Annotated in this window: 103 protein-coding genes, 1 tRNA gene and 1 pseudogene (1 of these 105 running past the window's edge); 61 read left to right on the forward strand and 44 right to left on the reverse strand. The window is 74.9% G+C overall.

Annotation, left to right across the window (positions count from 1 at the left end):
- Positions 1–85: 85 nt before the first annotated feature.
- The 3 genes from EDJALFJO_RS19640 to EDJALFJO_RS19650 form a co-directional block, all read right to left on the reverse strand.
- Positions 86–1,105: a hypothetical protein gene (locus tag EDJALFJO_RS19640; protein WP_088288012.1), complete on the reverse strand. Its 1,020-nt coding sequence runs from the start codon at positions 1,103–1,105 to the stop codon at positions 86–88.
- A 126-nt stretch (positions 1,106–1,231) separates the two neighbouring features.
- Entirely contained in the window at positions 1,232–1,894 is a 663-nt protein-coding gene (locus EDJALFJO_RS19645; protein WP_088288013.1) for an SWIM zinc finger domain-containing protein, read from the reverse strand.
- Positions 1,891–4,590, reverse strand: a complete 2,700-nt coding sequence (locus tag EDJALFJO_RS19650; protein ID WP_143448664.1) for a DEAD/DEAH box helicase — start codon at positions 4,588–4,590, stop codon at positions 1,891–1,893. The genes EDJALFJO_RS19645 and EDJALFJO_RS19650 overlap by 4 nt, the downstream gene beginning before the upstream one ends.
- 96 nt (positions 4,591–4,686) lie before the next feature.
- On the opposite strand from EDJALFJO_RS19650, the gene EDJALFJO_RS19655 reads away from it, so the two are divergent.
- Both EDJALFJO_RS19655 and EDJALFJO_RS19660 read left to right on the forward strand, forming a co-directional pair.
- Complete coding sequence (locus EDJALFJO_RS19655; protein ID WP_198950465.1) at positions 4,687–5,226, forward strand: endonuclease V; 540 nt, start codon at positions 4,687–4,689, stop codon at positions 5,224–5,226.
- A gap of 35 nt (positions 5,227–5,261) precedes the next feature.
- Positions 5,262–5,864: a carboxymuconolactone decarboxylase family protein gene (locus EDJALFJO_RS19660; RefSeq protein WP_198950466.1), complete on the forward strand. Its 603-nt coding sequence runs from the start codon at positions 5,262–5,264 to the stop codon at positions 5,862–5,864.
- 14 nt (positions 5,865–5,878) lie between these two features.
- Here the strand turns inward: EDJALFJO_RS19660 and EDJALFJO_RS19665 are convergent, their stop codons facing one another.
- Both EDJALFJO_RS19665 and EDJALFJO_RS19670 read right to left on the reverse strand, forming a co-directional pair.
- The gene (locus EDJALFJO_RS19665) at positions 5,879–7,102 is read right to left on the reverse strand and encodes a glycosyltransferase (protein WP_088288015.1); all 1,224 of its coding nucleotides are present in this window, start codon (positions 7,100–7,102) and stop codon (positions 5,879–5,881) included.
- Between the two features lie 208 nt (positions 7,103–7,310).
- A complete protein-coding gene (locus EDJALFJO_RS19670) occupies positions 7,311–7,700 on the reverse strand; it encodes a DUF1801 domain-containing protein (RefSeq protein ID WP_088288016.1) in 390 nt (129 codons plus the stop codon).
- Between the two features lie 70 nt (positions 7,701–7,770).
- On the opposite strand from EDJALFJO_RS19670, the gene EDJALFJO_RS19675 reads away from it, so the two are divergent.
- Entirely contained in the window at positions 7,771–8,160 is a 390-nt protein-coding gene (locus tag EDJALFJO_RS19675) for a MazG-like family protein (RefSeq protein ID WP_088288103.1), read from the forward strand.
- 18 nt (positions 8,161–8,178) lie between these two features.
- On the opposite strand, the gene EDJALFJO_RS19680 is transcribed toward EDJALFJO_RS19675, so the two are convergent.
- A complete protein-coding gene (locus EDJALFJO_RS19680; RefSeq protein WP_088288104.1) occupies positions 8,179–9,948 on the reverse strand; it encodes an IlvD/Edd family dehydratase in 1,770 nt (589 codons plus the stop codon).
- A gap of 103 nt (positions 9,949–10,051) precedes the next feature.
- Between EDJALFJO_RS19680 and EDJALFJO_RS19685 the strand changes: the two genes are divergently transcribed.
- Genes EDJALFJO_RS19685 through EDJALFJO_RS19695 form a run of 3 tightly spaced genes read left to right on the forward strand, consistent with a single transcriptional unit; the run spans position 10,052 to position 12,839 of the window.
- Complete coding sequence (locus EDJALFJO_RS19685) at positions 10,052–10,912, forward strand: fumarylacetoacetate hydrolase family protein (protein ID WP_088288017.1); 861 nt, start codon at positions 10,052–10,054, stop codon at positions 10,910–10,912.
- Positions 10,913–10,923: 11 nt separating this feature from the next.
- A complete protein-coding gene (locus EDJALFJO_RS19690) occupies positions 10,924–11,973 on the forward strand; it encodes a zinc-binding dehydrogenase (protein ID WP_198950467.1) in 1,050 nt (349 codons plus the stop codon).
- On the forward strand, positions 11,970–12,839 hold the full coding sequence (locus EDJALFJO_RS19695) for an HpcH/HpaI aldolase/citrate lyase family protein (RefSeq protein ID WP_088288019.1): 870 nt from the start codon (positions 11,970–11,972) through the stop codon (positions 12,837–12,839). Before EDJALFJO_RS19690 ends, EDJALFJO_RS19695 begins: the two co-directional genes overlap by 4 nt.
- A gap of 6 nt (positions 12,840–12,845) precedes the next feature.
- Here EDJALFJO_RS19695 and EDJALFJO_RS19700 read toward each other — a convergent pair whose 3' ends face one another.
- Both EDJALFJO_RS19700 and EDJALFJO_RS19705 read right to left on the reverse strand, forming a co-directional pair.
- Complete coding sequence (locus EDJALFJO_RS19700) at positions 12,846–13,256, reverse strand: VOC family protein (RefSeq protein WP_088288020.1); 411 nt, start codon at positions 13,254–13,256, stop codon at positions 12,846–12,848.
- Between the two features lie 60 nt (positions 13,257–13,316).
- Positions 13,317–13,709 carry a nuclear transport factor 2 family protein gene (locus EDJALFJO_RS19705; RefSeq protein ID WP_198950468.1) on the reverse strand — a complete coding sequence of 131 codons (393 nt, stop codon included), beginning with the start codon at positions 13,707–13,709 and terminating at the stop codon, positions 13,317–13,319.
- A gap of 212 nt (positions 13,710–13,921) precedes the next feature.
- Between EDJALFJO_RS19705 and EDJALFJO_RS19710 the strand changes: the two genes are divergently transcribed.
- Both EDJALFJO_RS19710 and EDJALFJO_RS19715 read left to right on the forward strand, forming a co-directional pair.
- Positions 13,922–14,788, forward strand: a complete 867-nt coding sequence (locus EDJALFJO_RS19710) for a hypothetical protein (protein WP_088288105.1) — start codon at positions 13,922–13,924, stop codon at positions 14,786–14,788.
- An 87-nt stretch (positions 14,789–14,875) separates the two neighbouring features.
- Positions 14,876–15,640 carry a slipin family protein gene (locus EDJALFJO_RS19715; protein WP_088288022.1) on the forward strand — a complete coding sequence of 255 codons (765 nt, stop codon included), beginning with the start codon at positions 14,876–14,878 and terminating at the stop codon, positions 15,638–15,640.
- A gap of 33 nt (positions 15,641–15,673) precedes the next feature.
- Here EDJALFJO_RS19715 and EDJALFJO_RS19720 read toward each other — a convergent pair whose 3' ends face one another.
- Together EDJALFJO_RS19720 and EDJALFJO_RS19725 are read right to left on the reverse strand one after the other, a co-directional pair.
- On the reverse strand, positions 15,674–17,932 hold the full coding sequence (locus EDJALFJO_RS19720; protein ID WP_233149949.1) for a bifunctional diguanylate cyclase/phosphodiesterase: 2,259 nt from the start codon (positions 17,930–17,932) through the stop codon (positions 15,674–15,676).
- Between the two features lie 72 nt (positions 17,933–18,004).
- Positions 18,005–18,466 carry an SRPBCC domain-containing protein gene (locus tag EDJALFJO_RS19725; protein WP_088288023.1) on the reverse strand — a complete coding sequence of 154 codons (462 nt, stop codon included), beginning with the start codon at positions 18,464–18,466 and terminating at the stop codon, positions 18,005–18,007.
- 156 nt (positions 18,467–18,622) lie between these two features.
- Between EDJALFJO_RS19725 and EDJALFJO_RS35105 the strand changes: the two genes are divergently transcribed.
- Genes EDJALFJO_RS35105 through EDJALFJO_RS19735 form a run of 3 tightly spaced genes read left to right on the forward strand, consistent with a single transcriptional unit; the run spans position 18,623 to position 19,879 of the window.
- Positions 18,623–18,811 (forward strand): hypothetical protein, encoded by a 189-nt coding sequence (locus tag EDJALFJO_RS35105; RefSeq protein ID WP_198950469.1) that lies wholly within the window; start codon positions 18,623–18,625, stop codon positions 18,809–18,811.
- Positions 18,808–19,119: a nitroreductase/quinone reductase family protein gene (locus EDJALFJO_RS35110; RefSeq protein WP_198950470.1), complete on the forward strand. Its 312-nt coding sequence runs from the start codon at positions 18,808–18,810 to the stop codon at positions 19,117–19,119. Before EDJALFJO_RS35105 ends, EDJALFJO_RS35110 begins: the two co-directional genes overlap by 4 nt.
- 34 nt (positions 19,120–19,153) lie before the next feature.
- Positions 19,154–19,879 carry a DUF4386 domain-containing protein gene (locus EDJALFJO_RS19735; protein ID WP_088288024.1) on the forward strand — a complete coding sequence of 242 codons (726 nt, stop codon included), beginning with the start codon at positions 19,154–19,156 and terminating at the stop codon, positions 19,877–19,879.
- On the opposite strand, the gene EDJALFJO_RS19740 is transcribed toward EDJALFJO_RS19735, so the two are convergent.
- A complete protein-coding gene (locus EDJALFJO_RS19740) occupies positions 19,791–21,377 on the reverse strand; it encodes a carboxylesterase/lipase family protein (RefSeq protein ID WP_088288025.1) in 1,587 nt (528 codons plus the stop codon). The genes EDJALFJO_RS19735 and EDJALFJO_RS19740 overlap by 89 nt on opposite strands.
- 134 nt (positions 21,378–21,511) lie before the next feature.
- Positions 21,512–22,270: a DUF4386 domain-containing protein gene (locus EDJALFJO_RS19745; protein WP_088288026.1), complete on the reverse strand. Its 759-nt coding sequence runs from the start codon at positions 22,268–22,270 to the stop codon at positions 21,512–21,514.
- 391 nt (positions 22,271–22,661) lie between these two features.
- On the opposite strand from EDJALFJO_RS19745, the gene EDJALFJO_RS19750 reads away from it, so the two are divergent.
- Complete coding sequence (locus EDJALFJO_RS19750; RefSeq protein WP_198950471.1) at positions 22,662–23,171, forward strand: MarR family winged helix-turn-helix transcriptional regulator; 510 nt, start codon at positions 22,662–22,664, stop codon at positions 23,169–23,171.
- Here EDJALFJO_RS19750 and EDJALFJO_RS19755 read toward each other — a convergent pair.
- Positions 23,107–24,417 carry a glutamate-cysteine ligase family protein gene (locus EDJALFJO_RS19755; RefSeq protein ID WP_158220493.1) on the reverse strand — a complete coding sequence of 437 codons (1,311 nt, stop codon included), beginning with the start codon at positions 24,415–24,417 and terminating at the stop codon, positions 23,107–23,109. The genes EDJALFJO_RS19750 and EDJALFJO_RS19755 overlap by 65 nt on opposite strands.
- A 181-nt stretch (positions 24,418–24,598) precedes the next feature.
- Between EDJALFJO_RS19755 and EDJALFJO_RS19760 the strand changes: the two genes are divergently transcribed.
- The 16 genes from EDJALFJO_RS19760 (at position 24,599) to EDJALFJO_RS19835 (ending at position 40,025) form a co-directional block, all read left to right on the forward strand.
- Positions 24,599–25,813 (forward strand): CaiB/BaiF CoA-transferase family protein, encoded by a 1,215-nt coding sequence (locus EDJALFJO_RS19760; RefSeq protein ID WP_198950472.1) that lies wholly within the window; start codon positions 24,599–24,601, stop codon positions 25,811–25,813.
- A 16-nt stretch (positions 25,814–25,829) separates the two neighbouring features.
- Entirely contained in the window at positions 25,830–26,510 is a 681-nt protein-coding gene (locus EDJALFJO_RS19765; protein WP_088288029.1) for an SDR family oxidoreductase, read from the forward strand.
- Between the two features lie 48 nt (positions 26,511–26,558).
- Complete coding sequence (locus EDJALFJO_RS19770) at positions 26,559–27,272, forward strand: glutathione S-transferase C-terminal domain-containing protein (RefSeq protein WP_088288030.1); 714 nt, start codon at positions 26,559–26,561, stop codon at positions 27,270–27,272.
- A gap of 81 nt (positions 27,273–27,353) precedes the next feature.
- The gene (locus tag EDJALFJO_RS19775) at positions 27,354–28,085 is read left to right on the forward strand and encodes a glutathione S-transferase family protein (RefSeq protein WP_088288031.1); all 732 of its coding nucleotides are present in this window, start codon (positions 27,354–27,356) and stop codon (positions 28,083–28,085) included.
- Positions 28,082–29,521 (forward strand): aldehyde dehydrogenase family protein, encoded by a 1,440-nt coding sequence (locus EDJALFJO_RS19780; RefSeq protein ID WP_088288032.1) that lies wholly within the window; start codon positions 28,082–28,084, stop codon positions 29,519–29,521. The genes EDJALFJO_RS19775 and EDJALFJO_RS19780 overlap by 4 nt, the downstream gene beginning before the upstream one ends.
- A gap of 72 nt (positions 29,522–29,593) precedes the next feature.
- The gene (gene isoA / locus EDJALFJO_RS19785; RefSeq protein WP_088288033.1) at positions 29,594–31,117 is read left to right on the forward strand and encodes an isoprene monooxygenase oxygenase subunit alpha; all 1,524 of its coding nucleotides are present in this window, start codon (positions 29,594–29,596) and stop codon (positions 31,115–31,117) included.
- A gap of 10 nt (positions 31,118–31,127) precedes the next feature.
- On the forward strand, positions 31,128–31,388 hold the full coding sequence (locus tag EDJALFJO_RS19790) for a toluene-4-monooxygenase system B family protein (protein ID WP_088288034.1): 261 nt from the start codon (positions 31,128–31,130) through the stop codon (positions 31,386–31,388).
- Complete coding sequence (locus tag EDJALFJO_RS19795) at positions 31,375–31,749, forward strand: Rieske 2Fe-2S domain-containing protein (RefSeq protein WP_233149950.1); 375 nt, start codon at positions 31,375–31,377, stop codon at positions 31,747–31,749. Before EDJALFJO_RS19790 ends, EDJALFJO_RS19795 begins: the two co-directional genes overlap by 14 nt.
- A 34-nt stretch (positions 31,750–31,783) precedes the next feature.
- Positions 31,784–32,098 (forward strand): MmoB/DmpM family protein, encoded by a 315-nt coding sequence (locus EDJALFJO_RS19800; protein WP_088288035.1) that lies wholly within the window; start codon positions 31,784–31,786, stop codon positions 32,096–32,098.
- A 29-nt stretch (positions 32,099–32,127) separates the two neighbouring features.
- Positions 32,128–33,150 carry a toluene hydroxylase gene (locus EDJALFJO_RS19805; protein WP_088288036.1) on the forward strand — a complete coding sequence of 341 codons (1,023 nt, stop codon included), beginning with the start codon at positions 32,128–32,130 and terminating at the stop codon, positions 33,148–33,150.
- 11 nt (positions 33,151–33,161) lie between these two features.
- Complete coding sequence (locus EDJALFJO_RS19810; RefSeq protein ID WP_233149951.1) at positions 33,162–34,259, forward strand: 2Fe-2S iron-sulfur cluster-binding protein; 1,098 nt, start codon at positions 33,162–33,164, stop codon at positions 34,257–34,259.
- A 41-nt stretch (positions 34,260–34,300) separates the two neighbouring features.
- Positions 34,301–35,716, forward strand: coding sequence for an aldehyde dehydrogenase family protein (locus EDJALFJO_RS19815; protein ID WP_088288037.1), 1,416 nt, complete (start codon positions 34,301–34,303; stop codon positions 35,714–35,716).
- Positions 35,713–36,702 carry a glutathione synthase gene (gene gshB / locus EDJALFJO_RS19820; protein ID WP_198950473.1) on the forward strand — a complete coding sequence of 330 codons (990 nt, stop codon included), beginning with the start codon at positions 35,713–35,715 and terminating at the stop codon, positions 36,700–36,702. The genes EDJALFJO_RS19815 and gshB overlap by 4 nt, the downstream gene beginning before the upstream one ends.
- Positions 36,699–38,084, forward strand: coding sequence for an FAD-dependent oxidoreductase (locus tag EDJALFJO_RS19825; RefSeq protein ID WP_088288038.1), 1,386 nt, complete (start codon positions 36,699–36,701; stop codon positions 38,082–38,084). Before gshB ends, EDJALFJO_RS19825 begins: the two co-directional genes overlap by 4 nt.
- A 3-nt stretch (positions 38,085–38,087) precedes the next feature.
- On the forward strand, positions 38,088–38,702 hold the full coding sequence (locus EDJALFJO_RS19830) for a gamma-glutamylcyclotransferase family protein (protein WP_088288039.1): 615 nt from the start codon (positions 38,088–38,090) through the stop codon (positions 38,700–38,702).
- A gap of 234 nt (positions 38,703–38,936) precedes the next feature.
- Complete coding sequence (locus EDJALFJO_RS19835; protein ID WP_088288040.1) at positions 38,937–40,025, forward strand: hypothetical protein; 1,089 nt, start codon at positions 38,937–38,939, stop codon at positions 40,023–40,025.
- Between the two features lie 120 nt (positions 40,026–40,145).
- Here EDJALFJO_RS19835 and EDJALFJO_RS19840 read toward each other — a convergent pair whose 3' ends face one another.
- Positions 40,146–40,799 (reverse strand): TMEM175 family protein, encoded by a 654-nt coding sequence (locus EDJALFJO_RS19840; RefSeq protein ID WP_158220494.1) that lies wholly within the window; start codon positions 40,797–40,799, stop codon positions 40,146–40,148.
- Between the two features lie 216 nt (positions 40,800–41,015).
- On the opposite strand from EDJALFJO_RS19840, the gene EDJALFJO_RS19845 reads away from it, so the two are divergent.
- From EDJALFJO_RS19845 to EDJALFJO_RS36125, 3 genes are all read left to right on the forward strand, one after another.
- Positions 41,016–41,267 (forward strand): hypothetical protein, encoded by a 252-nt coding sequence (locus EDJALFJO_RS19845; protein WP_143448665.1) that lies wholly within the window; start codon positions 41,016–41,018, stop codon positions 41,265–41,267.
- A complete protein-coding gene (locus EDJALFJO_RS19850; protein WP_233149952.1) occupies positions 41,264–41,740 on the forward strand; it encodes a nitroreductase/quinone reductase family protein in 477 nt (158 codons plus the stop codon). Before EDJALFJO_RS19845 ends, EDJALFJO_RS19850 begins: the two co-directional genes overlap by 4 nt.
- A 177-nt stretch (positions 41,741–41,917) precedes the next feature.
- Positions 41,918–43,003 carry a diguanylate cyclase gene (locus tag EDJALFJO_RS36125; RefSeq protein ID WP_143448666.1) on the forward strand — a complete coding sequence of 362 codons (1,086 nt, stop codon included), beginning with the start codon at positions 41,918–41,920 and terminating at the stop codon, positions 43,001–43,003.
- Between the two features lie 346 nt (positions 43,004–43,349).
- Here the strand turns inward: EDJALFJO_RS36125 and EDJALFJO_RS19860 are convergent, their stop codons facing one another.
- From EDJALFJO_RS19860 to EDJALFJO_RS19890, 7 genes are all read right to left on the reverse strand, one after another.
- The gene (locus EDJALFJO_RS19860; RefSeq protein WP_088288044.1) at positions 43,350–44,252 is read right to left on the reverse strand and encodes a nucleotidyl transferase AbiEii/AbiGii toxin family protein; all 903 of its coding nucleotides are present in this window, start codon (positions 44,250–44,252) and stop codon (positions 43,350–43,352) included.
- Positions 44,249–44,833 (reverse strand): type IV toxin-antitoxin system AbiEi family antitoxin, encoded by a 585-nt coding sequence (locus EDJALFJO_RS19865; RefSeq protein ID WP_088288045.1) that lies wholly within the window; start codon positions 44,831–44,833, stop codon positions 44,249–44,251. Before EDJALFJO_RS19865 ends, EDJALFJO_RS19860 begins: the two co-directional genes overlap by 4 nt.
- A 74-nt stretch (positions 44,834–44,907) precedes the next feature.
- Entirely contained in the window at positions 44,908–45,240 is a 333-nt protein-coding gene (locus EDJALFJO_RS19870; RefSeq protein ID WP_198950475.1) for an ADP-ribosylation/crystallin J1, read from the reverse strand.
- Between the two features lie 260 nt (positions 45,241–45,500).
- Positions 45,501–45,576: transfer RNA gene (locus tag EDJALFJO_RS19875), tRNA-Lys, on the reverse strand.
- Positions 45,577–45,670: 94 nt separating this feature from the next.
- Entirely contained in the window at positions 45,671–48,391 is a 2,721-nt protein-coding gene (locus EDJALFJO_RS19880; protein WP_088288046.1) for a SpoIIE family protein phosphatase, read from the reverse strand.
- Between the two features lie 135 nt (positions 48,392–48,526).
- Entirely contained in the window at positions 48,527–51,532 is a 3,006-nt protein-coding gene (locus EDJALFJO_RS19885) for a SpoIIE family protein phosphatase (protein WP_088288047.1), read from the reverse strand.
- 87 nt (positions 51,533–51,619) lie between these two features.
- Positions 51,620–53,197, reverse strand: coding sequence for a GGDEF domain-containing protein (locus tag EDJALFJO_RS19890; protein WP_088288048.1), 1,578 nt, complete (start codon positions 53,195–53,197; stop codon positions 51,620–51,622).
- Positions 53,198–53,299: 102 nt separating this feature from the next.
- Here EDJALFJO_RS19890 and EDJALFJO_RS19895 point away from each other — a divergent pair, with 102 nt between their 5' ends.
- The 8 genes from EDJALFJO_RS19895 (at position 53,300) to EDJALFJO_RS19930 (ending at position 63,054) form a co-directional block, all read left to right on the forward strand.
- Positions 53,300–53,854, forward strand: a complete 555-nt coding sequence (locus EDJALFJO_RS19895) for a MarR family winged helix-turn-helix transcriptional regulator (RefSeq protein ID WP_143448667.1) — start codon at positions 53,300–53,302, stop codon at positions 53,852–53,854.
- Positions 53,851–55,581, forward strand: coding sequence for an ABC transporter ATP-binding protein (locus EDJALFJO_RS19900; RefSeq protein ID WP_088288050.1), 1,731 nt, complete (start codon positions 53,851–53,853; stop codon positions 55,579–55,581). The genes EDJALFJO_RS19895 and EDJALFJO_RS19900 overlap by 4 nt, the downstream gene beginning before the upstream one ends.
- Before the next feature lie 62 nt (positions 55,582–55,643).
- Positions 55,644–57,599, forward strand: a complete 1,956-nt coding sequence (locus tag EDJALFJO_RS19905; protein ID WP_088288113.1) for an ABC transporter ATP-binding protein — start codon at positions 55,644–55,646, stop codon at positions 57,597–57,599.
- Positions 57,600–57,710: 111 nt separating this feature from the next.
- A complete protein-coding gene (locus EDJALFJO_RS19910; RefSeq protein ID WP_088288051.1) occupies positions 57,711–57,962 on the forward strand; it encodes a DUF4242 domain-containing protein in 252 nt (83 codons plus the stop codon).
- Positions 57,963–58,020: 58 nt separating this feature from the next.
- Positions 58,021–59,844 carry a tetratricopeptide repeat protein gene (locus tag EDJALFJO_RS19915; protein ID WP_088288052.1) on the forward strand — a complete coding sequence of 608 codons (1,824 nt, stop codon included), beginning with the start codon at positions 58,021–58,023 and terminating at the stop codon, positions 59,842–59,844.
- A 123-nt stretch (positions 59,845–59,967) separates the two neighbouring features.
- Entirely contained in the window at positions 59,968–60,429 is a 462-nt protein-coding gene (locus EDJALFJO_RS34475; RefSeq protein WP_088288053.1) for a hypothetical protein, read from the forward strand.
- A complete protein-coding gene (locus EDJALFJO_RS19925) occupies positions 60,426–62,405 on the forward strand; it encodes a delta-60 repeat domain-containing protein (RefSeq protein WP_088288054.1) in 1,980 nt (659 codons plus the stop codon). The genes EDJALFJO_RS34475 and EDJALFJO_RS19925 overlap by 4 nt, the downstream gene beginning before the upstream one ends.
- An 85-nt stretch (positions 62,406–62,490) precedes the next feature.
- Positions 62,491–63,054 carry an O-methyltransferase gene (locus EDJALFJO_RS19930; RefSeq protein WP_088288055.1) on the forward strand — a complete coding sequence of 188 codons (564 nt, stop codon included), beginning with the start codon at positions 62,491–62,493 and terminating at the stop codon, positions 63,052–63,054.
- 7 nt (positions 63,055–63,061) lie between these two features.
- Here the strand turns inward: EDJALFJO_RS19930 and EDJALFJO_RS19935 are convergent, their stop codons facing one another.
- Positions 63,062–64,108, reverse strand: coding sequence for a calcium/sodium antiporter (locus EDJALFJO_RS19935; RefSeq protein ID WP_198950476.1), 1,047 nt, complete (start codon positions 64,106–64,108; stop codon positions 63,062–63,064).
- Positions 64,109–64,180: 72 nt separating this feature from the next.
- Between EDJALFJO_RS19935 and EDJALFJO_RS19940 the strand changes: the two genes are divergently transcribed.
- From EDJALFJO_RS19940 to EDJALFJO_RS19960, 5 genes are all read left to right on the forward strand, one after another.
- Complete coding sequence (locus EDJALFJO_RS19940) at positions 64,181–65,437, forward strand: alpha-hydroxy acid oxidase (protein ID WP_088288056.1); 1,257 nt, start codon at positions 64,181–64,183, stop codon at positions 65,435–65,437.
- Between the two features lie 76 nt (positions 65,438–65,513).
- Positions 65,514–66,530: an acetamidase/formamidase family protein gene (locus EDJALFJO_RS19945; protein ID WP_088288057.1), complete on the forward strand. Its 1,017-nt coding sequence runs from the start codon at positions 65,514–65,516 to the stop codon at positions 66,528–66,530.
- A gap of 30 nt (positions 66,531–66,560) precedes the next feature.
- Positions 66,561–67,322, forward strand: a complete 762-nt coding sequence (locus tag EDJALFJO_RS19950) for an SDR family NAD(P)-dependent oxidoreductase (protein WP_088288058.1) — start codon at positions 66,561–66,563, stop codon at positions 67,320–67,322.
- Positions 67,323–67,626: 304 nt separating this feature from the next.
- Positions 67,627–68,988, forward strand: a complete 1,362-nt coding sequence (locus EDJALFJO_RS19955; RefSeq protein WP_088288059.1) for a PAS domain-containing protein — start codon at positions 67,627–67,629, stop codon at positions 68,986–68,988.
- 41 nt (positions 68,989–69,029) lie between these two features.
- Complete coding sequence (locus EDJALFJO_RS19960) at positions 69,030–69,563, forward strand: DUF1707 domain-containing protein (RefSeq protein WP_088288060.1); 534 nt, start codon at positions 69,030–69,032, stop codon at positions 69,561–69,563.
- Positions 69,564–69,566: 3 nt separating this feature from the next.
- Here the strand turns inward: EDJALFJO_RS19960 and EDJALFJO_RS19965 are convergent, their stop codons facing one another.
- Entirely contained in the window at positions 69,567–69,995 is a 429-nt protein-coding gene (locus tag EDJALFJO_RS19965; protein ID WP_088288061.1) for a hypothetical protein, read from the reverse strand.
- A 105-nt stretch (positions 69,996–70,100) separates the two neighbouring features.
- Entirely contained in the window at positions 70,101–71,015 is a 915-nt protein-coding gene (locus EDJALFJO_RS19970; protein ID WP_143448669.1) for a DMT family transporter, read from the reverse strand.
- Between the two features lie 168 nt (positions 71,016–71,183).
- Between EDJALFJO_RS19970 and EDJALFJO_RS19975 the strand changes: the two genes are divergently transcribed.
- Positions 71,184–72,866, forward strand: a complete 1,683-nt coding sequence (locus EDJALFJO_RS19975) for a penicillin-binding transpeptidase domain-containing protein (protein WP_143448670.1) — start codon at positions 71,184–71,186, stop codon at positions 72,864–72,866.
- Positions 72,867–72,869: 3 nt separating this feature from the next.
- On the opposite strand, the gene EDJALFJO_RS19980 is transcribed toward EDJALFJO_RS19975, so the two are convergent.
- Positions 72,870–73,790 carry a family 16 glycosylhydrolase gene (locus tag EDJALFJO_RS19980; protein ID WP_088288064.1) on the reverse strand — a complete coding sequence of 307 codons (921 nt, stop codon included), beginning with the start codon at positions 73,788–73,790 and terminating at the stop codon, positions 72,870–72,872.
- Between the two features lie 74 nt (positions 73,791–73,864).
- On the opposite strand from EDJALFJO_RS19980, the gene EDJALFJO_RS19985 reads away from it, so the two are divergent.
- Both EDJALFJO_RS19985 and EDJALFJO_RS19990 read left to right on the forward strand, forming a co-directional pair.
- Positions 73,865–74,695 (forward strand): bifunctional 2-polyprenyl-6-hydroxyphenol methylase/3-demethylubiquinol 3-O-methyltransferase UbiG, encoded by an 831-nt coding sequence (locus EDJALFJO_RS19985; protein ID WP_088288065.1) that lies wholly within the window; start codon positions 73,865–73,867, stop codon positions 74,693–74,695.
- A gap of 91 nt (positions 74,696–74,786) precedes the next feature.
- Complete coding sequence (locus tag EDJALFJO_RS19990; RefSeq protein WP_088288115.1) at positions 74,787–76,376, forward strand: RDD family protein; 1,590 nt, start codon at positions 74,787–74,789, stop codon at positions 76,374–76,376.
- 59 nt (positions 76,377–76,435) lie between these two features.
- Here the strand turns inward: EDJALFJO_RS19990 and EDJALFJO_RS19995 are convergent, their stop codons facing one another.
- The 4 genes and pseudogenes from EDJALFJO_RS19995 to EDJALFJO_RS20005 all read right to left on the reverse strand — a co-directional run bounded on the left by EDJALFJO_RS19995 (position 76,436) and on the right by EDJALFJO_RS20005 (position 79,549).
- Positions 76,436–77,632: an OmpA family protein gene (locus tag EDJALFJO_RS19995; protein ID WP_088288066.1), complete on the reverse strand. Its 1,197-nt coding sequence runs from the start codon at positions 77,630–77,632 to the stop codon at positions 76,436–76,438.
- A gap of 53 nt (positions 77,633–77,685) precedes the next feature.
- Positions 77,686–77,952: Sua5 family C-terminal domain-containing protein (locus tag EDJALFJO_RS35720; protein WP_233149954.1), on the reverse strand; the 267-nt coding region annotated here is incomplete at its 5' end.
- A 1-nt stretch (position 77,953) separates the two neighbouring features.
- Positions 77,954–78,828 (reverse strand): annotated as a pseudogene (locus tag EDJALFJO_RS36515) (L-threonylcarbamoyladenylate synthase); the annotation flags it as partial.
- A 52-nt stretch (positions 78,829–78,880) separates the two neighbouring features.
- A complete protein-coding gene (locus EDJALFJO_RS20005; protein ID WP_158220496.1) occupies positions 78,881–79,549 on the reverse strand; it encodes a SemiSWEET family transporter in 669 nt (222 codons plus the stop codon).
- A gap of 276 nt (positions 79,550–79,825) precedes the next feature.
- Between EDJALFJO_RS20005 and EDJALFJO_RS20010 the strand changes: the two genes are divergently transcribed.
- Positions 79,826–80,668 carry a hypothetical protein gene (locus EDJALFJO_RS20010; RefSeq protein ID WP_088288069.1) on the forward strand — a complete coding sequence of 281 codons (843 nt, stop codon included), beginning with the start codon at positions 79,826–79,828 and terminating at the stop codon, positions 80,666–80,668.
- A gap of 77 nt (positions 80,669–80,745) precedes the next feature.
- Here EDJALFJO_RS20010 and EDJALFJO_RS20015 read toward each other — a convergent pair whose 3' ends face one another.
- The gene (locus EDJALFJO_RS20015) at positions 80,746–82,557 is read right to left on the reverse strand and encodes a DUF222 domain-containing protein (protein ID WP_143448671.1); all 1,812 of its coding nucleotides are present in this window, start codon (positions 82,555–82,557) and stop codon (positions 80,746–80,748) included.
- A gap of 36 nt (positions 82,558–82,593) precedes the next feature.
- Between EDJALFJO_RS20015 and EDJALFJO_RS33630 the strand changes: the two genes are divergently transcribed.
- Positions 82,594–82,851, forward strand: coding sequence for a hypothetical protein (locus tag EDJALFJO_RS33630; RefSeq protein WP_143448672.1), 258 nt, complete (start codon positions 82,594–82,596; stop codon positions 82,849–82,851).
- A 155-nt stretch (positions 82,852–83,006) separates the two neighbouring features.
- Here EDJALFJO_RS33630 and EDJALFJO_RS20020 read toward each other — a convergent pair whose 3' ends face one another.
- Both EDJALFJO_RS20020 and EDJALFJO_RS20025 read right to left on the reverse strand, forming a co-directional pair.
- Entirely contained in the window at positions 83,007–83,864 is an 858-nt protein-coding gene (locus EDJALFJO_RS20020) for an alpha/beta fold hydrolase (RefSeq protein WP_088288071.1), read from the reverse strand.
- 155 nt (positions 83,865–84,019) lie between these two features.
- Entirely contained in the window at positions 84,020–85,705 is a 1,686-nt protein-coding gene (locus tag EDJALFJO_RS20025; protein WP_088288072.1) for a lysyl oxidase family protein, read from the reverse strand.
- A gap of 252 nt (positions 85,706–85,957) precedes the next feature.
- Between EDJALFJO_RS20025 and EDJALFJO_RS20030 the strand changes: the two genes are divergently transcribed.
- On the forward strand, positions 85,958–87,184 hold the full coding sequence (locus EDJALFJO_RS20030; RefSeq protein WP_088288073.1) for an NAD(P)/FAD-dependent oxidoreductase: 1,227 nt from the start codon (positions 85,958–85,960) through the stop codon (positions 87,182–87,184).
- Positions 87,185–87,819: 635 nt separating this feature from the next.
- On the opposite strand, the gene EDJALFJO_RS20035 is transcribed toward EDJALFJO_RS20030, so the two are convergent.
- Positions 87,820–88,803: a YhjD/YihY/BrkB family envelope integrity protein gene (locus EDJALFJO_RS20035; protein ID WP_158220497.1), complete on the reverse strand. Its 984-nt coding sequence runs from the start codon at positions 88,801–88,803 to the stop codon at positions 87,820–87,822.
- A gap of 122 nt (positions 88,804–88,925) precedes the next feature.
- On the opposite strand from EDJALFJO_RS20035, the gene EDJALFJO_RS20040 reads away from it, so the two are divergent.
- The 6 genes from EDJALFJO_RS20040 (at position 88,926) to EDJALFJO_RS20065 (ending at position 98,074) form a co-directional block, all read left to right on the forward strand.
- On the forward strand, positions 88,926–89,621 hold the full coding sequence (locus tag EDJALFJO_RS20040; RefSeq protein ID WP_088288075.1) for a Pr6Pr family membrane protein: 696 nt from the start codon (positions 88,926–88,928) through the stop codon (positions 89,619–89,621).
- A 1-nt stretch (position 89,622) separates the two neighbouring features.
- A complete protein-coding gene (locus tag EDJALFJO_RS20045) occupies positions 89,623–90,108 on the forward strand; it encodes an aminoacyl-tRNA deacylase (RefSeq protein ID WP_143448674.1) in 486 nt (161 codons plus the stop codon).
- Positions 90,105–90,599 (forward strand): heme-degrading domain-containing protein, encoded by a 495-nt coding sequence (locus EDJALFJO_RS20050; protein ID WP_088288076.1) that lies wholly within the window; start codon positions 90,105–90,107, stop codon positions 90,597–90,599. The genes EDJALFJO_RS20045 and EDJALFJO_RS20050 overlap by 4 nt, the downstream gene beginning before the upstream one ends.
- Positions 90,600–90,736: 137 nt before the next feature.
- A complete protein-coding gene (locus tag EDJALFJO_RS20055; protein ID WP_198950477.1) occupies positions 90,737–93,604 on the forward strand; it encodes an alpha/beta fold hydrolase in 2,868 nt (955 codons plus the stop codon).
- Between the two features lie 13 nt (positions 93,605–93,617).
- Positions 93,618–94,523, forward strand: a complete 906-nt coding sequence (locus EDJALFJO_RS20060; protein WP_088288077.1) for an ABC transporter permease — start codon at positions 93,618–93,620, stop codon at positions 94,521–94,523.
- 215 nt (positions 94,524–94,738) lie between these two features.
- On the forward strand, positions 94,739–98,074 hold the full coding sequence (locus EDJALFJO_RS20065) for a S8 family serine peptidase (protein WP_233149955.1): 3,336 nt from the start codon (positions 94,739–94,741) through the stop codon (positions 98,072–98,074).
- Positions 98,075–98,164: 90 nt separating this feature from the next.
- Here EDJALFJO_RS20065 and EDJALFJO_RS20070 read toward each other — a convergent pair whose 3' ends face one another.
- On the reverse strand, positions 98,165–98,968 hold the full coding sequence (locus tag EDJALFJO_RS20070) for an energy-coupling factor ABC transporter ATP-binding protein (RefSeq protein WP_088288079.1): 804 nt from the start codon (positions 98,966–98,968) through the stop codon (positions 98,165–98,167).
- Positions 98,969–99,011: 43 nt separating this feature from the next.
- Positions 99,012–100,994 carry a cobalt ECF transporter T component CbiQ gene (cbiQ, locus tag EDJALFJO_RS20075; protein WP_088288080.1) on the reverse strand — a complete coding sequence of 661 codons (1,983 nt, stop codon included), beginning with the start codon at positions 100,992–100,994 and terminating at the stop codon, positions 99,012–99,014.
- Between the two features lie 170 nt (positions 100,995–101,164).
- Here cbiQ and EDJALFJO_RS20080 point away from each other — a divergent pair, with 170 nt between their 5' ends.
- The 3 genes from EDJALFJO_RS20080 to EDJALFJO_RS20090 all read left to right on the forward strand — a co-directional run bounded on the left by EDJALFJO_RS20080 (position 101,165) and on the right by EDJALFJO_RS20090 (position 103,225).
- Positions 101,165–101,842 (forward strand): hypothetical protein, encoded by a 678-nt coding sequence (locus EDJALFJO_RS20080; RefSeq protein ID WP_143448676.1) that lies wholly within the window; start codon positions 101,165–101,167, stop codon positions 101,840–101,842.
- Between the two features lie 237 nt (positions 101,843–102,079).
- Positions 102,080–102,604 carry a YegP family protein gene (locus tag EDJALFJO_RS20085; protein WP_198950478.1) on the forward strand — a complete coding sequence of 175 codons (525 nt, stop codon included), beginning with the start codon at positions 102,080–102,082 and terminating at the stop codon, positions 102,602–102,604.
- 165 nt (positions 102,605–102,769) lie between these two features.
- Entirely contained in the window at positions 102,770–103,225 is a 456-nt protein-coding gene (locus tag EDJALFJO_RS20090; RefSeq protein WP_088288083.1) for a VOC family protein, read from the forward strand.
- Positions 103,226–103,236: 11 nt separating this feature from the next.
- On the opposite strand, the gene EDJALFJO_RS20095 is transcribed toward EDJALFJO_RS20090, so the two are convergent.
- The 9 genes from EDJALFJO_RS20095 to EDJALFJO_RS20135 all read right to left on the reverse strand — a co-directional run bounded on the left by EDJALFJO_RS20095 (position 103,237) and on the right by EDJALFJO_RS20135 (position 111,046).
- A complete protein-coding gene (locus tag EDJALFJO_RS20095) occupies positions 103,237–104,061 on the reverse strand; it encodes a DUF1206 domain-containing protein (protein ID WP_143448677.1) in 825 nt (274 codons plus the stop codon).
- Between the two features lie 120 nt (positions 104,062–104,181).
- Entirely contained in the window at positions 104,182–104,442 is a 261-nt protein-coding gene (locus EDJALFJO_RS20100; protein WP_088288085.1) for an acyl-CoA-binding protein, read from the reverse strand.
- A gap of 40 nt (positions 104,443–104,482) precedes the next feature.
- On the reverse strand, positions 104,483–105,220 hold the full coding sequence (locus tag EDJALFJO_RS20105; protein WP_088288086.1) for an urease accessory protein UreD: 738 nt from the start codon (positions 105,218–105,220) through the stop codon (positions 104,483–104,485).
- Positions 105,213–105,914: an urease accessory protein UreG gene (gene ureG, locus EDJALFJO_RS20110; protein WP_088288087.1), complete on the reverse strand. Its 702-nt coding sequence runs from the start codon at positions 105,912–105,914 to the stop codon at positions 105,213–105,215. The genes EDJALFJO_RS20105 and ureG overlap by 8 nt, the downstream gene beginning before the upstream one ends.
- Positions 105,915–105,964: 50 nt before the next feature.
- Positions 105,965–106,663 (reverse strand): urease accessory protein UreF, encoded by a 699-nt coding sequence (locus EDJALFJO_RS20115; protein ID WP_088288088.1) that lies wholly within the window; start codon positions 106,661–106,663, stop codon positions 105,965–105,967.
- Between the two features lie 28 nt (positions 106,664–106,691).
- Positions 106,692–107,138: a nitroreductase family deazaflavin-dependent oxidoreductase gene (locus EDJALFJO_RS20120; RefSeq protein WP_088288089.1), complete on the reverse strand. Its 447-nt coding sequence runs from the start codon at positions 107,136–107,138 to the stop codon at positions 106,692–106,694.
- Between the two features lie 66 nt (positions 107,139–107,204).
- Positions 107,205–108,962 carry an urease subunit alpha gene (locus tag EDJALFJO_RS20125; RefSeq protein ID WP_198950480.1) on the reverse strand — a complete coding sequence of 586 codons (1,758 nt, stop codon included), beginning with the start codon at positions 108,960–108,962 and terminating at the stop codon, positions 107,205–107,207.
- Positions 108,962–109,642 carry an urease subunit gamma gene (locus EDJALFJO_RS20130; protein WP_088288117.1) on the reverse strand — a complete coding sequence of 227 codons (681 nt, stop codon included), beginning with the start codon at positions 109,640–109,642 and terminating at the stop codon, positions 108,962–108,964. The genes EDJALFJO_RS20125 and EDJALFJO_RS20130 overlap by 1 nt, the downstream gene beginning before the upstream one ends.
- Positions 109,643–109,789: 147 nt before the next feature.
- A complete protein-coding gene (locus EDJALFJO_RS20135) occupies positions 109,790–111,046 on the reverse strand; it encodes an aspartate aminotransferase family protein (protein WP_088288091.1) in 1,257 nt (418 codons plus the stop codon).
- Between the two features lie 104 nt (positions 111,047–111,150).
- On the opposite strand from EDJALFJO_RS20135, the gene EDJALFJO_RS34480 reads away from it, so the two are divergent.
- Both EDJALFJO_RS34480 and EDJALFJO_RS20145 read left to right on the forward strand, forming a co-directional pair.
- Positions 111,151–111,807 carry a hypothetical protein gene (locus tag EDJALFJO_RS34480; RefSeq protein ID WP_088288092.1) on the forward strand — a complete coding sequence of 219 codons (657 nt, stop codon included), beginning with the start codon at positions 111,151–111,153 and terminating at the stop codon, positions 111,805–111,807.
- A gap of 499 nt (positions 111,808–112,306) precedes the next feature.
- Positions 112,307–113,861: the 5' portion of a metallophosphoesterase gene (locus EDJALFJO_RS20145; RefSeq protein WP_158220498.1), read on the forward strand. The gene runs 50 nt beyond the window's last position; 1,555 of the gene's 1,605 nt are visible here — the first part of the coding sequence; the start codon lies at positions 112,307–112,309; its stop codon lies off the right edge, out of view.

A 113,861-nucleotide genomic window follows, 5' to 3' on the forward strand; every position in this document is an offset into this window, starting at 1 on the left:
GAGTTACTAGCGCGTATGACCCACTTCTCGGGTCATACGCGCTAGTAACTCCGGGGAGGGCGGCTCCTGCCGAGGACCGGCACCGTCAGGACTTCGGCGGCCTCGGCCGGCGTGCCGCGAACTTGCTCCAGGTCGACGCCGGGTCGCTCTGCTGCTGCTCCGGGGTCGGCTGCTCCGGGACAGCCGAGGGCCGTCGTCTGGCTGTCGCCGTCCACATCACGTCGCCGGACGGCGTCCCGCCGTTGATCGTGAACCCGCCGTCCGCCACGACGGCCCACAGGCCTGGCATCGGGCCGCTCGCGGCCGTGAGCTGCACGGTCGTCGTGGCGACGTCGGCGGCGTCGGCGAAGAACGCGAACCACTCGACGAACGTCGTGCCGTCGGCGCCGAGCCGGGCGGTGCCGGTCGTCAGGTGCAGCGGGGTGTCGAACTCCGACGAGACGACCTCGACATTGACCGGTCCGGCACCGACCCACAGGTGGTCCGCGGTGACCTCGCCGTCGACCCGCACGTTCCCCGCGAACCAGCCGGCCCACGGGTACGGCGACTGCCGGCCGTCGGCATAGAGGGCCGGCTGGGGGTGCAGGTCACGCGCCCGGGTGAACGCGGCCACCCCGGCGGCGCTGCGCCCGTCGCCGACGACACCGGCGCCGCCGTCGGGGGCTGCACCCGACCCGAGCCCCCAGACGCCCGGCAGCCGTGGGTTGTCGGTGTCGCCGCGGACGCCGACCGCGTGGCGGCCCTCGCCGCGGACGCCGCCGCGAGAGACCGTCGTGCCGGGGGCGGCGGCCGCGCCGTGGTTGCGACCGTGGACGCCCCACTTGAGTGCGGTGTCGGTGTCACCGATGACGCCTGTCCCGCCCGACCCGACGACGCGGACGGTCGAGGCGGGGTTCGTCGAGACGACCGTCGTCCGCGAGCCGCCGGAGGAGCTGCGACGCCCGAGGACGACGGGCGCACCTGCCGCGGCGGCCGCCGGTGCCGCCAGGGCTGCTCCCGCGACCCCGAGCGCTGCCGTCGCTCCGGCGACGATCGCGGTGCGGCGGCCCCGGTGGGCGCCGGCGCCGGGCTCGGGCGGTGTGCGCACGGGCTTGTCGAGAGGCATCGTCGGCCTTCCTCCGGAGGACGCCCGTCACGGGCGTGCCGGCGGGGCGCCGTCGGCTGCAGAGACGGTAACCCGCCGGGCCGCCCAAGATCAGGTCGTCGGCCGGGCCGGTGACGACAGGCCGCCTCAGGGCAGCGGGACGACCTCGAGCGCGGCGCGCCACTGGGCCCGGGCGTCCACCGGCGCCGGCGCCGGCCGCAGCGCGGCGACGAGCGCCGCCCGCCCGGCCGCCGGGAGCACCGACGCGGCAGGTGCCGACGGGGCCGGCGCCGGCCGCACGGGCGCTCCCGATGCGTGCGTCGTCGCGGTCGCTGCGCCGGTCACGGCCGCGGCGGGGGTGCCCGACCAGGCGGCGGCGAGCCCGGCGTCGGTGTCGACGAGGTGCGCGACGACGAACGCCAGCGCCGCTGCGTGCTTGCACCACTCGACGGCGTCGCAGCCGTAGGGGCACGTGCACGTGGCCTCGACGTCGCCCTCCGGCTGCCGGGTCAGGGACACCGTGTACGGCGCGTCGTCCGAGCCCTGGATCGCCGCGGTCGCGCCGCGGTCCCCGACCCGGACCTCGACGACCTGGCCCGCCCGGGCGTAGGTGCGGCCGCGGGACCCGATGCCCGGCGTCGTCCGGCCCTCGCTGACGACCTCGAGCCGGGCGGCCTCCTCGCCCTGCGGCTTCCACGAGCGGGGCACCTTCACCCCGCCGGCGACGGCCCGGCGCGGCGCGGACGGGCGGTCGAAGTCGGTCCAGTCCCGGGCCCGCCCCGTGGGCCGCCCGCCCGCCACGGGGGTCACGAGATCACCCGCTCGCGGACGAGCGTGACGAGCTCGGTGAGCTCGGCGTCGGTCAGCTCGGTGACCCGGGTCTCGGTCGCGCGGACGACGGACGACGCGACCGCCCGCTTGCCCGCGAGCATCGCGTCGATCCGGTCCTCGAGGGTGCCGGGGCACACGAGCGTGTGCACGAACACCTTCTGCTTCTGGCCGATCCGCCAGACCCGGTCCGACGCCTGGTCCTCGACCGCGGGGTTCCACCACCGGTCGAGGTGGACGACGTGGTTCGCGCGCACGAGCGTGAGCCCGGTTCCGCCGGCCTTGAGCGAGACGACGAGCACGGGCGGGCCGTCGTCCGCGCCGAACCGGGCGACGGTCTCGGCCCGCCGGCCCCGGTCGTCGGCCCCGGTCAGGGTGAGGACGTCGACGTCGAGGACGCCCCGCAGGTGCGCGGCGAGGGTCGGCACGAACGAGGCGAACTGCGTGAAGACGACGACGGCCTGGCCCTCGTCGACGATCTGCCCGACGAGCTCGACGAGCCGGTCGACCTTGCCGGACCGCCCGCCGAGCCCCGTGCGCCGCTCGGTGAGCAGCGCCGGGTGGACGAGGATCTGCTTGAGCCGGCTGATCCCGGCGAGGACGTTGAGCCGGCGCCCGCCCCCGGACCCGTCGGCGACCTCCTCGAGCATCGCCGCGGCGGCCGCCTCGTAGGCGCCGACCTGCTCCCGGGTCAGCGCGCAGTCCTCCCGGATCACCGTGCGGGGCGGCAGGTCCGGGGCGACGCCCGGGTCGGACTTCGTCCGGCGCAGCACGAACGGGGCCGTCGCGACCCGCAGCCGGGAGAGCGCCTCGCCGTCGACGGCGGAGCGGACGAAGACCCGCTCGAAGTCCTTGCGGCGCGGCAGGATCCCGGGCGCCGCGAAGGCCATGACCGACCAGAGCTCGCCGAGGTGGTTCTCCACCGGGGTGCCGGTCACCGCGAGCCGGTGGGTCGCCGTGAGGGCACGGGCGGCGCGAGCCGTGCGGGTGTCGGCGTTCTTCACCGCCTGGGCCTCGTCGAGGACGACCCGGTGCCACGGCTGCGCACGCAGCGTCTCGTCCCGGGCGAGCAGGCCGTACGTCGTGAGGACGAGGTCGGCACGGGCGGCGAGGTCGGCGACGTCCTCCCGGTCGGCGCCGTGGTGGACGGCGACCCGCAGGGACGGCGCGAACTGCTCGGTCTGCCGGGCCCAGGTGTCGACGAGCGTCAGCGGGCAGACGACGAGCGTCGGCCCGGCCACGGTGCCGGCCGCCCGGTGCTCCTCGACGTCCGCCAGCACCCGGGCGATCACCTGCACCGTCTTGCCGAGACCCATGTCGTCGGCGAGGACGCCGCCCGTACCGGTCTCCTCGACCCAGGTCAGCCAGTCGAGGCCGTCGCGCTGGTAGTGCCGCAGCGTCGCGAGCAGCCCGGCGGGCGGCTCGACGCGGCGGGCGACGTGGAGCCGTTCCGGCGGCTCGACCTCGAGCCCGTCGAACACCTCGTCGGCGAGCAGGTCGGCGGCGGTCACCGGCCGCTGCAGCCGCTGGAGCAGCCGGGCGAGCCGGGCCCGCTCGCCGTCGTCGACCCGGGTCCAGCGGCCGCGGACGGCGACGAGGTCGGACTTGCTCGCCGCGAGCGCCGCGATCTCCTCGGGGGTCAGCTCGACGCCGTCCACGCTGACGCCGACGGCGAGCCCGACACCGTCCGCGGTGAGGCCGGAGCTCACGGACGTCGTCCTGGCCCGGCTGCGGACCCGGCTGCGGCGGAGCAGGCCGGACTCCGCGACGACGTCGAACCCGGCGTCCGCGAGCGCCTGCGCGCCGTGGTCGAGGAGCGCGAGGACCTCCTCGACGTCGACCTCGACCTCGAAGGAGACGCCGGTGCCGGGGTCGCCGGCCGGCAGCGGCTCCAGCCGGCGGGCCCAGGCGGCGAGGGTGCTCTCCGGCCAGGCGGCGCGGATCGCCTCGGCCTCCGCGGCGAGCAGCGTGCGCCAGGCGGCCGGGGTCGTGCCGAAGTCGGCCGGGCCCGCTCCGGCGAGGGGGCGGCGGGTGGTGTCCTCGCTGACGCCGACGACGAGGGGGACGAGCCGCCACGGCGCGGCGGCGGCCGGCCCGGCCGCGGGGTCGTCCACGGGCGGCGCGTCGAGCCGGAAGGCGAGCCGGGCGTCGGCCGCCCGACGGGCCGCGACCCGGCGCGCCCAGCGCCGCAGGACCGGGGACCGCCGCCCGGACGGGCGGGCCGAGACCTCGTCGGGGTGGTCCTCGACCGGGCCGGCGAGCACCGCGACGAGGTCGCCCGCGAGATCGTCGACGAGCGCCCGGCCGGCCTCACGCCCGCCGCCGAGGGCCGGCAGCGCCGCCGTCCTGGCGTCCGCCCAGGCCCGCGCGCCCTCCGGCCCGGGCGCCGGCCGCCAGCGCCACCCGGCGCCGTCCGGGGCGGGGACGAGCGGGCCGGACGCCGCCTCCTGGGCGGCGACGCAGAGCAGCGCGAGCGCGAGGAACCCGTCACCGGGCTCGGCGCCGGCCTCGAGGGCGTCGGCGACCCGTCCGGGCAGCGCGGCGTCGACCCGCAAGGGCCAGGCCTTGCCCGCGCGGAGCGCCGCACCGTCCCGGACCGCGCGCGGCACGGGCTCGACCCCGGGCACCGGCGCGGTCGCCCACAGCCCCTCGTCGTCGAGGACGACGTCCGTCAGCACACGGGCATTCTGCCCGGTCGGTCCGACACCGGCCGCCCGGTGCGAGGATCGGCCCGCGGATACATGGCAGGGGCGGCGCGGGGACCGGAGGTCGCGGTGGCACGGTACGGCGCGGTCGACGTCCACTACCCGGCCCGCGGCGGTGCGGCCGCCGCCCTCGTCGTCGCGGACGACCCGGCCTTCGGCCACGTCGTCGAGGAGCGGACCGCGGTGCTCACGGACGTCGCGCCGTACCGGCCGGGCGCGCTGTACCTGCGCGAGCTGCCGGCCGTCCTCGCGGTGCTCGCGACGACCGCCCCCGTCGACCTGCTCGTCGTCGACGGCTACGTGACCCTCGACCCCGAGGGCACGCCGGGCCTGGGCGCCCGCGCGCACGTCGAGCTCGGGGTCCCCGTGGTGGGGGTCGCCAAGACCGCGTACCGGTCGGCGACCCACGCGGTGCCCGTGCTCCGGGGCGCGGCGTCGCGGCCGCTGCTCGTCACGGCCGCCGGGATGAGCGGCGCGGCGGCCGCCGACCTCGTGCGCGCGATGGCCGGGCCGTACCGGCTGCCGACGGCGCTGCAGCGGGTCGACCGGCTGTGCCGGGAGGCCGGGGGAGGCGCGGACCCGGTGACCGACGTCGCGCCCGGGTGTTGACTGGTCCGCACGGATGCCGGCGACCGGGGAGAGCGATGGGCTACCTGCGACAGATCGACGAGTCCGAGGCGACGGGCGAGGCCGCCGACCTCTACGCGGCCGACCGGGCCGAAGCCGGCCACGTCGCCAACTACACCAGGACGTTCGCTCCGCGCCCTGCGGCGTACCGGGCGTGGGAGGCGCTCGTCGGCGCGGTCCGGGCGCCGATGACGCTGCGGCGCTACGAGGTCGTCACGCTCGCGGCCGCCCGGGCGCTGCGGTCGAGCTACTGCAGCCTCGCCCACGGCGCCGTCGTCTCCGAGCGGCTCGGGGCCCCGGAGGTGGTCGCGGCGGTGTTCGAGGGCCCGGACGGCACCGACGGGTCCGCGCTGGACGCCGCCGAGCAGGAGGTCGTGCGCTTCGCCGCCAAGGTCGCCCGTTCGGCACCGGACATCACTGCCGACGACGTGGACCGGCTGCGCGCGCAGGGGCTGAGCGACGAGGACGTGCTCGACGTCGTCCTGGCGGCCGCGGCCCGGTGCTTCTTCAGCACGGTGCTCGACGCCACCGGCACGCTGCCGGACGCCGCGCTGCGCGAACGCCTCGACCCGGCCCTGCGCGACATGCTCGTCGTCGGGCGGCCGATCGACGAGGAGTGACGGCGCGCTGCGGCTCAGGCAGCGGCGCCGCGGAGCCGGCGCACCCGCCGGACGCCCCGCCGGCGCTGCAGCGGCAGTGGCACCGGCTGCGGCACCTGCGGCCCGGCCACCGGGGCGACCAGCCCCAGGAGCAGCCCCGCCACCACCGCGCTCGCGCCGGGGGCCGCCAGCCGGGTCTGCGCGTGCCGCATCCGCTGCGCCGCCGCCTCCTCGTCGAGCAGCCGGACGGCGGCCGCCGCGGCGTCCTTCGGAGTCGGTGCCTCGACCGCGGCACCCGCCGTCACGACGTGGTCGACGTTGCCCTCCTCCTGACCGGGCAGGCGGTGGAACACGACGGTCGGCACCCGGACCGCTGCCGCCTCGAGCAGCGTGGCGGGGCCGGCCTTGGTGAGGACGACGTCCGCCGCGCGCAGCAGCCCGACGAGGTCGGGGGCGAGCCCGATCACCCGCACCTCGTTGCGCCAGCGACCGGCGGCGAGCCGGGCGGCGAGGCCCCGGTTGCGACCGCAGACGGCGAGGACGACGAGCCCGGTCGCGGCGGCGTCGAGCGCCGCGACGACCTGGGCGATCGGCCCGACCCCCTCGGCGCCGCCGACGACGAGGACGACCCGGGCGTCGTCCGCCACCCCGAGCACCGCCCGGGCCTCCCGCCGCGAGGACGTGCCGCCGTCCGGCCCGAAGTACGACTCGGCGACCGGGTAGGGCGCGGTCCGCAGCCGCTCGGCCGGCATCCCCGAGCCGAGCGCCAGCCGGGCCGCCCCGGCCGTCGGGACGACGCACAGGTCCGCGTCCGCACAGAACCACAGCGGCGACATGGTGACGAGGTCCGTGACCACTGTCGCGAACCGGGCACCGGCCGGGCCCTCGCGGCGCAGCGCGGCGACGACGGGGCCGTTGAGCGCCGGGTGCACCGAGACGTAGAGGTCGGCCGGGTGGTCGGTGAACAGGGCCGCGGACCGGCGCCGGCACAGCCGGCCGGTCACCGCGTCCACGAGCCGGCTGCGCCGGGGGCCGGCGACGAGCAGGTACCACGCGAACCACAGCGCGGGGGAGCGGGAGACCCTGGAGTACATCGCGGGCAGCATCCGGACGGCCCGCGAGGAGTACCGCCCGACGGCGTCGACGAGCTGCACCTCCACCGCACCGCCGCCGGTCCGGACGAGGCCCTCCTCGAGCGCGCGGGCGGCGCTCAGGTGGCCCCCGCCGGAGGTGGAGTAGAGGACGACGACGCGTGCCACGGCTGCTCCCCGTTCCTGGTGGCGGCCGGACCCGGCCGCCGGACGCGGCCAGGCTAGGCAGCCGGCGGCGCCGGATCGACGGCCGGAGGCGTTGCGGCACAGCCTTTCCCGTGATCGTCACGTGCTCTTGGTGCCGGGGTCATCGGGCCGCCGCGCCGTTCACCTGCGGTTCAGTGCGCGGCACCCCGGCGCCGGTGGCGGGCCAGGGTCAGGCCGCGACCCAGGCGGCGACGAGGACGGCCACCCCGGCCGCCTTCGTCTCGACGTCCGCGAGGTCGGTGAGCGTCACGACGCCACGGTCGGGGGCGGCCCAGACCACGAGGCCGGTCGGGTCGGTGAACGAGAAGCCGTCCTCACGGACCGCCGCGCCCCGGTGCAGCACGAGCTGGAGCCGGTCGCCGGGGTGCAGCCGGAACGTCACCCGGTCGACCCCGTCGACCGCGTAGCTCGGGGCGTTCCACTTCACGTGCTCGGTGGCGCCGGGCAGGGCCGCGCGGACGACGGCCCGCAGGCGGAGCACGGCCTCCCGGTGCGCGTGCGTCAGGACGTCGAGGTACTCCTCGACGGTCTGGGACGGCGTGCTGGCGGACTTCGCCATCGTGCCCTCGCTCTCGTCGGCCGGTACCGGGGGCCTAGCCTGCCGTGCCGGGACGACGAAGGGGACGGTCATGGGCGAGGTCGACGCAGCGACCGGGGGCGGGCGCACGGACGGGCCTGCGGACGGGCCGGACGTCGCGCAGGTGCTCGCGGCCCTGAGCCGCTGGATCGACGAGCACCCCGCGAACGCCGCGCGCGACCGCGAGGCCGCCCTGTGGGGCCGGCTCTCGAAGGTCACCGAGGAGGCCGGCGAGGTCGTCGCGGCGCTCATCGCCGTCACCGGCCAGAACCCGCGCAAGCCGGCGAGCGGCTCGATGGCGGACGTCGAGTCCGAGCTGCTGGACGTCGCCGTGACGGCGCTCGCCGCGGTCGAGCACCTGCGGGGCAACGACGGCAGCTCGACGGCCGCGCTCGCGGCGCACGTCCGGGCGCTCGCCGTCCGGGCCGGCCTGACGGCCTGACCGGCTGAGCCGCCCCGGTCAGTGCGACTCGCGGCTCACCGCGGACCCGCTGGAGCCGACGAGGAAGTCGAGGTCGGCACCGCTGTCGGCCTGCTGGACGTGGTCGACGTACAGCCGCTCCCAGCCGCGCGCGGGGTTCGCGAACGCGGCGGCCGTGGCGGGGTCGAGGGTGCGCCGGGCGAGCTCGTCGGCCGGGACGTCCAGCTCGAGCCGTCGGCCGGGGACGTCGAGGACGACCGTGTCGCCGGTGCGGACCAGGCCAAGGGCCCCGCCGGCGGCGGCCTCGGGGGCGACGTGCAGGACGACGGTGCCGTACGCCGTCCCCGACATCCGGCCGTCGCAGACCCGGACCATGTCCCGCACACCCTGCTCGAGGAGCTTCGTCGGCAGCGGCATGTTGGCGACCTCGGGCATCCCCGGGTAACCCTTGGGGCCGCAGCCGCGCAGGACGAGGACGGAGTCGGCCGTGACGTCGAGGTCCGGGTCGTCGATCCGGGCGTGGAAGTCCTCGATCGAGTCGAAGACGACCGCCGGGCCGCGGTGGGTGAGCAGCTCGGGCGAGGCCGCGGCCGGCTTGATGATCGCGCCGTCCGGGGCGAGGTTGCCGCGCAGGACGGCGATCCCGCCCTCGGCGAGCAGCGGCGCCTCGCGGGGGCGGATCACCTCGCGGTCCCACACCTGCGCGTCGTCCGGGCCGTCGTCGCGGAGGTGGTCGACGAGGCTGCGGCCGCTGACCGTGAGGGCGGCCGGGTCGAGCAGGTCGGCGACCTCGCGCAGGACGGCGTGCAGGCCGCCGGCCCGGTGGAGGTCGTCCATGAGGAACCGGCCCGCGGGCTGCAGGTCGACGAGGACCGGCACCCGGGACCCGATCCGGTCGAAGTCGTCCAGGGTCAGGTCGACCCCGAGCCGGCCGGCGATCGCGAGCAGGTGGACGACGGCGTTCGTCGACCCGCCGATCGCGGCGAGGGTGACGATCGCGTTGTGGAACGACGCCTTCGTGAGGAACGTCGACGGCCGCCGGTCCGCGGTGATCAGGTCGACCGCGAGGCGCCCGGTGGCGTGCGCGCCCTCGAGCAGGCGGGCGTCCGGGGCGGGCGTCCCGGCGAGGCCGGGCAGGACGGTGCCGAGGGCCTCGGCGAGCAGACCCATCGTCGACGCCGTGCCCATCGTGTTGCAGTGCCCCTTGGAGCGGATCATCGAGGACTCCGACTTCACGAAGGCCTCGTTCGAGAGCGTCCCGCCGCGGACCTCCTCGGACAGCCGCCACACGTCGGTGCCGCAGCCCAGCGGGGTGCCGCGGAACGTGCCGGTGAGCATCGGCCCGCCCGGGACGACGACCGCGGGCAGGTCGACCGACGCGGCGGCCATGAGCAGCGCGGGGATCGTCTTGTCGCAGCCGCCGAGCAGGACGACGGCGTCGACCGGGTTGGCGCGGAGCATCTCCTCGATCGCCATCGCTGCCATGTTCCGCCAGAGCATCGCCGTCGGCCGGACCTGGGTCTCGCCGAGCGACACGACGGGCAGCTCCAGAGGGGTCCCGCCGGCCGCCAGCACGCCGTCCCGCACCGACGCCGCCACCTCGGTGAGGTGCCGGTTGCACGGCGTCAGGTCGGACGCCGTGTTCGCGATCGCGACCTGCGGCCGGTCGAACCCGTCGCCCGGGACGCCGCGGCGCATCCAGGCCCGGTGGATGTAGGCGTTCCGGTCGTCACCGGCGTACCAGTGCGCACTGCGCAGCCCGGTGCGCGACCCGCTGCCCGACGTCGTGCCGTTCTCGGTCCTGTCCATCGCGAACCCCTCACCGGTGCGGGCGACCTCGGCCACTAGCGTGTCTACCACCTGGACGGCGCACCTCCCCAGCCCTTGCCGTCAGCGAGCCCGGAGGACCTTCATGAAGCTCATGCGGATCGGCGCCGCCGGTGCCGAGCGGCCCGTCGTGCGGGTGGACGACGCGACGTTCGTCGACGTCTCGGACATCACCGACACGTACGGCGAGGCGTTCTTCGGGTCCGGCGGGCTCGCGCGGGTCCGCGCCGCCGTCGAGGAGCGGGTGGCGTCCGGGCAGGTCCAGCGGTTCGCGGGCGAGCGGGTCGGGGCGCCGATCGCCCGCCCGCACCAGATCCTCTGCATCGGCCTGAACTACAGCGACCACGCCGCCGAGACCGGCGCGACCGTGCCCGCCGAGCCGGTGCTCTTCACGAAGTCCCCGAACACCCTGATCGGCCCGGACGACGACGTGCGGATCCCGCGCGGGTCGACGAAGACCGACTGGGAGGTCGAGCTCGGGATCGTCATCGGCGCCCGCACGAGCTACCTCGACTCCCCGGAGGCGGCCCGGGACGTCATCGCCGGCTTCTGCGTCGTCAACGACGTCAGCGAGCGCGCGTTCCAGATGGAGCGCAGCGGCCAGTGGTCCAAGGGCAAGTCGGCCGAGACGTTCAACCCGGCCGGGCCCTGGCTCGTCACGACCGACGAGATCCCCGACGTCCTCGCGCTGCCGATGTGGCTGGAGGTCAACGGCATCCGGCGGCAGGACGGCACGACTGCGAACATGATCTTCGACCCGTACGTCGTCGTCCACCACCTCAGCCAGTTCATGGTCCTGGAGCCCGGGGACCTCATCAACACGGGCACCCCGGCCGGCGTGGGCCTGGGGATGAAGCCGCCGACCTTCCTCGCCCCGGGGGACGTCATGACGCTCGGCATCGAGGGTCTCGGGAGCCAGCGCCAGACCGTGCTGCCGCCGCGGTGACGACGGGCACGATGACGCGAGGCGCTGCGGACGACAGCCCGATGCGGGCGTTCGTCGTCACCGGCCCCGGACGGGCCGGGGTCGAGGAGGTCCCCCGACCGGTCGCGGCGCCCGGCGAGGTCGTCGTCGACGTCGAGCGGGTCGGCGTCTGCGGCACGGACGTCGAGTTCTTCACCGGCGAGATGGCCTACCTGCACGACGGCCACGCCGCGTTCCCCATGCGGCTGGGCCACGAGTGGTGCGGCACCGTCGCGTCCGTCGGCGCCGGGGTCGACCCGGCGTGGGCCGGCCGCCGGGTCGTCGGCGACACGATGCTCGGGTGCGGGGCCTGCGCACGCTGCGCCTCGGGCCGCCAGCACGTCTGCGCGCAGCGCACCGAGGTCGGCATCCGCGGCGGGCGCCCCGGTGCGCTCGCCGAGCAGGTCGCCGTCCCGGTCACCTCGCTGCACGCGCTGCCCGCCGCCGTCGACGTCGTCGCCGGGGCGCTCGTCGAGCCCGGCGGCAACGCGCTGCGGGCCGCCCAGGGTGCCGCGCTGCACCCGGGCGACCGGGTGCTCGTGCTCGGCCCGGGGGCGATCGGGCTGCTCACCGCCCTGTTCGCCCGCGCCGCGCAGGCCGACGTGCACCTCGTCGGGCTCGACGACGCGTCGCTCGCCTTCGCCCGAACCCTCGGCTTCGCGCACACCTGGACCTGGGACTCGTTGCCCGACCTGCCGTTCGACGCCGTCGTCGACTGCTCGAACGCCCCCGGCCTGCCCTCCCGGGCGCTCGACCTCGTCGAGCCCGGCAAGCGGGTCGTCTACATCGGGCTCGCCGGTACGCCGAGCCTCGTCGACACCCGCACCGTGGCCCTCAAGGACGTCACCTGCGTCGGGGTGCTGTCGGCGTCGCCGGGGCTCGCGGGCGCGATCGAGGCCTACGCGTCCGGCGCCGTCGACCCGAGGCCGCTCGTCGCGGCGACGGTCGGCCTGGACGCCGTGGCGGCCGTCCTCGCCAGCGACCGGCCGGCCGGGGCCGGCGACGGCCCGAAGATCCACGTCGACCCGCGGCTGCTGCCGTGACCGCAACGAGCGGGGCAGCCGGCACCGACCCGGCCGGTACCGACACCGAGCGCCTGCGCGCCCTGTGGTCGCGCGACCTGCCGGCGTTCGGCCTGTGGAGCGCCCTCGCCGACCCGGTCGTCGCCGAGCTCCTCGGCACCGGCCCGTTCGACTACCTCTGCCTCGACCTGCAGCACGGGTTCGGTTCTCTCGCAACGCTTCCGACCGTCCTCGGGGCGATGCGGGCCGGCGGCCGGGCACCGCTCGTGCGGGTGCCGTGGAACGAGCCGGCCGGCATCATGCGCGCCCTGGACTCGGGCGCGGCGGGCGTCGTCGTCCCGATGGTGAGCAGTCCGCAGGAGGCCGCGGCCGCCGCGGCCGCGTGCCGCTTCCCGCCGAACGGCTCGCGGAGCTGGGGGCCGTTCTGGGGCGACGTCACCGGCCGGGCCGTTCCCGCACCGCGGGTGCAGGACGACGGCGTCCTCTGTCTCGTCATGGTGGAGACGGCCGCGGGTCTGGCCGCCGTCGAGGAGATCGCGCGCGTCCCCGGGGTCGACGGGATCTACGTCGGGCCCAACGACCTCGCGCTGACGACGGGCCACGGCCGGACGACGTACCGCGAGTCGCCCGAGATCGGCGCCATGGTCGACCGGGTCGTCGCCGCCTGCGGCGCCGCCGGGATCGTTGCGGGGCTGCACTGCTCGGACGTCGCCATGGCGGCGCACTGGGCGCAGCGCGGCGTCCGGATGCTCACCGTCGCGCAGGACAGCGGGCTCCTCCGGGGTGCCCTGCGGCGCACCTGGCGGGACCTCGACGCCGTGACCGCGCTGTCGTCGTCCCGGGGCGCCGGGGCGCTGCCCGACGGGGACGACCGCTCCGCCTACTGACCGCGGCTACTGGGAGGCCGCCTGCTGACGCTGGGCCGCGACCTCGCCCGTGCTCCGCAGGATGCAGAACTCGTTGCCCTCCGGGTCGGCGAGCACGACCCAGCCCGAGCCGTCCGGCCGCCGGTGGTCGGCGACCTCGGTCGCGCCGTGCCCGAGCAGCCGGGCGAGCTCCTCGTCGCGGGTGCCCTCGTCGGGGCGCAGGTCGAGGTGCATCCGGTTCTTCACCTGCTTGGCGTCCGGGACCGTGAGGAAGAGCAGCCGGTGCGCGCCGTCCGCGGACCGGATGAGGCACTCCTCGTGCTCGGGCAGGTTCGGGTCGTCCGGGTCCTCCGAGTAGCCGAGCACCTCGGCCCACCACAGGGACAGGGTGTAGGCGTTCGCGCAGTCGATGGCCGTGTGCGAGACGTAGGAGGTCATGCCGGCATCCTGCCGCGGGGCGCGGACGGCGTCAGGTGGGTTTCGTGCGGCCGGTCCTCGTCAGCCACGCCCCTCGAGCTGGGCCCGCATGAGCTCGACGAGCTTCTCCAGCCCGCGCAGCGGTCGGACCATGACGGTGAAGTCGACGATCCTGCCGTCGGTGTCCCAGCGGACCAGGTCGACGCCGTGCACCTCGAGCCCGTCGAGGGTCGCGGTGAACTCGAGCACCGCCGAGTCCTCCCCGAACAGCTCCCGGTGGTACGTCAGCGTCGGGCCGAGCACGACGAGGGCGGCCGACAGGTAGCCGAGCGTGAGCCGCTTGCCCTCCTGCGGGGCGTGCACGGCGGGGGAGCGGAACACGCAGTCGTCCGCGACCAGTGAGCGGAGCAGGTCCCGGTCCCGGGACTCGACGACCCGGTGCCACGCCTCGACCACCGGTGGGAGGGCGGTCACGACGGGCTGCCGGGTGCGGGCTGGTCGGGCATGACGCCTCCGTCTGGTCGGGGCTCGCATCCTGCCCGGGGCCCCGCCCCGGTGTCACGCCGTCCGGACGATCCGACCGGGTGCGGTGCGGGACGTTGGTGCGGGCGTCGCAGCACCTTCGGCGCAGGACAATGGGACCGGACGCCTGCCGGGTGTCCCGGCGGGCCTGCCTGGAGGTCGCCATGCGCACCCGCACCTGCCGTTCCCGGATCGTGGCAGCCGTCGTCGCCGTCGCGTCCGCCGTGGCCCTCGCCGGATGCGGCAGCGGCTCGCCGGCAGCTCCCGGGACGACCGCACCGCCGACGTCGTCCGGGCCCACGCCGACGGCGACCTCTGCCGTACCGTCGCCGACGTCGTCCGCCACGACGGGCACGACCTCACCGTCGACCCGGCCCTCGACCTCGTCGACGGGCACCGCCGTCCCGGTGCTGCGCCACGGCTCCCTGCCGCTGTGGCCGTTCGGCTCCGGCACGCAGGTGCTCGCCTGGCAGCGGGCGTACCGCGCCGGCGGGACCCAGCCCTGGCACCGTTCCGAGCGCGAGACCGCCGTCGCCTTCGCGCACGGCTACCTGGGGTACTCGGAGATCGACCGGGCGACGTCCCGGACGGGGACGGCCTCCGACGCGCTCGTCGGGGTCGGCTGGGCCGACCCGAACGGCCGCGACGTCACCGTCGGCGTCGTCCACCTGCTCCGGTTCGGGACCGGGGCCGACGCGCCGTGGGAGGTCGTCGGCACCCGGGACACGGTGCTGTCGCTGACCTCCCCGCGCTACGGCAGCACCGTGACCTCCCCGATGACCGTGGGCGGCCGGATCACCGGCGTCGACGAGAGCCTCGTCGTGGCCGTCCGGTCGCTGCCGGGCGTCGACCCGCTCGTCGAGACCGCACCGGTGCCCTCGGGCGGCGAGGACACCCCGTGGCGGATCACGGTGCCCGTCAGGGCGCCGGACGGCGCGGTGCTGACGATCTCGGTGTCGACCGGCGGGCACCTCATGGCCGTCGAGGCCTTCGCGGTCACCGGGGTGCGGGTGTCGTCCGCCCCGCGGTGACGGGCGACCGGTGCTGCCTCGGCCGCTCGGACGGCCGGGGACGTTCCGCCCCGGTCACCGCGGCGGCGCCGTCGCACCCTGGACGTGATGCCGCCCGACGCGGCGGCGACGAGGGAGATGGTGGTCGTGCCGAACCTGGGGATCGCCGTGGTGCGGCAGTACGAGCGCGGGGTCGTGTTCCGGCTGGGGAAGCTGCACGGGGTGCGGGAGCCGGGGATGCGGTTCATGGTCCCGCTGGTCGACCGGATGCGGAAGGTCGGCATGAGGACGGTGACGATGCCGATCCAGTCCCAGCAGATCATCACGCGGGACAACGTGTCGATCGGGGTCGCGGCGGTCGCGTACTACCGCCGGGTCGACCCGGTGAAGTCGATCGTCGAGATCGAGAACGTGCACGCCGCGATCAACCAGATCGCGCAGACGACGGTCCGCAACGTCGTCGGGCAGTCGATGCTCGACCAGGTGCTCAGCGAGACGGAGAAGATCAACGAGTCCATCAAGGACCTGCTCGACCGCACGACCGAGCGCTGGGGCGTCCTCGTGGAGTTCGTGGAGCTCAAGGACATCGAGCTGCCGCAGACGATGCAGCGCGCGATGGCCCGGCAGGCCGAGGCCGAGCGGGAGAAGCGGGCGAAGATCATCGCCGCGGAGGGCGAGGCGCTCAGCGCGGGCCGGCTCGCCGAGGCGGCCGACGTCATCGCCGCGCACCCCATCGCGCTGCAGCTGCGGAACCTGCAGATCCTCTCCGAGATCGCGGTGGAGAAGAACTCGACGATCGTGTTCCCCGCGCAGTTCATGGACAGCGTCCGCGCGCTGAGCAGCTTCGTGGGGCAGGAGAACGCGACCCGCTGACGGGGCGGACCGCCGGCACCGGCGGGACGCCGCTCAGCCGGGCGTCGTCCGGGCCTGGAACGCCTGTGCCGGCTGCGGTCTGGCGAGCAGGAAGCCCTGCATGCGGTCGCAGCCGGCCGCGCGCAGCGGCTCGAGCTGGCTCTCGTGCTCGACCCCCTCGGCGACGACCTCGAGCCCGAAGGCGTGCGCCGCGTGGACGAGCAGCCGCACCAGCTCGCGGCTGCCCGGGGTGGTGGACTCGACGAGGCTTCGGTCGATCTTCAGCCCGTCGGCGTGCAGGGACTGCAGCTGGCCGATCGACGTGTAGCCGGTGCCGAAGTCGTCGATGCTGATCCGCACCCCGAGCCGGCGCAGCGCCTGCAGCCGGCCGGCCGCCGCGGGCCCGTCGACGAGGATCGTCTCGGTCATCTCCAGGACGAGCCGCTCCGGCGCGAGCCCGGACGCCAGGAGGGCGTCGGTGACGTCGCGGACGAGCGAGTCGTCGTACAGGTGGCGTCCGGAGACGTTGACGGCGACCGAGACGCCGCCGAAGGCCGCCGGGTCCTGCGCCGTCCAGGCGACGAGCTGCTGCGTCGCCTCGAGGAGCACCCACCGGCCGAGCCGGCAGACGAGCGCGGACTGCTCCGCGAGCGGGATGAAGTCTGCCGGGGCGACGATGCCGTGCCCCGGCCTGGCCCAGCGCAGCAGCGCCTCGTAGCCGGTGGCCGTGCCCGTCGCGACGTCGAAGACGGGTTGGTAGTGCAGGAGGAACTGGCCCTCGTCGAGCCCGGCCTCGATGGCCGTCTCGAGCGCGGCCCGCTCGTGCATCTCCCGCCGCAGCGCCTCGTCGAAGATCTCGTAGCGACCGCGGCCGGCGCGCTTGGCCCGGTAGGCGGCGGCGTCGGCGTCGTGGAGCAGGACGACCGCGTCGGTGCCGCCGTCCCGGCTCAGTGCGACGCCGACGCTCGCGCCGATGGACACCTCGCGAGCCACCGCCGGCAGCCGGACCGGCTGGCGCAGCACGGTGACGAGCCGGTCGGCGAGCTGGACGACGTCCGTCTCGGCGGGCACCTGCTCGAGGACGACGACGAACTCGTCGCCGCCGAGCCGCCCGATCGTGTCGCCGGCCCGGACCGCCTCGCGCATCCGGGCCGCGGTGACCCGCAGGACGTGGTCGCCCGCCGCATGGCCGTAGGTGTCGTTGACCCGCTTGAAGTCGTCGAGGTCGATGAAGAGCAGCCCGACGAGCCCGCCGTTGCGCTGCGCCCGGTGCAGCGCCGCCTCGAGCAGCTCGAGCACCCGGGGCCTGTTCGTCAGGGACGTCAGCGAGTCGTGCGCTGCCTGGTGCGCGAGGTCCGCGGCCAGCCGGCTCCGCGCCGTCTCCGAGCGGCGGACCTCCCGGATCGCCAGCCCCATCCGCAGCACGACGAGCGTGAACATCACCGTGGAGACGACGACGAACGCCCAGCCGTCGGGGGTGTCGGACGTGAGGAGCTGGACGGCGTGGGTGGCCGGGGGCACGAGGACGGCGACGCCGAGCGCGAGCAGCCGGCGCCGGGTGAACGACGACGCCGTGACGTCGGGTGCCTCGCTGAGCCGGCTCATCCCCGGGTGCAGGGCCGCGGCCCCCCACAGCGCGTACGCCGAGAGCCAGCCGAGGTCGAGCGCGCCGACCGGGTCGCTCAGGGCGCCGGCCTCGGTGAGGAGGAAGATGCTGTCGCTGACGACGAGGACCCCGGCGGCCGAGGCGAGCAGCCGGAACGACGTGCTGCGGTGCCCGACGGACGTCAGCAGCCAGGTGAGCGCGGCGAGGAGCACGATGTCCGCGGCCGGGTAGGCGACACCGAAGAACCGCTCGGCGCCCGTCGTCCCGGAGCGGGCGACCGGCCCGGCGAGGACGACCCAGGACACCAGGCCGCAGGCGAGCGTGACGATCGCGGCGTCGATGGACGCCGCGAGGTCGCGACCGTGCCGCCGCTGCCAGGCGAGCCGGGCCAGACCGCCGCCGAGGAGCGGGTAGGCGGCCAGGTACAGGTAGTCCGCCGCGGAGGGGAACGGCGCCACGTGGGCGACGTCCTCGTACCAGGAGTAGAGGGCGTCCCCGGCGACCCACAGCGCCATCCCGGCGGCCATGAGCCACCAGGCCCAGGGCGTGGCCGGGCGGTGGTGCCGGACGCCGACGAGGATCGCGACGACGCAGGTGACGCCGACGACGAGGTAGACGGTGTCCCGCGGCACGCCGTCGGGCACCAGCAGGAAGCCCGCGAGGACGACGCCGCTGGCCAGCAGGTAGCGCCGCCACGCCCGGGTCACCCCCGTTGTGTCGGCAGGTCCGGCCTCGGCCTGAATCCCGGGGGCGCGTGCTCCTGCGCCGGCAGCGGGTGGCTAGGGGCGGGTCTCGACGAGCCGGGCGAGGTTGTCCAGGGCCATCCGGGTGCCGAGCTCGTTGTCGGCCGCCGGGACGGCGTCGGGCAGGCCTTCGTGGACGACGGTCACGAGGGTGCCGCCGTCCGTGGTGGCGAGCGTGGTCGTCATCGTCATCGGGGTGCTCATCGCCGGGTCGGGCGACTCGAACGCGAGCTCCTCGACGACGAGCGCGTCGGGCACGAGCCGCACGAACCGCCCGGCGTAGGTGTCGGTGCGGTCGTGGGACTTGCCCCGGCCGTCGGGCGCCTCGTAGGTCAGCGACACCCGGAACGCGCCGCCCTCGCGGGCCTCGAACAGGTGGACGACGGACGTCATACCCTCGGGCACCCGCCAGGCGGCGACCGCGCCGGGGTCGAGCAGCGCGCGGTAGACCGCGGCCGGCGGCGCCGCGACGACGCGGCTCGTTCGGGTGGACTGCACCCGACGACGCTACGCCAGGAGTGCGCCCGGGACCGCGGCAACCTGCCGCGGAGGACCTCGGGCCCGGCACCGACCGGGACCCGCGCGCGTAGGATCCTGCGGGTCAGCGCCCGTCGCTGCGCAGCGACGTCCACCGGGACCCACCGGGACGGAGCGATGACGATGCAGACCGAGAGCGACCCGAGGCTGCCTCCCCGCTGGTTCGTGCGGCTCTTCTGGGCGGTGCACCGCGCCGTCGTCACCGTGACCCGGGGGCGCCTGGGCCTGTGGCCGGCGTCCGACCTTCGGTGGGGCGCCATGCGGGTCACGACCGTCGGACGGCCACCGGTGCCGAGCGGCCCGTGATCCTCGGCTACCTCGAGGACGGGCCGGACCTCGTGACGATGGCCATGAACGGCTGGGGCGAGGCGGAGCCGGCCTGGTGGCTCAACCTGCAGGCCCGCCCGGAGGCCGAGGTCCGGCTCGCCGGGAGCAGCCGCCACGTCCGCGCCCGCGAGGCGACGGGCCCCGAGCGCGAACGGCTCTGGGACCGCTGGCGGGCCCTGGACAAGGACCTCGACGCCTACGCCCGGCGGCGGCCGCACCGGACCGCGGTCGTCGTCCTCGAACCACGCCGCGACGCCGGGCCGGACGACCCGTCCGCGACGCCCTGACCCGGTCCGGCAGACCCTCGTGGAAGGACCTGGCATGGACCTGTTGCGCAGAACCTCGATCACCGCGGGGACGCTGTTCGTCGTGGCCACCGCTGCCTCGCTCTGCGGGAACGCCCTCCTGCCCGCGATCTCAGGGGCGGACCGGTTGGCCCGGATGGCCGAGCACCCCGACCGGACGGCGACCGCGGTGCTCCTCTCCCTCGTCGCGGCCGCGTGCAGCGCCGGGATCGCCGTGGCGCTCTACCCGGTGCTGCGGACCGTCGACCCGGCGCTCGCGCTGGGGTCCGTCGCGTTCCGCCTCTTCGAGGCCGTGTTCTACGCCGTGGGTGCGGTCTGCCTGCTGACGGTCCTGTCCGTCGCAGACGACCTCGGCCCGGGGACCGCGGTGCCTGCTCCGGCCAGGACCGCGGCCGACGTGCTCGTCGCCGCGCACCGGCAGGCCGCGGCGGTCGGTGTGCTCGCGTTCGTCGTCGGTGCGTTCCTGTACTACGTGGTGCTGTTCCGGTCGCGGCTCGTGCCCCGGTGGCTGTCGGTCTGGGGTGTCGCCGCCCTGGTCGTCATGGGCGTCGCGGCCGTCCTCGCCGTCCTCGACGACACCCTGGTGACGGAGTACGTCGCCCTGGCGCTGCCGATCGGCGTGCAGGAGATGGTTCTCGCCGCCTGGTTGCTGGTCAAGGGTTTCCGGGCAGCACCGACCGGGCCGGAGCCGGTGTCGCGCCCTGCAGCGGCAGCGCCAGGAACGACTCGTCCTGCCAGATGACCCGGGACCGCTCCTCCGGGTAGGTCGTGACGACCGACAGGGTGTCGAAGACCTGGGTGCTGCGGCCGGCGGGCTCGTAGGCCGGCCACCCCGGCTCGCCGGCGGCGGCGAACGCCGTCCAGGCGGCCCGCATCCGGGCCGACAGCTCGATCGCCCCGGCGGGCGGGCCGTCACCGATGAGCAGCGCCGGCTGGCCGCTGGTGAGGTTGCCGAGCACGAGCGGGACGTCGAGGCCGTGGCAGGCGCCGAGCATGCCGCCCATCCCCGGGGCGGTCCAGGTCAGCTCGTAGAGATGGGCCCGGCCACCGCCCGCGACGTGGTCCTCCGCGAGCCGGAGCGTCGGCATCCGGAACAGCCAGTCCGAGTGCACCAGCTCGTAGAGCGCGTCGGGGCCGGCGTCCGGGTAGGCGGCGCGGTAGCGGCGGTCGCCGTCCGGCGCGGGGGCGAAGTCCTGCAGCGCGGCCTGCGCCTGCTCCGGGGTGACCTGGCCGAGCAGACCGGACATGAGGCCGAAGAGCCGGTGCTCGTCGCGGGTGTGGCCCGCGAGCAGGTCGACGTCCCTGCTCGTCCCTGCCGCGAGGGCCTGCCACGGTGTCGTCGGCAGGACGTCGCCGTCGACGACGGGCGCGAACACGATCGACCGCAGTGCCGGTCGGCCCCACCGGGCGACCCGGTCGGGGAGGTCGGCCACCGAGCCGGCGACGGTGTCGCCGGCGAGCACGAAGAGCGCCGGGTCGACGGCGGCGAGGTCGTCGACGGTGGGCCGCAGGCCCAGCTCACCGGCGCAGGCCGCGGCGATGTCGGTCGCGAGCGGCGGCGAGAAGTAGGTGCCGGGCATGCTCTGGACGACGGCCCTGCGGAACAGGCCGGCGGCGCGCGGCATCGCGAGCAGCGCGGCGACGCAGCCGGCGCCGGCGGACTCGCCGAACACGGTCACCCGGTCCGGGTCGCCGCCGAAGGCGGTGATGCTGTCGCGGACCCACTCCAGCGCGGCGACCTGGTCGAGCAGGCCGCGGTTCGCGGGCGCTCCCTCGATGTGCGCGAAGCCCTCCGCACCGAGCCGGTAGTTGAAGGTCACGACGACGACCCCGCCGTCGTGGGCGAGCCGACCGCCGTCGTACTCCGGCCGGCTCGACGCGCCGACGACGTACCCGCCGCCGTAGATCCACACCATCACGGGCCGGCGCGCGGCCGGGTCGGGCTCCGGGGACCAGACGTTGACGGTGAGCCAGTCGTCGTCCGCCGCTCCGTCGTCCGTCGCGCCCTCGGTGAGGACGTCGGTCTGCGGCGGCGGCGGACCGTACGCCGTCGCCGGTCGGACGCCGTCCCAGCGCGCCGCGGGCTGCGGCGCGGCGAAGCGACGGCTGCCGACCGGCGGTGCCGCGTACGGGATCCCGCGGAACACCGCGACGCCCGACTCGACGGTGCCGCGCAGCGCGCCGTTCGCCGTGCGGACCTCGGGGCCGGTCAGCGGTCGGCCGCTTGCGGAGAGGGCCATCGTTCCTCCTGCGCCGTGCGCCGGGACGGGGCGCCGGACGGGAGGGCGCGGGCGTCGAATCCTTGCCCGGGCAGCGGCAGGGCCGCCAGCGGTTTTCCGGTCGGTCTACGGCACGCGGCCCTCGGCCCCGAGCATCACGGGCGGCTCGGCGTCGGGTGCTCCCGGCGGCCGGCGGCCGGGGTGTGACGGCGGACGCCGACGACGACGAGGTACGCCATGATCCAGACCTCGCCGACGATCGACGGGAGCGTGAGCAGCTGCGTGGCGACGTCGCTGTCCGCGAAGAGGTACGCGGTGAAGGCACTGACGAGGTAGCAGGCGCCGGCGACGACGAGCAGCGGGCCCAGGAGTCGCGGGAACCAGCCCGAGCGGACGGCGAGCTGCCCCATCGGGATCAGCCAGAGACCGAAGAACACCGACGCGACCGCCCAGAGGTGGCCGCTCGCGAGGTAGAGCAGCTGGACGGTCCCGGCCTGGGTCCCCGCCGCGGCGAGCGAGCTGTCCTGCGCGACGTCGAGCGCGGTCGCGAGGACGGCAGCGCTGCCGAGGATCGCGACGGCGTTGACGAGCCCGAACGCTGCCAGGAACCCGGCAGCCATGCTGTCGACCTGCCGGAACAGCCGGTAGAACCACACGGCGGTGAGCGCCTGGGCCAGGACGATGGCCAGCTCGAGCGCGATGCCGACGCGGGCCAGCGTCGCGTGAGCGGTGAGGTTGTCCAGGGTGCCCCGGGGGTCGTCGGCCACGAACAGCTGCCCGCGGACGGCGAGTGTTCCCGCGATCCCGGCGACGAAGAAGGCGAGGTACAGCAGCCCGGTGGTGCGCGCGAGGCGCCGGACCGGACCCGGGACGACGTCAGGGACCTGACAGGTCCCGGCGGTGGTGGTGCTCATGGCGGGGTCTCCCTTCGGCGGGTGCCCCGCGGTGGGTCGGTCCCGGCGCAGGGCGGTGACGGACCACGACCCGGCGCAGCGGCGGCGACCGGGCTTCGCGCATCGCGCGGACGACGCCGGCGCAGCACGTGGGAGCCCGGATCGACCAGTGCCTGGCACCCGGATCCTGCCCCCTGACCCGCACCGAGCTGCGTGGTCACCCCTCCAGCGTGGTGCCGCCGGGATGCGGTCTCCAGAGTCCAAGGTCGTCGGTAAGGTGCACCCTCGGCCGGGCGACCGCACCGCGACCGCGGCCCAGGTCCCACGCTCGCGCAGATACTCAGGCGTGAGATACTCAGGCGTGGCAAGTTACGTGCAGGGTGTATCGGGCGAGGCCTCAGGGGAGACCGCCGTGGATGGGGTCGACCGGGTCGACCGGGTCGACCGGGTCGACCGGGTCGAGGAGGCGTGGCGCCGCGAGCGCCCCGACATCGACGTGAGCTCGGTCGGCATCGTCTCGCGGGTCTGGCGGATCGGCCGGCATCTGCAGCGGCAGCGCAAGGAACGGCTCGAGGCGCTCGGCACGGACACGGTGACCCTGGACGTCCTGGCGATGCTGCGCCGCTCCGGCCCGCCGTACCGTCGGACGGCGGGGGAGCTCATGCAGTCGGCGCTCATCACGTCCGGCGGGGTGTCCCAGCGGCTGGAGAAGCTCGAGAAGCTCGGCTACGTGACGCGCCACGTGAGCCTGGAGGACCGGCGCCGGGTCGAGGTGCAGCTGACCCCGGCAGGGGTGGAGCTCGTCGACTCCGTCGTCGCGGACGTCATGGAGAACGAGTCGAAGCTGCTCGCCGGGCTCACGGCGCAGGAGCAGGAGCAGCTGCGAGGTCTGCTGCGCAAGCTGCTCGGGACGTTCGAGTGACGTCCTGCGGCGGTGGCCCGACGTCGGGCCGCAGCCGGGGGCCTGCGATGGCGAGGGCGTCGGCCACCGTCCGGCCGTGCGGCTGGCGGGCCGCGGCGACGCACTCGCGGGCGTAGTCCCGCAGCGCCCGCAGCCGCGCGGCCCGGCGGGTCACGCGCGGCGCGTGCCGCTGCGCGACGTCGAACAGCGCCGACGCCTGGGCGTGGAGCGTGCGGTCGGCGAGCCCGTGCCGGGCTGCTGACAGCAGGAGCGCGTCGACGTCGGCGCCGTCCTCGAGCCCGGCGCCGGCCAGGGCGCGGCGGACGTCGGCCGCGGCGTCCGGGTGCAGGGCCGCCGCCGTCACGACGGCCGCCACCTCCCGTGCCCCGGGCGGCAGGGCGTCGAGCACCCGCAGCTCGAGCCAGCCGCGGGGCCGGACCGGTGGGAAGAGCGTCGTCACGTGGTACCGCAGGTCGTCCTCGTGCGGCGGTCGGTGGAGCGCCCCCGCCGTCCAGGCGCGGAACGACGTCCCGGGTGCGGCCGGTGTCACGTCGTCGCCGTCACGCACGAGCATGACGTCGGCGTCGAGGACGTAGTCGAGCCAGGCGCGGACCGGGTCGCCGTCCAGCCGGGGGCTGCGCGTGCGGCCCGGGTCCATGCCCTCCCAGGCGGCCCGGCGCAGGCTCGCCCAGGGCCGGCCCGCGGTGTCGTAGCCGGGCGAGTTGGCGAAGGCGGCGAGCAGGACCGGCGCGAGCAGGTGGGCCAGCCGCCAGCCGGCCGCGGGGTCGGCGCCGTGGCCGAGGTTCACCTGGACCGACGCGGTGTTGCACATCATCCAGCGCCCCGACGGCCCGCCGGCGTCGAAGAACGCCTCCATGGCTCGGTACCGGCCGAGGTCGAGGATGCGGCCCGGGGGCCGGACGAGGTCGACGGGGGTGTCGACGGCGAGCAGCCCGCGCTGCGCGAGCGCCGCGTGGACGACGTCCGCCTCGTGCGCGAGCCGGTCGAGCGCGTCGTCGAGGTCGGCGACCGCGGCCGTCGAGAGCTCGACCTGGCCGCCCGGCTCGAGCGTGACCCGCCCGTCGAAGCGGCACGCCAGCTCCTTGAGTGCGGCGACCTCGGCGTACGCGGGACGACGGCCGGGGTCGTCGACAGGGTGGACGACCCACTCGACCTCGAGCCCGACGAGACGTCGCGCGGACGGCGCGAAGGCCTGCCGTGCAACGTGTTCCGCGGTCCGCGGGTCGAGCCGAGGCGTCGGCGCCATCGCGTCCTCCAGGGGGTCCGGCGCGGCGACCATAACTCCCTGAGGATCTCAGAAACAAGTAGTTGCTTTCGAAGTATCTTAGTTCTATGGTTTCGGCATCCGATCTTCGGCCCGCCGTCAGCCGGCCGATCGATCCGCCGCCTCCGCCGGGCTCACCGGTGGGTTCCGAGAGGGGGAGCCGATGCCAGGTCCACTGGAGGGCATCCGGGTCGTCGACCTGTCGTCGATGCTGTCCGGCCCGTGGGCGACGGACATCCTGGGAGACCAGGGCGCCGACGTCATCAAGGTCGAGCCGCCCGGCAAGGGCGACCACGTGCGCTCGCTGCCGAACCGCTCCGGCGGGATGGCGTCGATGTTCGTCAACGTCAACCGCTCCAAGCGGTCCATCACGATCGACCTCAAGTCGGACGCCGGGCGCAGGCTCCTCGAGCGCCTCGTCGCGACCGCCGACGTCGTCGTGCAGAACTTCCGGCCCGGTGTCGTCGAGCGCCTCGGCATCGGCTACGACGACCTGCGGGCGGTCAACCCCGGCCTGGTGTACCTGTCGATCAGCGGCTTCGGCGAGCAGGGCCCCTACGCCGGCCGCCGGGTCTACGACCCCGTCGTCCAGGCGCTGTCCGGCCTGACGACGATCCAGGCCGGCTCGGACACCGAGCGCCCGCGGCTCGTCCGGACGATCCTGCCGGACAAGCTGAGCGCCGTCACCGCTGCCCAGGCGATCACAGCGGCCCTCGTGGCCCGGGGGCGGACGGGTGAGGGGCAGCACGTGCGGCTGTCGATGCTCGACGCCGTCATGGCGTTCCTCTGGGCCTCGGACATGGGCGCGTACACGTTCGTCGACCAGCCCGTCGCGCCCGAGAAGGCTGCGAGCTTCATCGACCTCATCTACGAGACGGCCGACGGGTGGATGACGATGTCGACGATGAGCAACGCCGAGTGGGCGGCCTTCTGCCGGGTCGCCGGCCGCGAGGACCTCGTCGACGACCCGCGGTTCGCCACCCCGGCGGCCCGGGACGCCAACGTCAACGAGCGGCTCGAGCTCGTCCAGAGCATCTTGCTCGCCCGCACCGCGGCGGAGTGGCTGGAGATCCTGCCGGCGCACGACGTCCCCTGCGCCCCGGCCCTGCGCCGGTTCGAGCTCATCGACCACCCGCAGGTCGTCGCGTCCGGCTCGATCATCGAGACCGAGCACAAGGTGGCCGGCCGGCTGCGGCAGGCCCGGGTCGCGGCGCGCTTCGAGGGCACCCAGGTCGCGCCCCCGCGCGGTGCCCCCCTCCTCGGCGAGCACACCGCCGAGATCCTCGCCGAGCTCGGGCTCGACGACACCGAGCGGGAGACCCTCCTCGCCTCCGGTGCGGTCGGCCCCGCCGAGCGCGAACTCACCCCGACCCCCTGACCCACGGGAGGATCTCGTGATCACCGCACTCGTCGTCGGCGCGGACAAGGGCATCGCCCGCTCGATCGCCGGCCAGCTCCACGCCCGGGGCGACCGCGTCGTCGCCGCCTGCCTCGGCAGCGGCGCCGACCTCGCCGCCGACGGCGTCGAGGTGGTCCCGGACGTCGACGTCACCAGCGGCGAGGCGGTCGCCCGGCTCGCACAGGCCCTGCGGGACGAACAGATCGCTCTCGACTGGGTGCTGCACGTCGCCGGTGTTCTCGGGCTGGACACCCTCGGCGAGATCGACTACGACGACGTCCGCCGCCAGCTCGAGATCAACACGATCGGTCCGCTGCGGACGGTCGAGGCCGTCGCGCCGCTCGTCGTCGACGGCGGCAAGGTCGGCATCGTCACGAGCCGCGTCGGGTCGTTGGGGGACAACACCTCCGGCGGGATGTACGCCTACCGCGTCTCGAAGGCCGGCGCGAACATGGTCGCCCTCAACCTCCACCACGACCTCTCCGGGCGCGGGATCAGCGTGCTCGCGCTGCACCCCGGGATGGTCGCCACGGACCTCACGAAGGACTACCCGGGCGACTTCGCCTACATCACCCCCGACGAGGCCGCTGCCGGTCTCGTCAAGGACCTCGACAACCTCACGCCGGAGAACTCCGGCCGGTTCCAGCACTCGAACGGCACGTTCCTGCCCTGGTAAGGCCCTGCACCACCCGGCCCGCGCACACCTCAACGGAGAGGACACGCAATGATCACCATCTACGGCTACATGCCCGGCTTCGGTGTCCCGGACATCAGCCCGTACGTCACCAAGGTCATCAACTACATGACGTTCACGGGCCTGGAGTTCGAGCACAAGTCGCAGGACCTCGCCCGACTGGACCAGGACTCCCCGACCGGGAAGCTGCCGTTCATCATCGACGAGGACGGCACGAAGATCGCCGACTCGAACACGATCATCGAGTACTTCAAGGAGAAGTACGGCGACAAGCTCGACGCCGACCTGTCGCCGGCGGAGGCCGCGAACAACCTCGCCTGGAACCGGCTCGTCGAGGAGCACCTCTACTGGAGCGGCATCATCGAGCCGCGCTGGCGCCTCGACGAGGGCTGGGAGGTCTACATGGGCATCATCGTCGGTGGCGAGGTCACCGACGAGATCCGCACGGCCCTCGCCCCCTTCCGCCAGCGCATCATGGACGGCTTCAACGGCCAGGGCATGGGACGGCGGTCGTCGGAGGTCGTGCAGGTCTTCTTCCGCCGCGACATCGACGCGCTCTCGGACTACCTGGGCGACAAGACCTACTTCACCGGCGACCGGCTGCGCTCCCTCGACGCGTCGGTGTACTCGACCGTCAAGCACATCGCGAACCAGCCCCACCCGTGGCCCGGCACCGGATACGTGCAGACGAAGCCGAACCTCATGGCCTACCTCGCCCGGATCCAGGAGCAGTTCGGCGTCTGAGGTACGCCCCGCCGTCCCCGGTCCGCGCCTGCCCGCGCGGGCCGGGGAACGGCCCGAACCCGTCCGCACCGGGGAGACGCCGTGATCGACCTCTACTACTACACGAGCCCGAACGCCCGAAAGGCCCTCATCGCGCTGGAGGAGCTGGGCCTGGACTACCGCGTCGTGTGGACGGACATCTCCGCCGGCGACCAGTTCACGGACGCCTACCGCGAGGTCAACCCCAACTCCAAGGTGCCGGCGATCGTCGACCACGACGGGCCCGGCGGTGAGCCGGTCCGGGTCTTCGAGTCCGGCGCGGTCCTGCTCTACCTCGCGCAGAAGACCGGCCGCCTCATGCCGGCCGCGCCGCGGCTGCGCTGGGAGGCGACGTCCTGGCTCGTCTGGCAGGTCGCCAACCACGGCCCGATGGCCGGTCAGGCGGCCCACTTCCACAGCCACGCGCCGAGGCACGGCATCGTCGACGAGTACGCGACGCGGCGGTACGTCGGGGAGGTGGAGCGGCTCTACGAGGTGCTCGACGAGCGGCTCCGCGAGCGCGAGTACCTCGCGGACGAGCTCTCCATGGCGGACGTCGCGACGTACCCGTGGGTGCGCGTGGCCGCCGGCCACGGCGTCGACGTCGCGCGGTTCCCCGCCGTCGGCGCGTGGGTCGAGCGGCTCTCGGCCCGGCCGGCGTTCAGGAAGCGGCTCGACGACCCGCGCGAGGACAAGGCCCGCCGCAACGAGTACACCCGTGAGCAGTTCACGACCCTCTTCCGCGCCACTCCGCCCGGCGACACCCCCACCACGCCCCAGGAGGCCGCACGATGACCGCCGCCGACCTCACCACCCGCCCCGCCGTCACCGCGCCCCGACTGACGATCGACGGCGCCGCCGTCGACGGCCCGAACGGCCTCGACGTCGTCGACCCCGCGACCGCCGCGCCCTTCGTCAGGGTGCCCGGGGCGTCGGTCGAGCAGCTCGACACGGCCGTCACGGCCGCGAACCGGGCCGCCGCGGGCTGGCGCCGCACCGACCCCGCCGAACGCCGCCGGCTCGTGCTCGCGTTCGCCGGCACGGTCCGCGCCCACATCGACGAGCTCGCGCTCCTGCTCACCCTCGAGCAGGGCAAGCCGCTGGCCCGGGCCAAGGGCGAGATCGAGTCCGGGCTGCGCTACGTCGAGGCCGCCGCGGCGACCGAGCTCGCCGACGAGGTCGTCCGGGACGACGCGAGCGAGCGCATCGTCGTGCGCCGGGTGCCGCTCGGCGTCGTCGCCGCCATCACGGCGTGGAACTACCCGCTCCTGCTGGCGCTGTGGAAGATCGGTCCCGCGCTCGCGACGGGGAACGCCGTCATCGTCAAGCCGTCGCCGTTCACCCCGGTCGCGACGCTGCGGGTCGGTGAGCTCGCGCAGGAGGTGCTGCCGCCCGGCGTCCTGCAGGTCCTCGCCGGCGGGGACGACCTCGGCCGGGCGCTCGTCGAGCACGAGGGCGTCCACAAGATCTCGTTCACGGGTTCGCAGCGCACCGGCAAGGCGATCATGGCCGGTGCCGCGGGCACCCTCAAGCGGCTCACCCTCGAGCTCGGCGGCAACGACGCGGGCGTCGTCCTGCCCGACGCCGACCCTGCCGCGATCGCGTCGGACCTCTACTGGGGCGGGCTGTCCAACTGCGGGCAGGTGTGCGCCGGGCTCAAGCGGCTCTACGTCCCGGCCGCGCGGGCGGCCGAGTACGCCGAGGCGCTGACGGACGTCGCGCGGACGGTCCGCGTCGGCAGCGGGCTCGAGGACGGCGTCGTCATGGGCCCGGTGCAGAACGCGCCGCAGCTCGCCCGGGTCAGGGGTCTCGTCGAGGACGCCGCCGCCCGGGGCGCGGACGTCGTCTTCCGCGGCGAGGCACCGGACGGCCCCGGCTACTTCCACCCGGTCACCCTGCTGCGCACCGACTCCGACGACGTCGGCGTCGTCGCCGAGGAGCAGTTCGGCCCCGTGCTGCCGATCCTCGCCTACGAGAGCGTCGACGAGGCCGTCGAGCGGGCGAACGGGACGCCGTTCGGCCTCGGCGCCTCCGTCTGGTCCGCCGACCCCGAGCGGGCCGACGACGTCGCCGACCGGCTCGAGGCCGGCACCGTCTGGGTCAACCAGCACCCCATGCTCTCGCCGGACACCCCGTTCGGCGGCCTCAAGCAGTCCGGGATCGGCGTCGAGGCGTCGGTCCACGGCCTGCTCGCCTACACCGACATCAGCGTGCTGCGCGCCAAGCGCTGACGTCGTCCCGCGCACCGTCGCCTCGCACCGTCGCCCACCCACCCGCATCCGACCCGTCAGAGAGGACCAGCGATGCTCCTGACCCGAGACGACTGGTACGAGCTGTCCCGAGACGTCGACTGGGAGCTCGACCACGTCGACCGTGCGACCGCCTTCCCGGCCAACTGGACCGGCGCCGACGGCATCCCCGAGAAGGCCTGGGACGCCTGGGAGGAGCCGTTCCGCGTCTCCTACCGCGACTACGTCCGGCTCCAGCGCGAGAAGGAGAGCGGCGTCAAAGCGGTGAGCCAGGCGCTCGTCCGCTCCGGCACCTACGAGAAGCTCGACCCCGGGCACGTCGCCGCGTCCCACCTGCACATGGGCACGACCTGCATGGTCGAGTACATGGCGGTGACGATGCAGAGCCGGATGTGCCGGTTCGCGCCGACGCCGCGCTGGCGCAGCCTCGGCGTCTTCGGGATGCTCGACGAGACCCGCCACACCCAGCTCGACCTGCGCTTCTCCCACGACCTGCTCAAGCACGACCCGCGGTTCGACTGGGCGCAGAAGGCGTTCCACACCAACGAGTGGGGCGTGCTCGCCGTCAAGAACTTCTTCGACGACATCATGCTCTCGGCCGACTGCGTCGAGGCGGCGATGGCCACCAGCCTCACCGTCGAGCACGGCTTCACGAACATCCAGTTCGTCGCCCTGGCCGCCGACGCGATGGCGGCCGGCGACATCAACTGGTCGAACCTGCTGTCGTCGATCCAGACCGACGAGGCCCGGCACGCCCAGCTCGGGTTCCCGACCTTGCAGGTCCTCATGGAGCACGACCCGCAGCGCGCGCAGCAGGCGCTCGACGTGGCGTTCTGGCGCTCCGCGCGGCTCTTCCAGACCCTCACCGGCCCGGCGATGGACTACTACACGCCGGTGGACCAGCGGAAGATGTCGTTCAAGGAGTTCATGCTCGAGTGGATCGTCAACCACCACGAGCGGATCCTCGAGGACTACGGCCTCGCCAAGCCCTGGTACTGGGATCGGTTCCTGCTGTCGCTGGAGAACGGCCACCACGCGATGCACCTCGGCACGTGGTTCTGGCGGCCCACGCTCTTCTGGAAGCCCAACGCCGGCGTCTCCAAGGCCGAGCGGGAGTGGCTGCGCGAGAAGTACCCGACGTGGGAGGACAACTGGGGCGTGCTCTGGGACGAGGTCATCGCCAACGTCAACGCCGGCCGGATGGACAAGACCCTCCCGGAGACGCTGCCGTCGCTGTGCAACCTCACCCAGCTCCCGCTCGGGTCGGCGTACTCGCGCCACGAGCTCGCACCGCACCAGCTCACCTACAACGGGCGCCTGTACAGCTTCGACTCCGAGGTCTCGCAGTGGGTCTTCGAGCTCGACCCCGAGCGCTACGCCGGCCACCGGACCGTCGTCGACCGCTTCATCGGCGGCGAGATCCAGCCCATGAGCCTCGAAGGGGGCCTGCTGTGGATGGGCCTGACGCCGGAGGTCATGGGCGACGACGTCTACCAGTACGCCTGGGCGCGCGAGTACGCCGCTCTCGTCGAGACCGAGGCTGGGACGCTCGCCGGCGTTCCCGTCGCGGGCGAGTGAGGAGGACGACGTGGCCCTGTTCCCCGTCACCGGCCGGTTCGTCGGCGACTTCGTCCCGCACCTCGTCGCCGTCGACACCGAGGACACGATGGACGTCCTCGCCGAGAAGATCGCCGTGCACAGCGTCGGCCGCCGGGTCCCCGTGCCCGACCCGCACCCCGGCTACGAGGTGCTCCTCGCCGACGCTCCCGTCCCCGCGGCGACGACGGTCGGCGAGCTGGGTCTGCAGCCCCTGCAGTGGCTGGACGTGAGGTTCCGTGGGCGCGCCTGAGGCGTCGTCCGGCGAGCACGTCCCGGACGACGAGTTCGTCGCCGTCGCGGCCGACGACGAGCTGTGGGACGGCGAGATGGAGGCCTACGACGTCGGCGCCGCCGAGGTGCTCCTCGTCAAGCTCGACGGCGAGTACAGGGCGTTCGACGGGACCTGCCCGCACCAGAGCGTCTCCCTCGTCGAGGGCAGCCTCGACGGAGCGACGCTGACCTGCCGGGCGCACGAGTGGAGCTTCGACGTGCGCTCCGGTGCCGGCGTCAACCCCCGGACGGCCTGCCTCGTGCGGCACGCCGTCCGGGTCCGGGACGGGCAGGTGCTCGTCAGCCGGACGCCGCTGCCCGCGGCCGAACCCGCGCACTGACACCGACGTCCCGCCCCGACACCTTGGAGGACCGATGCCCATCGTCGAGCTCGACACCGACCAGGCGCTCGACACCGACCTCGTCGGCCCCGTCATCCGCTCCGGCGAGCTCGCCGAAGCGGTCATCGACGCCGTCGCCGAGGACAACCCGGACGCCGAGGTCGTCGTCGTCGACCGCGACGACTACGTCCGCGTCCACACCCGCAAGGAGTGCCGGCTCACCCTGACCAGCCTCGTCAAGCACCTCGGCCGCCCGTACCAGCTCTCGCTGCTCGAGATCGACATGCCGTCGTTCAAGGGGCGCCTGCGCACCCGGGTCGACGAGTACGTCTGGTTCTACGACCGCTGACCCCCGCCCCTCGACGAAGAGGATCTGCGATGACGAACGTCAGTGCCCCGCGACCCAGGAGCCGCGGGCTGAAGACCTGGAGCAGCTTCGGCAACCTCGGCCGTCGTCCGACGGAGTACGAGGTGCTCACCTGGAACATGAACCACACCGCCGGCTCGCCCGCGCTCGAGCTCGGGCCGGACGTCAACGGCAACGTGTGGCTGCGCGAGCACCGCGACGGGATGCGGTTCGTCGTCCCCTCGTGGGACGCCTTCCGTGACCCCGACCAGGTGACCTACGGCAGCTACGTCGCGATGCAGGACGACGCCGAGACGTACGTCGAGGGCCTCCTCGCGCAGTTCGACGCCGACGGCCACGACGCGGCGCTCCCCGGCGGTGCGCTCGACGTGCTCGCCGTGGCACTGGCCCCGTGCCGGTTCCTCGGCCACGGCCTGCAGATGCTGTCGGCGTACGTGCAGCAGCTCGCGCCGAGCAGCTTCGTGGCGACCGCCGCGACGTTCCAGACCGCCGACCAGCTGCGCCGGGTGCAGACCCTCGCGTACCGGACGACGCAGCTCGCCCGCGCCCACCCCGGCCTCGGCTTCGGCACGGGTGAGCGGGCGGCGTGGCGCGAGGACCCGCACTGGCAGCCCCTGCGCCGGCTCGTCGAGCTCGCGCTCGTCGAGTACGACTGGGACCGCGCGGTCGTGGCGACCCAGCTCGTCGTCAAGCCGGTCGCGGACCTGCTCCTGCTCGACGCGCTCGCGCACCGGTTGGGCGCTGCGGGGGCGACCCTCGACGCCCTCGTCCTGGAGAACCTCGCCAAGGACGCCCGCCGCTCGCAACGGTTCTCGGTCGCTCTCGCGCGGTTCGTCGTCGAGGCCGACCCGGGCAACGCCGCGGTGCTCCAGGAGTACCTCGACGCGTGGGCGCCGCTGGGGCACGAGGCGGTCGCCGACGGGGCCCGGCTCTTCGCAGCCGACGAGGACGACGTGGCGCGGGTGCGCGCGTCGGTCACCCAGGACTGGGCGGGGCTCGTCACGGACGCCGGCCTGCGCCTGCCGGACGCCTGACGGGGCCGACGGTGACGGGCACGGCGGCGGCCTCCACGGCAGCGGCGTCCACGGCAGCGGTGCCGGTGCAGGTGCGCATCGGTGACGTGGACGTCGCGTGCGGGCCGGGCGAGACGGTGCTGCTCTCGGCGCTGCGCGCCGGCTGGGACCTGCCGTACGAGTGCGCGTCCGGTGGCTGCGGCTCGTGCAAGGCGGTCCTGACCGGCGGCGAGGTCCGGTCGCTGTGGCCGGACGCCCCGGGCCTGTCGGACCGGGACCGGCGTAAGGGCGACCGCGTGCTCGCGTGCCAGAGCGTGCCCGCGGAGGGCTGCGCGCTCCGGCTCCCCGGGACCGCCGGACCGCAGCGCGCCGCGTCCGGTCCGGGCGCGCGGCCGGTGCCCGGGCGACGGCCCGCCCGGATCGGTGCTGTTCTGCAGCTGTCGGCGGACACCGTCCTCGTCACCGTCGTCCCCGACCGGCCGGTGGCCTACCTCGCCGGCCAGTTCGTCCTCCTCGAGCTGCCCGACGGCACCCGACGGGCCTACTCGATGAGCCGCGAGCCCGCGGACGCGCCGGCGGGCGACGACCGCCTCGAGCTCGTCGTCCGCCGCGTGCCCGGCGGCCGGGCGTCGTCCTGGCTCGCGGGTGCGACGGCCGGCGACCCGCTCGTCGTCGAGGGGCCGTACGGCCGGGCGCACGTGCAGTCCCAGGCCGACCGGCCCGTCGTCTGCGTCGGCGGCGGCAGCGGGCTCGGCCCCGTCCTGGCGGTGGCCGAACGCTGCCTCACCGAGGCGCCGAGCCGGCCGGTCCGGCTCTACTACGGCGCCCGCACCGACGCCGACGTGGTCCTCGCCGCCCGGTTGCGCCGGCTGCGGTCCCGCGGCGCGCGGGTCGACGTCGTCACCGACGTGCCGCCGTCCGCAGCGGCCGCCGGGCGGCTCGCGCCGCTCGCCGTCCGCGCCGGCCGCGTCGTCGACGCTGTCGACGCAGACCACCCGGGACCGGCCGACCTCACCGGCCACGACGTGTACCTGGCGGGACCGACGCCGATGGTCGACGCTCTCCTCGCGAGCCTCGTCCGCACGGGGCGGGTCGGCGCCGACCGGACGTTCTTCGACAGGTTCCTCTGAGCCCGGCCTGCAGCCAGGGCCCGTACGACAGGACGGTCACGATGACGACGAACACGACCACGCGGACCACCTCGGCCGACGCACCGGGCACGGCCGGCACAACGGTCGCGGGCGACGAGGAGTTCGCCCGCAACCTCGTCGACGGGCGCTGGCGGTTCCCGGCGGCACCGTACGAGTTCGAGATCCGCAGTCCGCAGGACAGCCGCGTCGTCGCCTGCGTCCCGCTGTCGAGCCGGTTCGACGTCGACGCCGCCCTCCAGGCCGGTGCCCGGGCCGCGCAGGCGTGGGCCGCCGACCCGGCCGTCCGGGTGCGGCTCGTCGCGCAGGCCGTCGCCGACCTCGACCGGCTCGCGGTCCCGGTCGCCGAGGTCGTCGCGACCGAGACCGGGCTCGACCTGGCCGACGCCGTGGAGCAGGTCCGCACCGGCGTGCGCTGGGCGCGGCACCGGGTCGCGCTCGCCGCCGTGGACGACGCCGGGCCGCCGGCCGTCGAGCCGCCGGGCGTCGCGGGCGTCGCGGGCGTCGTCCTCGGGTGGGGCGCGCCGTTCCTCGAGGCGGTGTCAGGCATCCTGCCGCTGCTGCTGCAGGGGCGCACCGTCGTCGTCAAGCCGTCGCTGCGGGCGCCGCTCAGCGCCGTCGTCCTCGCCCACCGGCTCGTCGCGGCCGGTCTGCCCGAGGGCGTCCTCGGTGTCGTCCAGGGCACCGGTACCGACGTCGGCGCCGCCCTCGTCGGCCGCCGCGACCTCGCGGTCCTCCATGTCCGCGGGGGCGGGCGCACGCTCGACCTCGCCGGCCGGGCGGTCGCCACGACCGGGGTGCCGCTTCACCCGCTGCGGGCGGGCGGGAACGTCCTGCTCTCCGGCCGGGACGCCGACCCGGCGCTCGTCGCAGCCACCGTGGCCGCGGGGCTTCGGCTGCACAACGCCTCGGGGCCGGCGGCCGTGCCGTGGCTCGTGGTCCATGCCGACACGGCGGGCCCGGTCGTCGACGCCCTCGTCGCCGCCGCATCCGCGACCCGCCCGGTGCCGCTGCCCACCGAGCCGGTCCGCGATCGGGCGCTCGCCGCCGTCCGGACGCTCGGGCGGCTCGGCGGCCGGGTGCTCACCGGTGGCGCGGTCCCGGACGACGTCGCGCACCGGATGGGCTGGCTCGTGCCCGCGACCGTCGTCACCGTCGGGGCCGTCGGCAGCCGGCTCGGGCCCCGCTCGGACGACGACCCGTGGCGCGAGCCGCTCGGCCCCGTCGTCGCCGTCGCGACCTGGCGGACGTCGGACGACCTCGCGGACGCGTTCTCCCGCAGCCGGTTCCGGGACGGCATCGGCTGGGTGCACCAGGTCGGCGACGACGCGGCGGCGGCGTTGACGGGCGTCGTGCGGCAGGCCCGCGGCACCGACCACGGCGTCGACGCCGACGACCTGCCGGCCGCGTGGACGACCGGCTGCGGAGGTGTGCGGTGACCGGTCTGCGGATGCTCTTCGTCGTCGACCCGCTCGACGGGCTGCTGCCCGCGCACGACACGTCGGTCGCCCTCATGGAGGCGGCGCAGGCGGACGGCCACGAGGTGCTCGCGACGACGATGCGCGAGCTGTCCGTCGTCGGTGGCGGCGCGGTGGCGCGCGCCGTCCGGGTGCACGTCGACCCGTGCCGTGTCGTCGACGGCCGGTTCGTCGCGCCGCAGCACTGGTACCGCGCCGAGCCGGTCGGGGACGTCCCCCTGGCGGACGTCGACGTCGTCCTCGTCCGCACCGACCCACCAGTCGACGCCGACTACCTGCGTGGCACGTACGTCCTCGACGCCGCCCGCGCGCCGCGGACCCTGCTCGTCAACGACCCCCGCGGGCTGCGCGAGGTCAACGAGAAGCTCTACACGCTGCGGTACCCGGACCTCATCCCGGAGACCGTCGTCCGCGCGGACCTCGACGGGTTGCGGGGCACCGTCACCCGGTGGGGCCGTGCCGTCCTCAAGCCGACCGACGCGATGGCCGGCCGCGGCATCCTGCTGCTCCGCGACGACGACCCGAACCTCGCCTCGCTCCTCGAGCTGTCGACGGTCCGCGGGCAGAGTCATGTCATCCTGCAACAGTTCGTGCCCGAGGCCGTCGACGGCGACCGCCGGGTCATCGTCGTCGACGGCGAACCGGTCGGCGCGATCCGGCGGGTGGCCGCCGGCACCGAGTTCCGCTGCAACATGGCGGCCGGCGCCACCGTGCTGCCGGACGCTGTGACGAGCCGGGACAAGGAGATCTGCGACGTCCTCGCGCCGGACCTGCGGGCGCTCGGGATCGTCCTCGCCGGGCTCGACGTCATCGGCGACCGGCTCACCGAGGTCAACGTGACGAGCCCGACGGGCGCGCGGGAGATCGAGGCGCTCACCGGTGCACCCGTCGCGCGCGTCGTCGTCGAGCGGATCGTCGACCTCCACGCCCGGCGGGGCACGGCATGAGCCGTGAGCGGCTCGTCGTCGTCGGGGGTGACGCGGCCGGGATGTCGGCGGCGCACCAGGCGCTGCGAACGGCCTCCCGGAGCGGGCTCGACCTCGACGTCGTCGCGTTCGAGCGGACCGGGCGCACGTCGTACTCGGCGTGCGGCATCCCGTACTGGGTCGCGGGCGACCTCGACGACCCGCACGACCTCGTCGCCCGGACACCCGACGAGCACCGGGCCCGCGGCGTCGACCTGCGGACCGGCGCGAGCGTCGAGGCGCTCGACCTCGACCGGCGCGAGGTGCGCGCGCTCGTCGACGGCGCGGAGGTCGTCGTCGGCTTCGACCGGCTCGTCCTCGCGACCGGCGCGCGACCCGTCGTCCCGGACTGGGCACGGTCCGACAGCGGGTCGCTGCTGCCCGGCGTGCTGCCGGTGAAGTCGTGGGACGACGGCCTGGCATGGCTCGACGTCATGGCCCGGGTGCCGCCGCCGGCCCGGGCGGTCGTCGTCGGCGCCGGGTACATCGGCCTGGAGATGGCCGAGGCGCTCGTGCGGCGCGGCTACCCGGTCACGATGCTCGAGCTCGCCGAGGTCATGCCGAGCATCGACGCCGACATGGGCGCGCGGGTGCGCGAGCACCTCGTCGCTGCCGGCGTCGGCGTGCGGGTGGGTCGGGGCGTCGACGGTCTGTCGACCGGTCCGGGCGGCCGCGTCGACGGGGTCGTCGTCGGGGACGACGTGCTGCCCGCGGACCTCGTCGTCCTCGCGCTCGGCGTCCGACCGGCCTCCGACCTCGGCGCGAAGGCCGGGCTGGGGACGGGCGGGCGCGGCGGCTACCTGCCGGACGACGGGCAGCGGGTCGCGGACGGCGTCTGGGCGGCGGGGGACTGCTGCGAGAGCGTGCACCGGGTCAGCGGCGAGCGGGTGTTCGTGCCGCTCGGGACGCACGCGAACAAGCAGGGCAGGGTGGCCGGAGAGAACGCGGCCGGCGGCTCCGTCCGGTTCGCCGGCGTGCTCGGGACGGCGATCACCCGCTTCGACGCCGGCGGCGTCGCCGTCGAGGTCGCCCGGACCGGCCTCGGTGCTGCCGACGTGACCCGCCTCGGTCTCGACGCGGCGTCGTACGTGTCGGCGGGCAAGACCGCCAGCGGCTACATGCCCGAGTACCGGCCCATGACGACGAAGCTCGTCGCCGAGCGCGGCACGCGACGGCTGCTCGGCGGTCAGATCGTCGGCGGGACGAGTGCGGGGAAACGGATCGACACGATCGCCACGGCGCTGTGGGGCGGGCTCACCGTCGACGACCTCGCAGCCGCCGACCTGGCGTACGCGCCGCCGTTCGCCACCGTCTGGGAGGCGGTCCAGCTCGCGGCCCGCCGCCTGGCGGACAGGATGCAGTGACCGATGCCCTACGTCTTCGGCTACGGGTCGCTCGTCGACCGCGAGTCGCTCGAGGCGAGCATCGGCCGGGCGGTGTCCGCCGCGGACGGGCCGTTCGTGCTGCGGCTGCGCGGGTACCGACGGGCCTGGAACGTCCTCGGGCACAGCAGCGAGCGGCCGGAGTACCTGTTCACCGACGACGGCGGGAGCCCATGGGAGGGCTGGTTGGCCTTCCTCGGTGTGGAGCCGGCCGCCGGTGCCGCTACGCCCGGGGCGGCCTGGCGGCTCACGGACGCTGACCTGGAGGCCCTCGACGACCGGGAGCGCAGCTATGACCGTGTCGACGTGACGCCGCTCCTGGACGCCGTCGCGTCGCGGCGGCCGGACGGACCGGTGGCGACCTACATGCCGCGCGACGACGTCGTGAGGCATGCGGCCGCCGTCCGTCCCGCGGGGACGGTGATGGCGAGGTACCTGCGGCTGGTCGACCGGGGCTACCGCGATCTCGGCGAGACCCTGTACGCCGAGCACCTGGCGACCCTTCCCGCGTTCGATCCTCTGGCCGTGCGGGAGATCCGGGTGCGACCCGTGGTGCCGGGCGGGCGCAACGAGGCCGTGGACCCGGACGCAGGGGCCTGACACCGGACCCGGGCGATGCGCGGCAGGTCGCGACGGACACCTGCGCGGTGAACGCCGTTTCGCGGATCCGGCACGGGCCGCTCGCAGCGCCCGAACCTCACCCAGACGGGCTACACCTGTCACGCTCCGTGGTGTCCGTGGCGCGATGGACCCGTCTGAATTTGACGCTCAGTTACCGATAACGATATACACCGTGATCCGCCCGTCAGCAAGATCACGAACCCGGAGACGACGATGACTCCTGCCCCCCGCACACCGACCCGCTGGTACCGGGTCGCCCGCTGGCTGGCCGCCGCCGCGCTGGTCGTCCCCGCCGTCGCGGCCCTGACGGCCGCGCCCGCAGCTGCGCTGCCGGCCGGCTGGGCGCAGGTGTCGGCCGGCGACGCCCACACGTGCGCTGTCGGCCAGGACAAGACCCTGTGGTGCTGGGGTGAGAACAACCGCGGGCAGCTGGGCGTCGGGACCCAGGTCGACTCGGCCGTCCCGGTGAAGGTCCCGGGTTCGTGGCGGTCGGTGTCGGCGGGATGGCGCCACACCTGCGCCGTGAGCAACGCCGGCAACCGGTACTGCTGGGGCTACAACGGAGCCTCCAACCTCGGGCTCGGCGACCAGGTGGACCGGCTCACGCCGCAGCGGGTCCTCGGGGAGCCGACCTGGTCGTCGGTCAGCGTCGGCAACGCACTGGGCTGCGGCGTGCGCACCGACGGTCGTGGCTACTGCTGGGGCCAGGGGGCGCCGGGCGGTCCGGCCGCCCTGCCGGCCCTGGCCGGGCCGCAGGCCTGGCGGTCGCTGTCCGCCCAGAGCGACAACGACCACGTCTGCGGGGTGACGACGGCCGGCGTCCGGTTCTGCTGGGGTGTCAACGCCCAGGGGCAGCTGGGGCTCGGCGACACCGTGTCCCGGTCCGCACCGACCAGGGTCATCGGCGAAGGCAGCTGGGCCTCGGTCGCCGCGGGCGGCTACCACACCTGCGGGATCCGCTCCACGGGCGTGCTGCAGTGCTGGGGTGAGGAGCCGGCGTTCGGGACGCTCCGCCCCGTCACCGTCTCACCGTTGGTCACCTGGGCCTCGGTCAGCAGCGGCCAGGGCGGCTACTGCGCCATCAGCGCCGCGTCGAACCTCTACTGCGCAGCTGCCCATGGCCAGCTGGCGCTGACCGCTGCCCAGATGGCCTCCGTCGACCTCGCCACCTCCGGTGAGGGTGATCACGTCTGCGCGGTGTCGATCGCCGCCCGCCTGTACTGCTGGGGTGCCAACGACTCCGGTCAGCTCGGGCTCGGGTTCGCCGGTGGGCGTGTGCTCGTGCCCACGCTGGTGTCGTAGGCCCCGTCGTCGGCGCGGGGCGTCGTCGCGGCCCGGCCGCCGTCCTCTTCGAGACCCGGAGGACGGCGCCCGCCTCGACGGCGTCCCGTTGTCGGCCGGGTGTCTGCTGCGGCCGCCCGGTCAGCCCCCTTCTTCCTGCGTGACATGTCGTTCGGCGGTCTTCGAGGCGTGGGATCGGGTGCGGCCGGACCGACGGCGGCGCAGGGCGTCGATCGGTCCTGAGAGCAGGAGCAGGAGCAGCGGCCAGACGCTCGCCCGGGGGACGAGAGCGGTGAGGGCGAACGCGGTGACGAACAGGACGGCGGTGGTCCAGTGCGGCTCGTCGGCCGCGGTGGCCTGCGTCACGTCCCGTCGGAGGGCGGGGTGCGCGCTGACCCAGGCGGCCGTGGAGGCGAGCGCGAGTGAGCTGAGCGTCAGGGTGCCGACGTAGAGCGTCGACGGCCCGTGGCCGGACTGGGTGGCGAGGATCGCGGTGGGGAACGGGAGGAACGCGACCGTGAAGAGCCAGGCCAGCGTGAGGCGGACGAGCGTGGTGTCGTAAGCGCCGACGCGCTCGAAGAGCCGGTGATGTGCGACCCAGAGCCGGGCGATCACCGCGAAGCTCAGCGCGAACGCCCCGAGCTCGCCGAGATGGTCGCCCAGGAGACTGTCGAGGGGCGCCCCGGCGTCCTGGGTGGCGAGGTCGACGAGCGGCAGGACGAGCAGGGTGCACGCGATGGCGACGACGGCGTCGGCGAAGACGACGATCCGCTCGAGCCCGCGTTGTGACCCCACCTGCGCAGTATGGGCGCACGCCTGACATCGACCAGCGGGCAGGACGAGACTCCCGGGCGGCCGACACTGCCCGAGGTCAGGGCCGGCGAGGTCGGTTGGCAACGCGACTGTCCCGGTGACGTGATCGGGCAGGGAGCCGCCGGGGGACGTAGTCTTCGGGTCATCGCCCCGGCCCCCGGCGACGCGCCCGCCGCGTCATACCGTGAGGAGCTCCTGGTGGCCGACGACAGCAGCAGTGACCTGGTGAGTGAGCCGTCCCGGCGCGCGACCAAGGGGGCGTCCCGGCCGGACACCTCGAGGATGACGGCGGCCGGCCTGACCGCGTCCGCCGCCTGCGTCCTGCTCGTCCTCTACCTGTGGACCGACCCCGCCTCGAAGCTCCTCCTCGTCGTCTCCGGATTGCTCTCGCTCGCCAGCGCTGCCGTGTCGTTCTCCCTGCTGCGCGCTCGTCCCGGGTCGAGGGGATGACGGTGGCGCGCGGCGACTACCACCGTTGGATGTACCCCGGCGGGAGGCCGAACGCCTGGGCCCGTTGGCAGATCACGCTCTCCGCCTGGCTGCACGCTCGCGGGGTGATGCCGCGCCGGCTCGTCACGCTGGAGGTGCCCGGCCGGGTCAGCGGTCGCACCGTGGCGGTGCCGCTCGTCCTCACGGACCTGGACGGCGAGCGCTACCTCGTGTCGATGCTCGGCGAGCGCGTCAACTGGGTGGCGAACCTGCGCGCCAACGACAACCGCGCCACGCTCCGCCACGGCTCGGTGGAGACCGTCCGGCTCGAGGAGGTGCCGGTCGAGCAGCGACCGCGCGTCATCCAGCGGTACGTCCAGGTCGCGCCCGGCGGGCGGGCGCACATCCCGGTCGACCGGCACGCGCCGCTCGCGGCGTTCGCCGAGGTCGCTGCTGGGACGCCGGTCTTCCGCGTGGTCGCGCCGCGGTCGTAGCCTGCCGGTGACCCGCCCGTTCGGCGCGCCCCGGTCGGCCCATCGAGGTCACTCACTGTGCCGCGAGCAGCCCTTCGGCCTGGCCTTCACCGAGCGAACGCCACAGTCGGGGCTCGACCGTCCCGCTGCCAGGGCTCCCCGCGTCAAGCCGCTCTGCCCTCGTGTCGAAGAACGACCGTGGAGAAGCTTCGCGTCGTGGTGGTGGCCCAGAGCCGTCGTCTCGCGCGGGTCTGGCACACCGACTTCACCGACCCGATCGAGATGAGGCGGCTGCGCGCCCGCGTGATGGCAGCGGCGGCGCTGCTCGGGCTGGTCTCCACCCTCGGCGGGGCCGTGGCGGCCCGCCCTGCCACGGGTTCGTTCTGGGCCGTGCCGGCGGCGATCGTCACTTACCTGCTGTGCTTGATCGGGTGGACGCGCCGGGGGGCACGAGCGGGAGACACCGAGTTCCTGCTGATGATCCTCGTCAGTCACGTGTTCGGGATGGTCTCGGTCCTGGTCGGGATCGGGCGGGGGCAGGTGTCGGTCACGGCGCTCAGCCTCGTCAGCGTCGCGTTGATGGGGGGCGTCTTCTGCGGACGCCGCAGCGACGTCGTCGTCCAGGCACTGTTCGGCTCGGCGATGATCGCGCTGTCGGGGGTGCTGGGTGCGGGCGGCCCGCACTGGCCGCAGGAGGTGTCGACAGGAGCGTTCGACCTGATCGCCGTCTCGGCCGTCGTCCGTCTGCTCCGGGACATGGCGGTGGCCGCCGTCGAACGGGCCAAGCACGGCGAGGTCACCGACCCGCTCACAGGGCTGGCCAACCGCCGCGGCCTCGAGCAGCAGGGCGCCCGCAGCTGGTCCACACGGGCCCGGGAGCGTGCGCCGTTGGCGGTGCTCGTGATCGACGTCGACCACTTCAAGCGGGTCAACGACAGCCAGGGGCACGCCGCGGGGGACGAGATCCTGCGCCGGCTCGCCGACCTCATCGCGGCGAACATGCGGCACGAGGACGACGTCACCGTGCGGCTTGGCGGCGAGGAGTTCTTCGTGCTGTGCGCCGTGACCCCGGGCGAGGCCGTCCACATCGCCGAGCGGCTTCGTGAGCAGGTCGAGGCCGAGCTCGCCCCCGTGACGATCAGCATCGGTGTCCACGAGATGCTGCCTGGCGCCGACGACCCGCTGCCAGACTCGCTGTGGACAGCGGTGGACGTCGCGGACCGGGCGCTCTACGTCGCCAAGAACGGCGGACGCAACCGCGTCGTCCTCGCACTTCCTGCCTGATGTGATCTTCGGCAGGGCATACGTCGCCGGTGCTGCGACCGACAATCCCGTTTCGCCTCCGGTCGGGCCCCAGAACGAACAGGTCCGAACCCCGTGAGGGTTCGGACCTGTTCCGATGTCTTGCGACATCACAAAGGTGGGCCCCGAGGGGATCGAACCCTCAACACGCGGATCAAAAGGACTCTGATGAATGGCTACCAGGGTCTCATGGCGCCTCACGGGTGACGTCTCTGGTCACTCTGTTCGCCCAGGACCGACCCGGTGCGCAGGAGTTCGTGTCATGTCGGTGTCACGACGTGTGTAGTGCGACAACTTTCGTCGAATGGTCGCCCTCTCGTCTGCTCGTTCATTCCCACGCTCGCGCCGTGGCCGACCAGGCGCCGGCGTGTTCGTCGCCGAGAAGCGGGTCGGCGAACGCGATGACGTCCTCGAGTAGGTGGGCGAGGTCGGGAGGGAGGGTGAGGCTGTCTTCCTCGACCCGGGTCAGGAAGGCCGTGTAGACGTCGCTGCGCAGTGTGGCCAGGTCGCCGACGGCGTCGGACAGTGGCCGTAGTTCGACGCCGCGGTGGCGGGCGGTGGCCGCCAGTGCGCTGCGGAGGTCGGTGGCGTCGAGGGCGTGGCGGCGGGTGAGGATCCAGATGTCGGCGTAGTCGCGGACCCTGGTGCTGGTGTCGCCGAGGTCGATCGCGGTGCAGAGCTTCTCGGCGATGACGGTGGACATCGGGTAGCCCAGGATCCGCACTGGAGGGTGTTCCTCGCGCAAGGTCGGGTAGTCGATGACCTGCGGGCCAGGCGTCACGGGGTCGCCGAAGTTGATGTCGAGCTGGATCTTGACGGTGGCGGTCGCGATCGAGGCCTGCATGGTGACGCGGACGCCGGAGTAGAGGTTCTCCTCGCGGATCAAACGTGCTCGCGCTGTCTGCGGATGGAAGAGCACGCCGTCGTCGTCCGTGGGTTCGGCGCCGGCTACTTCGCGGACGCGGGACAGGGCGGCGTCCTCGTCGTTCGGGAAGCCGGTGGCGAGCAGGTCGGCGTCCACGGTGGCGCGGCGGGCGTCGAAGGCGGCCAGGAGCATCCCGCCCTTGAGGACGAACGCGCCGGAGTGCTGGCTGGCCGCGAGGCGGGCTAGGAAGCGTTCGAGGGCGTACAGCACGAGGAGTTCCTGCGTGGGCCGGCCTTCGCGGCGGGCCCGGTTCTGCAGGTCCAGATATGCCCGGCCGCCGGCGTCGGCCCGGGTCGGGCGGCTCACGAGGCCTCCAGCACGTCGACGGCCGCCCTGACCGGGCCGAGGATGTCCAGAGGACGCGCGAGCTCGACGAGCGCTGCGGGTCGCCCGCCGCGGGTCAAGTAGCGGCGGAGAGCGACGAGAGCCAGGGGTTCGCCGATGCTGCGCCGCAGTCGCATGAGATCGACGACGGTCCGGGCTGGGTTCGTGATGCGGACGGTCTCTCCCGGGGCGGCCTCGAAGGTCTCCATGCCGAGGTCGAACGTCGCCGCCGCGAACTTGAAGACCTCGACGGGTGGGTAGGCGATCTGCGGGGGACGGGTACCCCGCGGGACGGCGATCTGCACGGCTCGCGGGATCTCGTCCGTCAGGTCGTGGACCTCGGCCGCGGACACCAGGCACACCGCCGCCCGAGGCGCCCGGCGTGACACCGCCAGCAGGTCCGGGTAGGACGCCGCCGGTGCGTCCGTCCGGCGGAAGACGCCGCGGGACAGCTCCGTCGTCAGTCCCTCGTCCCGCCAGCGGTACACGTCGCGTGAGTGGACGCCCGCGCCGAGAGCCTGGCCCGTGGTGAAGGTCGCAGGCAGTGCACGGGGCAGGTCCATGGATGAAAGTGTACCCAAAGGCTCATCTAGTGGATACATATTTCACCAGAGGTCTCGCAGGCTGCCCCGACGCATCAGCGGTACTCGGCAACGACCTCGATAGGACCGACCAGATGCCGGTTGAACTCATCGAGGTCCTCGGATGGGATCCAGTACTCGAGGATGTCCCGGCCACCGACCTGGTGGACCTCGTATCGGTCCAGGAACGACTTCTCGACGCGGAACCGGGTCACGTAACCCACCCCGGACTTCGGGACGTTCCACTCACGGGCGATCCGCATCGCATACGCCTCGGACAGAACGGGGTAGAAGATCGGCTGCTCGGGCAGTCGGGCCGGCCACGCGCAGAACCCGCTCTCGGCCACCAGTGCCAACTCGGCGGGCCCGGTGGGTCGCCACAGGGCCACGCTCTCCGGGGACGAGGTTGCGGACAGCGCAGCAGGATCGCGTCGGTCGAGGGCTCGGCTCAACCCAATTGGTCCCGTCGGACGAGGACTCCGCTGCTCGATGCCACTTCACTCTCACCGATCAACTCCGGTCAACCGCTGTCACGATCGCGTGGCCTCAAGACCGGCTCGTGACACGAACCCGAGTGTTCGAGAGTGACCAGATGGATAGAGGCAAACACAAAACCCCTGGTCAGAGGTGGGCCCCGTGGTGGGCCCCGTGGTGGGCCCCGTGGGGATCGAACCCACAACCCGCGGATTAAAAGTCCGCTGCTCTGCCGATTGAGCTAGAGGCCCGGAGCGATCCTGCGTGCCGCAGGAGCCCCGCACACAGTATCCCGGGTGCCCGCCACGGGTCCCGGCCGATGCACGGCGGACGAAGGCGAGGGCGTCACCAGTCCTCACCCGTGAGCCGCACGACGAGCAGGGCCGTGTCGTCGGTCGCGTCGGGCGTGAGCATCGCGTGCGTGAGGTGCTCGCAGACCCCGGGCAGCGGCACGGGGACGCCCTCGACCGCAGGCGACTGGACCCCTGCACGGGCGTGCTCGGCGAACGTCTCGAGGCTGACCGTCAGCGACTCGCCGCGGCGTTCGACGAGGCCGTCGGTGTAGAGGACGAGGGTGTCGTCGGGGTCGAGGGTGGTGCGGGCGGTGGGGCGGGCGCCGATGCCGGGGACGCCGAGGAGCGGGGCGAGGCCCTCGTCGAGGAAGCGCGGGGTGCCGGTCGCGGGCACGACGAGGGGCGGCGGGTGGCCGGCGCAGGTGTAGGACAGGGCGCCGGAGCGCGGGTCGAGGACGGCGTAGAACAGGCTCGTCATGGGGGCGCCGTCGATCTGGTCGACGTAGTCGTCGAGGCGTTCCACGAGCGCGGCGGGGTCGGTCACGACCGGCGCGAGGGCGCGCAGGGTGCTCCGGAGCTGGCCCATCGCGGCGGCGGCGGCGAGCGAGTGGCCGGCGACGTCGCCGATGACGAGGGCGGCCCAGCCGCCGGGCAGGGCGATGACGTCGTACCAGTCGCCGCCGATCTGCAGCTCGAGCGTGCCGGGGCGGTAGACGGTGGCGGCCTCGACGCCGGGGACGTCGTCCGGGCGGCCGAGGAGCGAGCGCTGCAGCTCGACGGCGATCGAGTGCTCGCGCTCGGCGGCGGCGGCGCGCCCGAGCGACTGGCCCGCGACCTGGCCGAGGGTGACGAGCAGGGACAGCTGCTCGGCGTCGAACGGCTGCGGCCCGGCGAACCCGAGCGCGAGCCCGCCCTGCAGCGTCGACGACAGGAACGGCACGGCCGCCCAGGTCGACTCCTCGCTCGCGGCGAGCACCGGGGCGAACTCCGGGTAGCGCTCGTAGGCGTCCGCGATCGAGGGCAGCGTCACCACCTCGCCGGTGCGGACGGCGTCCGCGAGCGGGGTCGCGGCGTCGGCGACGGTCTTGCCGGTCTCGTCGAGGTCGGGGTCCATCGGGCGGCCGCGGGTGGCCGCCGTCGTGAACCGGCCGTCCGGGCCGACGACGCGGATCACCGCGCTGCTCGCGGACACCGCCCCGAGCCCGTGCCCGAGGACGGCGTCGAGCACGGCCTCGGTGCTCGTCGCCGCGGCCATGAGGGCGACGACCTCCTGCAGGGCCGTGAGGTGCTCGGTGTGCCGGCGCTGCGCCTCGAAGAGCCGGCCGCGCTCGAGCGCGAGCCCGGCCTGCGCGCCGACCGCCGTCGCGAGCGAGGCGAAGTCGTCGTCGAAGTCGCGGGCGTCGACGAAGCCCCAGCCGAGCGCGCCGATCGCCCGGCCGTCGACGACGACCGGCACCCCGGCGACCGCCTCGAACGTCGCCGGCAGCTCGCCCGCGGCGGGGAACGTCGCGAGCACCTGCTCCCGCCCGCTCGCACAGACGAACCGGCCGCTCTCGTAGGCCGCGGTGAGCGGCACCGCGCGGTCCCCGGCGAGGACGACGTCGAGCCGCGCCCGCTGCTCGTCGTCGTACCCGTGCGCCGTGAGCGCCCGCAGCCGCCCGCCCGGCCCGGGGACGGCGAGCACCGCCGTCCGGCTGCCGAGCGCACCCGCGGTGAGCTCGGCGATGACGGCGACGATCTGCGCCGGCGTGGTCAGCCCGGACAGTCGCGCCGTGACGCCCTGGAGCAGCTCGGCCCGGGCCCGCGCCCGCTGCTCGGCGTCGAGCAGCCGGCTGCGCTCGGTCGCGGCCTCGGCCCGCAGCTCGGCCGACCGCCGGGCGTCCTCGGCCTCCCGCCGTCGGCGCACCGACTCCTCGCGCTCGCCGATCTCCGCGGCGAGCGACAGGCCGACCACGACGACGAGCCCGATGAGCAGGTTGAGCGCGAACCACGTCGCGTCCTCGGAGACGCCGTCGGGCACCCGGATCCGCCCGGTCGCCGAGGCCTCGCCGAGGATCGTCGCCATCGCCAGCCCGGCCAGACCCACCCCGCGGGTGCCGAGCAGGAACGCCACCGCGACGAGCAGCAGCACGAGCAGGTAGCCCAGCCACACGACGTCCCAGCGGAAGATCGCGAGCGACGCCAGCACGCAGACGACGAGGAGGGCGACCCCGAGCGGGCTGCGCAGCCGCCGCCGGGTCGCGTCGTCCCCCGACTGCCACCCGAGCACAGCCCCGCCGACGAGCAGGACGCCGAGCCCGTCGCCGAGCAGCCAGCGCGCGGCGAACAGCCACCAGTCCCGCGACCCGCCGTCCAGGGTGTTCGTCGTCGCGGCGACGAGCGCGCCGACGAGCGGCCCGCCGACGCAGGCGCACAGCAGGAACGTCCAGAGGTCGCGGCGGACGGCGAGGTCCGGGCGGCGGACGGCGGCCCGCAGCAGCGCCGCACCGACGAGCGGCTCGAGGGTGTTCGCCAGCGCGTAACCGACCGAGCCTGCGGGGCCGAGCCCGCTCGTGAGGTCGATCGTCAGCTCGGTGGCCCCGACCGCGAGCAGGATCCACGGCCAGCGCTGCCGCCGGGTCAGGGTGAGCGCCGAGAGGGTCACGCCGGCGGCGGGGAAGAAGCCCGGCCCCAGCCCGCTGGAGTCGAACCACACCAGGGTGACCTTCGCCCCGAGGGCGTAGAGGCCGGCCGTGAGCAGCGCCAGACCAGCGGTGCCGGCGGCTCTGCGCATGGGACTGACCTCCGTCGACGTGGCCGCGCGTGTCGTGGGCCGGTCGTCTCCCGGCGGCCGCGCTGGCGGTCGCCACCGACGGACACGGACGTTACTGCGTGGCCGGGCCGGGGGTCGCGCGTCCGCGGGAGAACCTCAGACCGGCGGCCGGGTCAGCACGAGGAGCGCCACGTCGTCGGCGAGGGCGCGCTCGCCGATGCACCGGGCGAGCACCGCCTCGGCGACCCGGTCCGCCGACCCGGGCGCCCAGCGGCCGTCGGGGCCGGTGAGGACCACCGCGGCGGCCGCCCCGACGAGCGCGGTGATCCCGTCGTCGAGCGTCGCGAGCCGGTCCTCGACGAGGCCGTCGGTGTAGCCGACGAGCGCGCTCCCGGGCGGGAACGGGACGGTGACCGGCGCACCCCGCGACGGCTGCCCCGAGCGGTCGACGAGCCCGCTCACCCCGAGCAGCGGCCCGCGGGCGCCCTCGAGCGGTGCGGTCGCGCCGTCCGGCCCCCGCAGGACGAGCGGCGGGTGACCGGCGTGCGTGTACGTGAGCGTCCCGGCGGTGACGTCGACGACCGCGACGACCGCCGTCGCGAGCGAGACCGTCGCCACCTGCCCGGTCACCTGCTCGGCCCGGTCGAAGACCCGTTCCAGCGGCACGCCGGCGGCGAGCAGCGTCGACAGCACGGTGCGCAGCTGGGCCATGTCGGCCGCCGCCTCCATCCCGTGCCCGGCGACGTCGCCGAGGACGACGGCGAGCCGGCCGTCGGGCAGGACGAGCCCGTCGTAGAAGTCGCCGCCGATCCCGACCGACGTCTGCGCGGCCCGGTAGGTCGCGTGCATCTCCAGGCCGTCGACCTCGGGCATCGGTCGCAGGAAGCGGCGCTGGAGCCCCTCGACGAGCTCGTGCTCCGCGGCGTGCAGCCGGGCCCGCTCGACGGTCTGCCCGCAGAGCTCCGTGACGGTGTCGAGGGTGGCCCGCAGCACCGGGTCGAGGACGACGGGCACGTCCCAGCCGAGCTCGAGGGTCCCGAGCGGGGAGTCCGTGCTGTCGCGCAGGACGAGGACGACGGACGCCGGCCGGTGGGCCGCCGCGAGGTCCGTGGCCCCGAGCGCGGACAGCGCCGCGCTCTCCGGCCGGACCGGCTGCTCGCCCTCGAGGATCCGCAGCCGCGCCCGGGACGCGCCGACGACGGCGGGAGCGAGCCGGCCCACCGCGCAGGCGACGTCCGCGGCGGTGACGGCGGAGGCCAGCTCCTGCGCGAGCTCGGCGAGCGCACCGGTGCGCTGCGCGGCCACCACGTGGGCGTCGGTGAGCCGGGCCCGCTCGAACGCCTGAGCGCACAGCTCGGCGACGGTCTCGACCCGCGCGGTCAGCTCGTCGTCGAGGGAGTCGGTGCTGGCCCAGCCCATCGTGAGCGCCCCGAACGCCCGGCCCGCCGCGTCGAGCAGCGGCGTCGCCACCGAGAGCGTCACGCCGGCGGCGGCGCGGTCGGCCTGCACCTGGGCGGCGACACCGGCGTCGCCGCCGACGTCCCGCGGCCGGACCGGGTCGCTGAGGACGACGGTGCGCTGCTCCCGGACGGCGCGGACGACGTCCAGCGGCGAGCTCAGCGGCAGCGCCCGGTAGCGCAGCCTGAGCTCCTCGGGGAGGTCGGGAGGCTGGAGCAGGGAGAGCGTCCCGCCGTCGGGGTCGGCGAGCCCGACCGTGGCGAACCGGCTGCCGACCGCCGCGCTGGCGTGCACGCCGATCGCGTCGCCCACCTCGGCCACGGTCGCGGCGGCGTTGAGCCGGCGGGCGAGGACGGCGAGCGCCGTGGCCTGGTCCACCGACCGGCGCCGGGCGGTGATGTCGGTCGCGGACGGCACGAGTGCGACGACCGCGCCGTCCTCGACGACCGGCACCAGCTGGTAGTCGATGAGGATCGTGCCGTGCGCCATCCGCACCTCGAGCTCGAACCGGCTCGTCCGGCCGCGCTGCCCCGCGAGCACCGACGCGTGCGCACGCTGGACGACGTCGTCGTCCCAGGTGAACCAGGAGGTCTCCCAGAGCTTGCGGCCGACGACGTCCGCCATCGTCAGCCCGCCGGCCTCGACCGCCGTCCGGTTCGCCTCGACGAGCGTCCCGTCGGGCAGGCAGAGCCCGACGAAGGAGAAGAGCGAGTCGATGAGCTGGCGCAGCCGGCGCTCGCTGCGCCGCTGCGCCGTGACGTCGGAGAGCACCGCGACGACACCGAGCACCTCGCCGGACGGCGACCGCACCCGGTGGAAGTCCTCGACCCAGGTCCTCAGGTGGGGGGAGGCGGGCGTCCGGCCGGTGATCTCGACGTCCCGCAGCGGCTCGCCGGTCTCGAGCACCCGGCGCAGGACGGCGACCGCGTCGTCCCCGATGTCCGGGAGCACGTCGGTGAGGTGGCGGCCGAGGTGGTCCTCGACGGGCACCCCGTTGACGGCGGCGAGGGCCGGGTTGACCATGGCGAACCGCAGGTCGGGGTCGAGGAGGGCGAGCCCGATCGGGGCCTCCTCGAACAGCGCCCGCAGGAGGGCGCGCACCTCCTGGCCCGGGGCGGGGACGGTGACGTCCGCGGGATGCGCCGGGGAGGGGACCGGCGGACCGGACGGCGCACGCGGCGGCGGTGCGTCGGCGCCGGCGCGCAGCGCGAGCCCCGCGAGGTCGGCGACGGTCGTGAGGAAGGCCGCCCCGTCCCGGTCCGGGCGGCGCTCGTCGGCCCAGCCGAGCAGGAGCAGGCCGACGAGCCGTGCGCCGACCACCAGCGGCAGCGTCGCCGACGCGCCCTGCGGGCCGGCCGTGCCGGCCAGGGCCGGGAAGCGTTCCTCGTGCTCCGCGCGCGATGAGAGCAGGACGGGCTCCCGCAGGACGGCGGCGTGGGCCACCGGGGTGCCCGGGACGAGCCCTCCGGCGTACCGGGCGAGGTCGTGCGGCCCGAGCCCGACGGCGGCCGCGACCTCGAGCGCGCCCTGTGCCCCGATGCGCAGGAGGGCGCCGGTCGTCGCGCCGCAACCGGCGACGGCCTGGGTGAGCACGAGCGTCGGCGCGTCGGTCTCGTCCGGCGTCGCGACGAGGGTGTGCAGCACGAGGCGGACGCGTTCGAGCGCGTCGCGCGTGCGCGCGTCGGTGCCCTCGCCGGCGTCCACGGGCCGCCTCCCATCCCCCCGGGTCCGTCATTGTCGCCCACGCGGCCCGTGGCGGTCGACCACGGTCGACGGTCGCGCAGATGGACGTCAGGCGTCGGTGCAGAGCCGTCCGCGGCCGAGCGCCTTGGCCCGGTAGAGCTGGGTGTCCGCTGCCCGGAGCAGGTCGTCCACGGCCGGGGAGGGGCCGACCGCCAGGCCGGCGCTCACCGTCACCCGGAGGCCGGGGGACAGGTCCTCCCAGCCGAGCGCGTGGACGGCGTCGACGATCTGGTCGCCGCGGCGCCGTGCGTCCTGGCCGTGGACGGTGTCCAGCAGCAGCACGAACTCGTCGCCGCCGAGCCGGACGACGAGGTCAGACGGTCGGCAGTGCTCGGCGAGGACGGCGACGACGCGGCGCAGGACGTCGTCCCCGACGGCGTGGCCGAGGACGTCGTTGACCCGTTTGAAGTGGTCCAGGTCGACCATGAGCACCGCGAGGTGGTGGTCCTCGGGGTTGCGCCGCAGCCGCGTGAGGTGCCGGGCGTAGGCGTGCCGGTTCGCTGCGCCGGTCAGCTCGTCGAGGTAGGCGCGCTCGGCGAGCCGGGCGTTCTCGAGCTTGATCCGCTCCGCCTCCAGGCGGGCCCGGGCCGCGCCGAGGAGCTTGATCCGGGCGCTCCAGCGCAGGGCCGTCAGCTCGTCGACGTAGCGGGTCGAGGCAGGTGTCGCGCCGAGCCGGGCGGCGACGCCGAGGGCCATCATCCGGATCGTCGGCAGGTAGTCGTCGCTGAGCCGGGTGAGGGACTGCTCGACGAGGTCGGCCGCGACGTCGTCCCGGCCCGCCGCGAGCGCGCGGACCGCACCGCCGAGGCGGGCGCAGCCGAGGTACCCGGGCCACGACGAGGTCTCGACGCCGGCGCAGACCTCGTCGTACGGCGCGGGCTCGGTGTCACCGGCGATCGCGGCGAGCAGGTAGTGCACGGACGCGTTGTCCCGCAGCCACTGCGGCGGCAGGTCGTGGACGACGTCCGCGGGCAGCGGGCGCCGGTCGGCGGCGCGCCGGCGGGCGTCGTCGGTGAGGCCGGCCTCGGCGAGCGCGCACGTCCAGGCGGCGTGCGCCTCGCTGCGGTTCAGTGCCACGACGCGCCGGTTGAACAGACGGGTGCCCTCCAGGCCCGGTGGCAGCGGCACGGCGAGCGCCTCGTCGGCCCGCTCGTACATCTCCTCCTCGAGCTCCCAGAGGTTGCGGTGGCCGTAGCCCAGGCCGCACGCGATGTAGGCGACGGGGCGGTGGACGGCGGAGCCGCGGCCGTCGTCGAGGAGCGCGACCGCCCGGGCGAGCGCGGCGTCCGGTGCGGCCGGGCCCTCGCCCCGGTCGCGCTCGGGGAGCTCGCCGCGGGTCGCGACGACGAGCGCGCGCAGGGCGTCGTCGTCGGCGGCCTCGGCCTCGGCCTCCATCCGGTCGATGAGCTCCACGGAGTCGTCCCCGTTGAGCAGGGCGTGCGCGTAGACCGCGTAGTGGCTGAGCAGCGCGACGTCGTGCCAGCCGCGGGCGGCCGCCAGGTCGAGGAGGTCGGTCGGCGCGGTGCCGAGCGGCCCGCTCTGCGACTGCTCGAGCAGCGCGTAGCCGGCGACCACCGCCTCGGCGTGCGCGGGGTCCGCGGCGGACCACTCGGGCGCGACGACCATGCCCGAGGATTGCATGCTCCACCCATCGGCCACCGGACCGATCCGCTTGACCTCCCGAAACGGGATTGCGGGGCTAACAGTTGCGGGGCTAACGTTCTCCGCGTGGATCCCGCGGAGCGTCCGGCCGGCTGTCACGTGACGGCCGGTGCTCCCCTGACCACCCAGGTCCACGAGGCGTTCCTGCGGCTGGTCCACCGGCAGCGGCTGCTCCTGCAACGCGTGCTCTCCCGCCACGAGCTGCACCCCGGTCAGGCGATGTGCCTGCGGGTGCTCGCCCAGCGGGACGGCGTCAGCCAGCGCGACATCGCCGAGATGCTCATGCTCTCCGCCCCGACCGTCACCCGGATGCTCCAGCGGATGGAGCGCTCCGGGCTCGTCGAGCGGGCCACCGACCCGGACGACGCGCGGCAGACGGTCGTCCGGCTCACCCCGGTGGGGACCGGCCTGCAGGCCCTCGTCGACACCGCGCTCACCGAGTTCCTCGACCGCTCGCTGGCCCGGCTGCCCGAGCAGGACCTGCGCGACCTCGCGCGGCTCATGACCGCGTGGTGCGAGACGGCCGACCTCGAGGACGCCGCGACCGGTCCGTTCAGCCCCGACCCTGCATCGTCCGACCCTGGATCGTCCGGCCCCGTGCCGGCGGAGGGAGCCCCGTGACCCGGCTTCTGCGCACGTATCTGCAGCCGTACCGGCGGCAGGTGTGGATCGTCGTCGTCCTGCTCCTCGTCCAGGCGATCGGCAACCTGCTCCTGCCGAGCCTCAACGCCGACATCATCGACAACGGCGTCGTCACCGGCGACACCGGCTACATCGTGCGGACCGGCGGTGTGATGCTCGCGGTGACGGCCGGGCTCGCGCTGGCCGCGATCGCCGGCGCCTGGTACAGCGCGCTCGCGTCGATGGGCTTCGGCCGGGACGTCCGGTCGGCGATCTTCCGCCGGGTGCAGGGCTTCTCGCTGCGCGAGGTCAACGACTTCGGGGCGCCGTCCCTCATCACGCGCAACACGAACGACGTCCAGCAGGTGCAGCAGGTCGTCCTCATGGGCCTGGCGTTCATGGTGTCCGCGCCGATCACCGCGGTCGGCGGCGTCATCATGGCGCTGCGCGAGAACGTCCGGCTGTCCGGCCTCATCGCCGTCGTCATCCCGGTCATGCTCGCGTTCATCGCCGTGATCCTCAGCCGGGCCATCCCGCTGTTCCGCGCCGTGCAGACGAAGATCGACCGGATCAACCAGGTCATGCGCGAGCAGCTCACCGGTGTGCGCGTCGTCCGGGCGTTCGTCCGGACCCGGCACGAGGAGGCCCGGTTCGCCGAGGCGAACGCCGACCTCACCGACACGACGCTGCGCGTGACGCGGCTCTTCGCCCTGACGATGCCGGCGATCATGTTCGTCATCAACGTGTCGAGCGTGCTCATCGTGTGGTTCGGCGGCCGCCTCATCGACAGCGGCCGGATGCAGATCGGCGACATGACGGCGTTCCTCAGCTACATGATGCAGATCCTCTTCAGCGTCATGATGGCCGTGATGATGGCGGTCATGGTGCCGCGCGCCGCGGCGTCCGCCGAGCGGATCCAGGCCGTGCTCGACACGGTCCCCGCGGTGCACGACCCCGAACGGCCGGTCGAGCCCGGCCCGCCCCGCGGCGTCGTCGAGCTGCGGGACGTCGAGTTCGGGTACCCCGGCGCCGAGGAGCCCGTGCTGCGCGGGGTCAGCGTGCGCATCGAGCCCGGCCGGACGACGGCCGTCGTCGGCAGCACCGGCTCCGGCAAGACGACGCTCGTCAACCTGCTGCCGCGGCTCTACGACGTGACGGCGGGCGCCGTGCTCCTCGACGGCGTCGACGTCCGCGCGATGCGCCAGGAGGACGTCTGGCGCCGGCTCGGGATCGTGCCCCAGAAGGCCTTCCTCTTCAACGGGACCGTCGCGACGAACCTGCGCTTCGGCCGCCCGGACGCGACCGACGAGGAGCTGTGGCACGCCCTCGAGGTCGCCCAGGCCGCGGACTTCGTCCGCGCGATGCCCGACGGCCTGGACTCGCGGGTCGACCAGGCGGGCGCCAACTTCTCCGGCGGCCAGCGGCAGCGGCTCTCCATCGCCCGCGCGCTCGTGCGCCGTCCGGCCGTCTACGTCTTCGACGACAGCTTCTCCGCCCTCGACTACGCGACCGACGCCCGGCTGAGAGCCGCGCTCGCCCGGGAGACGACGCAGGCCAGCGTCGTCATCGTCGCCCAGCGGATCAGCACGATCCTCGACGCCGACAGCATCGTCGTCCTCGACGGCGGCCGGGTCGTCGGCACCGGCACCCACGACGAGCTCTTGGAGTCGTGCCCGACGTACGCGGAGATCGTGTCGTCCCAGCTCGCCGCGGCAGGTGCGGCGTGACGGCCCAGACGGCCGCGCGCGGCCCTGCGGCGGGCGGTCCGGCCCGTGGCCCCGGCGGCCCGATGCGCGGCCCCGGTGGCGGGCACGGCCCGATGGGCGGCATGGGGATGCCGACGGAGAAGGCCCGGGACGCCGGGGCGACGGCCCGCCGGCTGCTCGCCCGGCTGCGCCCCGAGCGGATGCTCATCGGCCTCGTCATCGGCTCCGCGGTCGTCGCGCAGGCCTTCGCGGTGGCCGGCCCGAAGCTCCTCGGCAACGCGACGAACATCCTGTTCGCCGGCGTCGTCGGCCAGCAGCTGCCCGCGGGGGTGACCAAGGAGCAGGTGATCGAGCGGCTGCGCGCCGCGGGGGACACCACCCAGGCCGACATGCTCTCGGCGATGGACGTCGTCCCCGGCGTCGGCGTGGACTTCGGGGCGCTGCGCACCTCGCTGCTCGTCGTCGTCGCGGTCTACGTGCTCTCGTCGCTGTTCATGTGGGTCCAGCAGTACGTCATGGCGGGCGTGACGCAGCGGACGATCTTCCTGCTGCGCGAGGAGGTCGACCTCAAGCTCGGCCGGCTCCCGCTGCGGTACTTCGACTCGCACCCGCGCGGCGACATCCTCTCCCGCGTCACGAACGACATCGACAACATCAGCCAGACCCTCCAGCAGACGCTGACGCAGCTCATCACGAGCCTGTTCTCGGTGCTCGGCGTGCTCGTCATGATGGTCTGGATCAGCCCGCTGCTCGCGCTGATCTCGCTCGTCAGCGTGCCCCTGTCGATCGTCGTGACGATGCTCGTCGCGAAGCGCTCGCAGCCGCAGTTCGCGCTGCAGTGGAAATGGACGGGCACGCTCAACGGCCACGTCGAGGAGACCTACTCGGGGCACGACCTCGTCAAGGTCTTCGGCCGCAGCGACGCCTCGCTCGAGACGTTCGACGCGGCGAACGAGGAGATGTACAAGGCCTCGTTCAAGGCCCAGTTCGTCAGCGGGATCATCATGCCCGCGATGAACATCATCGGGAACCTGTCGTACGTCGGGATCGCCGTCCTCGGCGGGCTGCGGGTGGCGTCGGGCGCGATGTCGCTCGGCGACGTCCAGGCGTTCATCCAGTACTCGCGCCAGTTCACGATGCCGATCACCCAGCTCGCGAGCATCACGAACGTCGTCCAGTCCGGCCTGGCCTCGGCGGAGCGGGTCTTCGAGCTCCTCGACGAGCCCGAGGAGGAGCCGGACGACCCGGAGCCCGTCGTGCTGCCGACGCCGAGCGGGCACGTCGTCTTCGACCGGATCTCCTTCCGCTACGAGGCCGACAAGCCGCTCATCGAGGACCTCTCCCTCGAGGCGCTGCCCGGCCAGACGGTCGCGATCGTCGGCCCCACCGGGGCCGGCAAGACGACGCTCGTCAACCTGCTCATGCGGTTCTACGAGCTGGACGGCGGCCGGATCACCCTGGACGGCGTGGACGTCCGCCGGCTGACCCGCGACGACCTGCGGCGCTCCTTCGGCATGGTGCTGCAGGACGCCTGGCTCTTCGGCGGCACGATCCACGACAACATCGCGTACGGCGCGACGGACCCGTCGGACGAGCAGGTGCTCGAGGCGGCCCGGGCGGCGCACGTCGACCACTTCGTCCGGACCCTGCCGCACGGCTACGACACCGTCCTCGACGACGACGCGAGCAACGTCAGCGCGGGGGAGCGGCAGCTCCTGACGATCGCCCGGGCGTTCCTCGCGGACCCGTCGATCCTCATCCTCGACGAGGCGACGAGCTCGGTGGACACCCGCACCGAGGTGCTCATCCAGGAGGCCATGAACCGGCTGCGGCACGGCCGGACGAGCTTCGTCATCGCGCACCGGCTCTCCACGATCCGCGGCGCCGACACGATCCTCGTGCTCGAGTCCGGCCGGGTCGTCGAGCAGGGCGACCACGAGACGCTGCTCGCGCGCGGCGGGGTCTACGCCGACCTCTACCGCAGCCAGTTCGCCCGCAGCGGCGCGGACGACGAGGTGACGGAGCAGGCCGGCCCCTGACGGTCGCCGTGCCGGGTCCGGCGTCACACGCACCGTCAAACACCGGCCCGGTGCGATGGGTCCACCAGCCCCGCCGACCGGCGGCGGGGCGCGGACGACAGGACCCGTCGAATGCCACTGTTCATGGACATCCACACGATCGAGGGAGGCGTCAGCGGCGCCGACGTCGCCGGCGCGCACGCGGCGGACCTCGCCACCCAGGACGCGCACGGCGTCCACTACCTGAAGTACTGGGTCGACGAGGAGGCCGGGAAGATCTTCTGCCTCGTCGACGCGCCGTCGGCCGACGCGGCCAACGAGGTGCACCGGAAGGCGCACGGGCTCGTCGCCGACGAGATCTTCCCGGTCAGCGAGCACGCGTGACCTTCGGCGCCGGCGGGTACCGTGCACACGTCCGGACCCGCCGGCGCCGGGGGACCGCGTGAACCTCACCGTCAAGCTGCTCGGCCGCCCGGCCCTCCTGCGCGGTGCCGGGCCGGCCTACCAGTTCCGCAGCCGGAAGAGCTGGGCCGTCCTGGCCTACCTGCTGCGGGCCGAGCGGCCGCCGAGCCGCAGCCAGCTGTCCGCGCTGCTCTTCCCGGACGCCGACGACCCGGCACGCGCCCTGCGCTGGAGCCTCGCGGAGGTCCGGCGGGGCCTCGGGGCCGGCACGGTGCTCGAGGGCGACCCGCTCGTCCTGCGGCTCCCGCCGGGGACGGTCGTCGACCTCGACGTCGTCACCCGCGGTGCGTGGCCGGACGCCGTCGCCGCAGTCGACGTCGAGGCAGAGCTGCTCGAGGGCCTCGCCGTGCGCGGCTCCGCGGCGTTCGACACCTGGCTGCTCGGGCAGCGCCGGCACGCGTCGGCGGCCTGCGAGGCGGCGCTGCACGAGGCGGCGCTCGGGGCGATGTCCGCCGGGGACCTCCCGGGCGCCACCGCGTACGCCGTCCGGCTCGTCGCGCGGGAGCCGCTCGACGAGAACCACCAGGCGCTGCTCATCCGGCTCTACCGGACGGCGGGCGACGACGAGGCCGCCCGGGCACAGCTCGAGACCTGTACGGAGCTGCTGGCCCGCGAGCTCGGGGTCGAGCCCGGGCCGGTGGTCATGGCCGCGATGCGCCGGCCGCCGCAGGGGCTTCCGGGCGTCACCGACGAGGCGGACGTCGACGCGCTCGTCGAGGCCGGGGTCGCCGCGGTCTCCGCGGGCGCCGTCGACGCCGGCATCACCTCGCTGCGGACCGCGGCCCGGTTCGCCGACGCCGGGGGCCTCACCGGGTTGCGGATCCGGGCCCGGATCGCCCTCGGCGAGGCGCTCGTGCACGCCACCCGCGGGCTCGACGAGGACGGCCTCGCCGCGCTCCACGAGGCGGACCGGATCGCTGTCGACGCCGGCCGCACCGAGGCCGCCGCCCAGGCGCGCGCCGAGCTGGGGTACGTCGACTTCCTGCGCGCCCGGTACGACCGCGCCGAGCGACACCTCGCAGACGCGCTCGCGCTCGCCGGGAGCTCGCCCGCGGTGGCGGCCAAGGCCACGACCTACCTCGGCTCGGTGGCCGCGGACCGTGCCGACTACCCGCGGGCGCTCGCCCTGCTGCCCGAGGCGGTGCGGCTGGCCCGCCTCGCCGGGGAGCCGCGCCGCGAGGCCTACGCCCTGTCGATGCTCGGCCGGCTGCACCTGCTGCGCGGGGACCGGGACGAGGCCGCCCGGCTCCTCGACGAGGCCGTCGCGCTGGCGACCGCCGAGCACTGGCTGTCGTTCCTGCCGTGGCCGCAGGCGATCCGCGGCGAGGTCCAGCTGCGGCGCGGTGACGCGGACGGCGCCGCGGAGCTGCTCCGGCAGGCCTTCGCGCGGGCCTGCCGGCTCGGGGACCCCTGCTGGGAGGGCATCTCCGGTCGCGGGCTCGCCCTCGTCGCCGAGGCCACGGGGGACGCGGACCTCGCGTTCGGGCTCCTCGCGGACGCCGCCGCCCGCTGCGTACGGCTCGCCGACCCGTACGTATGGCTCGAGGCGTACATCCTCGACGCGCAGTGCGAGCTCGGGGTGCGCCACGGGCACCCGGCGACGACGGTCTGGGTGGGGCGGCTGCGGGAGCTGGCCTCCCGGGCCGGGATGCGCGAGCTCGTCGTCCGCTCGCTGCTCCACGGCGCTGCGCTCGGCCGCACGGGCGACCTGGAGAGCGCGGTCCTGCTCGCCGCGGACCTGGACAACCCGGCGCTCACCGCCGAGCTCGACAGGTCCGCCACGGGGCGGACATACGGCTCGTAGTACGACGTACCGACCCCCTCCTCGCCACCCATCGGGATGCTGTGCGGCCGTCGCCCTTCAGTCCCCCGGCTCCCCGAGCCGATCCCAGACGCAGGATCGGGACCGGACAGGAGCTGGGAAGCCGTGTTGTCGAAGCGAGGGGCCGTCGCGGCCCTGCTGTTCACCGCGATCGTGCCGGGCGTCACCGGGTGCTCCGGGCCCGCGGACGACGGGACGCACACCCCGGCGACCTCCTCCGCGACGGCGGCCGCGACCCCGACCGGGCCGGCCGTGCAGCCCATCGAGACCGCGACGCCGGTCGCGTTCGACCGCGACGCGGCGACGGCGAAGGCCCGCAACGAGATCGGCGAGCCGTGGCGGCTCGACGCAGCAGGGGCCACCGCGTGCGCCCGTGCGGAGTTCGCGTTCCGGTCGCCGGAGACCGGTGGCGACCTGGCCGCGCAGCTGAAGCAGCTGCGCTCGGCCGTGAAGAAGACGAAGAGCACGAGCCTGCGGGACGCCGTCACCGCGCTGCCCGCCGGGGCCGCGGCCACCGACGTCCGCAGCGTCCTGGAGGTCTGCACGGCGATGGGGTACCAGCTGTGAGCCGCCCGCTCGGCAGGGTCGCCGTCGCCGTGGCCGCCCTCGCCGTCGCGGGGCTGTCCGCCGCGGCGCCGACGGCCTCGGCGGCGCCTGCCTCCGCTGCTGCCGCGGCCCCGCAGCGCGCCGCGACCGTCGGCGTCGACCAGCCGGCCGTCGACCTGTCGACGCTGAACATGGTGCCGACGGCGATGGGCGGCGTCCTCACCCCGGATCCGGCCCGCACCCAGACCTCGAGCATCGCCAGTTCCGTGTGGTCGATCCGCCAGGCGGGCACGAAGATCTTCGTCGGCGGGATGTTCCTCGACGTCAAGGCCGACGCGGCGTCGTCCGCCGTCCGGCAGCCGTTCCTCGCGGCGTTCGACCTCACGACCGGCGCCTGGGACTCCTCGTGCCGCCCCGCGCTCGACAACGCCGTCTACGCCCTGGCGGTCTCCCCGACCGGCTCGCTGCTCGTCGGCGGCGAGTTCACCACCGTGAACGGCGTGGCCCGCCCCGGGCTCGTCGCCCTCGACCCCGCGACGTGCGCGGTCGACCCGACCTTCCCCGACACCGTCGAGCGGCCCTACTCGAACCAGCGCGCCGCCGTCCGCGACCTCGTCGTCGCCGACGGCAAGCTCTACCTGGCGGGCAACTTCTCCCGGGTGAGCGGCCCGAACAGCACGCACACCGGGGTCTTCAAGGTGGCCCGGGTCGACGCGACGACCGGCAAGCTCGACACCACCTTCAAGCCGGAGGTCACCGGCTCGGGCGTGTGGGGCATCGCGGTCGACGTGCCGCGCAACCGGGTGCACCTCGGCGGCTGGTTCTCCGGCGTCGCCGCGGCCTCCGGCACGAGCAACTACGCCGTCGTCGACGGCACCACCGGCGCCCTCGTCACCGGGCTGACCGCCCGGCCGCGCAACAACACCGCGCGGATGGAGGTCTACGACGTCGAGCTCGGGACCGCCGACCGGGTGTACGTCGGCGGCTCGGAGCACATCCTCCAGATGCTCGACGCCGCGACCGGTGACCAGCTCGCCTTCTCGCACACCGGGTACAACGGGTGCGAGGCGACCCGCTTCACATGGTGCAACTACATCGGCGCGGGCGGGGACTTCCAGGTCGCCGAGCGGATCGGGAAGTACGTCTTCGGCGGCTGCCACTGCAACGACGACTACGTCGGCACCAGCCCGACGCACTACAGCTCGGTGACGAGGACGTTCACCAAGCACAAGCACCTCATGGCCTACGAGGCCGGCACCGAGACGCTCGTCGACTCCTTCCGGCCCGACGTCGACGGCGCGGTCGAGGGTGCGTGGGCGGTCGGCAGCGACACGAACGGCTGCCTCTACGTCGGCGGCGACTACACCAAGGGCGGTGCCGCGGCCGGGCGCTCGATGTGGGTCTCCGGCATCGCGAAGCTGTGCCCCAAGGCTGCCCCCAAGCCGGCCGGCGACACCACCGCGCCGACCGCGCCGAAGAACGTCGAGGCCGTCGACCTCGGTGGCGGGGTGTTGCAGGTGCAGTGGACCGACTCCACCGACGCCGTCGGGGTCGACCACTACCGGGTCGCCGTGACCGGTGGCGCGTCGGTCGACGCGGCCGCCGGCCCCGCGAAGGTCACGGGCGTCCCGGCCGGCTCGGCCACCGTCACCGTGACCGCGCTGGACGCCGCCGGGAACATCTCGGCGGGCGCCGCGGTGAGCATCGCCACCGGCAGGACGGGCGGGGACACCGCGTCCCCGACGGCACCGACCGGCCTCGCCGTCTCCGCCGCGGCCGGGGGTGCCGCGCTCACCTGGACGCCGAGCACCGACGCCGTCGGGGTCAAGAGCTACCTCGTCTACCGCGACGGCACGTACGTCGGCTGGTCGGCGACGCCGGCCTGGACGGACTCCGCCGCCCCCGCGGGCACCGAGCTCACCTACACCGTGCGGGCCACCGACGCCGCGGGGAACCGGAGCGTGAAGTCGGCGGCGGCGACGGTGACGCTGAAGTAGCCCGTGCCAGGATCGGCCCCGTGACGGGGACGGGGACCGGGGCGACGGATGGCGGGGTGACGGACGGCGGGACGCCGGCGCGCGGGTGCCGCTCCGGGCGCAGCAGGCCCGGGCCGCGGCGCAGGCCGCCGGGTTCGCGTGGAGCTGCAGCGACCCGACCGGCCGGCTGCTCGCGACGCTGGCGGCCGCCAAGCCGGGCGGCCGGGTCGGCGAGTCCGGCACCGGGTACGGGGTCGGCGCGGCCTGGTTGCACAGCGGCATGGGTCCGGCCGGGGCGGTCCCGGTCGGCACGCTCGTGACGGTCGAGCGCGACCCGGAGCGGGCACGGTCGGCCGCTGCGCTGTTCGCGGACGACGCCCGGGTCCGGGTGCTCAGCGGCGACTGGCGGCTGCTCGCCGACCACGGCCCCTTCGACGTCCTCTTCTGCGACGGCGGCGGCAAGCGGGACGACCCGGACGCCGTCGTGGACCTGCTCGCCCCCGGCGGCGTCCTCGTGCTCGACGACCTCACCCCGACCGACGACTGGCCGCCCCTGTACGAGGGCCAGGTCGACACGCTGCGGGTCCGCTACCTGACCCACCCGGCCCTCGTCGCCGTCCCGCTCGCCGTGGCCGCCGCCGAAGGGGTGGTGGTCGCCGTCCGGCGCTGACGGCAGGTCAGCCGTTGAGCGCCGGCAGCACGGCGACGTAGGCGGCGACGAGCACCGCGCCCTCGACCCGTGTGACGCGGTAGCGCCGCCACATGAAGAGCATCGACAGCACCCCGGCGCCCATCATGACGAGCGAGCCGGTGACGACGAGGGCGTCCCCGCCCGGCCGCCCCGGGGCGAGCAGCGCGACGAGCGCCCCGACCGTCAGCGCGTTGAAGATGTTGGAGCCCAGCAGGTTGCCGACGACGAGGTCGCTCTCGCCGCGCCGTGCGGCCTGCGCCGCGGTGAGCAGCTCGGGCAGCGAGGTCCCCACGGCGACGATCGTCACGCCGACGAACCCGCCGGACAGCCCGGTCGCGGTCGCGATGCCGAGCGCACCCTGGACGAGCAGCTCCGCACCGGCGAGGGTGCCGACGAGCCCGCCGAGCGTCCGCCAGACCTCGCGACGGAGCCGGACCGGCTCCGGCGAGGTGGCGGTGTCCCCGGGCGTGGCGTCGTCGTCCGGGTCGGCGAGCATCTCGAGCACCTCCTGCGCGAGCTCGGGGTCGGGGCCGGCCGGTTCGAGCACCGAGGGCACGAGGTTCGCGTCGTCCGCGGCGCGCCTGTCGCGCGCCGTCCACCGCAGCAGCAGGGCCAGCGAGGCCGCCATCGCCGCGGCGAGCAGGACGCCGTCCCGCCGGGTCAGCCCGTCCTGCAGGAGCAGCGCGAAGAGCCCCGACGCGGCCAGGCTCAGCGGGACCTCGCGGCGGACGACGGTCGACCGGACGCCGATCGAGGCGACGAGCGCGGCGACCCCCAGCACCAGGGTGAGGTTGGCGAGGTTCGAGCCGATGACGTTGCCGACCCCGACGTCCGCCGCGCCACCGGCCGCCGCGAGCCCGGACACGAGCATCTCCGGCGTCGAGGTGCCGAAGCCGATGACGACGACGCCGACGACCAGCGTCGGGACGCCGAGGTGGGCGGCGACCCGGGACGCCCCGAGCACGAGGTGGTCGGCGGACCAGGCCAGCAGGGCGAGGCCGGCGACCACGGCCAGGGGGAGGGCGGGGTTCACGCGCCGAGGCTAGGGTGCGCGGGAGCGGGGGGACAGGGCCGCCCCGGCAGCGGACGCGAGGAGGCGGCACGCATGGCAGGTCAGCGGGCGGACGGGAGCGCTCCGGGCCGGGTGCCGGTGGAGCGCCGGCTGCCGCGCTGGGCCGAGGTCAGGCCGCTGCTGCAGCTGCGCCCGCCGTCCCTCGACCGCACGGCCGCCCGGCTCGCGGCCGCGGCGTCCGTGGCCGACGTCCGGATGCTCGCCTGGCGCCGGACCCCGCGGGCGGTCTTCGACTACACCGACGGCGCGGCCGGCACCGAGGCGGCGCTGCGGCGCTCTCGCAGCGCCTTCGCCCGGGTCGAGCTGCGGCCGCGGGTGCTCCGCGACGTCTCCGAGGTGGACCTCACGACGACGGTCCTCGGGGCGCCGGCCGCGGCCCCGTTCGCCTTCGGCCCCACCGGGTTCACCCGGATGATGCACCACGAGGGCGAGCCTGCGGTCGCCCGCGTCGCCGAGCGCGAAGGGCTGGTCTACGCGCTCTCGACGATGGGGACGACCTCGGTCGAGGCGCTCGCCGAGGCCGCGCCGTCCGGGCGGCGCTGGTTCCAGCTCTACCTGTGGCGCGACCGCGAGGCGAGCGCCGACTTCGTCCGGCGGGCGCACGCGAGCGGCTACGAGGCGCTCGTCCTCACCGTCGACACCCCGGTCGGCGGGCCCCGGCTGCGCGACGTCCGCAACGGGCTGACGATCCCCCCGTCGCTGACCCTGAAGACGCTGGCGGACATGGCGATCCACCCGGCGTGGTGGGCGAACCTGCTCACGACGCAGCCGCTGGAGTTCGCGAGCTTCCGGTCCTCGGGGGGCAGTGTGAGCGACCTCGCGTCCCGGATCTTCGACCCCACCGCGACCGTCGCCGACGTCGCCTGGCTGCGCGGGGCCTGGCCCGGCAAGCTCGTCGTCAAGGGCGTCCAGTGCGCGGACGACGCCCGGGCCGTCGTCGACGCGGGGGCGGACGGCGTCGTCGTCTCCAACCACGGCGGCCGCCAGCTCGACCGGGCGCCGGTGCCGCTCGAGGTGCTCCCCGAGGTCGTCGCCGCGGTCGGCGACCGGGCCGAGGTCTACCTCGACGGCGGGGTGCTGTCCGGGGCGGACGTCGTCGCGGGCATCGCCTCCGGCGCGAACGCGGTGCTCGTCGGCCGGGCCTACCTCTACGGGCTCATGGCCGGCGGCGAGCGCGGCGTCCAGCGGGTGCACGACATCCTGCGCGCCGAGGTGCGGCACACGATGCAGCTGCTCGGGGTGACCCGGGTCGCCGACCTCGGACCGGAGCACGTGCGCCTGCGCGCGTGACCCGACCGGGCCAATCCGCGCCGGACGACCCGGCGGGCCGTTGGCCCGGGGGTCGCCGCACCCCTAGATTTCGCGCATGGACGTCGTGGAGTTCACCCCCACCTTCGAGCAGTTCGCCTACACCTTCGGCGGCGCGGCCCCCGTCATGCGGGTCAGGCCCGGCACCGCGCTGCGGCTGTGGAGCGAGGACGCCTTCAACCATGCGCTCACCGGGGTCGCGGACCTCTCGAGCGAGAAGGTCGACCTGCGCTACGTCAACCCGCAGACGGGCCCGTTCTGGGTCGAGGGCGCGGAGCCGGGGGACACCCTGGCGATCCACTTCGTCGACCTCACCCCGGCGCGCGACTGGGGCGTCTCGGCGGCCATCCCGTTCTTCGGGGGCCTGACGAGCACCGACCGGACGGCGATGATCCAGGAGGCGCTGCCGGACACGACGTGGATCTACCACCTCGACCGGGCGAAGAACACCGTCGCCTTCGAGGCCCGGCACTCCGACCTCGTCGTCGAGCTGCCGGTGGCGCCGATGCTCGGCACGGTCGGCGTCGCCCCGGCGGCCGGCGAGGTGCGGACCTCGCTCGTGCCGGAGCGCTTCGGCGGCAACATGGACAGCCCCGAGATGCGGGCCGGGACGACGTGCTTCCTGCCCGTCAACGTCGAGGGCGCGCTGTTCTCGATCGGTGACGGCCACTACCGGCAGGGGGAGGGCGAGGCCTGCGGCACCGCCGTCGAGGGCGCCATGACGACGACCCTCATCGTCGACCTCGTCAAGGGCGGTGCCTCGCCGGCCGGCACCTGGCCGCGGCTGGAGACCGACGACCACTGGATGGCGGTCGGCTCGTCGCGGCCCATGGAGGACTCCTGGCGGATCGCCCAGGTCGAGATGGTCCGCTGGTTCGAGCAGCTCTACGGGCTGCACACGATGGACGCCTACCAGCTGCTCTCGCAGATCACCGAGGTCCCGGTCGCCAACGTCGTCGACGCCAACTTCAGCGTCGTCGTCAAGGCGGCCAAGGGTCTGCTGCCCGCCCGGGACGCGTTCGGCGGCATCCACGCCGACCTGCGCGCCCGGGCGGCCTCGCTCGGCGCGATGTAGTCCACCCCTCCTCCCAGTCGAAGGACACTCATGGATCTCCAGCTCGCCGGCCGCAGGTGCGTCGTCACCGGTGGCACCAAGGGCATCGGCCGCGCCGTCGTCGAGGGCCTCGTGGCCGAGGGCGCGCACGTCGCCTTCTGCGCCCGCGACGCCGGCGAGGTCGCGGCGGCGAACGCGGCGATCGGGGCCGCCGGCGGCACCGTCTTCGGCAGCGTGTGCGACGTCGGGGACGGCGACGCGCTCACCGCCTGGGTCGCGGCCGCGGCCGGGCAGCTCGGCGGCATCGACGTCGTCGTCTCGAACGTCAGCGCACTGGCGATCCCGGACACCGACGAGAACTGGGAGGCGTCCCTGCGGGTCGACCTCATGGGGACCGTGCGCCTGTACAAGGCCGCGATGCCGTTCCTCGAGGCGAGCGACGCGGCGTCCGCCGTGACCGTCTCGAGCGTCTCCGGCCGGGAGGCCGACTTCGCTTCGGGCCCGTACGGCACTGTGAAGTCGGCGCTCATCGGCTACACCGGGGGGCTGGCTCTCCAGAACGCCGGGAAGAACATCCGCTTCAACACCGTGTCGCCCGGCAACACGTACCACGAGGGTGGTGTCTGGAGCCAGATCAAGAACGGCAACCGTGAGCTCTACGACATGGCCCTCGGGCTCAACCCCACCGGCCGGATGGGGACACCGCAGGAGATGGCCGCCGCGGTCGTGTTCCTCGCGAGCCCGGTCTCGAGCTTCACGACGGGTACGAACCTCGTCGTCGACGGCGCGCTGACCCGCGGCATCCAGTTCTGACGCTCCGGTTCTGACGGTCCGGTTCTGACGGTCCGGGCGCAGGCCTACAGCCCGCGCCACCCGTGTCCCCAAGGGGCCTTTGGTCACGGCAAGTGACCAAAGGCCCCTTGTCGCGTCTGTGGGTGAGGCAACGTCGACCCCTTGGTGCGCCGTGGTGACGTTCTGGCGGGAAAACATCTGATTCCGGTGCCAAGTCAGTCGCAGAGAGTACAGAATACTGTCCGCTAGGTAATCGGGCTGCCCGGGTGACGTCTATGGAGCGGCCGAGGCGGACACGTCCACGCCGGAGCGAACGGGAGGTCCCATGGCGCTCACCACCGCCGTCCAGCCGACGGGCGCCGAGCGCGTCGTCCTGCCCGACGAGCTGTTCTTCTCCACGACCGACCGCCGCGGGATCATCCGCGCGGGCAACTCGGTGTTCGCCCGCATCTCCCGCTACCCGCTCGAGGAGCTCATCGGGAGCCCGCACAACATCGTCCGCCACCCCGACATGCCGGGCGGCGCGTTCCGCGTCGTCTGGGACCGGCTGCTCGCCGGCCTGCCCGTCGCGGCGTACGTCGAGAACCTCGCCAAGGACGGCTCGACCTACTGGGTCTTCGCGACGATCACCCCGGTCCGGGACGGCTTCCTCTCGGTCCGGACGGCGCCCGCGAGCCCGCTGTACGACCCCGCCCGGCGGCTCATGCGCGCCGTCCGCGAGGACGAGCGCGAGCTCGCCCGGCGCGAGGGCCTCGGCAAGGCCGAGGTGGCGGACGCCGGGGCGCTGGCCCTGGAGCGCCGGCTCGCCGAGCTCGGCTTCGGCTCGTACGACGAGTTCATGCTCGAGGCGCTGCCCGCCGAGGTGGCCGCCCGCGGTGACCTCGTGAAGAACCGCTTCGCCCGGCCGCTGGCCACCGGCGCCGCGGCCGACATCCTCCTGGGGGCGACCGGGCTGGACAACACGCTCGTCGACCTCGTGGGCCGGCTCGACGCCTACCGGGCGCTCGCCGACGCGCTCGGCGAGTCCGTGGGCCAGGTCGCCGGCATGGCCCGCCAGCTCGACCGGACCGTCTCGGTCGCGCAGGCCGCGAGCGCGACCGTCGCGGACACCGCGCCGGTGCTGCGCAACGTCGCCGCCGTGATGGCCGCACCGATGGGGCAGGCGGTCGGCGCGCTCGACGCCCTCGCCCCGCGGCTGCAGGCCCTGCGCGAGGACGTCGCCCAGCTCCGGCAGCAGATCGCGCTGGCCCAGCTGCACGTCGACATGGTCGCCGCGTTCGCCGCCGAGTGCGTCGACGGTGCGGCGCCCGCCGCCTCGCTCGCCGACGTCCCGGTGCTCTGCGACGCCCTGCGGGCCGGGGTCGAGGACGTCTCCTCGTCCGCGCTCCGGGTGAACACCGACCTGGTCGAGGTCGGGCACCTCGTCGAGACGGCCGGCGGCCTCGTCGACGAGTTCCGTGGCTTCCTCGGGCAGTGGCGGATCCTCGTCATGCGGCACCGGCTCGGTGCCGCGCTGCGCGAGCACGTCGGCCCCATCGACGACCAGCTCGGCGCGACGTGGGACCAGCTCGCCCGGCTCCGCGAGCTCGGGGCGCACTGCCGGCGGGCGGTCGTCACGGTCGACACGGCGGCGATGGAGTCCGAGCTGGGCCTCGTGCGGCTCGCGGCGCTGCGGGTCGCGGCCTGAGGCCGCTTCCGGGCGGACCGCGCCGGGGGCAGGATGAGGGCATGACGGACCAGGGGCCGGACGGCGCGGCGGACGACGGCGGGACGGCACGCGACGAGGGCGGGCTCACCGAGGCCGACCGGGACGCCGCCGTCGCGGCGCTCGACGTCCACCGGGACGCCGGCCGGCTCGACGACGTGGGCTTCGAGGACCGCAGCGTCCGGGCCCGGCGGGCGTGGACGCGGGCCGACCTCGAGATGCTCTTCCTCGACCTGCCCGAGCCGCGCCCCGTGCTCGGCGCGGCCGCCTGGGGATCGGCGCCGGCCGCCGGTCGCGACCTCACGCCGTCCGCGCCGCCCGCCGCGCCCCCGTGGGGCCAGGACGCGACGTCCGCGCCCGTGCCGCTGAGCACGTCGCCGGTGCCCGCGCGGCCGCCGCTCGTGTCACCGCAGGCGGCTCAGACCCTCGTCGCGCTGTCGCCGTTCGTCGCCGTCGCGCTGTGGTACTTCACGGGGTCGTGGATCTTCTTCCTGCTCATCCCGGTGACCGGCGTGCTGTTCGGCGACGCCGCGGGCAAGAAGAAGCGCCGGCGCTGACCGTCAGGAGACGCTGCTCCGGGCGTGCTTCTCGGCGATGACCGCGCGGGCGTCCTCGACCGAGGCGACCTCGTACATCGCGAAGCGCCACACGTTGCCGCTGTGGATCCACCGCTTGGCGCCCATCTTCGTCCGGGCGCTCTGCGGGACGACGGTGAGGATCGCCTCGAGGCCGCCCTCGCGGTAGCGCGGGAAGACGAAGCGCATGAGGTAGTCCTGGTCCTTGGCGGACGGGACGCCGGTGGTGTGCTCGGTGTCGACGATGACGAACTTGGCCCGGCCGGACTCGACGAGGTCGGCCTGGACGTCGAGGTTGTCCTTGAAGACCCGCTCGTCCCCGAACCTGGTCCAGGTGGCGAGGATCTCGGCGGCGTCCTCGTCGAAGCGGACGGTCACCTCTCCGGGGGCGTCGTACACGACGGTGGCGGGCATGGCGGGTCACCTTCGGTCGGTGTCCGGCCACGGGCTGGGCCGGACGTCACTGGCGTCTGCCCGATGGTTATCGGTCCCACGACGCCGGCACTTGACCCCGGCCGGTCACCCGGGCGGCGGTGTCCCGGCCTCGATCCGGGCGCCCTGCGGGGTGAGGTAGAGCAGTGCGACGGCCCCGATGAGCAGGAGGGTGCCGATCGTCCCGGCGACCGTCACCGGCTCGCCGAACGCGACGACGGCGATGACGACGGCCGTCGCCGGCTCCAGGAGCGTGAGGATCATCGCGACCGAGCCCCGCACCGTCCGCAGGCCCGCGTAGAAGAGCACGTACGTGAACACCGTCGTCACGACGCCGAGCCAGGCGATGCCGACGAGCGTGCGTGGTCCGACTGGGATCGCCACCCCGCCGGCGAGCGCGAACGGGGTCACGACGAGCAGGGCCACGGCGGTGCTCGCCGCCGTGATGACGACCGCCCCGAGCCGACGGGTCAGGGGGCCGCTGACCATCGTCGAGGCCGCGTAGGAGAGCCCGGAGACGAGCGAGGCCGCGATCCCCAGCAGCGGCCGGGGCGCCGCGGCGGCGTCCGCCCCGCTCGCCGCGCAGACCAGCCCGAGCCCGAGGACCGCCGAGCCGATCGTCACGACGGTCCGGGCCGCAGGCAGCGCCCGCTCCCGGACCGACTCGACGACGGCCGCCGCGACCGGCGCGATCCCGAGCGTGACGAGCGTCCCGACGGCGACGCCGGCCTCCTTGACACCCACGAAGAAGGTCGTCTGGAAGACCGCGAACAGCACCCCGACGAGCACGAGCCGCCACGGCCGGGACGCCTCGGTGCGCAGCGCGCGCAGGCCGGGCCGGCCGACGAGGAGGAACAGCACGGTCGTCGCGAGCACGAGGCGCCAGAAGGTGATCGACAGCGTCGCGAGGCCGTCGTCCTGGAGGGCGCGGACGGCGGGGCCCAGGGTGCCCCAGAGCACTCCTGCCGCACTGAGCATGAGCATCCCGCGTCGATCCCGCACGGACGCACGCTAGCGAAAGGTGGGATCACCCGCCGACCTGTTTCCGGGCCGTCCGCCGGGGCGGGGCGGACCGGGCAACCTCCGGCGCCCGGGGCGCGTCCCCCTGCGTGGACGCCGGCCTCGGGGCCGGGTTCGACGTCCCGGGCGGTGTGGGAGAGGCTGGAGCACGTGGCAGGGTCTCGGCGGACGGTGGTCGTGCTCGTGACGGTGGGCGCGGTGCTCGCCGGGTCCGCGGTGGGTGCCGGGGTGGCGCTCTTCGGGGGCGGTGACTCCGTGCGGACGGCGGCCGCGGCGCCGAGCGCGACGCGCAGCGCGACGCCCACGCCGACCCCGACGCTCGTGCCGGGTGCGGACGACGCGGACCCGGTCGTCGCCGCGAAGGCCGTCGGCACCGCCTACCTCGACGCCTGGGAGACCGGCGACTGGCTGACGATGCAGGGCCAGCTCGACAGCAGCGGCGGCAACCTCGAGCGCGCGCTCGGCGGGATGAACGGCCGGCTCGGCGTCACCTCGGTCTCGACGGCACCGGGCGAACCGGCGGCGGACGGCGGCTCGCTCCCGTTCTCCGTGACACTCACGCTCGAGGACCTCGGGGACGTCACCTGGTCCACCGAGCTGACGATCTCCCGGAACGAGCAGGCCGCGCGCTCGCAGGTGCACTTCACCGCCGCGTCGGTGTACCCGACGCTCAAGACCGGGCAGCGGCTCGAGCTCGTCGCCTCGCCGGACAGCCGCGGCGACATCCTCGACCGCAAGGGCCGCTCGCTGGCGAAGCAGCCGGACCTCGTCGCGAACGTCATCGGACGCTACGACGCCGGCTCGGGGTCCGCGACCGGCCTGCAGCGGGTGCTCGCCGACGACCTCGGCGGCGACGAGAAGCGCTCGGTCGGCGTCGTCGACGTGCAGAACAAGACCGTGGCGAAGGTCGTCAAGACCTTCCCCGGCAGCACCCAGGTGCCCGGGGTCCGGACGACGCTCGACGTCACCTACCAGCAGGCCGCGACGAAGGCGCTCGCCGGGACCCGGTCGAAGGCCGCGATCGTCGCGATCGACGTCCGGACCGGTGAGGTGCGGGCGGTCGCGAACCGGCCGTACACCGGCGTGCCGCCCGCGCTGTCGGGTCGGTACGCGCCGGGGTCGACGTTCAAGATCGTCACGGCGCTCGCCGCGCTGCGGAACGGGAAGACCCCGTCGTCGACGGTCTCGTGCCCGACGACGATCAACTCCTACGGGAAGATCTTCAAGAACCACGAGAAGGCGCCGAACCGGTCGATGAGCCTCACCGAGGCGTTCGCCGACAGCTGCAACACGGCCTTCATCGGGCTGGCCCGGTCGCTGCCGGAGGGAGCCCTGGCCTCGGCCGCCGAGGACCTCGGCTTCAACGCCGACCAGCCGCTGCCGGTCGCCTCGTTCGGCGGCTCCTACCCGACCCCGAAGGACAACGCCGAGCTCGCGGCGAGCGCGATCGGCCAGGGCCGGGTCGAGGCGAGCCCGCTGCAGATGGCGAGCGTCGCCGCAGCGGTCGCGAGCGGCACCTACCGGCAGCCGCGGCTGGTCGCGGACTGCTCGGACTGCGTGACGACCCCGATCCCCGAGGCCGCGAAGATCCGGCCGATGATGCGGGCCGTCGTCACCTCCGGCACCGGGACCGCGGCGGCCGGGGTGCCCGGCGGCGCGGTCTACGCCAAGACCGGGACCGCCGAGTTCGGCAGCGGGACGGCACTGAAGAACCACGCCTGGTTCGTCGGCTGGCAGGGCACGACGGCGTTCGCGGTCTTCGTCGACGTCGGGGCGTCCGGCGGGGAGACCGCGGCCCCGATCGCGGCCCGGTTCCTGCGCGGCCTCGCGTAGCGCCTAGGACCCGACGCGGTCCCAGGCCCGTACCCAGTCGACCGTGAGCCGGGACGGGAACGGCGTCGTGGCGTCCGGGCTGCCCGGCCACCTGCCGCCGACGGCGACGTTGAGCAGCAGGTACGCCTCGTGGTCGAGCTCCCAGCGGTCGCCGTCCGGGAGACGGTCCTTGCGGACCCGGGCGTACTCGTGCCCGTCGAAGCTGAAGGCGACGAACTGCGGGTCCCACACGACCCCGTAGACGTGGAAACCCTGGTCGAGGGCCGACGCCACGGGCCAGTCCCGGCCCAGGCCCGGCCGGGCGTCCGGGCCGGGCAGGTGCACCCGGCCGCGGACGGTCCTCGGGACCGCGTCGACCGACTCCATCACGTCGATCTCGCCGCAGTCCGGCCAGCCCTGTGCACAGATGCCGTTGAGCCAGAACGCGGGCCACAGGCCCCGGCCCGCCGGTAGCCGCAGCCGTGCCTCGTAGGCGCCGTAGCGGTGCCTGAAGGTCGACTCGGTCGACAGGCGCGCACTCGTGAAGCCGGCGCCCTCGCGGCGGGCGACGATCTCGAGGGTGCCCTCGTCGGTGATCCGGGCGTTGCGGGTCGAGTCGGTGTACGTCTCGAGCTCGTCGTTGCCCCAGCCACCGGCACCGGTGTCGAAGCCCCAGCGCGAGCGGTCGGGGCCGGCGCCCGCCGGGCCGTCGAACTCGTCGCTCCACACGAGGCGCCAGGTGCCGTCGACCCCGGTCGGGCCGGTCGGGCCTGTGGCGGACGGCGTCGGGCCGGACGGCGTCCGGCCGGGCTCGGGGGCGAAGGCGGTCGGGTCGGTGGCGGGCGAACCGCACGCCGCGAGGAGCGCCAGGCAGGCGAGGACGGCGACGACGGCGAGGGCGGCGCCCGCCGCGCCCGCCCCGCGCCGTCCGGCCGTCGTCCGCATCCACCCACCGTAGGTGCGCGACACGTGCCGGGTGTCCCGGGACCGCTGCCGTCGCCCGGGTGGAGGATGCGCTCATGGACCGGACGAGTGGTGACCGGACGAGTGGTGACCGGACGAGCGGTGACGGCACCGCGGCCGCGCGGTGGGAGCAGGCGCTCGCGGCGTGGGGGATCCCGGAGCACATCCTCGCGCGGGCCCCGCAGTCGCCGTGGATCCATCCCGTGGCGCTGTTCGTCGCGACCGGCCAGGAGCCGGACACCCCCTCCCACCGGGCGGCGCGCGAGGTACTGCCCGCCGGCGGCACCGTCCTGGACGTCGGCTGCGGGGGCGGCCGGGCGGCCTTCGCGCTCACCCCGCCCGCAGCCCGGGTCGTCGGGGTCGACCACCAGCAGTCGATGCTCGACAGCTTCGGGGCGGCGGCGGCCGAGCGCGGGGTCGAGCACGTGGAGGTGCTCGGGGACTGGCCGGACGTCGCCGCGGTCACGCCGGAGGCGGACGTCGTCGTGAGCCACCACGTCGCCTACAACGTCGCGGCCCTGGCCCCGTTCGGCCTCGCGCTCTCGGCGAAGGCCCGGCGCCGGGTCGTCCTCGAGCTGCCGGTCCGGCACCCGCTCTCCCGGATGGCGCCCCTGTGGCAGCGCTTCTGGGACCTCGACCGCCCGCTCGGCCCGACCGCCCGGGACGCCGCGGACGTGCTGCGCGAGGCCGGTCTCGCCGTCCGGCTCGACGAGTGGGACGACCCGGCACCGCCGCGCGAGGCCGCCGTCGACCCCGCCGAGCAGGTCCGTTACACCCGGGTCCGGCTCTGCCTGCCCGCCGACCGCGACCCGGAGGTCGCCGCCGCGCTCGCGGAGCTCGGGCCGCCCGGCCCGCGACGGCTCGCGACGATCAGCTGGGACGTCTGATGCGGTGGCGGCGACCTGCTGAAACGGGCGAACCGGTAGAAAGCGCGACCTGGGTACCGCGCCGGCCCGCAGGTGCGGCAGGCTGTCGGCCATGACGCTTCCCGCTGCCGGCTGGTACGCCGACCCCGTCGACCCGACGAAGCTGCGCTGGTGGGACGGCGCGCAGTGGACCCAGGCGACCACGCCGGCGCCGGGGACCACGGTCGAGCAGCCCGTCGAGCAGGCTGTCGAGCAGCCGGTCGAGCAGGCCGTCGAGCAGCCGGTCGTCGAGCCGGTCGTCGAGCGGCCGGCGGATCCGGTCGCCGAGCCGGTGCAGTCGCCCGAGCCGGTCGCAGAGCCGGTGCAGTCGGCCGAGCCGGTCGCAGAGCCGGTGCAGTCGACCGAGCCGTCGTACCAGCCGGCGTACGAGCCGTCGTACCAGTCGTCCTACCAGCCGTCGTACCAGCCGTCCTACGAGCAGCGCGGCGAGCCGACGCCGGCCGGGCCCGTCGAGCAGCCGTCCGAGCCCGCGTACCAGCCGTCGTACACCACGAACGGGCCGGTCGAGCAGCCGTCCCCTTTGACCGAGCAGACCTGGCCCGCTGCCACGGTGAGCGACCCGCAGCCCGAGCCCGCGCCGTCCGCGGTCGAGCAGCCGTCCGAGCAGCCGTCCGAGCAGCCGTCGTCCCCGTGGAGCAGCGCGGAGGACCGCGCGCCGGAGCCCGAGCCCGAGCAGCAGCCGGACGTCCCGGCCGCGGCGCCGTGGACCTCACCGGCCGAGCAGCAGGCCTCGCCGTGGAGCCAGCCCGCCGCCCAGCAGACGACGCAGCAGCCGGACCAGCCCGCGCAGCAGGGCTACCCGGGGTACCAGGCCCAGCCTGCCGCGCAGGGGTACCCGGACTACACGCAGCCCGGCTACCCGCAGCAGGGCTACCCCCAGCAGGGCTACGCGCAGCCGGGCTACGCCCAGCCCGGCCAGGCCCAGCCCGGCTACGGGCAGCCCGGCCAGCCCCAGCAGGGGTACCAGCAGCCCGGCTACCCGCAGGGCTACCCCCAGCAGGGCTACGCGCAGCCCGGCTACCCGCAGCAGGGTTTCCCGCAGCAGGGTTACCCGCAGCCGTACCCGCAGGGCTATCCCGGCGGGGTCGTCCCCGGCGGCAAGGCCCAGGCGACGCCGGACGGCCAGCCGCTCGCGGGGCTCGGCGCGCGGCTGCTGGCCCGGATCCTCGACGGGTTCATCGTCACGCTGCTCGGCGGCCTCGCCGGGTTCCCGCTGTGGGCCCAGGTCGTGCGCCGGTTCATCGACTACATCGAGAACAGCGGCGCCCTCGAGCCCGGCGGGCCGCTCGAGACCGACCCGTTCGCGATCTACACCGACTCCGGGATCCTCGGCCCGCTCATCGGTGCCTCGCTCGTCATGCTCGTCGTCCAGGCCGTCTACACGATCGGGCTGGTCGGCTGGAAGGGCGCGACGCTGGGCAAGCTCATGTGCGGCGTGCGGGTCCGCCCGTGGGACCGGCCGGGGACGCCGTCCTACTGGCAGGCGACGCAGCGGTGGATGACGGGCGAGCTCGCGGCCTTCGTCACCGGCCTCGTGGCGAGCGGCATCTACTCCCTCGTCGACTACCTGTGGCCCACCTGGGACAACCGCAAGCAGGCGCTGCACGACAAGTGGCCGGGCACGGTCGTCGTCAAGAAGTGAGGCCGTCCGTCACGCCCTGAGCGGGCGGGCGTCCGGACGGATCAGCGTCAGGAACGTCGTCAGGACGAGACCGGGGACGGCGTCCCCGGCCGCCCGGGAACGGTGATCTCGACGCGCCGGTTCGTGGCCTTCCCGGCCTCGGTCCGGTTGTCGCCCTTGGGGTTCTTCTCGCCCAGCCCGTTCGACGTCACCTGGATGCCGCGCCCCCGCAGGCCCTTCTCGAGGTACGCGGCGACCGCGTCCGCCCGGCTCTGCGAGAGCTCCATGTTGTGCTGCTCGGTGCCTGTCCAGTCGGTGAAGCCGTTGACGACGACCTTGCCCGTCCGCTTCTCGGCGCGGACCTGCGCGATGACGTCGTCGAGCACCTTCTTGGCCCGGCCGTTGAGGCGTGCGCTGTTGACCTCGAAGGTCAGGTCCGTGCTCAGCGTGATGAGGTCGCCGACCCGGGTGTAGCCGCGACCGGACGTCTTCGTCGGCGCGGGCTTCGACGGCACGGGGGACGGCGCCCCGGCAGCGGTCGACACGGGGGAGACCTGGACCGTCGGCGCCGACGGGGCCGACAGCGCGCCGCGGGCCACCCACGCGACGATGAGCGCCGCCGCCGCGGCCATCGCCCCGGCGGACGTCACGACGAGCAGCCGCCGGACGCGCCGCGGCATCGGCACCTTGAGCGCCGCGGCCTTGGCGGCCGCGGGGTTCAGCTCGTCGGCGCGCACCGGCGGTGCGGGCGTCACCGGTGCGGCGGCCCTGGCCTCCCGGCCGGTGCCGAGGATGACGCGGGGGTCGCCGGCGGGCACCATCGCCCGCAGCGCGTCGACGATCGGCTGCCCGGCCGACCGGCTCAGGTCGACCGAGTCGTCGACGAGCGCCTGCAGCGACGCGCGGTCGGCCCAGATCCCGATGCTCGTGACGAGCAGGCCGTCGTGCTCGATGACGAGCCGGGCGGGGAGCTGGTGCGGGCGCCCCGAGGGCGGGACGTCGCCCCAGGGGCCGAGCCGGATCCCCGTGAGGACGACCTCGTCGGTGACCTGGCCGGGGGCGATGTACCGGCTGCGGGACGTGTAGCGCAGGTCGGGGAAGGCGACGAGCACCGCGTGCACCGCGGCGACGACGTGGGCGCGGCCGGTGAGGGTCGCGCGCAGCGACGGGACGGTGAGGACGGCACCCTCGGCGAGCCGGTCGTGGATCAGCCCGAGGTCGGCACGCGCGATCCCGTCGAGGAAGACCTCGACCGGCCGCGCGCCGACGTCCGACACCTCTGGCTCGCCTCCCGTGACCTGTGCATCCTGCCCCCGGCCAGTGTGGCGTATCAGCCGAACGGCCGGTGCCGACTGCTCCCGACTGCTGCCCGGCGGAGCCGGTCGAGCACGGCGTCGGCGAGCGCCCCGCCCTCCGGCGGGACGGCGACGACCCGGTCCAGCCCCTGCTCGTCGGCCGCCCGCAGCGCGGCGTAGAGGGCGTGCGCGTAGGCCGCGGTGTCCGGCGGGGCCGCGAGCCGGACGACGCCCGGCGGGGTCGGGACGGCGGCGGGGGCGAGCAGACCCGGTCGTCGGCACGGTCGGCAGCACGGTCGGGANCCGGCGGCGAGGGCGGCGGCGACGTCGGCCGGCGTCCGGGCGACGACGACGAGGGCGAGCGGTGCGTAGTGCGCCGCGAGCATGCCGGGCGCGCGGACGTCGCCCCGAGGGCCGCCGTCCGGGGTGCCGCCGGCCGTGCTCCCGGCCGTGCTCCCGGCCGTGCTGCCGACCGTGCTCCCGACCGTGCTGCCGACCGTGCCGACGACCGGGACGCCGCCCGCCGCGAGGACGGCCGCGGCCGTGACGGCGCCGCTGCGCAGCAGCCGTGGGGCGGGCCCGGTGCAGTCGAGGATCGTCGACTCGACACCGACGGCGCTCGGGCCGCCGTCGAGGACGACGTCGCGCGCGGGGTCGAGCCGGTCGCCGAGCTCGTCGAGCACGTGCTGCGCCGTCGTCGGGCTGACCCGGCCGAACCGGTTCGCGGACGGCGCGGCGACCCCGCCGCCGAACGCGGCGAGCACGGCGTGCGCGACGGGGTGGGCGGGGCAGCGCAGCCCGACGGTCGGCTGGCCGCCGGTGACATGGTCACCGGCGAGCCGGCTGCGCGGGACGACGAGCGTCAGCGGCCCGGGCCAGAGCGCGCCGGCGAGCCTGCGCGCGTAGGCCGGGACGCCGTCCGCCCAGCGGTCGAGGTCGTCGGCGGAGGCCACGTGGACGATGAGCGGGTGGTCCGCGGGCCGGCCCTTGACGGTGAAGACCCGGCCCACCGCCGCGACGTCCTGCGCGTCGGCGGCGAGCCCGTAGACCGTCTCCGTCGGCAGCCCGACGAGCCCTCCGGCGCGCAGCACCTCGACGGCGCGGCCGACGTCCTGCGTCACGAGCGTCGCTCGCAGGCTGTCGGCCGCCGCGGGCGCGGGGCGGGAGCGGGGGGTCATCGCCGTCGATTGTCCCGCACCCGCGCGGCCCCGGGGCCCGCAGGGCGCCGCCTCAGGCGGCGAGCGGCAGCGCCTCCGCGGTCGTCTGCGGCTGGGCCTGTCGCGGCACCGGGTGCGGCACGGGCCGGACGACGGGCTCCGGTGCGCGCACCGTGGCCCGCACGCAGACGACCAGCGACATGGTGCCCGCGACGACCGAGCTGGCCCAGACCGGCAACTGGCCGGTCCCGACGCCGTACACGGCCCACAGCGTGCAGGCGGTGGTGCTCAGCCCGAAGCTCAGCGGGGAGATCGCCGCGAGCGAGGGGGCCGTGAACACCTCGCGCACCTGCGGCGCGCGGGCGACGAGCGAGACGACGGTCGCGGCACTGCCGACGGCGACGGCACCGCCCGCGGCCCAGGCGGCCGCGACGAGGCCGCACCAGGTGGCGACCGCGCCGAGCACGTGGGCGGGGCGGGTCGTCGTCCGCCGCACGACGAGGACGGCGATCGCCGCCGCCCCGGCGAGGCCGGGCACGTTCGCGACGATCTGCGGCGGGTCGGCCTCGAGGAGGCCGTAGGTGAGCCAGGTGCCGGTGCCGAGGGCGCCGAGGACGACGGACGGCAGCGACATGCCGTCCGCGCCGGGCGTTCGCAGCAGCCGCCAGACCTGGGGGAGTGCGGTCGCGACACCGAGGGCGGCGGCGACGAAACCGGTCGTCGCCAGCCAGGCGGAAGGCATGGAAGATCTCTCCGATTCGGGGGTGGTGCTCGGGTGGTCCGGGGGCGCGCGACCGGCCCGTTGGGCGCACGGGGCGATCGGCCACCGGGCCTGTCGGCACCTCCGCTGCGGTGACCGAGCAGGCGTTCGGGTGAGACCCCGGGTTCTGGCCCTCCGCGCGCGGTGAGTCCGCTCACACCGGCCGGATCGGGGAACCGATCGGGGCGCTGACGCGCTCGCACCCATGGAGCATCCTTTTGTCCACGCACCCGACAGTTCGGACACGACACCACACTCATGGGCGACACCACGACGACGACCCTGACCCAGCCCCTCGGCCCTGACGGGTCGGACATCGACGACAGCGAGCCGCGGACCTTCCTCGGTCTGTCCCTGTCCCAGATCGCCGGCAGCGCCCTCGCTGCGGTGACCACAGCGGTCGCCGCGTCGTTCCTCGGTGTGGCCGGCACGCTCATCGGCGCCGCGTTCGGCTCGGTCGTCTCGACGGTCGCCGGGGCCGCGTACGCGACCTCGCTGAAGACGGCCGCGACCCGGGTGCGGACGACGCGGACCGTGCTCGTCCGGCCCGGCCCCGACGCGGTCCGTGGCACCTCGCAGACCGACCCGGCGCGGGTGCCGAGCGGTTTCGGCGCCGAACCGGTCGAGGTCACCGAGGCGGCGGGCACGAGCGGGCTCTCCGCGGTGACGACCTACCGCTCCCGCCCGCGCGTCACGTGGAAGCCGGTGGCGGCGGTCGCCGCGCTGGGCTTCGTCCTCGGGATCGGCCTGCTCAGCGTGACCGAGGGGCTGCTCGGGCACCCGGTGTCGGGCAGCGAGGCGTCCGGGACGACCATCGGCTCCGTCGTCGGAGGCGGCGCCGACACCACGCCGCAGCCGTCGACCACGCCGTCCCCGACCGCGACCGACCCGACCGCCTCGCCCAGCGACGGCGCGACGGCCACGCCGTCGGACGGCGCGACGACGGTGCCCACCGACCCCGGCACGACCACGTCCTCGACGGACGCGACCACTGCGACGCCGACCGACGGTGGCAGCAGCTCGACGACGACGGACCCGGTGCCGCCCGCCGACGCGCCGACCGCCCCGGCGGCCGGGCAGACGGCGCCGGTCGTCCCCTGACCGACGGCCGACCGACGGCCGAGCGACGGCCGAGCGACGGCCGAGCGACGCCGAGCCCAGGGCGGCCCGGAGTGCGGTCAGAACGGTGGCGCGTCCTCCGCCTGGACTGTCGAGGCGTGCGGCAGTGAGGACAGCGGCGCTGACGGGTCCGGCGGCCGGGCCAGTGGGGCGTGCGGGAGTGCGGTCCAGGTGCGTCCGGTGCGGGTGGTCCAGGCGATGGTGCCGGGTGGGTCGTCGGGGTGGTTGCGTTGTTCGGGGACGAGGAGTCCGGCGGTCTTGAGCCGGTGGCAGGCGCGGCACAGCGGTCTCACGTTGCAGCTGCACGTCGCTCCGCCCTGCGCGTAGGGCTCGGCATGGTCGAGGTCGCAGCGCCAGGACGCCTTCGTGCAGTGGGGCGCAGTACAGGTCGGATGAGCGTGCTCGACCAGTAGCTTCAACCGTTCGCTCGCGACGTACCCGGGGCTGAACGTGTTCTTCCCGACCCCGAGGACCGTGCCGTGCTCACCGTCGACGACGAGGCACCGGAAGACGCCGTTGGTGACGAGGTCGCGGATCGCGTCGGCGGGGATCGGCCCGTACCCGTGGAGGGTGCCGGGGTCGTCGACCAGGCCCATGAGGGTCTCGGCGGAGACGGTGACGTTGACGGTGACCTGGACGTCGGGCCACGTGGTGGTGAACCACTGCGGCCCGGACTCGTCGGCGGCCGCTTCAGCGCCGGCCGCGCCGTCGACGCGAGCAGCGCTCCCCATCGGTCCGTTCGGGCCTGCTGCGCCGGTCCGGCTGGCCGCGCCGGTCCGGCCAGCAGCGCCGGTCGGGCCGGTCGGGCCGGTCGCGCCGGCCTGGCCGGTCCGGCTCGCGGTGCCGGACGGCTGAGTCGGGCCGGTCGCGGAGGTGGCCACAGGACCGGGCGCCAGCACCGGTGTCGCGCTGGGGACGCAGCCGGCGGGGACCGGGAGGACGTCGGCGGGGACGGGGAGGTAGCCGGTGGTGCAGCCGGTGACGAACAGGTCGTGCCGGAGCTGGTCCAACGTGCGCGGGTCGCCGTGGGCGCGGAGGTAGCGGGCGGCGGCGTCGAGGCCGTTGTAGGCCGCGGTGACGGCCTCACCCGGCCCGACGGCGGTGAACAGGGCGGCGCCGTCGTCGGTGGTCTGGATGCTGACCCGGCGGCCCTTGCGGTTGCGCCGGCGGCGGTTGGCCTCGGCGTCGGCGTCGACCGCCAGGACCGCGGCGGTCAACGCAGTGTCGAACCGCCGGATCCCACCGTCGAGCACCCCATCGGTCGCGTAGGCGAGCCGTTCGACGGCCCGGGCGTTCTCGAGGGTCAGGGCCCGGGTCCGGGTCACGACCATCCGCAGCCGCGCCCAGTCCAACAGGCCCTCGCGCAGGGCCCGTGCTGTGAGTGGTAGCCGTTCGTCGATGACGAGGGTGGTCGCGGCGTCGACCAGGGCGGCGGCCTTGCCCTGGGTGACCCCGGCCGCCACAGCGAGTTCGAGGGCGACGGAGCCGTCGACCAGGACGTCCTGGTCGTCGGTCAGCAACCGCCCCGACCGGGTCCGCCGCGGCAGCGACGGGGTCCGGCCGGTGAACGCCCGGACCACGACCGCGGCATGAGCGACCTGCAACCACAGCGCATGGCCCTCCACCCGCCGCGCCGCCGCGAACCCCGAGATCGCCCCGTCCGCCAGATCATCGACGAACCCCTCCACACCGGCCTGCTCCGGCGTCCACGCCACCGCCCCGTCCAGGACCTCCAACGACGCCGCGAACGACCCCAGCCCCGGCACCCCGTCGAGCACCACCCGCCGCTCGACCGCGGCCCGCCGGTCATCAGCCGCGACCCGCGCATACAGCGACGCGAGCGCGGCATCCCAGTCCGCCTGCGCTGTCAACGGATCAGCCCGCCACTGGTCGACGAGCCGCTCAGCGTGAGCATCGGCCAGCATCCGCTGAAGGTCGTCGTCCTCGCCGGGACAGTCCGCGAGATCGGCTGCCGTCAGCCTGATCTCACCACCCAGCGGATCGGCCGCGAGCAGGTCGTCGAGGCCGGCGTCACCGACCCCGGCTCCAGACTGCGACCCCCGCTCGACCATGATCCGATCCTACTGCACACTCAGGCTTGTGTCGAACAAGCGTTCGAATCAAATGCAGCGAGCCCCGCTCACCAGGAGCGGACCGCCCGGTGAAGAAGTACATCTGCTTCGACCACGACGGCGTGCTCGTCGACACAGAGCCCTGATACCGCAAGGCCGGCGAACGGGCCCTGACCGGCATCGTTCTGACGCTCGACAGGGACCAGTACCTGCGGGACATGAGCCTCGGCGCGGGCGCCGGGATCGGCTCACCCCCGGGTGCGCACCGTCTCGCACTCGTCCGGCGCGGGCGCGGCGCGCAAGGGCTCGTCCGCCAGCGCCCGCAGCACCAGCCCGCCGACGAGCGGCGTCCGCGGCAGCATCGTGTGCGTCGTCGCGTCGTCGGCGCACACATCCTGGAGCCGGATCGACAGCGTGCCCTCGAGCACGGACGACGTGGGAGGCGCGATGACCTCGTCGCTCGCGCTCCACAGGCTCGTGAACACCGGCCCCTGGGCGCCGTCCGCCACTGGCGGCTCGGGCAGGTCGGTGAGCAGGTCGCTGGCGGGACGCAGCTGCCGGCAGGCGTCGGGGCACTCGGTGCCGTTGACGAGCAGTGCGACCTGCGTGCCGTGGTGCGGCGAGCCGATCGTCACGACGCGGCGGACGACGGCCGCGCCGCCCTGCTCGGCGACGAAGATCCGCGCGACGACGCCGCCGGCGCTGTACCCGACGACGTCGACGGACGGTGCCCCCGCGGCGACCGCCTGCGTCGCGGCGGTGGCGACGGCGGCGGCCTGCCCGCGCAGGTCGCCCGTGCCGGAACCGGGGGTCTCGACCTCGACGACGGTGCGGCCGCGGGACCGGAGCAGGTCGCGCAGCGCGTCGAGGTCGCGGACGTTGCCGCCGTAGCCGGGCACGAGCAGCACCGTCCCGGACACCGCCTGGTCGACCCCTGTGCGCGTCGCCGTCGGGGCGCCGGTCGGGGCGCCGGTCGCCGGGGCGCTGACCGGGGCGGACGCCGTCCCGCCGGACGACCCGCCGCCGCAGCCCGCGGCCCCCGCGCCGACGAGCGTCGCGGCGAGGGCGAGCGCCGTCGCGCGGATCCGCTGCCCCCGGAAGCTCATGCGTTCGACCCTAACCAACCCCGGCGCCGTCACGGGCTCCCGTGACCGCGTCGCGGATCTCACAGCCGCAGCCGTTGCCCGGGCACGGCAGTGGCGCCGGCACCCCACGGGGAGAGGTGCCGGCGCCACTGGTCGTCGGCGTCACACGGGACGCGTCACGGGATGTCGACGAGCCCGACCGGGGGCGCCGTCACGGTGCGCGCCCCCTTCTTGCCGCCGAGCACGACCGTCCGGTTCGAGACGTTGTTGGCCGTGCTGCCCTCGACGAGGTTGCCGGCGGGGTTCGCCGTCACCCGGATCGTGTACGTGCCGTTCGGCAGGTCCGTGATGTCGAACGACTGACCGGGCAGGAACTGGCCGTAGGTGTCGCCCCAGCCGGCGTCGAGGGTCTCGCGGATCGCGATCGACTGCTGGCTGCCGCAGGCCGTCGACAGGCCCGTCGAGTTCGGCTTGTAGCGGGCGCCCTTGACCGTGAGGTCGACGGCGTCCGTGGGGGCGAGGCAGAACGACTCCTTCTGCGACAGGATCGCCTTCCCCGACGACGTGATGAGCTCGTACTTCGCGAAGTCGAGGAAGTGCCAGTGCTCGTGGCCGGTCCGCGGGTCGTACTTCAGCGACCCGGTGCCGGTCCAGCCGACCTGCTTGCCCTTGCTGTCGTAGAAGAACTGGTAGGCGTCCATGAGCGGGGCGCCGGGCTTGCGGTACCCGTCGACGACGAGCGGAGCCGGGCCGGCGTTCCAGACGGTCGCGGCGAACGCGAGGTACTCGCGCGTCGCCAGCGGGTCGTTGAAGTCGCCGATGATGCTCGCCCCGAAGGCGGGCAGGGCCCGCAGGTCGGGCCGGTGGCCCTTCGGGACCTGCGTCGCGTTCGCCCGGTCCATGGCGCCGGACGACGCCGCCAGCGGCGACACCGCGGGCGAGGCCGGGACCGGGACGCTCGCGGCGCCGGGGCCGGCGAAGCCCGACGAGCCGGTCGTGCCGGCCGCGGACGACCGCTGCGGCAGCAGGCCGTCGGCGCGGCCGAGCAGCCCGGCCGGGACCTGCTTGGGGAACTGGCGCTTCGTGCCCGCCGCGGCGGACGGCCCGCCGGAGCCGGCCCGCAGCGCGGACGCGGCGGCCGCACCGGCGGCGCCGCCCTCGAAGCCGTCCGGGAACGGCACCTCCTTGACGACGACCTTCACGGTCGCGGACGACGTCGCCTTGGTCGCGGCGAAGGCCTTGCGCCACGGCGCGGAGATCGAGGTCGTCACGGTGTAGGTGCCGTCGGGGAGCGTGTCCGGCAGCGGCTGGGACGGGTCGAACCCGCCGAAGAAGTCGCCGCCGACCGAGGACGCCCAGTGGGCGGGCAGACCGGTGACCGCGCCGAGCGACCACGGGGAGCCGAAGCAGCCCTCGGCGTAGGGCGAGACCGCCTTCGCGTCGGGCTGCATCCGGGAGGCGGAGAAGCCCGCCGGGCACCAGGTCTGCTCCGACGTCGACACCGTCTTGCCCTTGGCGTCCTTGACCGTCTGCGTCGCGAAGCCGGTGAGGCCGGTGAAGCCGTCGACGAGGCCGGCGGGCAGCCGGGTGACGCTCCGCTGCCCGTTCATCTGGAGGATGAGGTCCGAGACGGGCTGCGTCGAGTAGTCCTTGCGCTTGGTCCGCACCTCGAACGCGGCGCCCCCGGTCACCGCGTACACGCCGATGTCACCGATGAAGACCGGCTCGTCGGGGTAGTGGCTCAGCGTCACGGTCTTCGTGGCGGCGACGAGCGTGACGACCGGCCCGGCCGGCGCGGCGGCCCCGAGCGCCGCCGCGGACGGCACGAGCGCGGTGAGCGACAGCGCACCGACGGCGGACACGACGACGGCCCGGCGCCTGCGGCCGGATGTTTCGGGTACGGGCCTGCCGGCCCGCGAGCGTGGACTGCGCACAGTGTTCCCCTCCGAGTAGCGCCCGCGACCGGACGCTGTGTGATCACCGAGACGCTCAGCATGCCGTGAAGGTTGCGTCCCGTCGTCAGACTTCGGAATGACGTCCGGGATGTCCCGTCTACTCCTGGGGGCAGAGCCGGCCCCGCCGGGCGTGGTGTCGCAGCGTGATGGACTGGCCCCGTGACGGACCCCCTCGGTGCCCCCCTCCACGACCCCGTCGACGTCGCGGTCGTCGGGGCCGGACCGGCCGGGGCCGCCGCGGCGCTCGGGGTGCTGCGGGCCTGGCCGGACGCCCGCGTCGTGCTCCTCGACCGCGCGGGTTTCCCCCGCGACAAGACCTGCGGCGACGGCATCGCCCCGCACGTCGGGGACGTCCTCGAGCGCCTCGGCGTCCCCGGGCTCTACGACGACCACACGCCCGTCCACGTGCTGCGGCTCGGCTTCCTCGGGGGCACCGACGCGGTCGGCCGGATGCGTCGTCCGGCGCGCGTCGTGCCTCGTGAGGTGTTCGACGCCCGGCTCGTCGACGCGGCCGTCGGGCGGGGTGCCCGGCTCGTGCGGCACCGGGTGCGGCGGGTCGCCCCGGTGCCGGGCGGGGTCGACGTGGACGGCGTCCTGCAGTGCCGGGTGCTCGTCGGGGCGGACGGCGCGCACTCCGTCGTCCGCACCGCCGCCGGGCTCGCGCCGCACCGCCGCGACCGGACGGCGATCGCGCTGCGCGGGTACGCGCCGGTCTCGGCGGGCCGCGAGCACGAGCAGGTCATCGCCTTCACGGACGACGCGGGCTGGCCGGCGTACGCCTGGTCCTTCCCGGTCGGCGACGGCACCGCGAACGTCGGCTACGGCGAGCTGCTCCCGGCCGCCGGCGCCGGGCCGTCGAAGGCCCGGATGCTCGAGCGCGTCGACGAGCTGCTGCCCGGCTCGGCGGACGGCGGCACCCGCTGGGCCGCGCACCACCTCCCGTTGTCGTCGGGCCGCGGGCGCCAGCCCGACGGCCGGATCCTGCTCACGGGCGACGCCCTGGGCCTGGTCAACCCGCTGACCGGGGAGGGCATCCATGCCGCGGTCCGCAGCGGCGCGCTCGCCGGCCTCGCCGCCGCCCGGGCCGCCCGGCTCGGCACCCCGGACGCCGCGGGCGCCACGTACCGGCGTGCGCTGCGTGCCGCGATGGGGAGACACCTGCTCCACATGGACGTCGTCACCCGGCTCGCCGTCGACCCACGGACCGTCGCGGCCGGGCTCGACGTCGCGGGCCACGACCCGCGGGTCTTCGACGCGTTCGTCGACATGGGTCTGGCGGACGGCGGCCTCACGCCGCACGTGCTCACGGGGCTCGTCCGGCGGGCCGGGGCCGAGGGCCTCGCCAAGGCGCTGCTCGCCGCGGTCCGCGGGCGGCGCGCCGCCTGACCGGGGACGGGCCCGGCGCGTGCCAGGATCGACGCGTGGACGACGCGGCGGACCACCCGGGCGACAGCCCGGTGCGCTCGGGCGCCGTCCGGCTCGCGGCGCTGTCGCTGCTCGCGTACGCGGTCTTCCACCACCTCGGCACCTGGGTCGGTGCGCTCGGCGACGTCGGCGGTGCCGCAGCGCCCGGCGCGGACCCCGACCGCGGCCCGGCGACGACCCGCTGGGCCGACTGGCTCGACCTGCTGACCCCGTTCGCCCTGCTCGTGCCGGCCGCGCTCGCGCTGCGCGCCGCCGGGGCGGACCGGCGCTCCTGGTGGCTGTTCGGCACCGGTGTGCTGCTGTACGTCGAGGGCCACGGGATCCACCTCGCGGCGAACTCCGTCGGCAACGTCGCGCCGGGCCGGACGGCGCACCTGTGGGACGAGGTCGTCGGGCACCACCTGTGGTACCTCGGCTGGTACCTCGTCGTCGCCGCGCTCGTGCGCGCGGTCGGGTCCCTGCCGCGGCCGGCGGCGGGCCGGCCGGCGGCGCTCGCGCTCGCCGTCGCGGTCGGCGCCACCGCCGGCACGAACGCGCTCGAGGGCGGCACCGTCGTCCTCACCGGTCTCGCGGCGGCGGTCGCGGCGGCCGCGGGGCTACGGCGCCGGACGACGCTCGCGGTCTGGCTCGTGCCGGCCGCCGCGGTCGCGCTGCTCGTCCTCGCGGGGTGGGGCGTGTGGGCCGGCGGCTTCCCGCAGCCCTCCGAGGTCGGCGTCCCGCCGCGCTGAGACCGCGAGCCGGGCGTGCGTCGCCCACGTGAGCGCGTACCCGACGAGCACGACCGCGTGGAGCACCCACAGCCACAGCAGGAGGGACGACGCGACGCCGACCCCGGTGAGCCCGCCGAACGGCCGGCCGAGGTCGAACGGGATCGCGAGGAAGACGAGGAACCCCTGGAGGAACCCCGAGACGAACGCCGACGCGACGACGGCCCCGGTGAAGGCGGCGCGCCACGACGGCCGTCCCGGGCCGACGACCCGGTAGGTCCACGTGAGCGGTGCCCACAGGAGGACCCAGACGAGGGTGAGCGACAGGTACGCCGCGAGCGCCCGGCCCCAGCCGCCCGACCGGCCGTTGATCGCGGCGAGGGTCGGGGACGCGACGAGCAGCCCGGACAGCAGCAGCGGCGCCAGCCCGAGCAGCGGCAGGGTGGTGGCCCGGACCCACCACGTCGGCGGCCGGGCGTCGTCCGGCAGCGGCGCGAAGCGCGCGAAGGCCCGGCTCAGCCCCTCGCCGTAGGCGGTGCCCATGAAGACCGCGAGGACGACGCCGAGCGGAGTCAGCGCGAGCCCGGCCTGGAGCAGCGCGTCGGTGCCGCGGCCGGCGCCCATCGCGACCGGCAGCGTGCTCGTGAGGCGCTCGCCGTACGCGGCCGTCCGGTCCCGGCCGAGCAGGACGCCGGCGAGCGAGACGGCGACGAGCACCGACGGGACGACGGTGAGCGCGCCGTAGAACGTCGCCGCGGCCGAGGCGAGCGCGAGGTCGTGGCCGCGGAGCCGGCGGCGGGTGTCCCGCAGGACCGCGCCCGTCGCGTGCAGCGCAGCACGTGTCGCGCCCGGCGGTGCGGTGGTGGCCCCCATCCCGCGATCCTGCGTCCGCGCGGGCCCGCCCGCAGACCGGCACGGTCGCCGCGCGTGCGCCGTCCGGGGGAGAAGGCGACCTTCGGTGCGCATGCTCACGAACGCGTGGATATCGTTCGCCCATGGCGCAGGAGAAGGTGGCGGGCGGTGCGGTCCGCCAGGTCCGCGACCTCGCCCTCCTGCCGGGAGCGGCCTGGTTCCACCTCGCGACCGCGGTCGTCACGACGGCGGCGCTCGTCCTGCAGTTCGTGCTCACGACGACGACCACCGGGCAGCCGCTGCCGGTGCGCTGGCTGCGGCTCGCGAGCTACTTCACGATCCAGAGCAACCTGCTCGTCGCGGCAGCGGCGTGGGCGCTGTGGCTGCGCCCGGCCCGCGGGGCGCGGCTGCTCTTCAAGGTCGTCCGGCTCGACGGCGTCGTCGGCATCACCGTCACCGGGCTGGTCTACCTCGTCGTGCTCCGCCCGACCGTCGACCTCGACGGCTGGTGGGCCGTGGCCGACGCGCTGCTGCACTACGTCGTCCCGGTGCTCGCCGTCGTCGGCTGGGCGGTCTACGGGCCGCGCCGCCGGACCGACCGGCGGGTCGTCCTGCTCGCCCTCGTCTGGCCCGTCGCCTGGTTCGCCTGGACGCTCGCGCACGGCGCGGTCGCGGGGTTCTACCCGTACCCGTTCGTGGACGTCGACGACCTCGGCTACGGCACCGTCCTCGGCAACGCCGCGCTCGTCACGGCGTTGCTGCTCGCGGCCGCCGGCGCCTACCTCTGGGCGGACCGGTGGCTCGACGCGCGGGCCCGCCGGCCGCGGTGGATCGCCTGACGTGGACACGCACCCCGTCTCCCGCGCCGTGGCCGCGGTCGAGGCGCTCGGCCTGCCGCACCGCGTCGTCCGGCACGGCCCGGTGCGCAGCCTCGCGGAGGCCGCCGCGGCCCGCGGTGTGGAGCCCGCAGACGTCGTGAAGACCCTCGTCGTCCGCCGCGCTGACGGCGACTACCTGTTCGTCCTCGTCCCGGGCGACCGCACGATCTCCTGGCCGAAGCTGCGCGCCCTGCTCGGCGTCCAGCGGATGTCGATGCCGGACGCCGACACCGCCAAGGCCGCCACCGGCTACGCACGCGGCACGATCACTCCGTTCGGCTCGACGACCGCCTGGCCGGTCGTCGCCGACGAGCGGCTCGTCGGCCGCGAGGTGACCCTCGGCGGCGGCGTGAACAACACCGCGATCGCCATCGACGCCGGCGTCGCGATCGCGGCCCTCGACGCGACCGTCGCCGACGTCACCGACCCCGAGAAGGAGCCCTCGTGAGCCAGACCCAGGCCGACGCCGTCGCACTGCTGCCCGAGCTCGTCGCGCAGGAGGCCGACCTGCGCTTCCCGCGGTTCGACGAGGACGTCGCCTGGGCCCTCGGCGTCCGGCTCACCGAGGCCGCCCGTGCGGCGGGCCTGCCCGTCGTCGTCTCCGTCCGGCGCAACGGCCAGCGCCTCTTCCACGCCGCGCTCCCGGGCACGTCGGCCGACAACGACGCCTGGATCGACCGCAAGTGCCGGGTCGTCGACCGGTTCTCCAAGAGCTCGTACCGGGTCGGGACCGAGTGCCGGGTCCGCGGGCAGAGCTTCGAGGAGGTGTTCCGGCTCGACGCCGACACCTACGCCGCGCACGGCGGGGCCTTCCCGGTGAACGTCGTCGGGGTCGGCGTCGTCGGCACCGTCGCCGTGAGCGGCCTGCCGCAGGCCGACGACCACGCGTTCGTCGTCGAGCAGCTGCGGCACTACCTGACGACGGTCTCCGAGGGCTGAGCCGGCGCCCGCGCCCGGACCGGCCGTGAACGTCCGGGGCGTCCCGCGCGTTGATCCTGCGGGGATGGCAGGCTGAGGCCTGCCGCAACCGTCGCGGTGGTCCGCCGGGGCGGCCGGGAACCGGAAGGGCAACGCCTGTGCGCCGCCGCACCATCGGCATCACCGCTGCAGCGGCGGCCGTGCTCGTCGCCGTCGCGGGCGTGCTCGTCGCGACGTCCGGCGACGCGACGGCCGGCGTCCGCGAGCAGACCTACCGCGTCGACGGCGTCCCGGAGCCCGGCGACGCCGCGACCGTGACGCTCGACGTCAGCGTGTTCACCCCGCCCGCGGACGGCGAGGGGTCCGGACGGCGCTACCCGGCGGTGCTGCTCGCGCACGGCTTCGGCGGCAGCAAGACCGACCTCGCGGACGACGCCCGCACGCTGGCCGCCGACGGCTACGTCGCCGTCACCTACACGGCGCGCGGCTTCGGGGCGAGCGGCGGCCGGATCCACCTCGACGCCCCGGACTTCGAGGTCGCCGACGCGCAGAAGGTCCTCGACGCGCTCGCGACCCGGCCCGACGTCCTCCTCGACGGCCCCGGCGACCCGCGGGTCGGCGTCGCGGGCGGCTCGTACGGCGGCGCGCTCTCGATCCTGCTCGCCGGCCTCGACCGCCGGGTCGACGCCATCGCGCCGCAGATCACGTGGAACGACCTGCGGCAGGCGCTCTTCCCGCAGTTCGCCGTCGACGCCGCCGGCGCGCAGGCCACGCCGGCCGCCGTCGCGCCCGTCGCCCCGGCCGGGGTCTTCAAGCGGGCCTGGGCCGGCGTCTTCTTCTCGCCGTCGGGGTCGGGGCTCTCCGGCGGTGCGGCCGGTCTGCTGCCGGGCGCCGCGCCGTCCGGCACCGCCCCGCCGGGCGCGACGGACGACGGCCCGACCGCGGCCCCCGCCGCGAACGCGTGCGGCCGGTTCGCCGCGGACCTGTGCGACATGTACTCCGAGGCAGCCCGCACCGGCCGCCCGACGACGGCGATGCTCGACCTGCTGTGGCGCTCCAGCCCGGCCCGGGTCACGAAGGACGTCACGGCCCCGACGCTGCTCGTCCAGGGCCAGGCGGACTCGCTCTTCCCGCTCTCCGAGGGCGACGCCAACGCCCGCGCGATCGCCGCGACCGGAACCCCGGTCAAGGTGGTCTGGGAGGCCGGCGGCCACGACGGCGGCGTCGACGAGTCGCAGCGGCTGCGCGACCTCACGCTCGCGTGGTTCGACCGCTACGTGAAGAAGGACGGCTCCGCGCCCGACACCCGGTTCGAGGTCACGGTGCCGGACGCCGTCGTCTCGAGCATCGACAGCAACCCGGCGCCCCAGGTCCGGATCGCACCGGCCGAGCCGGGCGTCACCGCGGCGGGGCCGGTGCCCGTCGTCCGGCTGCCGCTCACCGGCGGGCCGCAGGTCGTCCAGGCGCCGCCCGGCGGCTCGCCGGCCGCGCTGACCGCCCTGCCCGGGGTCGGCGGGGCGCTCGCGGGCGCCCTCGGCTCGGTCGGCGGCGGCTCCGCGCTCTCGGCCCTGCCCGGCCAGGTCGCGGCGTTCGAGACCGCACCGGTCGAGCGGGCCGGCACCGTCGTCGGCGGCGGCCGGGTCGCGCTGCGGGTCACGACGACCGCGCCCGACGCGACGTTGTTCGTCGGGCTCTACGACGTCGCGCCGGGTGGCGCGGCGACGCTGCCGCGCGGGCTGGTGTCCCCGGTGCGCCTCGAGCTGCCGCGCAACCGGCGCGACCCGCAGTCGCTCGGCCGCCCGGTCACGCCGACCCCGCAGGACGTCACCGTGGCCCTGCCGGCCGTCGTCACCGACCTCGCCGTCGGTCACCGGCTGCGGGTCGTCGTCTCGACGACGGACCAGGGCTACGCGCTGCCCGCCGACGGGCGCGCCTACGAGGTCGCGCTCGCCGGCGACAGCACCCTCACCGTGCCGGTGCTCGACGCCGAGGTCGTCGGGGGCGGGCTGCGTCCGCTCCTGCCGTGGGCCCTCGGGCTCGTCGGGCTCATGGCGGCCGCGGTCCTCGTGGTGACCGTCGGCGTCCGGCGCGGACGGCGGGACACCGGGCCCGACCCGGACCTCGCCGACGTGCCGCTCGCCGTCCGCGACCTCGGCAAGGCGTACGGCGACGGGTTCCGGGCCGTCTCCGACCTGTCGTTCACCGTCGAGCAGGGCCGGGTGCTCGGCCTGCTCGGCCCGAACGGGGCCGGCAAGACGACGACGCTGCGGATGCTCATGGGGCTCATCGCCCCGACCGAGGGCGAGATCCGGGTGTTCGGTGAGCCGGTCCGGTTCGGGGCGCCGGTGCTGTCCCGGGTCGGTGCGTTCGTCGAGGGGCCGGGCTTCCTGCCGCACCTGTCCGGCCTGGAGAACCTGCACCTGTACTGGGCCGCGACCGGCCGCCCCGCCGCGGACGCCCGGTTCGACGAGGCGCTCGAGGTCGCCGGCCTCGGGAACGACGTGCAGCGCCGGGTCCGCACGTACAGCCAGGGCATGCGCCAGCGGCTCGCCATCGCGCAGGCGATGCTCGGCCTGCCGGACCTGCTCGTCCTCGACGAGCCGACGAACGGTCTCGACCCGCCGCAGATCCGCGAGATGCGCGAGGTGCTCGGCCGGTACGCCGCGACCGGGCGCACCGTCGTCGTGTCGAGCCACCTGCTCGCCGAGGTCGAGCAGACCTGCTCGCACGTCGTCGTCATGCACCAGGGCCGGCTCGTCTTCGAGGGCACGGTCGCCGACCTCGTCGGCTCGGCGACCGTCGTCGTCGTGGACGTCGACGACCCGCCGCGCGCGGCCGCGGTCGCGGCGGCCGTCGAGGGCGCCCAGGACGTCGGGACCACGCCGACCGGCATCGTCCTGCGGCTCGTGGGGACGCCGCGCGGCGCGCTCGTCGCGGCGCTCGTCGCGGCCGGGCTGCAGGTGGAGCGGGTCGCGCCGCAGCGCGGGCTCGAAGAGGCGTTCCTCGCCCTCGTGGGCGAGAGCTGAGGGGGAGTCACCGATGCCCAGCCGTGGCACCCACGAAGGCCTCGACCACGTCGAGGCGCCCCCGCCCGGGCACGGGGCCGCCGGTGCCGCCGGCGGCTTCGCGCCCCGGCGGACCCTGCCGTTCCTCGTCGAGGTCCGGCGCCAGCTCACCCGGCGCCGCACCCAGCTGACCCTGGGGTTCCTCGTGCTCCTGCCGTTCCTGCTCGTCGCGGCCTTCAAGGCCGGCGACCCGGAGCCCGGGCGCGGCGCCCCGGGCCTCGTCGACGTCGCGACGGCGGGGGCGGGCAACTTCACCCTCTTCACCCTCTTCGTCGCGACGGGCTTCCTGCTCGTCGTCGTCTTCGCGCTCTTCGCCGGGGACACCGTGGCGAGCGAGGCGAGCTGGTCGAGCCTGCGCTACCTGCTCGCCTCGCCCGTGCCGCGGGCCCACCTGCTCACCCGCAAGCTCCTCGTGGCGCTCGCGTACTCGTTCTTCGCGCTCGTCCTGCTGCCCGCCGTCGCGTACCTCGCCGGAGGCCTGTTCTTCGGCTGGGGGCCGGTGACGACCCCGCTCGGGACGTCGCTGCCGACCTCGGAGGCGCTGCCCCGGCTGCTCCTCATCGTCGGCTACCTCGCGGTGACGCTCGTGTTCGTGTCCGCGCTCGGGTTCGTCATCGGCGTCTGGACCGACGCCCCGCTCGGGGCCGTCGGCGGTGCCGTCCTGCTCGTCATCGTGTCGAACATCCTCGACGCCGTCACTGCGCTGGGCCGGTGGCGCGAGGTGCTCCCCACGCACTACTCGTACGCCTGGACCGACGCCCTCGGGCCCACGGTGGCGTGGGAGGCGATGGCCCGCGGGGCGATGTGGTCGCTGGCCTACTCGACGGTCCTGCTGGCAGCGGCGTGGTGGCACTTCCTCCGCAAGGACGTCGTCAGCTGACCGCTGCTGCGCCGGAGGAACTCGTGCTTGGTGACGATCTCACCGAAGACCTTCCGTCACGGTAGGCGGGGTGCCATCATCACCCGAGGTCATCAGGGCGTTCGGGCGGGCGCACCTGGTCCGTTGACGCCTGCCCGGCACAGCGATCAGGAGTCGCGATGTTGCGTGTCGGTGCACGGAGAGCAACGATCGGGGGCCTCGCCGCAGCAGCGGTGGTGTGCTCCTCGCTGGGGGTGGCGGGCGCCTCGCCGGCGTCCAGGGCCGTGTCCCCCGACCGGCTGAAGCTCGCGGACCAGCAGCCGGCGCAGGACGGCGCCACGCTGTCCGCCGAGGTCTCCGCGCAGGTCAAGGCCGCGATGAAGGCCGCGTCGAAGGACGGCACGACGACCGTCGTCGTCAAGCTCAAGGACGACTCGCTCGCCGCGTACGACGGCGGGGTCGCCGGGCTGCCCGCGACGAACCCGGACGTCACGGGTGACGCCAAGCTCGACCCCTCCTCGCCCGACAGCAAGAAGTACCTCGCCTACGTCAACGGCAGGATGGCCGCGTTCGAGGGCCGGGCCAAGGGCAAGAGCCCGCGCGCCAAGGTGACCCGCCGGCTCGACGTCGTCGTCGGCGGCGTCGCGATGACCCTGCCCGCGGGCGACGTCGCCAAGGTCGCGGCCGACCCGGCCGTCAAGGCCGTCTACGTCGACACCCTCGAGCAGCTCCAGACCGAGGCGACGCCGCAGTTCATCGGCGCCCCCGCGGCCTGGGCGCAGGCCGGCGGCCAGGAGAAGGCCGGCGAGAACGCGATCATCGGCGTCCTCGACAGCGGCATCTGGCCCGCGCACCCGTCGCTCTCCGACCCGGACCCCTCGGGCAAGGCCTACCCGGCCCCGCGGCCGCGGGTCGACGGCCTGCCGCGCGCCTGCGACTTCGGCACCGGGGCAGACCCCGGCCCCGCCTTCACGTGCAACAACAAGCTCATCGGTGCCTACACGTTCCTCAACACCTACGCGGCGAACGTCGGCCTCGAGCCCGGTGAGTTCACCGACGCCACCGACTCCGACGGCCACGGCACCCACACCGCGACGACCGCGGCGGGCAACGCCGGCGTCCAGGCGACGATCTTCGGCGTCCCGCGCGGCACCGTGAGCGGCATCGCGCCGCGGGCCCACGTCATCGCCTACCGGGTGTGCGCCCTCCAGGGCTGCTTCGGCAGCGACACCGCGGCCGCCGCGCAGCAGGCGATCAAGGACGGCGTCGACGCGATCAACTACTCGATCTCCGGCGGGTCGAACCCGTACTCGGACCTCACGTCGCTCGCCTTCCTCGACGCCTACAACGCCGGCGTCTTCATCGCCGCCTCGGCCGGCAACTCCGGCCCCGGTGCCGACACGACCGACCACCGCGAGCCGTGGGTGACCACCGTCGCGGCGAGCACCGGCCCCCGTTCGTTCGACGGCAGCACGACGCTGACGTCGACGGACGGCGCCACCCTCACGGTCTCGGGCGCGACGATCGCCCCGGCGCTGACGACCGCGGCCCCGACCGTCGACGCCGGAGCGGCGCCGACGAGCGACCCGGCCTGCCTCGACGACACCGCCGACGGTGCCTTCGCCGGAAAGGTCGTCGTCTGCGCCCGTGGCGGCGGCATCGGCCGCGTCCAGAAGGGCATCAACGTCAAGGCCCGCGGTGCGGTCGGCATGATCCTGTTCAACAACGCCGCCAACATCACGGACCTCGAGACGGACAACCACTTCCTCCCGGCGGTGCACGTGCAGTTCGCCGAGGGCCAGTCCGTCGTCGCCTTCCTCGCCGCGCACCCCGGTGTGACCGCGACGATCACCTCCGGCACCGCGACGCCCGCCCAGGGCGACGTCATGGCGTCGTTCTCCTCGCGCGGCGGCACCGGGCAGTCGCTCGGCATCTCCAAGCCGGACGTCACCGCGCCCGGTGTCCAGATCCTCGCCGGCCACACACCGGTGTCGGTCGACCCGGCGACGGGCCCGCAGGGCGAGCTGTTCCAGGCCATCGCGGGCACGTCGATGTCGTCCCCGCACGTGGCCGGCGCCGGCACGCTCCTCGCGGCGCTGCACCCGACGTGGACGCCGGGCCAGATCCACTCCGCCCTCATGACCACCGCCACCACGGCGACGGTCAAGGAGGACGGCGTCACGCCGACCGACGCCTTCGACGACGGCTCCGGGCGGATCAACCTGGCCACGGCCCGGGACCCGTACTTCACGATCGACGAGACGGGCGCGAACTTCCTCGCGCAGCAGGCGTCGCTCTACAAGGCGAACTACCCGAGCCTCTACGTCCCGGTGCTCTCCGGCTCGCTGACGGTGGACCGGACGCTCAAGAGCGTGTCCGGCGTCACCCGTGAGTACAAGGTCAGCGTCTCGGCGCCGAAGGACCTCAAGGTCCGGGTGTCGTCGTCGGAGTTCTCGCTGCGGCCCGGTGCGAGCCGGACGCTGCGGATCACGGTCGACGGCAAGGACGTCCCGATCGGTCAGACCCGGTTCGCGACGATCACGTTCAGGTCCGGCAAGCGCACCTTCACCTTCCCGGTGACGGTCGTCCGCAAGCAGGGCCCGGTCGAGGTCACCAAGACCTGCGCCCCGGCGTCGGTCGCGCTCAAGGCGACGACCACCTGCACCGTGTCGGTGACGAACAACACCGTCAACGACGCCACCGTGGCGATCAAGGACGTCGTCCCGGACAAGCTCAAGGTCGTCACCGGCAGCGTCGTCGGCGGGACGAACAAGGGCAACACCGTGACGGGGTCGGCGACGATCCCGGCCCGGCTCACCCCGAAGGTCGCTGCGGCGGTGACCCCCGGCAGCACGCCCGCCGGCGGCTACCTCCCGCTGTCCCTGTTCGGGATCGCCCCGATCGCCGGCGTCGGCGACGAGACGATCACGAACTTCAACGTCCCCGCGTTCACGGTCGCGGGGATCTCGTACACCCGCATCGGCGTCGTGAGCAACGGCTACGTCGTCCTCGGTGGTGGGACGCAGGCCGACGTGGAGTTCGCGAACCTCACGCCGCTGCCGAACGCCGCACGGCCGAACAACGTCCTGGCACCGTTCTGGACCGACCTCGACGGCTCGGCCGGCGGCGCGGTCAGGATCGGCACCCTGGCCGACGGCCCGAACTCGTGGCTGGTCGTCGACTACGCGGACATGCGGGAGTTCAGCACCCCGGCCGGCACGTCGCACAGCTTCCAGACCTGGATCGGCCTGGGCACCACCGAGGACGTCACCATGGCGTTCGGTGCCCAGACCGGCACGGGCGACGGAGGCGCGCTCACCGTCGGGGTCGAGAACCCGGACGGGACGAACGGGGAGGCCGTCTACTACAGCAACGGCGGTCCGGCGACGGGCACGATCCCGGGCGACGGCACCGAGATCAAGGTGACGGGCACCCCGGGCGAGACGTTCTCGGCGACGCTGTCGTTCACGGCGACGGGCAAGGACACCGGCTCGTACGTCAACTACGCCGAGGTCACGGGCCCGTTCGACGGGACGGCGATCGCCCGCTTCGCGGGCAGCGTCACCCGGTAGGGCGGCAGCACCAGCAGCAGTGACGCCCTGAGGGCGTGTCCGACGGCGGCGGGTACCGGAAGGTGCCCGCCGCCGTCGGCGTGAGCGGGGTCAGCCGAGGACGCGCGGGTCGAACCCGAACGGCAGCTCGAGCCGGTGCGCGGCGAGCAGGTCCGGGTCGGAGAGGATCTCCTTCGTCGGGCCGTCCGCGGCGATGACGCCGTCGGAGAGGATCACCGAGCGGGGGCACAGCTCGAGGGCGTACGGCAGGTCGTGCGTGACCATGAGGATCGTCACGTCGAGCGAGAGCAGGATCTGCGCGAGCTCGCGTCGGCTCGCCGGGTCGAGGTTCGACGACGGCTCGTCGAGGACGATGACCTCGGGCTCCATCGCGAGCACCGTCGCGACGGCCGCGCGGCGGCGCTGCCCGAAGGACAGGTGGTACGGCGGGCGGTCGGCGAGGTCGCCGAGCCGGACGGCGGCCAGCGCCCGGTCCACCCGGGCGTCGAGCTCGGCGCCCCGGACCCCGAGGTTCGCCGGGCCGAACGCGACGTCGTCGCGGACCGTCGGCATGAAGAGCTGGTCGTCGGGGTCCTGGAAGACGATGCCGACCCGGCGGCGGACCTCCTGGAGGGTGTCCTTGACGACCGGGAGCCCGCCGACCGAGACGGTGCCGTCACCCCCGCCGAGGATCCCGTTGAGGTGCATGACGAGCGTCGTCTTGCCCGCACCGTTCGGGCCGAGCAGCGCGACCCGCTCGCCGCGCCCGATCCGCAGGTCGACCCCGAAGAGTGCCTGGTGGCCGTCCGGGTAGGCGTAGGCGACGCGCTCGAGGAGCAGCGACGGCGGGGCGTCGGGGCGGTCCTGCCGGCCGACGACCTCGAGGGTGTCGGTGCCGTTGTCGGCGATGGTCATGGCGTCCTCGTTCCTGTCGTGCGCGTCTGTGAGGTGGGGCGGGTCATCGCAGCACCCAGGCGGTGAGGGCGACGACCAGGGCGCCGGCGGGCAGCACCAGGGCGGTGCGCCACTGGGCGGCCGTCGTCGCCTCGCCCTGGAGCGGGAGGGTCCCGGTGTAGCCGCGGGAGAGCATCGCCAGGTGCACGCGCTCGCCGCGCTCGTAGGACCGGATGAACAGGGCGCCCGCGGAGCGGGCGACGACCGGCAGCGCCCGCAGGTCGCCGCCGGTGAAGCCGCGCGACTCCCGGGCGATCCGCATGCGGTGCATCTCGTCGCCGATGACGTCGCCGTAGCGGACCATGAAGCTCATGATCTGCACGAGCAGCGACGGCATCTTCAACCGCTCGAGGCCGACGAGCAGCGCGCGCAGGTCGGTCGTCGCCGCGAGCAGGATCGAGCACACGACGCCGAGCGTGGCCTTGGCCAGGACGTTCCAGGCGGACCACAGACCGCCGACGGACAGCGACACCCCGAGGACGTCGACCTGCTCGCCGCGGGAGAGGAACGGCATGAGAACGGCGAAGAGCACGAACGGCACCTCGACGACCATCCGCCGCAGCACCAGCCCCGCGGGGATCCTCGCGACGGCGGTGACCCCCGCGAGCAGCAGCGCGTAGACGGCGAAGGCCCAGACCGCCTCGCGGGGCGTCGCGACGACGACGAAGACGAAGAGCACCGTGGCGGCGAGCTTGCTCTGCGGGCTCAGCCGGTGCACCGGGGACTCGGCGTGCCGGTAGAGCCGGTGCGCGCCGGCGGCGCCACCGCCGCCGCGGGCGGCCTGCGCCGCGTACTCGGCCGCGGTGTCCGCGGCCCCGTTCTCCCGGGCGGCCTGCGTCGAGTAGCGGGCCTGGAGCCGGTCCGCGGCCGACGGCACCGCCGGACCGTCGGAACGGGCATCCGGCGCCGTGCTGCCCGCGGTGGTGACCGAGTAGGCGTACGTGCCCGCCCCGGCCTGCGCCGGTGCGGTCGTCGCGGCTGCGCGCCGGGCGCTGCGGCGCCGGACGAGGACGACGACCCCGCCCGCGACGGCGAGCGTCACGAGCACCCCGGTCACCCCGGCGACCGCCTTCGAGGCGAAGGCGTCGGCGACCCCGGACGTGCCGTACCCGGAGAACGGCGAGCCGTCGGCGGCGTGCGCCGTCTCGGTCTGCCCGACACCGGTGTCCGCGGCGACCTTGTTCAGGCCGTCCGGCGCGGTGCTGGCCCAGAAGCTCACGACGCCGGCGACGACGAGCGAGACGAGCAGGCTGCCGACGACGAAGCGGCGCACCCCGCCCGGGTGCGCGACCGGTGCGGGGGCGGCGTCCCCCGCGGTGGTGCGCAGCTCGAGGCGGCGGTGCAGGTGCCGGGCGCCGTGCACGAGGTCCGGCCGCACGGCCAGGACGCTCGCGACGGTGGCGCCGGTGATGAGCGCCTCGCCGACCCCGATGAGGACGTGGACGCCGGTCATCGCGGCGAGGACGGTGGGGACGGGCACATCGCTCGTCCCGCCCAGCGCGTAGAACCCGACGAACCCCAGGGAGGCGGCGGGGACGGCGACGAACGCGCTCACCGCGCTCGCCGCGACGACGGAGACACGGGTGCGCGGGAGCACCGCGACGACCACCTTGAAGACTGCCCAGCCGACGAGCACGGTGATGAGCGACATGTCGGTGATGTTGACCCCGAGTGCCGTGAGGCCGCCGTCCGCGAAGAAGAGGGACTGGACCAGGAGCACGACGGCCACGCACAGGGCCCCGGTCCAGGGGCCGGCGAGGATCGCCGCGAGCGCGCCCCCGAGCAGATGCCCGCTCGTCCCGGCCGCGACCGGGAAGTTGATCATCTGGGCCGCGAAGACGAAGGCCGCGACGAGGCCGGCCAGCGGCGCCGTCCGCTCGTCCAGCTCGCGGCGCGTGCCGCGCAGGCAGAGCGCGACGCCGGCGCCGGCGAGGACCCCTGCGGCGAGCGACACCGGGGGGTTGATGAACCCGTCGGGTACGTGCACAGCGGAACTTCCCCTCGACGGCCGGGCGGGCACCGCCCGGCACCCACGTGCGATCCTCGCTCAGTTGCGAACCATGGGCAACTGCTAAGTCTTCGCAACAAGACCGTAACGGTGGGGTCCGACACCCTCGGGTGATCCACCCCGGGCCGCCGCCTGCCGACACGAGCATCATGCTCCTGCTCGCGTCGGTCGGCCTCCTGGGTCTGGGGGCGGCGGTCGCCGTCCGGTGGGCGTTCACCCGCGTCGACGCCCTCGGCCGGCCCGTGCGCTTCCCCGTCGTCGCCGTCGCGGTGCCGGTCGTCGTCGCGCTCGTCCTCGCGGTCCCCGTCGCGCGCCGCAGCCGCACCGAGCACCGGCTATCCGACGTGGCGTCGGTCCTCGCCGGTCGCACCGTCCACGTCGACTGCTCGTCGTCCGGCGCGGGCCTGGTCCACGTCGGGCGGGACGTCGCCCACGTCGACTTCGACGCGGCCGGGCGTCCCGGTGACGTCGCCGTCCTCGGCGACGCGGTGTGCGACGACGTCGAGCGCTGGCGCCGCGGGCTCGACGGCACGCCGCCGGCGCGTGCGGACGTCGAGGGGGCGACCGCCGTGCACGTCCTCACGCACGAGGCGATGCACCTCGGCGGCCGGGTCGACGAAGGGCAGGCAGAATGTGCGGCGGTGCAACGGGATGCGGCCACCGCGCGGATGCTCGGTGCCGACGACGTGCAGGCACGGCGGCTCGCACGCACCTACTGGCTCGTCGTCCACCCCACCGTGCCGGAGCCGTACCGGACGTCGGGATGTGCTGCGGGACAAGGGCTCGACGAGCATCTCGCCGACGCGCCGTGGGTGCGGCAGGGGTAGCGGGCGGCCCGTTCCGGGCCGCGCGGGCGGCCCCGGGGAACGCCGTGGCGCTGAACCGATGGTGACGAAAGTTCACGCGAACGGCTCAAGGTCCCGTTTCTGTGCACCGAAGCACGTGATCGACACGATGAGATGACGCCGCCTCATAGCAATGATTCGCAACGGCGGATGTCATCGTGGAGGTACCCACCAACGGGCGGCCGACACCGCGACCGCCCACTGCACCCGGAGGCCCACGTGCCCGCACGCTTCACGCTCAGCAAGGACAAGGCCGGCAAGTTCCGGTTCACGCTCTTCGCCCCGAACGGTCAGGTCGTCGCGGTCTCGCAGGCCTACGCGACCAAGGCGTCGGCGCTGAACGGCGTCGCGTCCGTCCGCAAGAACGCCCCCGCCGCGACGCTCGACGACGCGACGGCGGCCGCGAAGAAGGCGGCGGCCAAGGCCCCCGCCAAGACGGCCGCGAAGCCGGCCGTCAAGACCGCCGCGAAGACCGCCGTCAAGGCCGCGGTCAAGACGGTCGCGAAGGCGCCGGCGAAGGCCGTCGCCAAGCGCACGGTCAAGGCCGTGACGAAGGCGGCGCCGGCGAAGGCCGCCGCGAAGAAGGCCGCCCCGGTGACGACGGCGAAGGCAGCCCCCGCCAAGCCGGCGACGAAGGCCCCGGCCAAGGCGGCCGCCAAGGCCCCGGCGAAGAAGGCCCCGGCGAAGCGTGCGGCGACCCCGCGCAAGCGCGTCGCGGCGCCGAAGCCGGCCGCGACGGTCTGAGGCCTCCCGCCTCGCCGCGTCGTACCGGGCGACCGGTGGCGACGCAACAACTTCACATCGTCTCGATCCCTGTGCAGGGGCGGCCCCCGGGCCGCCCCTGCACTGCGTGCGCCCCGTGGCACCGCCCCGGCCCGGCTGTCGGACATGCCTGCAAGACTCCCGCCCATGGCGACGAGCTGGCAGCTGACGGTGGACTGCGCGGACCCCGCGCGACTCGTGGAGTTCTGGTGCGACGCACTGGGTTACGTGCCGGAGCCGGCACCGGACGGGTGGTCGAGCTGGCTGGAGTACTGGCTCGCCGGCGGGCTCCCGCCTGAGGAGCTCGTGGGTGCGGAGGAGGGCAGCGGCGCGATCGTCGACCCGGGCGGCCTGCTCCCGCGCATCTGGTTCCAGGAGGTCCCTGAGGGCCGTGTCGTGAAGAACCGCCTGCACCTCGACCTGTCGTGCACGCCCGGCCGGGGCCGGATGCACTACGCGGAGCGCTCCTCGCGGCTCGACGCAGAGGTGGCACGCCTCGTCGCCCTCGGGGCGAGCGTCGTCCGCCGCAACGCGCCCGAGGGCGCCGACTACGTCGCGGTGACGCTGCAGGATCCCGAGGGCAACGAGTTCTGCATCAGCTGACGTGGCTGGCGTCAGACCCGGCGCCAGCGCGCCTCGGCGTAGCCGTAGACCCCGAACGCGAGCAGCGCCAGGGCGGCGAGGACGCCGAGGACCTTGCCGTACGGCTGCTGGAGCAGCGTGCGGAACGCGGTGTCCATGCCGCCGGCCTTGTCCGGGTCGAAGGTCCACGCGGCCGAGACGACGAGCGCCCCGACGAGGACGAAGACGACGCCGCGGCCGATCGTGCCGACCCGGCCGAGGTGGACCACGACGCGCCGCACCTGCGGCGGCACCGCCCGGAAGAAGCGCATGAACTTCAGCTGGTAGCCCTCGACGACGAGCGCCGCACCACCGGCCACGATCGCGAGCCCGACGAGGCCGACGAGCACCCGCCCCCCGGTGTGGCTCATGACCTCCGCGGTGAGCGAGGTCTGCTTGCCCTTCTGGGTCTGCGTCGAGCCGCGCAGCGCCGAGACGGCGGTGAAGGTCAGTGCGAGGTAGACCAGGCCGCGGAACGCCGACTTGAGCCGGGGCCCGGCGCCGTCCGGCTCGCCGGTGACGCCGAACGCGGCCTCGGCCAGCCGCCAGACCGCGTAGCCGAGGAACCCCACGGCGAGCAGGCCGACGAGCAGCGTGCCCCACGAGTGCGTGAGCAGCTCCGCGAGGGCGCCCTGCTGGTCGACGTTGCGACCCGAGGAGCCGACCGCCGCGAGCAGCGCGAGCACACCGATGACGACGTAGACCGTCGCCCGCGCCGCCAGACCCGCCCGGGCGAGCCAGCCGACCTGCTTACTGTCCGCCGCGCCGTCCGCTGCGGCCATCGCCTGCTGCACCCTCGAGGAGGTGGACCGGTTCATGGGGGCTCCCTCGTCCGCGACCCGCGTCTTGGACGGCACGCCGCCGTCCGTCGCCAGTCGTGGCGAGCGTAGGTCGGCCGGGCGTGGCACGCCCGCGCAGTTGGCCCCGGTGCGCCCCGCTCAGCCCGCGTCGGCGGCCTTGAGCTCCTCGACGTAGGCGACGTACTGCGCCTGCGCGTCCTGCGGGCTCGTCCCGGCGAGCTGGGCCCACGCGTCGTACTTGAACTTGCCGACGAAGTCGGCGAAGCCGGGGCGTTTGCCCTGGACGTCGCCCACCGTGGACTGCTTGTAGAGCGCGTAGAGCCTGAGCTTGGCCTCGTTGCCCGGGTCCTTGCTCAGCTGCTTGACGTCCTCGACGGCTGTCTCGAACACCGATGCCATGGTCGCCTCCGCCTGTCGTCGGTCACGTCTGGCGGTGAGCCTAGGGCCTGGGCAGCGCCGCGACGGGTGTCGTCGGCCACAGGTCCTCGACGTGCCGCAGCGCCGTCGCGAGGTCGGCGCCGTACGCGGTGAGCAGGACGCCGCCCGCGGCGAGCGGGCACACGACCGCCTCTCCGGACGTCGCGGCGGCCGCCGCGGGCACGTCGGGACCGAGCAGCAGCCGGCTCACGACGCTGCGCGCGGCCGCCGCCCCGGGCCCGGCCGGACCGGCGGCCAGCACCGCCGAGGTCTGGGTCTGCCGCAGCACCGGGACCCCGCCGACGTCGGCCACGAGCCGGCCCGACCAGGTGCCGCCGGGTTCGCGGAACCGGCCGAGGACGACCTGCTCGACGAGGTCGAGCGACCCGGTCGGCGCGAGCGTCAGCGCCGTGCGGGTGCGCAGCCGGGCGCCCGCGCAGACGACGATCGGCTGCGGCGCGCAGCGCAGGGTCGCGACGTCCGCGACGTCCGCGGTGACCTCCCACGTCGCGGCGAGGTCGCCGGGCCCGGGCAGCGCGATCGTCGCGGCGACACCCTCGAGGTCGAGCCGGGCGCCGGCCCGGACGACGAGGTCGAGCTCGACGACGTCACCGTCGAGCGGCCCGGCCGCCGTCCCGACGAGGTGCACCGTCGAGGGCCCGGTGCGGCGGACGGCGAGCGCCCCGTCGGCCCGCAGCCGTGCGAGGACGGGCGTCCCGTCGTCCTCGACGTCGGCGACGACCTCGACACGGCTACGCACGCGCGTGCGGCGCGCCCGCCGGGGCCGCGCCGGCGACGTGCACGCGGTGGTGCTCGAGCTCGGCGAGCAGCCAGTCGACGACCGGGCCGGCGGCCGGGTCCTCGCGCAGCGACACGAGAGCGACCGGGCGGCCCCCGCGGACCCGGTCGGCGTCCGACGTCATGACGTCGAGGTCCGCGCCGACGAGCGGCGCCAGGTCGCGCTTGTTGATGACGAGCAGGTCGGCGCCCGTCACGCCCGGGCCGCCCTTGCGCGGCACCTTGTCGCCGCCGGCGACGTCGACGACGAAGACCTGGACGTCGACCAGACCCTTGCTGAAGGACGCCGTGAGGTTGTCCCCACCGGACTCGACGAGGACGACGTCGAGGTCGGCGAAGCGCTCGACGAGGTCGTCGACGGCGTCCAGGTTGGCGGTGATGTCGTCCCGGATCGCGGTGTGCGGGCAGCAGCCGGTCTGGACGGCGGAGATCCGCTCGTCGGGCAGGACGGCGTTGCGGCGCAGGAACTCCGCGTCCTCGGTCGTGTAGATGTCGTTCGTCACGACGGCGATCGAGAGCCGGTCGGACAGGGTGCGGCACAGGGCCGCGACGAGCGCCGTCTTGCCCGACCCGACGGGGCCGCCGATGCCGACGCGCAGCGGCCCGCCGGTGCGGACGGTGTGCGCGTGCGGGTCGTCGCCGTGGAACAGGCCCATGGTGTCCTCCGGTGGTCGGTGCGTGCTGGTCGGTGCAGCGGGTGGGCGGGTCAGGACGCGAAGAGCCGGTCGCCGCGGGCGGCGTGCCGTTCGGCGAGCAGGTCGAGCAGCGGGTCGCCGTCGTCCGGGACGGCGTGCCAGCCGCTGGGCGGGGTCGCCGCGACGGCGACGGCCGCCGCCGCGCGGGCGACGGCGTCGACGTCCGCGCCGAGGTCCAGCGTGGCGACGGCGACCTCGACGGGGTCGAGGCCGAGCAGCCGCTGGGCGGCGGTCGCGGGGCCCGTCACCGCGAGGTAGGCGGCGACGAGCGCCGCCTCACCGGCGCCCAGGCCGGCGGCCCGCGCGGCGCAGCCGAGCACGAGGGGGTGGTGCGGGCGGGCCCCGAGGTCGGCCCAGGCGAGGTCGACGTGCGGGCCGACCCAGGACGCGCGGGCCAGGCGCAGCAGGCCACGGCCCTGGGCCCGGGACGCCGCCCGCTGGGCCGGGGACGGCGTCCGGGCGTCGGCCTCGGCGTCGAGGCGCGCCACGGTCGCCGCGGTGAGCCCGACGGCGGCCGCCGCGAGACCCGCGGTGACGCGCCCGACGGAGAGCAGCCGCCGGTGCAGGAAGGCGCGCAGGCTCGGTCCGTCGGTGACGAGCCGGCCGCGCACGGCCTCCTCCACCCCGCCGGAGTGGACGTGCCCGCCGGACGGCAGCCGTTGGTCCGCGAGCGCGAGCAGCGCCGCGACCCCGGCCGGGGGCGCGGTCACGGCCGGACCGGCCGGGTGCGGCCGGCGCTCAGCCCTTGGGCGACGCGACGAGCACGGGGATGAGCCGGTCCGTCTTCGTCTGGTACTCGGCGTACGTCGGGAAGGCCGCGACCGAGCGCTCCCACCAGGCCGAGCGCTCCTCGCCGTCCACCTCGCGCACGACCGCGTCGAACGGCTCCGGGCCGTCCTGGACCATGACCTCGCCCGGGTGCGCGACGAGGTTGAAGTACCACTCCGGGTGCTCCGGGGCACCGCCCTTGGACGCGACGAAGGCGTACGAGCCCCCGTGCTCGACGCGCATGAGCGCGATCTTGCGGATCTTCCCCGACTTCCGGCCGCGCATCGTCACGACGACGATCGGGAGCCCGGTGTCGCGCAGGGTGTTCGCCTCGCGGCCGCCGCTCGCCTCGTACGCCTCGACCTGCTCGCGCACCCAGGCCGACGGGCTCGGTTCGTACTCGCCTTCCAGTGCCATGCCCGCACCCTACGTCGCCGGGGGCGGCCCGGCCCGGCAGGCCCGTCCTCGCCATCGCCCGCACCCTCAGAAGAGGAAGTACCGCTGGGCCATCGGCAGCTCGGTCGCGGGCTCCTGCGCCCAGACCTCGCCGTCGATGCGCACGGTGAACGTGTCGGGGTCGACCTCGATCCGTGGGGTGGCGGTGTTCTGCGGCATGTCGGCCTTGCCGCGCGCGCGGACGTCCTCGACGGCGACGAGCCGGCGCCGGACGTCGAGCCGGTCGGCGAGACCGTCCTCGAGGGCGACCGGTGCGACGAAGTGGACGCTGGTGGCGGCCGCCGTCGTCGGGGCGGCGCCGAACATCGGCCGCGGCAGGATCGGCTGCGGGGTGGGGATCGACGCGTTCGCGTCGCCCATCGCGGCCCACGCGATGACCCCGCCCTTGAGGACGGCGTGCGGCCGGACGCCGAAGAACGCCGGCTCCCAGAGCACGAGGTCGGCGAGCTTGCCGACCTCGACCGAGCCGACCTCGTGGTCGATGCCGTGCGCGACCGCGGGGCAGATCGTGTACTTGGCCACGTACCGCCGGGCCCGCAGGTTGTCGTTGCCCCCGCCCGGGCCGCCGGTGCCGCCGTCCCCCGCGAGGCCGTGCTCGCCCGGCAGGAAGCCGCGGCGCCGCTTCATGACGTGCGCCGTCTGCCAGGTGCGCAGCACGACCTCGCCGGCCCGGCCCATCGCCTGCGCGTCCGAACCGATCATCGAGATCGCGCCGACGTCGTGGAGCAGGTCCTCTGCCGCGATCGTGCTGGGGCGGATCCGGCTCTCGGCGAACGCGAGGTCCTCGGGGATCGAGGCCTGGAGGTGGTGGCAGACCATGAGCATGTCGAGGTGCTCGGCGAGCGTGTTCACCGTGTGCGGCCGGGTCGGGTTCGTCGACGACGGCAGCACGTTCGGGTACGCGGCGACGGTGATGATGTCCGGTGCGTGCCCGCCGCCGGCGCCCTCGGTGTGGTACGCGTGGATCGCCCGGCCCTTGATCGCGGCGAGCGTCGACTCGACGAACCCGGCCTCGTTGAGGGTGTCCGAGTGCAGCGCGACCTGCACCCCCGCGGCGTCCGCGACGGTGAGGCTCGCGTCGATGACCGCGGGCGTCGTCCCCCAGTCCTCGTGGAGCTTGAACCCCGAGGCGCCGCCGCGCAGCTGCTCCCACATCGACTCGTGCGAGACGGTGTTCCCCTTGCCCAGCAACGCGACGTTGACCGGCAGGCCGTCCATCGCCTCGAGCATCCGGGCGAGGTACCAGGCGCCGGGGGTCACGGTCGTCGCCTTCGTGCCCTCCGCGGGGCCGGTGCCGCCGCCGATGAGCGTCGTGACGCCGGAGCCGATCGCCTCGGGGACGATCTGCGGGCAGATGAAGTGCACGTGCGTGTCGATCGCGCCGGCGGTGAGGATCCGCCCGTTGCCCGCGATCACCTCGGTGCCCGGGCCGACGACGAGGTCGGGGTGGACGCCGTCCATCGTCTCGGGGTTGCCCGCCTTGCCGAGCGCGACGATCCGGCCGTCGCGGATGCCGACGTCCGCCTTGACGACGCCCCAGTGGTCGAGGACGACGACCCCGGTGATGACGGTGTCCGGAGCGCCCTCGGCCCGCGTCGCACGGCCCTGGCCCATCGACTCGCGCAGCACCTTGCCGCCGCCGAAGACCGCCTCGTCACCGGCCCGGCCGGGGCCGCCGGCGAGGTCCTCGGTGACCTCGACGAGGAGGTCGGTGTCCGCGAGCCGGATCCGGTCGCCGACGGTCGGGCCGTAGAGCTGGGCGTACCGCGCGCGGTCGAGGTCCATCAGGCACCGTCCTGCACGGTCGTCGTGGTGCCCGCCGGGGCGTCGAGCGGGCCGGGCGCGGGCAGCGTCAGTCCGGCGACGACGCGCGTGCCCGCGAGCGGCACGAGCGTCACCTCGCGGTCGATGCCGGGCTCGAAGCGGACGGCGGTCCCCGCCGGGATGTCGAGGTGCTGGCCGTGCGCCGCGGCGCGGTCGAACTCCAGCGCCGGGTTCGCCTGCGCGAAGTGGTAGTGCGAGCCGACCTGCACGGGCCGGTCGCCGGTGTTGACGACGGTGAGCGTCGTGCGCGGCCGGCCCGCGCTCAGCGCGACCGTGCCCGCGGCGGGGAGCACCTCCCCGGGCCGGACGACGGAGCCCGGCGGCGGGGCGGACGTGCCGGCCCCGATCGGGCCGTGGATCGTCACGAGCTTCGTGCCGTCGGGGAAGGTCGCCTCGATCTGGACCTCCGGCAGCAGCTCGGCGACCCCGGGCAGGACGTCGTCCGCCGTGAGCACCTCACGGCCCGCCTGCATGAGCTCGGCGACGCCGCGGCCGTCGCGGGCCGCCTCCATGACGAACGAGCAGAGCACCGCGACCGCCTCGGGGTGGTTGAGCCGCAGACCGCGACCGCGACGGCGCCACGCGAGCTCCGCCGCGTAGGAGATCATGAGTCGCTCTTGCTCGTGCGGTGTCAGCAGCATCGGTCTCCCCGGCAGGGCCTGCGGTCGCTCGGACGCTACGAAGCGCACGTTAAGCGCGTGGTCCTCGCATGTTTCCGCTGCGCGTCGCCGGTACCGGGCATGTCACCGCCGCATGTCACGGGGCGGCGGGTCTCACCGGACGGCCGGTCAGGCCGCGACGTCGTCCAGCGCCGCCCCGAACGCCTCGGCGAGGAGCTTGACGTCGTCGTCGGTCGTGACGAACGACGGCGACACCTGCAGGCCCCCGGTCGCGAGCACCCGGGTGAGCACGCCGTGCCCGCGCAGGGCGGCCGCGACCCGGGCCGGCAGCGCCGGGTCGAGGGCGAGCGCCGCCGGGTCGACCTGCACGGCGGCCATCGCGCCGGTGCCGCTGCGCACCTCGGAGACGAGGTCGTGGTCGGCGAGCGGGGCGAGCAGTGTGTGCAGCGTGCCCTCGAGCCGGGCCGCCTCGGCGAGCAGGTTCTCCTGCTCGATGACGTCGAGGTTCGCCAGGGCGACCGCGCACGCCGTCGCGTGCCCCGAGTAGGTGTAGCCGTGCCGCCACATGCCGGTGCCCGCGCGCCAGAACGGCTCGGCGACCCGCGGGGCGACGAGCACCGTGCCGAGCGGCGCGTAGCCGCTCGTCACGCCCTTCGCGCCGGTGACGATGTCCGGCTGGAGGCCGAACCGGGTCGCCCCGAACCAGAAGCCGCCGATCCGGCCGTAGCCGGTGATGACCTCGTCGCACACGAGGAGCACGTCGCGGTCGCGGCAGATCTTCTCCACCGACTCCAGGTAGCCGGCCGGCGGCGGGAAGACCCCGCCGGCGCCGACGACCGGCTCGACGAAGAACGCCGCGACCCGGTCCGGCCCGGTCGCGTCGAGGACGGCGGCGAGCGCCTCGGCGGAGTCCCAGGGCACCTGGGCGGTGTCGGCGAGCAGCGGGCCGTACCCGAGCCGGTTCGCCGGGATCCCGGACAGGCTCGTGCCGCCGGCGTGCATGCCGTGGTAGCCGTGCCGGCGGCTGAGGACGACGGTCTTCTCCGGGCGGCCGACGACCTGCCAGTACCGGCGGGCGAGCTTGATCGCGCTGTCGACCGAGTCCGACCCGCCGCTCGTGAGGAAGACCTTGCTGCCCGGCACCGGCGCGATCGCGGCGACCCGCTCGGCGAGCTCGAGCGTCGGGCGCGTCGCGTAGTCCCCGAAGGTCGTGTACGCGGCGAGGCTCGACATCTGGGCGGCCGCCGCGGCGCCGAGCGCGGTGCGGCCGTGCCCGACGTTGCAGTACCAGAGCGCCGCGGTGGCGTCGAGGTAGCGCCGGCCGGCCTCGTCGGTGACGTACGCGCCGTCCCCGGAGGCGATGACGAGCGGACCGGAGGCCGACACGGCCGCCATGTCCGCGAACGGGTGCCAGTAGCTGCCCACGGGTTCCTCCTGCTCGCTGCACGTCCGTCGTGATGCCGCCTGCTGCCGCGAGGCTACGGGCCGATCCCGGACGCCGTCACGGGCGGGATGCGACGATGGGGGCCATGGATGCCCAGCGCGGCGCCGGGCGACCCCGCCGTCCGGCCTTCTTCGGCCCGACGGTGATGGACACGTTCGTCGGCGCCCCCGACCCGGCGCAGCGGGTCGAGGCGGCGCACGCGACGGCCGAGGCGCTCGTCCGGCACGGCCGCGGCGCGGACGACGAGACCGCGGCCCGGCTCGTCGCGATCGCCGACGAGCACGGCATCGACGAGGTCGCCGAGCTGTGGTCGCACACGCCGTCCGACACCCTGCCGGGCGCGCTGTGGCGGCTGTACGCGCTGCGCGCGGGCATCCGGCAGGACCCGGTCGCGCTCGCGCGCGCCTTCGACGCGGGCCGCGGGCGGGCGCCGGTGCACGAGGCCGTCGCCGGTGTCGGCGAGCCGCCCGGCGCCGACGAGGTGCTCGCTCTCGCGGACGCCGTCCTCACCGGGGTGTTCCGCGGCGACCTCGCCGTCGCGCTCGAGCGGGCCGCGGCCTTCTGCCGGGTCGTGTCGACCGGGCAGGCCGTGCTCGCGGACGACGACGTCGCGCCGGTCGAGCACGGTGCGGTCCTCACCCTCCAGGTCTCCGACGTGACCCGGCGCGCGGCGGACCTGCTGCGGACCGCCGTCCAGCTCGAAGGGGCGGCCCGGCTGTGGCGGGCCGGGGAGCTGCACTGACCGGTCATGACCAGGTCCTGGCCGGGATCAGTGCGTGACGATCGTCACGCACTGTCACAGGTCGTCGCCAGAAATCACCGCCCGGCTCTGTCGTAAAGCCCGCGGATCGGGGAACATGTCTGTCGATGGGCACGTTGGCCATCACTGGTGACACCCTCCGGGGTCTCACCGGGCGTCGGGTCGCGGTAACCCCGGGTCCCATCTGAAGCCGCCATGAGTGGCCATTGCGCCGTGAGGCGTTCCCGGTCCGACGCTCGTACGACACCGCAGCGCCCCCTTCGGGGGGCGCTGCGGTGCTTTGGGCGAGACTGGGGGCGATGAGCAGCGACACGACGGTCGGGCCCGACGGCCCGGCCGCGCCCGACGAGGCCGGGCCGGCCGAGGAGGCCGGGCCGGCCGACGNTGTCGGCGAGACCGCTGCGGTAGGACTCGAGGCGGTCGATGAGGCCGTTCGCCTGGGTGGTCACGTACGGCGCGCGTCGCGCTGCACTGGGCGGGGGTGCTGCTCGTCGCCGTCTCCGGTGCCGCCTTCGGTGCCGCCCTGGCGCCGTCCACGCAGGCCGAGGTCGGGCCGCTGCTCCTCGACGTCCGGGTCGTGCCGAGCCTGGACCCCGGCGTCCGGCTCCTGCTGCCGCCGGTCGGCCGCGTCGACTTCGACACCCACGAGGCGCCCGTCGCCGTCGAGGCCCGCGTCACCGAGGTCGACGTCGAGGAGGCGAAGGCCCTGCTCAGCGACCCGCGCGGCCTCGCCGGCCTCCAGGGCGCCGCCCCGGACGCGCTCCGCGCCGCGACGGTCCGGGCGGCCGGCTGGTCGGCCGGCTGCGCCCTCCTCGGTGCCTGCGGGCTCTCCCTGCTCGTGCACCGCAGGGTGTGGCGGCGCACCGTCCAGGTCGCGGGCGGGCTCGTCGCCGTCCTCGTCGCGACCGGGCTGACGGCCGTCGCCACCTTCGACGCCGACCAGCTCGCCCAGCCCCGCTTCACCGGTCTGCTGAGCCGCGCGCCGTACGTGACCACCCAGGCGAACGGCCTCATCGACCGCCTCGAGTCCTACCGCAGCGGTCTCGCCGACATCGTCCAGGGCGTCACCGCGCTCTACGCGACGAGCGGCGAGCTGCCCGTCGTCCCCGACACGGGGGAGGACGTCGTCCGGGTCCTGCACATCTCCGACGTGCACCTCAACCCGCTCGCGTTCGACCTCGTCGACCGGCTCGTCCAGCAGTTCAAGATCGACCTCGTCGTCGACACCGGCGACATCACCACGTGGGGCACCGAGATCGAGGGCACGACGCTGTCCCGGATCCGCGGCGTCAAGGTGCCGTACGTCTTCGTCCGTGGCAACCACGACTCCCGGCTCACCCAGGCCGCGGTGCAGCTCAACCGCAACGCGATCGTGCTCGACGACGAGGTCGTCGAGGTCGACGGGATCGTCCTGGCCGGCATCGGCGACCCCACGTTCACCCCGGACGGCGGCACCGAGCCGGACGGCACCCCGGCGTCCGCGGCCGCGACCCTCACCGGGCGGACCACACCGACCCTGGCGGCCGGCCCGCCGCCGTCCGGGAGCGCGACGGCGGGGCCGGCGGCCACCGCGACGCCGCCCTCGACGGACCCGCAGGTTCTCGCCGGCGAGCGGCTCGCGACGACCGTGCGGGAGTGGGACGCCGCGCACCCCGGCAAGCCCGTCGACGTCGCGCTCGTCCACGAGCCGCGCAGCGCCCCCGCGCTCTTCGGGACGGTCCCGCTCGTGCTCGCGGGGCACCTGCACTCCCGCACGGTGACCGTCGACGCGTCGGGGACCCGGCTCATGGTGCAGGGCTCGACCGGGGGCGCCGGGATCACCGCGGGCACCGTCGACCGGCTGGCCGAGGGCCGACCGGTGCCGCTCACGGCGACGATCGTCTACATCGCCCGCAGCGGCGAGCGCGCCCGGCAGGTCGTCGCCTACGACGACGTCACGGTCGGCGGCTTCGGGCTCGCGTCGGTGTCCCTGGAGCGGACCGTGATCCGCGCCGAGGACGCGCCGCCGGTGCCGTCCCCGGGAGCCACGCCCACCG

Origin of the sequence: Kineosporia sp. A_224 (genome assembly GCF_002198655.1) — a bacterium.
In the GTDB taxonomy this organism is placed as follows: Bacteria; Actinomycetota; Actinomycetes; order Actinomycetales; family Kineosporiaceae; genus R-H-3.

Bases quoted from the DNA above. Each gene is read 5' to 3' on its own strand.
- EDJALFJO_RS19640 (WP_088288012.1), bottom strand. From the start codon at position 1,105: ATGCCTCTCGACAAGCCCGTGCGCACACCGCCCGAGCCCGGCGCCGGC.
- EDJALFJO_RS19660 (WP_198950466.1), top strand. From the start codon at position 5,262: ATGGGCTACCTGCGACAGATCGACGAGTCCGAGGCGACGGGCGAGGCC.
- EDJALFJO_RS19670 (WP_088288016.1), bottom strand. From the start codon at position 7,700: ATGGCGAAGTCCGCCAGCACGCCGTCCCAGACCGTCGAGGAGTACCTC.
- EDJALFJO_RS19675 (WP_088288103.1), top strand. From the start codon at position 7,771: ATGGGCGAGGTCGACGCAGCGACCGGGGGCGGGCGCACGGACGGGCCT.
- EDJALFJO_RS19680 (WP_088288104.1), bottom strand. From the start codon at position 9,948: ATGGACAGGACCGAGAACGGCACGACGTCGGGCAGCGGGTCGCGCACC.
- EDJALFJO_RS19685 (WP_088288017.1), top strand. From the start codon at position 10,052: ATGAAGCTCATGCGGATCGGCGCCGCCGGTGCCGAGCGGCCCGTCGTG.
- EDJALFJO_RS19690 (WP_198950467.1), top strand. From the start codon at position 10,924: ATGACGCGAGGCGCTGCGGACGACAGCCCGATGCGGGCGTTCGTCGTC.
- EDJALFJO_RS19700 (WP_088288020.1), bottom strand. From the start codon at position 13,256: ATGACCTCCTACGTCTCGCACACGGCCATCGACTGCGCGAACGCCTAC.
- EDJALFJO_RS19710 (WP_088288105.1), top strand. From the start codon at position 13,922: ATGCGCACCCGCACCTGCCGTTCCCGGATCGTGGCAGCCGTCGTCGCC.
- EDJALFJO_RS19715 (WP_088288022.1), top strand. From the start codon at position 14,876: ATGCCGCCCGACGCGGCGGCGACGAGGGAGATGGTGGTCGTGCCGAAC.
- EDJALFJO_RS35105 (WP_198950469.1), top strand. From the start codon at position 18,623: ATGACGATGCAGACCGAGAGCGACCCGAGGCTGCCTCCCCGCTGGTTC.
- EDJALFJO_RS19735 (WP_088288024.1), top strand. From the start codon at position 19,154: ATGGACCTGTTGCGCAGAACCTCGATCACCGCGGGGACGCTGTTCGTC.
- EDJALFJO_RS19740 (WP_088288025.1), bottom strand. From the start codon at position 21,377: ATGGCCCTCTCCGCAAGCGGCCGACCGCTGACCGGCCCCGAGGTCCGC.
- EDJALFJO_RS19745 (WP_088288026.1), bottom strand. From the start codon at position 22,270: ATGAGCACCACCACCGCCGGGACCTGTCAGGTCCCTGACGTCGTCCCG.
- EDJALFJO_RS19755 (WP_158220493.1), bottom strand. From the start codon at position 24,417: ATGGCGCCGACGCCTCGGCTCGACCCGCGGACCGCGGAACACGTTGCA.
- EDJALFJO_RS19760 (WP_198950472.1), top strand. From the start codon at position 24,599: ATGCCAGGTCCACTGGAGGGCATCCGGGTCGTCGACCTGTCGTCGATG.
- EDJALFJO_RS19770 (WP_088288030.1), top strand. From the start codon at position 26,559: ATGATCACCATCTACGGCTACATGCCCGGCTTCGGTGTCCCGGACATC.
- EDJALFJO_RS19780 (WP_088288032.1), top strand. From the start codon at position 28,082: ATGACCGCCGCCGACCTCACCACCCGCCCCGCCGTCACCGCGCCCCGA.
- isoA (WP_088288033.1), top strand. From the start codon at position 29,594: ATGCTCCTGACCCGAGACGACTGGTACGAGCTGTCCCGAGACGTCGAC.
- EDJALFJO_RS19800 (WP_088288035.1), top strand. From the start codon at position 31,784: ATGCCCATCGTCGAGCTCGACACCGACCAGGCGCTCGACACCGACCTC.
- EDJALFJO_RS19805 (WP_088288036.1), top strand. From the start codon at position 32,128: ATGACGAACGTCAGTGCCCCGCGACCCAGGAGCCGCGGGCTGAAGACC.
- EDJALFJO_RS19815 (WP_088288037.1), top strand. From the start codon at position 34,301: ATGACGACGAACACGACCACGCGGACCACCTCGGCCGACGCACCGGGC.
- EDJALFJO_RS19825 (WP_088288038.1), top strand. From the start codon at position 36,699: ATGAGCCGTGAGCGGCTCGTCGTCGTCGGGGGTGACGCGGCCGGGATG.
- EDJALFJO_RS19830 (WP_088288039.1), top strand. From the start codon at position 38,088: ATGCCCTACGTCTTCGGCTACGGGTCGCTCGTCGACCGCGAGTCGCTC.
- EDJALFJO_RS19835 (WP_088288040.1), top strand. From the start codon at position 38,937: ATGACTCCTGCCCCCCGCACACCGACCCGCTGGTACCGGGTCGCCCGC.
- EDJALFJO_RS19850 (WP_233149952.1), top strand. From the start codon at position 41,264: ATGACGGTGGCGCGCGGCGACTACCACCGTTGGATGTACCCCGGCGGG.
- EDJALFJO_RS19865 (WP_088288045.1), bottom strand. From the start codon at position 44,833: ATGGACCTGCCCCGTGCACTGCCTGCGACCTTCACCACGGGCCAGGCT.
- EDJALFJO_RS19880 (WP_088288046.1), bottom strand. From the start codon at position 48,391: ATGCGCAGAGCCGCCGGCACCGCTGGTCTGGCGCTGCTCACGGCCGGC.
- EDJALFJO_RS19890 (WP_088288048.1), bottom strand. From the start codon at position 53,197: ATGGTCGTCGCGCCCGAGTGGTCCGCCGCGGACCCCGCGCACGCCGAG.
- EDJALFJO_RS19905 (WP_088288113.1), top strand. From the start codon at position 55,644: ATGCGCGGCCCCGGTGGCGGGCACGGCCCGATGGGCGGCATGGGGATG.
- EDJALFJO_RS19910 (WP_088288051.1), top strand. From the start codon at position 57,711: ATGCCACTGTTCATGGACATCCACACGATCGAGGGAGGCGTCAGCGGC.
- EDJALFJO_RS19940 (WP_088288056.1), top strand. From the start codon at position 64,181: ATGGCAGGTCAGCGGGCGGACGGGAGCGCTCCGGGCCGGGTGCCGGTG.
- EDJALFJO_RS19945 (WP_088288057.1), top strand. From the start codon at position 65,514: ATGGACGTCGTGGAGTTCACCCCCACCTTCGAGCAGTTCGCCTACACC.
- EDJALFJO_RS19950 (WP_088288058.1), top strand. From the start codon at position 66,561: ATGGATCTCCAGCTCGCCGGCCGCAGGTGCGTCGTCACCGGTGGCACC.
- EDJALFJO_RS19955 (WP_088288059.1), top strand. From the start codon at position 67,627: ATGGCGCTCACCACCGCCGTCCAGCCGACGGGCGCCGAGCGCGTCGTC.
- EDJALFJO_RS19960 (WP_088288060.1), top strand. From the start codon at position 69,030: ATGACGGACCAGGGGCCGGACGGCGCGGCGGACGACGGCGGGACGGCA.
- EDJALFJO_RS19965 (WP_088288061.1), bottom strand. From the start codon at position 69,995: ATGCCCGCCACCGTCGTGTACGACGCCCCCGGAGAGGTGACCGTCCGC.
- EDJALFJO_RS19980 (WP_088288064.1), bottom strand. From the start codon at position 73,790: ATGCGGACGACGGCCGGACGGCGCGGGGCGGGCGCGGCGGGCGCCGCC.
- EDJALFJO_RS19985 (WP_088288065.1), top strand. From the start codon at position 73,865: ATGGACCGGACGAGTGGTGACCGGACGAGTGGTGACCGGACGAGCGGT.
- EDJALFJO_RS19990 (WP_088288115.1), top strand. From the start codon at position 74,787: ATGACGCTTCCCGCTGCCGGCTGGTACGCCGACCCCGTCGACCCGACG.
- EDJALFJO_RS20005 (WP_158220496.1), bottom strand. From the start codon at position 79,549: ATGCCTTCCGCCTGGCTGGCGACGACCGGTTTCGTCGCCGCCGCCCTC.
- EDJALFJO_RS20010 (WP_088288069.1), top strand. From the start codon at position 79,826: ATGGGCGACACCACGACGACGACCCTGACCCAGCCCCTCGGCCCTGAC.
- EDJALFJO_RS20020 (WP_088288071.1), bottom strand. From the start codon at position 83,864: ATGAGCTTCCGGGGGCAGCGGATCCGCGCGACGGCGCTCGCCCTCGCC.
- EDJALFJO_RS20035 (WP_158220497.1), bottom strand. From the start codon at position 88,803: ATGGGGGCCACCACCGCACCGCCGGGCGCGACACGTGCTGCGCTGCAC.
- EDJALFJO_RS20040 (WP_088288075.1), top strand. From the start codon at position 88,926: ATGGCGCAGGAGAAGGTGGCGGGCGGTGCGGTCCGCCAGGTCCGCGAC.
- EDJALFJO_RS20060 (WP_088288077.1), top strand. From the start codon at position 93,618: ATGCCCAGCCGTGGCACCCACGAAGGCCTCGACCACGTCGAGGCGCCC.
- EDJALFJO_RS20070 (WP_088288079.1), bottom strand. From the start codon at position 98,968: ATGACCATCGCCGACAACGGCACCGACACCCTCGAGGTCGTCGGCCGG.
- EDJALFJO_RS20080 (WP_143448676.1), top strand. From the start codon at position 101,165: ATGCTCCTGCTCGCGTCGGTCGGCCTCCTGGGTCTGGGGGCGGCGGTC.
- EDJALFJO_RS20090 (WP_088288083.1), top strand. From the start codon at position 102,770: ATGGCGACGAGCTGGCAGCTGACGGTGGACTGCGCGGACCCCGCGCGA.
- EDJALFJO_RS20095 (WP_143448677.1), bottom strand. From the start codon at position 104,061: ATGAACCGGTCCACCTCCTCGAGGGTGCAGCAGGCGATGGCCGCAGCG.
- EDJALFJO_RS20100 (WP_088288085.1), bottom strand. From the start codon at position 104,442: ATGGCATCGGTGTTCGAGACAGCCGTCGAGGACGTCAAGCAGCTGAGC.
- ureG (WP_088288087.1), bottom strand. From the start codon at position 105,914: ATGGGCCTGTTCCACGGCGACGACCCGCACGCGCACACCGTCCGCACC.
- EDJALFJO_RS20120 (WP_088288089.1), bottom strand. From the start codon at position 107,138: ATGGCACTGGAAGGCGAGTACGAACCGAGCCCGTCGGCCTGGGTGCGC.
- EDJALFJO_RS20125 (WP_198950480.1), bottom strand. From the start codon at position 108,962: ATGGACCTCGACCGCGCGCGGTACGCCCAGCTCTACGGCCCGACCGTC.
- EDJALFJO_RS20130 (WP_088288117.1), bottom strand. From the start codon at position 109,642: ATGCTGCTGACACCGCACGAGCAAGAGCGACTCATGATCTCCTACGCG.
- EDJALFJO_RS34480 (WP_088288092.1), top strand. From the start codon at position 111,151: ATGGATGCCCAGCGCGGCGCCGGGCGACCCCGCCGTCCGGCCTTCTTC.